Genomic DNA, 115,047 nt, shown 5'->3' with positions numbered 1-115,047 from the left:
TCGGGAATTCCTCGGCGATGAAGCCGGTGGAGAGATTGCCCTCGCGCCAGCGCGGATGGCTCATCAGCGCCGACAGGAACGGAATATTGTGTCTGATACCGTCGATATAGAAGGCGTCGAGCGCATGAGACTGCGCCTCGATGGCGGCGGCGCGCGACGGGGCGTGGGTGACAAGCTTGGCGATCATCGGATCGTAATAGATCGAGATCTCGCCGCCCTCCTGCACACCGGTGTCGTTGCGCACGGTGATGTTGTCGGACTTGCTCTCGGCCGGCGGACGATACTTCACGAGACGACCGATGGACGGCAGAAAGTTGCGGAACGGATCTTCCGCATAGACGCGGGACTCCACGGCCCAGCCGGTCAGCGTGACGTCCTTCTGCGCAAGCTGCAGCTTCTCGCCGGCGGCAACGCGGATCATCTGCTCGACGAGATCGACGCCGGTGACGAGTTCAGTCACGGGATGTTCGACCTGCAGGCGGGTGTTCATTTCGAGGAAGTAGAAGCTCTTGTCCTGGCCGGCGACGAATTCCACCGTGCCGGCGCTGTCGTAATTCACGGCCTTGGCCAGCGCCACGGCCTGCTCGCCCATCTTGCGACGGGTGGTCTCGTCGAGCAGCGGCGACGGCGCCTCCTCGATGACCTTCTGGTTGCGGCGCTGGATCGAACATTCGCGCTCACCGAGATAGATCACGTTGCCGTGCTTGTCGCCGAGCACCTGGATTTCGATATGGCGGGGATCGACGATGAACTTCTCGATGAAGACGCGGTCGTCGCCGAACGACGACTTCGCCTCGGCCTTGGCAAGGTTAAAACCCTCGACCACTTCCGAAGTCGAATGCGCGATGCGCATGCCCTTGCCGCCGCCGCCAGCGGACGCCTTGATCATCACGGGATAGCCGATCTCGTCGGCGATCTTCACGGCGTGCTTGTCGTCGGTGATGACGCCGAGATAGCCCGGCACCGTCGAGACATTGGCCTTGGCCGCAGCCTTCTTGGATTCGATCTTGTCGCCCATGGCGGCGATGGCGCCGGGATTGGGGCCGATGAACACGATACCGGCGGCCTCCAGCGCGCGTGGGAAGGCTTCTCGCTCGGACAGGAAGCCGTAGCCGGGATGCACGGCTTCGGCGCCGGTCTGCTTGCAGGCCTCGACGATCTTCTCGATCAGGAGATAGCTCTCAGCCGCGGCCGGAGGTCCGATGAACACAGCCTCGTCGGCCATCTCGACATGCAGCGCATCGCGATCGGCTTCGGAATAGACGGCGACGGTCTTGATACCCATCTTGCGGGCGGACTTGATGACCCGGCAGGCGATCTCGCCGCGATTGGCGATCAGAATTTTTTTGAACATGAGCTGTCTTACTTGCAACCTTGAGGCGGGATCGGAAAGATGGGGTCGACGGTACAATGTGGCATGGCGCCGCAGTCGTAACAATTCTGTCGCGGACAAAAACTAGAGAAGACGTCTGGACCGGATCGGCCGAGTTCTTTCGAAGCGAGGTTTTTCATGCGCTGCGCCACCATCCTCTCCCTCAGTCTTACTTTTATATCCGCAACAACGGCTTTCGCCCAAAACAGCCCTCCCCGCAACCTCATTTTGTTCGTACCTGATGGGCTCCGGGCGCTGAAAGTGACGCCGGAAACGGCGCCTGCGATGTCCGCAGTGCGGGATAAAGGCGTCAATTTCCGGAACTCGCATTCGCTGTTTCCGACCTTCACCATGGCCAATGCGTCGGGCATGGCGTCCGGCCATTATCTCGGTGATACCGGCGTGTTCTCGAACTCGATCTATACCGGCCATCCGACCCCGGTGCAGAACAACAGCCCGATCCCCTTCATCGAACACGACCAGGTGCTGGGCGACCTCGACGAGCAATTCAACGGCGACTACCTCAATGAGGAAACGCTGCTGAAGGCCGCGCGCAAGGCCGGCTATTCCACCGCCGCGATCGGCAAGGTCGGCCCGACGCTGATGTTCGATCACACCGAACGCACCGGCAAGGAGACGATCACCATCGACGACCAGACCGGCGGCATCGACAAATCAGGCAAGCTGCTCGGCATTCCCCTATCGGACGAGATGAAGGACGCTTTGGCCAAGGCAGGTTTGGCGGTGGAAACACCGGGTCGCGGTGACAATGGCAAGGCGGGCGACGCCAAGACGCCCGGCACCACGGAAGCCAATATCAAGCAGCAGGCCTATATGGCCGACGTCGCGAGCAAAGTGGTGCTGCCGATGTTCAAGGCACGCAACAAGCCGTTCGTGCTCATCTTCTGGTCGCGCGATCCCGACGGCACCCAGCACAATCAGGGTGACAGTCTCAACAAGGTGACGCCCGGCATCAACGGCCCCTCGTCGCTCGCCTCGATCAAGAACGCCGACGACAATCTCGCGCAGCTGCGCAAGACCCTCGACGATCTCGGCCTCGCCGCCACTACCAACATCATGATCTCGGCGGATCACGGCTTCTCAACGATCTCCAAGGAGAGCAAGACCTCGGCGACCATCAAGGGCACTTATGCGGATACGCCGGAAGGCTTCCTGCCGCTGGGCTTCCTGGCCATCGATCTCGCCAAGTCGCTCGACCTGCCGCTGCTCGACCCCAACGACAAATTCGCCGCCATTGCCGACAATGCGTATCCGAAGGCCGGCAACGCCTATATTGGCAAGGACAAGGATAAGCCCGAGCTGATCATCGCCACCAATGGCGGCTCCGACCTGATCTATCTGCCGACCGGCGACAAGGACCTCGCCGACCGCACCGTAAAGGCGCTGCTGAAACAGGATTACGTCAGCGGCATCTTCGTTGAGGACTCGCTGGGCTCCTTCCCCGGCGCGCTGCCGCTGTCGTCGATCAACCTGTCCGGCAAGGCTGTCACGCCGCATCCCGCGATCGTCGTCTCCTTCCGCTCCTATTCGGAGGGCTGCGAAGAGCCGGCGGCGTGCCAGGTCGAGGTCGCCGACACCGTGCTGCGTCAGGGCCAGGGCATGCATGGTTCGTTCGGGCGCGGCGATACCCACAACTTTATGGCGGCGATCGGTCCGGACTTCAAAGCCGGCTTCGTCGATCCCCTGCCCGTCAGCAATGCCGATACCGGCATGACTGCCGCGCATCTGCTCGGCCTCAAGCGCGAGTCCAAAGGCAGCCTGATCGGCCGCGTGATGAGTGAAGCGACGGTGACTGGCGAGACGCCGACGGCAACGACCGACGTGATGCGTTCGGCGCCCGACGATCAGGGTCTGGTCACGGTGCTGCAACTGCAGAAGGTCGGCGAGCACAAATATTTCGATGTCGCCGGTTTCCCCGGCCGGACTGTCGGTCTCGACGCGAAGTAAGGATAGCTCCAACAAAAAACGGCGGAGCCACGCTCCGCCGTTTTCTGTCAAGCGGCAGATCGGATTGGCCGCACCAGAAGATCGGCGGGAATTTTCCATGCTTCGCTGATCTTGTGAATCATCTCGACGGTCAGCGGCCGACGGCGATTGAGCAGCTCGGATGCACGTGATCGCGAGCCGAGCAGTTCGGCCAACTCTGCCTGAGTATGACCGAGTTCATCGATCGCATAATTCAACAGATCGACGGGATCGGATGCGTCGACAGAAGGCCAGCGCGTCTCTTCATATTTCTCGACGAGTGTTGCGAGGACATCGAGCTTATCGCCGTCATCGGTACCTGTGGCAGCGCCCCACAGTCTCTCGATCTCGCGCAAGGCGGCCATATGATCGTCGTCATTCCGAATGGGGCGGATATCCATGGCCTGCTTCCTAGAACTGCGAAACTGTCAAAGCATCGATGCGATCATATTCGGCGTGCGAACCAATGAATTTGATGAACGCGATGCATCTGCGAAAATCGAAAGCGACGATCATCCGAAAATTGCCGCCAGCAACTTCAAACCTGACGCGTTCTCCATTTAGAATCTTCGCGCCCGGAGCTGCCAACCGGACATCCTCCATCGAGCCCCATACGGCAGCACGCACCAGTGATCTCCACCGGTGCAGCGATGCCTTGGTCTCGGGATGCGTTTGCGCATATGAGGCAAGAACGCTCCACGCAATGATCCTCATGATTATAAATTATGTTCCCAAAACGGGAACCTCGCAACAAAAAACGGCGGAGCCATGCTCCGCCGTTTTCGTATTCTGACGATCTTCGACCGGCTTACATGCCGATGTCGAACACGTTCGGCAGTTGCAGCGTCGCGGCGCCGACCACGGTCGTAACCAGCGTCATGACGGCGGCATTGCTGACGCGCTTGGCGCGCATCTGGGACGCGATCCATTCGAGCACTTCGATATTCACGCCAACGGCCTTGGTCGGCGCCCAGGTCTCGATGGCAACATCGGGCGACAGCGCCACCGCGCGCGGCGGCACCGGCAGGCCCGACGCGGACGCAGCGTGATGCACGACAGCCTTGGCGAACAGGTCGTCGAAACGTCCGTCATCGCTGCGCTCGGCCGCCGCTTCGTTGATCGCAAACAGTGCCTCGGCCTCGTCGCGGCTGACCGGCTGGCTGGCCAGTGCCGACGCACCCAGGATGCGCTCGCACCAGGCGGCGTCATCGGCATCAAGCGCACGGGAGAAATGGATACGGCCACGGGTGGTCGGGCCTTCGCCGGTGATGACGCCGTCGCGCACGACGGCGAGGGCCTGCGCCGCAGCGCGATGATCGTTGATGGAGGACGTTTCGATGGCGCCGAATACGTCGGCAGCGGCAGCGGATGACATTTCAAGCTCTTCTGTTTGCAGCATATTTCTCAACATAGCCCAGCAATTCCATGGGCGACTTAACGCTCGGTTAAGAGATGGACAGGAGTTCTTCTTATCCCTAACCGTTGCAGTTCAGTCGCGCCGAGACGCTGCTGGGTTCGATCAGATGTGGCGATGCGGTCAGGCGGGATTGCGCCGCGCGGGAGGCAACATCACGGCATCCGATAACATCATGTTGCGTGGGTATTTTGCCGCAGCCGCCTTGCGTGAAACTGAATGCCAGTGCGCGCCGAATTTGAAGAAAGTTCTTGTCCTTTTTGCCGGACAGTTCCATTTACCAGCGTGCGCCTTTATAATGGCCCACGAAATTCATCTGTAATCAGAATGAGATGAGGTCCATCATGACGCTCCAGATCAACGCCGTCGCCCCCGATTTCGAGGCCGAAACCACGGCTGGCCGCATCAAGTTCCACGACTGGATCGGCGATAGCTGGGCTCTTTTGTTCTCGCATCCGAAGGACTTCACCCCGGTCTGCACCACCGAGCTCGGCGCGCTCGCCAAGCTGCAGCCGGAATTCGACAAGCGCGGCGTCAAGCTGATCGGCCTCAGCGTCGACCCCGTGCACAAGCACGCACTGTGGGTCGACGATATTAACGAAACCCAGGGCGCCCGCCCGACCTTCCCGATGATCGGCGACACCGACCTCAAGGTCTCGAAGCTCTACAACATGCTTCCCGCCGACGTGGCGGGCGATGCCGACAGCCGCACCGCCGCGGACAACGCCACCGTGCGCAATGTCTTCATCATCGGACCGGACAAGAAGATCAAACTGGTGCTGGTCTATCCGATGACCACCGGCCGCAACTTCCAGGAAATCCTGCGCGTAATCGATTCACTGCAGATGACCGCCAAGCATCGCGTCGCTACGCCGGCCGACTGGAAGCATGGCGAGGACGTCATCATCGCCGGCTCCGTCACCAACGACGAAGCCAAGACGATCTATCCGAATGGCTGGAAAGAACCGAAGCCTTATATCCGCATCGTGCCGCAGCCGAAGTAACGCTGCGACTGATTTGCAAGAACCAGAGAGGCGCCGCGAGAGATCGCGGCGCTTTTTTTGCGCGTCGTGCCGATACGCCGACGCATAGGATGGGTAGAGCGCAGCGAAACCCATCCTGTTGAGCACGGCGGGTGATGGGTTTCGCTCCGGCGCGGTGCGCCTCCGCTCTACCCATCCTACATTCAGCGCCAGCCGGGGGGCGTCAGCCAACTGGCAATCACGAGACCCAGCGTCGATGCCGTCGCTGTGACGAAGGTACCCCAGGCGATATCGACGACCACCACCGGCTGGGTCCAGTGCTTGAGCAGCGACAGCGAGGTCAGCTCGAAGGTCGCATAGCGGAAGAAGCCGAACAGCGCGCTATAGAGCAAGGTCGAGCGCCAGCAGATCCAGCGGCAGCATGGCGGCGAACGTCGTCGCGTAGCGAATCGCGTAGCGCTTCAAAACCGCTTCCAGTACCAATTCGGTAATAAATATCCTGATACTAGGCGCCCATGAGCGCAGGCTTGCAAAGCCTCTCGCGGTATTCGCGGCCGGATCAATCACCCGACATCCGCGTTGGATGAGTGATGACCGATCAATCTTCGACCTCAACACCGACGCAGGCACCTATCGTCGTCTGGTTTCGCGACGACCTTCGTCTGTCCGATCACCCTGCCCTTCATGCCGCAGCCAGGCGCAATGCGCCGGTGATCTGTCTCTACATCCTCGATGAACAGAGCAAGGCATTGAAGCCACCGCAGGCGCGGCCGATGGGCGGCGCGACGAGGTGGTGGCTAGCGCAGTCGCTGCGCGCGCTCAGCGCAAGCCTCGACGCCATCGGCGGCACGCTGGTGCTGCGCAAGGGCGCTGCGGCCGACGTCATTGTCGATGTGGCGCGCGCAGTCGATGCCAGCTACGTCTTCTGGAACGAGATCGCACAGGCGCCGCATCTCGCGGTCGCCGATGGCGTCACCGAAGCGCTCGCCGATCTCGATGTCGGCACGCAGAGCTTTCCGGGCGACCTGCTGGCGCATCCTGCGACCATCCGCGCCAAGGAGACCGCCAGCAAGGAGAGCCGCGGCCTGCGCGTGTTCACACCGTTCTGGCGGCGCGTTCAGGCGATGGGCGAACCGGCGAAGCCGCTTCCGGCGCCGAAGAAACTCATACCCGCATCGAAAGTGAAGAGCGACAAGCTCGCCGACTGGGCGCTAGAGCCATCGAAGCCCGACTGGGCCGGCGGTCTGCGCGAGACGTTGACGCCAGGCGAAGCCGCCGCGCAGAAGCACTTGAAGCGTTTCCTCAAGGAGATCGCGGGTTATAGCAGCGACCGCGATCGACCTGACCGCGAGATCACGTCGCGCCTGTCGCCGCATCTACGCTTCGGCGAGATCACTCCGCGACAGATCTGGACTGCCGCGCATTTCGCAGCTGCAGAACATCCGAAGCACAGCAGCGACATCGCAAAGTTCATGAGCGAAGTCGGCTGGCGCGAGTTCTGCCGCCATCTGCTGTTCGATGTTCCTGATTTGGCCACGCGCAATCTGCAATCATCCTTCGATGAGTTCCCATGGAAGACCGATCGCAAGGCGCAGCGCGCGTGGCAACGCGGTCTGACCGGCTATCCGATCGTCGATGCGGGCATGCGCGAGCTCTGGCACACCGGTGTGATGCACAATCGCGTACGCATGGTGGTCGCATCTTTCCTCGTCAAACATCTGCTCATCGACTGGCGCGAGGGCGAGAAGTGGTTCTGGGATACGCTTGTCGACGCGGATGCGGGCAGCAATCCCGCCAACTGGCAGTGGGTCGCAGGCTCCGGCGCGGATGCAGCACCCTACTTCCGCGTCTTCAATCCGATCCTGCAGGGTGAGAAGTTCGATCCCGGTGGTGTCTATGTCAGGCGCTGGATACCCGAACTGACAGAACTATCCACAAAACATATTCATCAGCCTTGGACAGCTTCACCGCTCGAACTCAAAAACGCGGGAATCACTTTAGGCAAAGACTATCCGTCGCCGATCGTCGATCACAAAGTCGGTCGCGAGCGCGCATTAAAGGCGTACACAACGATACGAAATAGTTGACTGTCGATAACACACTCTTCAACACGCGCCCGAATCGGACTAACGTGAAAAAGTCGACAATGTTGGGGGATACTATGAACGACGACACTCCAGTCCTGGAGCAAGTGACGGACGCGCTTAGCAGCGCAGCCGACGCGACTAAGGAAGTCGCCACCTCGGTGGCGAAGAAGGTCAAGAAGGCCGCAAAGAAAGTCGCAAAGAAAGTGACCCCGGCTAAGAAGACGAAGAAGTCCACCAAGAAAACTTCTGCGAAGAAATCTTCAAAGAAGAAAACCCAGAAAGCGAGACCAATGGCTAAGAAAGCAGTGAAGAAGACCGTCAAGAAGGCCGCCAAGAAGACCGTGAAGAAGGCTGCCAAGAAGACCGTGAAGAAGGCCGCCAAGAAGGCCGCTCCGAAGAAGGCCAAGAAGGCCAAGAAGGCTGCCAAGAAGAAGTAAGCTTCTTCGCAGATGTGAAAGCCTCCGGGTCCAAGCCCGGAGGCTTTTTCATGTCCGGGGTCTGGATTGACGCAGGATGGCGTCAGGCCCTGGCGCGATTGACCAGCAATACCGCAGCGCCGCAGGCAATCATGCCGATGATGGCAACAGCATCGAGCTTTTCACCAAATAGAACGAACGCCATCAGCGCCGTCACGGCCGGCACCAGATAGAACAGGCTCGCCACCTGGCTCGAGGCCTGGCGCCGCAGCAGCCAGTACAGCAGCCCGACGGTGCCGATCGACAGCACCACCGCGAGCCACACCACCGACAGCACGAACTCCGCCGACCAGTGGATCACATTGGTCTCAAGGGCCCACGCGCCGATGCCGAGCATGACCATTGCTGCGAGTTGCTGAATGAAGCTGCCGGTGCGCCAGTCGATGCCGCCGCAATAGCGCTTCTGATAGAGCGTGCCGACGGTGATCGTGATCAGCGAAACGCCGGACGCGAACCATCCCCAGCCCGCCTCGCCCGTCATCGGCCGACCATGCAGGATCAGCAACACGCCGGCGAGACCGAGCGCCACCCCGCCCCATTGCAGCGGCGTGACGCGCTCACCGAGAAACCGACTGGCGAGGATCGAGGTGAGGATCGGCTGCAGGCCCGGGATCAGCGCCGACAGACCGACCGGGACCTCGTGCGCGACCGCAAACACGGTACCGGCAAGATAAAGCCCCTGCACCAGCAGCCCGGCGACGATGCTGTGGCCGATGCCCGCGCGATCCGGCCACGCCGGTCGCACCCATGCGACGATCACCGCCATGATCGCGACCACCAGCATCATGCGCACGGTCAGATAGGTCAGAGGTTCAGCGCCGTTCAGCACATACTTGGTGCCGATGAAACCGGTGCTCCACAGCAGCACGAAGACGATGGGTGCGGCGCGTCCGATCAGGATTTCAAGATCGCTTTTCTGAACCTGTTTCATGGGCTGCTCACTGCCCCATCATGTGCTAAGCGGCAATGGCTGTTTGCGCGGACCTGCCGCCTGACATCACGACACCGAGACCATTATCGAAGGAATTTGCCATGGACGTTCGCGCCGCCGTTGCCATCAGTGCCGGAAAGCCGCTGGAGATCACCACCGTTCAGCTCGAAGGCCCGCGCGACGGCGAAGTGCTGATCGAGATCAAGGCCACCGGCATCTGCCACACCGACGAGTTCACGCTGTCCGGCGCCGATCCCGAAGGTCTGTTTCCGGCGATCCTCGGCCATGAAGGTGCCGGCGTCGTCGTCGATGTCGGCCGCGGCGTCACCTCCGTGAAGAAGGGCGACCATGTCATCCCGCTCTACACGCCGGAATGTCGCCAGTGCCCGTCATGCCTGTCGCGCAAGACCAATCTCTGCACGTCCATTCGCGCGACGCAGGGTCAGGGCCTGATGCCCGATGGCACCTCGCGCTTCTCGCTCGAGGGCAAGCCTGTTCACCACTATATGGGGACCTCGACCTTCGCCAATTACACCGTGCTGCCGGAGATCGCGGTGGCGAAAATCCGCGAGGATGCGCCGTTCGACAAAGTCTGCTATATCGGCTGCGGCGTCACCACCGGCATCGGCGCGGTGTTCAACACCGCCAAGGTCGAGCAAGGCGCCAAGGCCATCGTGTTCGGTCTCGGCGGCATCGGCCTCAACGTGCTGCAGGGCCTGCGGCTTGCGGGCGCCGACATGATCATCGGCGTCGACATCAATAATGACCGCAAGGCCTGGGGCGAGCGCTTCGGCATGACCCACTTCGTCAATCCGAAAGAGCTGGGCAAGGATCTGGTCCCGCATCTCATCGACATGACCAAACGCGGTGCAGACCAGATCGGCGGCGCCGATTACACCTTCGACTGCACCGGCAATGTCACTGTCATGCGTCAGGCGCTGGAAGCCTGCCACCGCGGCTGGGGCGAATCCATCGTGATCGGCGTGGCGCCTGCCGGCGCTGAAATCTCGACACGCCCGTTCCAGCTGGTGACCGGCCGCGTCTGGCGCGGCTCGGCCTTCGGCGGCGCCCGCGGCCGCACCGATGTGCCGAAGATCGTCGACTGGTACATGCAGGGCAAGATCCAGATCGACCCGATGATCACCCACGTGATGCCGCTGGCGGACATCAACAAGGGGTTCGATCTGATGAAGCGCGGGGAGAGTATCCGCGGTGTAGTGACGTTCTGATAGAGCGTCGACTTGCTTAACCCTCCCCCTTGCGGGGAGGGTCGGCCGAAGGCCGGGGTTGGGGGTGCCCCACACTCCGTCCTACCGTGGGCACCCCCACCCGTCCGCGCTTCGCGCGGCCACCCTCCCCGCAAGGGGGAGGGTTTAACGGAGCATCCCTACTCGCCCTTGAACACCACGGCGTCCACCACGACGCAGCCGTTCGTATTCAGCATCACCGGATTGAGGTCGATGCTCATCACCCTGGCGGTCGTATCTGCCATCAGCTCCCCGATCCGCACCATTGCATCCACGAGCGCATCGACATCCATCGGCGGCTCACCGCGGACGCCTTCGAACAGTGGCGCGATACGCAGCTTCGCCAGCGCGCGCTTGGCATCGTCCCTGGTGAATGGCGGCAGCAACAGCGTGGTATCCTTGAACACCTCGACATATTTGCCGCCGTCGCCAACCATGACCACCGGGCCGAACACGGGATCACGGTGCGCGCCGATCACGATCTCGCGGCGACCGCCGGTCATGGCGGCGACGATGACGCCGTCGAAACGCGAGCCGTGCTTGCGGATGATCCCTTCCATCTCGGCATAGACCTCACCGACCGCCTCGCGCGAAGCGACGCCGAGCTTGACCAGTCCAAGTTCCGACTTGTGGACGATGTCGGCCGAGCAGCCCTTCACCACCACTTTGCCGCCTATGGCATCGAATGCCGCCTCGGCTTCAGCGCGGGAATGCACGAGCCGATACGGCACCACCGGGATGCCGCGCGATGCCAGCAGAGCGAGGCTGTCGGCCTCGTTCAGCATTACGGTCTTGTCGGCCGAGATCAGCGACGATGATGGACCAAGCTTGCGCGCCTTCACGCGCGCCATCAGCTCATGATGCGACACATATTGATTCAGCGCGGTGACCGCCTCGACCTCGGTCGGGAATACCGAGACGCCCTGCGCCTGGAACTCCCTGGCGACGCTGGGCTGCGTTGCGGCGACCACCAGCGGCTTGCCGGTCTGCTCAGCGAAAGCGGCGCTGTCGCGCGCGAAGGCCGGCACGTCGTAGCCCGGGCCGGCGACCGGCACGCCAATGACAAAAGCATCGGCCGCAGGATCTTCGGCGATCACCGGCAGGATGTCGCCGAACAGCCGGCTGTTCGACAGCAGCGCCGCGGTGAGATCGATCGGGTTGGTCGTGGTGGCGAAGCTTGGCAGGATGCCCTTCAGCTTCTTGTCGGTCTCGGGTGCCAGCATCGCCATCGGCATGCCGACGGTCGAAGCAGCATCCGCGGTCATCACGCAGACCGCGCCGGAATTGCTGATCGCGACGAGGCGACGGCCCTGCGGCTTCCAGCCTTTCAGGTAGAGCTCAGTGGCCTCGACGAGACCGCGCATATCCGGCGCACGCCAGATGCCGTGATGTTCGAGGAAGGCGTCGACGACGCGGTCTTCATTGGCGAGCGCGCCGGTATGCGACTGCGCCGCCGCCTTGCCGGCATCGGTGCGGCCGGATTTCAACGCGATGATCGGCAGGTTGCGATGGAGCGCGACTTCGGAGAGTTCCTCCAGATACTTCTTCTCCGGAATGCTCTCGAGATAGAGCAGCATCAGCTTCACTTCCGGATCTTCGGCCACCGCGATGGCAAGTTCGCCGACAGTGATGTCCGAGTCATTGCCGGTGGCGTGGCTGTGACGGACGCCGATGCCCCGCGGATTGAGGAAGCCGACCGGCACCGTGGACAGCGCGCCGCTCTGGCTGAGCATGGCGACATGGCCTTCAACGCGCTCGAATTCCATGAACATGGTGGAGAAGGACGCGATGGCGCCGGTGCCGAAATTGGCGAGGCCCTGTGTATTTGGGCCGACGATGCGCATGCCGTGCTTATGCGCGATCTCGACCATGCGGCGCTCTTTCGCCTTGCCGGCAATCGCATCGACCTCGCCGAAGCCCGAGGCCATCACCAGTGCGATCTTGACGCCGGCCTTGGCGCAATCCTCCACGGCGCCAATGGCATTGTCGCCGGCGACCGCGACAATCACCATTTCCGGCGCTTCCGGCAGATCGGCGAGGCTCTTGTAGCACTTCTCGCCCTGGATCTCGGTGCGCGACGGATTGATCGGGTAGATCGTGCCCTTGAAGCCGAACTTCTGGAGATAGTGGACCGGACGACCGCCGACCTTGTTGGGATTTTCCGAGGCGCCGATGATGGCCACGGATTTCGGATCGAGGGCGAAGCGCAGACGGCTCATTGAGGAGTCTTTTCGAAGAACGGTACGAGGCGGCCGGTGAATCGCCGATAGCCGGCTTTTACCTTGTCGCCGATGACGAGATCGTTGGCGCCGTGGGCCATCATGCGAAAGCCTTCGGCGGTGTCGATGAGCAGAATATTATAGGGCACATGCTCGCGCGCTTCGGGCGTGCCGGCGCGAAGCACGAGGGAGGCCGCATAGACGGCGCCCTCGCCGCTCGCGATTTTGTCGTCGAGATCGGACGACCCGCAGGCCGCGCAAAAACTGCGGCGGAAATACTGGATCGATTGGCAGGCACGGCAGGACTGATAGCCGATAGCTTCAGTCCCGGTGGTCCAGTCGGCGGCAGGCTCGAGCTCGCTCATGATACGCGCTCCAGGAACATGCTGACATGGGACGACAGCACACCGCCGTCACCGTGCAGCAGCGCGACGGAAGCATCCCTGACCTGACGGTTCTCGGCCCTGCCTGTCATCTGCAGATGTGTTTCGACGAGATGCGCCATGGCGCCGCCGACGCCGCAATGACCGTAGCTGAGAAGGCCGCCATGGGTGTTGAGCGGCATCGCGCCATGCTGGCCGAAATGACCGGCACGCACGCGTGCCGCTGCCTCGCCGCGGCCGGCAAGGCCGAGATCTTCGAGCAACATCGCGAGTGTGATGGTGAAGCTGTCATACACCGCGGCATAGCGCACGTCGGAGATTTCGATGCCCGTCGCCCTCTTCGCGCGCGCGATGGCAATCTCGGCGCCGAGTTCGGACAGCGCCGGCGCGGCGGTGATGTGCTGGTGGGTATGCGCCTGCGCAGCGCCGCGGACGCGGATTTTGGTTGAACTGGTCGGCTCATAGCTGACGACGAAGGCCGCGCCGCCATCGGACACCGGGCAGCAGTCGAGCAGTTTGAGCGGCGTGGCAATGGTCTTCGAGGCCATCACGTCGGCGACGGTGATCGGGTCGTGAAACTGCGCGCCGGGATGGGTCGTTGCGTGTTGGCGCATCAGCACGGCGAATTCGGCAAGGTCTTCCTGCGTCACGCCGTATTCATGCATGTATCTGTTAGCAACGAGGCCGTAATAGGCCGGGATGGTCGGGCCGAGCGGAACTTCGTAGGTGGGATGGCCGACCTGTGCCAGCGCCTGGATCGATGCGTCGCGGCTCTGGCCGGTCAGCCGGTTCTCGCCCCCGACCACCAGCACATGTTTGGCAACGCCGCCCTCGACCAGCTGATGCGCCAGCATCGCCATCGCCATCCCGGTGGCGCCGCCGACCTGGATGGCATGCGCGTAAGACGGCGTGATGCCGAAGTGCTCGGCGAACACGGTCGCCAGCATGATATGCGGCATGGTGGTGGAATAGCCGCACAGGAAGCCGTCGATATCGCCGCGTTTGAGGCCAGCATCGGCGAGCGCGAGCTCGGCGGCGCGGCTCATCAGGTCGATGGTCGATGAGCCCTCGTGCTTGCCGTAGGGAAGAAGACCAACGCCGGTGATGTAGCTCATGACAAACACTCCGGCAGCAGTGCTCCCCTCCCCCCAGCGAAGCTTCGCAAGGCGGCGACGGGTCGGGGGCGGGGGTAGCCGCGGATGACGTCGCCTGTGGTAACCCCCCTCCCTGACCCTCCCCCGCAAGGGGGGAGGGAATCGAGAGGCCGGTGTTGCGACGCGACCACTATCGTCATCGTCAATACGACTTCGGCAAACCGAGCGCCTTCTCGGCGATGAAGCTCAGGATCAGTTCGCGGCTGATCGGTGCGATGCGCGGGATCAGTGACTCCCGCAAATAGCGCTCGACGTGATATTCCTTGGCATAACCAAAGCCGCCATGGGTCATCACCGCCTGCTCGCAGGCGTGATAGCCAGCTTCGCCCGCGAGATACTTCGCCGAATTCGCGGCGGGGCCACAGGGCAGTCCCTGGTCATATTGCCAGCCGGCCGACAGCACCATCAGCCAGGCGGCTTCCAGCTCCATCCAGTTCTTGGCGAGCGGATGCTGGATCGCCTGGTTCTGGCCGATCGGGCGGTTGAACACGTTGCGCACCTTGGCGTAGTCGGCCGCCTTCCTCAGTGCAGCCTTGCCGAGACCGACGGCTTCCGCCGCGATCAGGATGCGCTCCGGATTCATCCCGTGCAGGATATATTCGAAACCGTGGCCCTCCTCGCCGATGCGATCCTCGACCGGAATTTCAAAATCGGCAATGAACAGCTCGTTGGAGTCGACGGCCTTGCGGCCGAGCTTTTCGATCTCGTGCACGGCGATCTTGGAGCGGTCGAGATCCGTATAGAACAGGCTGAGCCCATGCGTCGGGCTCTTCACCTCTTCAAGCGGCGTGGTGCGCGCCAGCAACAGGATTTTTTCGGCGACCTGCGCGGTGGAGATCCAGACCTTCTGGCCGTTGACGATGTAGCGATCGCCCTTGCGCACGGCGCGGGTCTTGAGCTGCGTGGTGTTGAGACCGGTATTGGGCTCGGTCACCGCGAAGCAGGATTTCTCGGTGCCGTCCACGATGGGCGGCAGCATACGCGCGCATTGTTCGGGCGTGCCGAAGACGACGACGGGGTTGAGGCCGAACACATTCATATGCACGGCTGACGCACCCGACATGCCGGCGCCGGATTCCGAAATCGCCCGCATCATGATCGCGGCCTCAGTGATCCCCAAGCCCGAGCCGCCATATTCCTCGGGTATACAGATGCCGAGCCAGCCAGCATCGGCCATCGCCTTGTGGAAGTCGATGGGGAAACCGCCCTCCTTGTCCTTCTTCAGCCAGTAGGCATCGTCGAAGCGCGCGCAGATCTTCTCGATGGCGTCGCGGATGGATTCCTGGTTGGCGTCGAGGGCGAAATCCATGCGTTACAGCTCCGACGTATCTGGGATAGCGGCCTGTCGGAGCACGCCATCCTTGTGCATTTTCTCGATCTGCTCGGACGTATAGCCGACCTCGGCCAGCACTTCGGCATTCTGCTCGCCGAGATGCGACGCGAGACGAGTCGGATTGACCGGGGTCTTCGACCAGGTCGCCGACACCTTCATGCTGCGGATCGCACCTTCGGTCGGATGCTCGACCTGCTGGAAGAAATCGGTCGCCAGCATATGCGGATCCTGCATCATGCTTTCGAGCGTGTGCATCGGGGTTGACGGCACGTCGGCGTCATCGAGCAGCTTGGCCCATTCCGCCGTCGTCCTGGTCTTGAAGATGCGCGACAGTTCGGCATTCACCGTGTCGATATGCTGGATGCGCTGCGGGAAGGTCGCGAAGCGCGGATCGTCGAACAGCTCCTCGCGGCCGACATGCTTGAGGAAGCTCTTCCACTGCTTGTCGTTATAGACCATCGCGCAGATATAGCCGTCCGAGGTCTGGTACGGCCGGCGGTCCGGCGACAGGTGACGGCCGTAGCCGCCCTTGTCGAGCGGCGGGTCGTAAGTGAGACCGCCCATGTGGTCGCCCATCATGAAACTCGCCATGGTCTCGAACATCGGGATATCGACGCGCTGGCCCTCGCCGGTCTTGTCGCGATGCACAACGCTGGCAAGGATGGCGCCAAGCGCCGTGAGCCCGACGATGCGATCGACCAGCGCATTCGGCACATAGCGCGGCACGCCATCACTTGATATCCGCGCATTGAGCGCCGGGAGCGCGGTGGCGCCCTGGATCAGGTCGTCATAAGCGGGCTTGGCGGCATAGGGGCCGGCCTGGCTGAAGCCGAACACGCCGGCATAGATCAGCCGCGGATTGATCTTGGCCATGACCTCATAGCCGAGATTGAGCCGGGCCATCGCCGCCGGGCGAACATTGTAGACCAGCACGTCGGCGGTCTCGACCAATTTCAGGAGCGCCCCGCGCCCCTCTTCCTTCTTGAGGTCGATGCAGACGCAGCGCTTGCTGCGATTGGTATTCAGGAAAATCGGGCCCATGCCGGGATTGCGCATCGGCCCGATTGACCGAACCACGTCGCCATCGGGGGACTCCACCTTGATCACATCGGCGCCGTAGTCACCCAGCGTCTGGGTGCAATAAGGCCCCATCATCACCGAAGTCATGTCGATGATCCTGATCCCGTGAAGTGGTCCCGTCAAAGTCGTTTGCTCCCGAAAAACGTGGTCAGACGCTGATCCGCGCCGCTATTGCCTTCGTCTTAGCGGGAGGCGTTCGGCGGGCGCAAGGGCGCCAGACGCGGGGCCGTATGCGTGGGATGCCGGTACGCGTCAAAGTGGTAACGACTAGCCGGCCCCCGCCGGCGCCGAAGCGCTCATCATCTCCCGCAGCTCGGTCTTGAGCACTTTGCCATAATTGTTCTTCGGCAGCGCATCGAGATAAACATAGCGCTTGGGGCGCTTGAAGCGGGCGATATTGGCGAGGCAATGCGCGTCGAGCGCAGCATCGTCGGCGGATGCGCCGGGCTCCAGCACCACACAGGCCACCACGACCTCGCCCCAGTCCGGCTCGGGCACCCCGATCGCCGACACTTCCCGCACGGCGGGATGCGTCAGCAGCGCCTCCTCGACCTCGCGCGGATAGATATTGGTACCGCCGGAAATGATGACGTCCTTGGAGCGGTCGGACAGCGTGAGAAAGCCATCTTCGTCGAGCCGCCCGACATCGCCGGTGCGGAGCCAGCCGTCCTTCAGTGTCTCGGTGTTGGCCTTGTCATTGTTCCAGTAGCCGAGCATCACCGCCGGCCCCTTGGCCTCGACCTCGCCGGTCTCGCCCACCGGCAAAGGCTTGCCATCGGCATCGGTAATCCGCACCGACATCACGCTCTGCGCCGGGCCGACCGAAGCGAGGCGTTCGAGATAGCGCGGGTGTTCGCTATCGGCGTGGAAGGCGCGCGGCAGCGAAGTGATCGTCATCGGCGATTCACCCTGGCCGTAGATCTGCACGAAGCGTTGCCCCATGGTGGCAATGGCGTCGCGGATGTCGGCCAGATACATCGGCCCGCCGCCGTAGACGATGGTACGGATGCCCTCGCCCCTCTCGCCACGCTTCTTCGCCGCATCGACCAGACGGCGCACCATGGTGGGTGCTGCAAACATCGCGACATCGCCGAGTTGCTTGCCGAGATCGAGCACTTCGTCCGGCTCGAAGCCCTGACTCTCCGGCACGACGTGGCGCGCGGCCATGCGGACATGGATAAAATTGTACAGGCCGGCGCCATGCGAGATCGGCGCGGCATAGAGGATGGCATCGCGCTGATGCACCTGATCCACATCGGCAAGATAGCACATGGACATGGCCACCAGATTGCCATGGCTGAGCATCACACCTTTGGGCCGGCCGGTGGTGCCGGAGGTGTAGAACAGCCAGGCAAGATCGTTGTCTTCGCGGGACAGCGGCACCGCGGAGACCGGCTCGCCATGCTGCAATTCGTGAAACGTTGCGCTGTCGATGGACAGCATCTGCATCCCGGTCAGCAGGTCTTCCTCGACCTGAACGAGCGCGCCACGGCTGTCGTCGTCGACAAAGGCCAGCCTCGCGCCAGCATTGTCGCAGATCCATGCCGCCTCGCGGCCATGCAGCTTGGCATTGATCGGGATCACCACCGCGCCGATCCACCACACCGCGTACATGCATTCGAGATATTCGGTGCAGTTCGACATGAACAGCGCGACGCGGTCGCCAGGCTGAATGCCGTAATCGCGTACGAGGCCAGCACCGATAGCCGCGGCGCGGCGCGCAAAGGTTTTGTAGTCAGCCTGAACCGTGATGCCGGTCAGCAGCGCCGGCGCCTGCGGATGCAAACGCGCCGACGATGCCAGCCATTGTGCGACATTCATTGTACGATCTTCTTGGCGTCGCCCGCGCGTTACTTCGCGGGCTCGAGGATCGAGACGTAGTTCGCCACTGCGGCGCCGCCCATATTGAAGATGCCGGCCAGCTTGGCATTCTTGATCTGCATGCCCTCGGGCGCCTGACCTAGCAATTGCATTGCGCTAAGCACATGCATTGACACACCGGTGGCGCCGATCGGGTGACCCTTGGCCTTGAGGCCTCCGGACGGATTAATCGGCAGCTTGCCGTCCTTCTGGGTCCAGCCTTCCTTGATGGCGCGTGCACCCTGCCCGCGCGGCGTCAGACCCATCGCTTCATATTCGATCAGCTCGGCGACCGTGAAGCAGTCATGGGTTTCGACGAAAGAGAGATCGCCGATCTCGACGCCTGCAGATGTCAGCGCCTTCTGCCACGCCACGGTGCAGCCCTCGAATTGAAGGATGTCGCGCTTCGACATTGGCAGGAAATCCTGCGCATGGCCGGTGGCCTTGATGTTGACCGCCTTGCCCATGGTCTTGGCGGTCTCGGAATCCGTCAGCACCAATGCCGCGGCGCCGTCGGACACCAGCGAGCAGTCGGTGCGCTTCAAGGGGCCGGCGACGAACGGGTTCTTGTCGCTTTCGGAGCGACAGAATTCGAAGCCGACATCCTTGCGCATCTGCGCATAGGGATTGTGGACACCGTTGGCGTGGTTCTTGGCGGCGATCATGGCCAGCGCATCGGACTGGTCGCCATATTTCTGGAAGTATTTTTGCGCGATCCCGCCGAACACGCCGGCGAAGCCTGCGGGCGTCTCGCCGTCTTCCGGCAAGTAAGAAGCACGCAGCAGGTTCTTGCCGATTTCAGGTCCGGGCGTGCGGGTCATCTGTTCGACACCGACCACGAGAACAATTTTAGCAGCGCCGGCGGCGATCGACTTGATGCCCTGATGCACAGCGGCCGAACCAGTGGCGCAAGCATTCTCGACGCGCGTGGCGGGCTTGAAGCGCAGTGCCGGATCGGCCTGCAGCACCAGCGACGCGGTAAAGTCCTGCGGCGAGAAGCCGGCGTTGAAATGACCGAGCACGATTTCATCGACGTCAGATGCGGAGATGCCCGCATCGGCCATGGCTTCGGTCGCGACGCGGACCACCATGCTCTCGACAGTCTCGGCGTCGAATTTTCCGAACGGCATATGCGCCCAACCAACAATGCTGGCAGTCATGGTCGTCTCCCTGATCGATTTCAAATATTGAGCTCGTTATAGCCCGGCTTCATGGCGCTTGCAGGGATTTCATGGTCCGCGCGCACATGGCCGTTATGCCTGCCCAATCGCCGGAACGTACCATTGACGACGGACAGATCCAGGACCCGCCCACCGCCAGAACCATCGGCTCGCTGAGCCAGCTCGCCGCATTGGCCTCGCCGATCCCGCCCGTCGGACAAAATCTGACATCCGGAAACGGTCCCGCCCAGGCGCGCAGCATCGCGATGCCACCGGCTTGTTCCGCGGGGAAGAACTTGAGCACATCAAAACCGCGTTCTCGCGCCTGCATCAGTTCCGAGGCCGAGGCGACGCCCGGCAGGAATTGCAGATCGCTGGACGCTGCGATGTCCAGCAATTCGCGCGTCGCGCCGGGACTGACCGTGAAGCGCGCTCCGATGGCATATGCCTTCTGGAAATCCGCCGGCGTGAGCACCGTGCCGATGCCGACAATGGCCTCCGGCACTTCGGCGATCACGGCCTTCGCCGCCTCCACCGCGGCATCGGTGCGCAAGGTGATCTCCAGCGTGCGGATACCGCCGGCAACCAGCGCCCGCGCAAGCGGTACGGCGTCGGCAACACGTTCGATCGTGAGCACAGGAACAACGAATGCTGCCTTCAGCAGCTTTCGCAGATGATCCTGACGCTGACCGATATCGAGAGGCTTGTTCATGCGGATGGTCCTCTCATGAGGGGGTGTCGAACACGATCATATCGGGCATCGCCGCGCGCGGGATGATCGCACCGGGATGGCAGACGACAGTGCCGGCGAGATAGTGACCTGCCTGTGCCGCGGCGACGGGCTGAGCGCCGCTCAGACGTGCATGCAGATAGGCAGCGGCAAAACTGTCGCCGGCGGCGGTGGTATCGATCACCGCACCACTGACAGGGCTGGCCTCGACACGCCGCGACTGGCCGTGATGCCGTATGATGCTCGCGGGGCTATCGAGCTTGAGCACCACTTCATCTGCTTCAATACGCGACAGCAGCTTGTCCTGGGCCTCGCCGGGATAGAGCGGCAACAAGTCCTCGACCGAGGCGAGCACGATATCGGAGACCGCAAAAGCATCCTGAAACGCGGCGCGCGCCAGATCGAGATCGGGCCAGCCGCGGGCGCGGAAATTCGTGTCGAAGGCGATACGGACGCCGGCCGTGCGGCTGCGCTGGAGTGCGGCAAGCAAGCGGTCGCGCCCCGCCACGTCGAACAGCGACAGCGTGATGGCCGAGAGATAGATCAGATCATAGTCCGCAAGTGCTGCCAGCAGCGCGTCGGTCTCAGGCAGACTTAACAAGCTGCGGACAGCCGACGCATCGCGCCAGTGATAGAAGCGGCGCTCGCCGGCCTCATTGGTCTCGATCATATACAAACCGGGCAGCTTGCCCTTGAGGCGCATCACCCGCTCAGTGCCGATGCCCTCGGCCTGCCAGCCGACAATCATCTCGTCGCTGAGCGGATCGTCACCGAGCGCGGTGACGTAATCCACCTCCGCGCCAAGCCGGGCGAGGTAGACCGCAGTGTTCAGCGTGTCGCCGCCGAAGGACCGCGTCAGGTGCCCGTCCGGCATCTGACGCAGCTCGATCATGCATTCGCCGATGCTGGCGATCCGCATGGTGGCCTCAATCGACGAACTTGCCGCCGAGTTCATCCGCGATATGGATGCGGATGATGTCGTCGAAGGTTTTCTCGGCCGTGGTGAAGCCGAGCTTTAGCGCGCGTGCGGTGTCGAAATCGCGCGGCCAGCCGGAGACAATGCCGGTGATGACCGGATCGGTCTCGCGCTTGATGCGGGCGACGACGTTCTTGCCGGCCACGCGCTCCAGTGCGGCGATCTGCTCGCCGACGGTCACCGACATGCCGGGCATGCTGAGATTACGCCGCGGGCCCATCGCCTGAAGATCCATCGTGCCGGCGTGGACGAGGAAGCCGACGGCAGAGCGCGGCGATGCGTGCCAGTGGCGGACGTCCTCGGACACCGGCAGGATGGCTTCCTTGCCGGCCAGCGGCTCGCGGATGATGTTGGAGAAGAAACCGGAAGCGGCCTTGTTCGGTGCGCCCGGACGGACGCAGATGGTCGGCAGGCGGATGCCGATGCCGTCCAGGAAACCCTTGCGGGTATAGTCGGCGATCAACATTTCGCAGATCGACTTTTGCGTGCCGTAAGAGGTCAGCGGCGTGTGAATGAACTCGTCACCGATCTTGTCGGGGAACGGCGCGCCGAATACCGCGATGGACGAGGTGAAGACCAGCCGCGGCTTGTAACCGCCGCCGATAGCGCGGATAGCGTCGATCAGGTAGCGGGTGCCGTCGAGATTGATGCGATAGCCCTTGTCGAAATCGGCCTCCGCCTCCCCCGACACGATGGCGGCGAGGTGGAAGATCACCTCCGGTTTGTGGGCGACCAGCGGCGCAGCCGTCTTGGGGTCGGCGAAGTCCGACGTCACCAGTTCGATCGGGATCGACGCGCCCGCGGGCTTTGCCGGCGCCACCACATCCTGCAGGGTCATGCGGGTGATGTCACGATTGCCGAGACGGCCGTCGCGAACCAGTTTCTCTGTGAGCTTGCGGCCAACCATGCCGGCGGCGCCGAGAATGAGGATGTGCAAGGGACGTTCCTTTTCTTGATTAGTTTTCACTCGTCATTCCGGGGCGTGCGTCGCACTTGCGATGCGCGAACCCGGAATCCCGGAGTGGTGATGAACATGTCGGGATTCCGGGTTCGCCCGCGGCTGGCGCCGCGTTCGCCCCGGAATGACCAAGAGGTCACTCCTTCACCGCGCCCGTCATCGCCGACACATAGTGCTCGACGAAGAACGCATACAGGATCACCAGCGGCAGCGAGCCAACCAGCGCGCCGGCCATCAGCGAGCCCCATTTATAGATGTCGCCGTCAACGAATTCATTGACGATGGCCACGGGCACAGTCTTGTTCTGGGTCGATTGCAGGAAGGTCAGCGCATAGATGAACTCGTTCCAGCATAGCGTGAACGAGAAGATGAAGGCCGAGATCAGGCCGGGCACCGCGAGCGGGATGATGATCTTGACCAGGATCTGCCAGCGCGAGGCGCCATCGATGAGGGCGCATTCCTCGAGCTCAAACGGTATGGTCTTGAAATAGCCCATCAAGAGCCAGGTCGAGAACGGGATCAGCAGCGTCGGATAGACCAGGATCAGCGATAGCGGCGAGTCGAACAGGCCATAGGCCTGGATGACCGACGCCAGCGGGATGAACAGGATCGACGGCGGCACGAGATAGGCCATGAAGATCAGCGCGCCGACCGTCTCGGCGCCACGGAAGCGCAGCCTCACGATGGCATAGGCGGCGAGCACACTGGCAACGATCGACAGAAATGTCGAAGCCGCCGCCACATACATCGTGTTCCACAGCCACTGCGGATAGTTGGTTTCGAACAGCAGCTTTTGAATGTGCTTGAAGGTCGGCTTGATCACCCAGAACGGATTGAACCGCTCCATGTCGATCAGTTGCTCGTCGGGTTTGATCGAGGTGAGCGCCATCCAGTAGAACGGGAACAGCAGGATCACCACGATGATGAACAGCGGGATGTAGAGCGTGACAATGCGCCTCGGCAACGACTCCAGATAGGCCATGCCCTCGCTGTGATCGTCTTTCTCGACGGTCGGCGCGACGGCAGTACGGTGATCGACGGCGTGATCAGTCATTGTCAGTGCCTTGCTGCCACTTGCGGCGTTGCATGCCGAACCAGGAAATGGCGATGGCTGCCAGGAGGAACGGGATCATGGCGGTAGCGATGGCGGCGCCCTCGCCGAGCCGGCCCGAAAGAATGCCCCGCTGATAGCTCAGCGTCGCCATCAGATGCGTCGCATTCACCGGACCACCGCGGGTCAGCGCCCAGATCAGCTGGAAGTCGGTAAACGTAAACAGCACCGAGAAGGTCATGACGACCGCAATGATCGGCGTCAGCAGCGGATAGGTGATAAAGCGGAAGCGCTGCCACGAGGTTGCACCATCCAGTGTCGCCGCTTCATAGAGCGACGGTGACACCGTCTGCAGGCCCGCCAGCAATGTAATCGCCACGAACGGCACGCCGCGCCAGATATTGGCGAAGATCACGCTGGCGCGCGCCCAATTGCTGTCGCCCAGAAAGTTGATGTTGTGGTCGATCAGCCCCATTTTGATCAGCGACCACGAGATGATCGAAAACTGCGAGTCGTAGATCCACCAGAACGCGATGGCCGACAGCACCGTCGGCACGATAAACGGAATCAGCACGGCGGCGCGGATCAGCGCCTTGAACGGCATGTGGCGGTTGAGCAGCAGCGCCAGATAGAGGCCAACGGCGAATTTGATGGCGCTGGCGACGATCGTATAGAGCAGCGTGTTGAACACCGAGAGCCAGAAGATGCTGTCGTCCTTCAGCCATTCGTAATTTTCGAGGCCGACGAAGACACCGCCGCGGCCGATACGGTCGTCGGTAAAGCTCATCCAGACGCCGAGGAACAGCGGGTAAGCGAGAAACAGCAGCAGGAATGCCGCGGCCGGCAGCATGAACCACAGTGCGAGCCAGTTGCGGTTGATCCGCAGCCGGTCCCAGGCCGAGGATCTGGGAATCACTTTCCCCGCCCCCGGCATCGATGTCTGGATTGTGGTCATTGCAAAATAGCTCCAGTCGGATGTCGGCTTTGGTCTGATGTCGTGCAGTCAGTCATGCGTCATGATCCGGTTACGGCAGGATCGCTTCGCCCTCGATCTCGACACGTGCGTGCGGATCGATCAGGGCGGAGACCTGAACCAGCGTCATTGCTGGAAAATGCTTGCCGAGCGTCGCGCCCCAGGCCTCGCCGATCGCGGCGCCGGACGTCTTGAATGCGTTGATATCGGTGACATAGGCGCGCAGCATCACGATTTGCTTGGGTTCGCCGCCCGCTGCCTTCAGCACGGTGACGAGATTCTCCATCGCGTAGCGCCACTGCGTCCCGAAGTCGGATTCCGCAGCGACCTCGCCCTGCCCGTTCTGCTTGCCGAGTTGACCGGAGATGCGGATGCTCCGCGTACCGCCGGCCACCACCGCATGCGCGAAACCGCGCGGCCGCGCCCAGCCTTCCGGGAGAACAGTCTTGTAGTCGATCTCAGGCATTCCCATTCCCATCGTTCAGGCAGCCTTTTGTGAAACGAAATTCACGGCTGCTCGGAGAGTTGCCGGCGCGGGTCGCTCCGCGCCGGCAAGGTCGTCCTCAGGCGCGGAAGATGCGCTTCGCCGCGCGCTCGGCAGACGACATCGCGGTCTTCACGTCCTCACGGCCCGTGCAGTAATTGGCGTACATGTCGACGACCACGAAGTCGGCGATCGCCGCCGCTGCATTCTCGCTCATCTGCGCTTCGCCCGCCGGGGTCGTTGCCGTCGAAGCCACGTCGCGATATGGCGTGTTCTTCGGATCGGCGGTCCAGATCGGGTTCTTCTCGAAAGCAAGCTGGAACGGCGACAGATAGCCCTGGGCTGACTCGACCCACGGATTGAACTGCTCGGGCTCCATCATGAAGGCGGTGAACGCCTTGCAGGCCTGCGGGAACTTGGTGAAGGAGAAGATCAGGATCGGGAAACCGAGATGAAGCTCACGCCGCTTGCCGTCCAGACCGACGGGCAAATGCGCGTGGTTCATGTCTTCGGCAATCGCCGGGGCTTCCTTCTTCGCGGTCACATAGACCGAGATGCCGTTGGTCGTCAGATGCAGCTGGCCGGCCAGGAATGCCTTGTTGTTCGACGAGTCGTTCCAGGATGCGGTGCCGGGAATGAAGTTATCGTAGAGCGACTTGACGTATTCTAGGGACTTCGCGGTCTCCGGAGAATTGATCGTGACCTTGTTGTCCTTGTCGATCAGCTTGCCGCCATGGGCCCACAGCGCCCAGTGCACCCAGCCATTGGCATCGCCCGAAGCGTGGCCCAGCGCCATGCCGCCGGGGGTGCCGTTCTTGTTCATGCCCTTGAACAGATCCTGGAAGCCACCGAGATCGTTCGGGAACGTCTTGTGGCCGGCCTTTTCAGCGGCGGCGACGCGATAATTCACCAGACCGCCGGTCGCAGCGACCGGAACCCCGATCCACTTGCCGTTATGCATGCCGTACTGCTTGCCGGACTCGGCCCAGCCGCCGTTCTTCTTGCCGAGATAGTCAGCGACGTCGGAGACGTCCATGCACTTGGTCGGGAACAGGAACGGCAGGGAGTACAGGCCCCAGACCATGTCGAGGCCCTGCCCGGTATTCGCCGCGACCGAAGCCTTCGGCTGAATGTCGTCATAGGATTCGTTGGAGACGGAGATGGTGACGCCGGTCGCCTTCTGGAAGGCGTCGACGATCTTCATGAAGGCCACATCTTCGGCTTCGACGAAGCGCTTCCAGCGCAGCAGGTTGATCTTGGCGCCGGCTTCCGGCTTCCACTGTGAGGCCTGCGCCCAGGCTTTTGCGTAGCCCAGCAATTGATCCGCGGACATGGTCGCCGCAGCAGCAAGCGTGATCGCGCCGCCCTTGAGCAGAGATCGGCGATCCGGTGTAAATCCAGTCATCTTTCGTCTTCTCCCTGTAATATTGGTTCGTTGATCGACCAATGTTTTGAAATTGATTTGGCGGAAAAGCGCGTCAGTTGACGCGCTTGCCGGTCTCCTTGTCGAACAGATGCGCCGAATTCGCGCGCGGCCTGAGATGAATCTTGTCGCCCGGCGCGACCGGACGCCGATCGCGGAAGATCGCGATGATGTCCTGCGTGCCAATGCGCGCAACGACCTGGGTTTCCGACCCCATCGGCTCGACCACCACGACCTCGGCCTCGATGCCGTCATCGGCGAATTCGAGATGCTCGGGACGAATGCCGTAAGTGACAGCCTTGTCGTTCCCTGCCGCAGGCGCTGCCGTGATCGGCAGCTTCGCACCGTTTGCGGTCTCCACCCAGGGCTGTCCGCCATTCACCTTCAGCGTGCCTTCGAGAAAATTCATCGCAGGCGATCCGATGAAGCCGGCAACGAACTTGTTCTCGGGGCGATCGTAGAGTTCCAATGGTGCGCCCATCTGCTCGACGATGCCGTCTTGCATCACCACGATCTTGTCGGCCATGGTCATGGCTTCGATCTGGTCATGGGTCACATAAACCGTTGTCGTCTTGAGGCGCTGATGCAGTTCCTTGATCTCGGCGCGCATGGCGACGCGCAGCTTGGCATCGAGATTCGACAGCGGCTCGTCGAACAAAAACACCTGCGGGTCACGCACAATGGCGCGGCCCATGGCGACGCGCTGGCGCTGACCACCCGACAACTGCCGGGGGAAACGCTCAAGCAATCGCCTCAAATCGAGAATATCGGCGGCGCGATTGACCTTCTGATCGATCTCGCTTTTGTCGGCGCCGCGCAGCTTCAGCGAAAAGCCCATATTCTGGGCAACCGTCATATGCGGATACAGCGCGTAATTCTGGAACACCATGGCGATGTCGCGCTCTTTCGGCTGGACATCATTGACCACGCGATCGCCGATCGAAATCGTGCCGGAGGTGATCTTCTCCAGGCCCGCCAACATGCGCAGCAATGTGGATTTTCCGCAGCCGGATGGCCCAACCAGAACCACGAATTGGCCATCCTCGATGGGGACCGACACGCCGTGGAGAACCTCAAAACCGCCAAAAGACTTACGAACGTCGTGAATCTGCACGGACGCCATACATTTCCCTCCCAAATGTCCCATTTTAGAGACTGCGTCCTCCGATTGCCGGAGCCGCCTGTTCTTACTTGTCTGACATCCTACCAGATTTTCTGGCGGCGTGTCGTTGGATCATAGTCGTAGAAAAACTTCGCAGATGCAAACGTTGCGAAGCAGCCAGTGGCGTGCAAACATTCGTGACCAATCAAAAGAGACGACGCACCAGAATATAAAGTGTGCGCTGCGGGAGAAATGATGACCAAGTCGACTTCGTCCACGCCGACTGCGGGGACCTCGCCTGCAAAGGCAACCAAGCGCAAACTTCGTTCGAGCGAATGGTTCAACGATCCCCACAATCCCGGAATGACTGCACTCTATCTTGAGCGCTATCTGAACTACGGCCTGACGCGTCACGAATTGCAGTCCGGCAAGCCAATCATCGGCATTGCGCAGACTGGCAACGACCTGTCGCCCTGTAATCGCCATCATCTCGAACTCGCCAAGCGCGTGCGCGAAGGCATTACCGCCGCCGGCGGTCTGGTGATGGAGTTTCCGGTGCATCCGATTCAGGAGACCGGTAAGCGGCCGACTGCGGCGCTTGATCGCAACCTTGCTTATCTCGGCCTTGTGGAAATCCTGTTCGGCTATCCGCTCGATGGCGTGGTGCTGACAACCGGCTGCGACAAAACCACGCCTGCCTGCTTGATGGCAGCGGCTACCGTAAATCTGCCCGCGATCGTGTTGTCCGGCGGTCCGATGTTGAATGGTTGGCATGAAGGCCAGCGCACCGGCTCCGGCACCGTGGTATGGAAATCGCGTGAGCGGCTGGCCGCCGGCGAGATCGGCTACGAAGAATTCATGACGCTGGTCGCGTCCTCGGCGCCGTCGGTCGGCCATTGCAACACCATGGGCACCGCGTCGACGATGAATTCGCTGGCCGAAGCATTGGGCATGTCACTGCCCGGCTGCGCTGCCATCCCCGCTCCCTATCGCGAGCGCGGTCAGATTGCCTATGAGACGGGCAGTCGTATCGTCGACATGGTGTGGGAGGACCTCAAGCCGTCGGACATCCTGACGCGCAAGGCGTTCGAGAACTGCATCGTGGTCAACTCTGCCATTGGCGGCTCGACCAACGCCCCTATCCATATCAACGCGCTGGCGCGTCATATCGGCGTCGAACTCGATATCGACGACTGGCAGAAATTCGGCCATGACGTACCGCTGCTGGTCAACATGCAGCCGGCCGGCTTCTATCTCGGCGAGGAATATCATCGCGCCGGTGGTGTGCCTTCGGTGGTCCGCGAGCTGATGAAGCACAAGCGCATCCATGAGGATGTGATCACGGTGAACGGCAAGACCATGGGGGAAAATTGCGCCGCCTCGCCCAAACCGGACAACGACGTCATCTGGTCCTATGACAAGCCGCTGGTGGCTGATGCCGGCTTCCTCGTCCTGCGCGGCAATCTGTTTGATTCCGCGATCATGAAGACCTCGGTGATCTCCAAGGAATTCCGCGATCGCTATCTGATCAATCCGAAGGATCCGAACGCATTTGAAGGCCGCGCCATCGTGTTCGAGGGGCCGGAGGATTACCACGACCGCATTGACGACGCCTCGCTCGATATTGACGAGCATTGCATCCTGTTCGTGCGCGGCACCGGCCCGATCGGCTATCCCGGCGGCGCGGAAGTCGTGAACATGCAGCCGCCTGCTGCCCTGATCAAACGCGGCATTCTATCGCTGCCCTGTATCGGCGATGGCCGGCAGTCGGGCACATCCGGCTCGCCGTCGATCCTCAACGCGACGCCTGAAGCGGCAGCCAATGGCGGCCTCGCAATCCTGAAAACAGGCGACAAGGTGCGCATCGATCTCAACAAGGGCTCGGCGAATATCCTGATCTCCGACGAAGAGCTGAAGCGACGTCGCGCCGAACTGATGGCCAATGGCGGATTCAAATATCCGGCCAACCAGACGCCGTGGCAGGAGCTCTATCGCAACACCGTCGGCCAACAGGCCACTGGTGCCTGTCTCGAACTTGCAACGCGCTATCGCGATATCGCCGGTACGGTCGGGACGGCGCGGCATAATCACTAATCCCTCGGTCGTCATTGCGAGCACAGCGAAGCAATCCAGTCTTTTTTCTTGGCTTCTGGATTGCTTCGTCGCTTCGCTCCTCGCAATGACGGCGGAGAGTGAATGAAAAATTTCAGGGAGATCTCACATGTCTGACCGCTTGAAAGGCAAACGCGCCTTCGTCACCGCGGGCGCCGTCGGTATCGGCCGCGCCTGTGCACTGGCCTTTGCGCGCGAAGGCGCAACGGTGTTCGCCACCGATATCGACGACAAGGGCGTGGCGCTGCTGACCAAGGATGGTATCGCCGAGACTGCACGGCTCGACGTGCGCGACACGGCTGCCGTCGAAGCGATGGCGAAGAAGGTCGGCGATATCGACATCCTGCTCAACGCCGCCGGCTTCGTGCATCACGGCGCAGCACTGGAATGCTCCGATTCCGACTGGGACTTCTCGTTCGACCTCAACGTCAAATCGATGCACCGGACCATCCGTGCGTTCCTGCCCGGCATGCTTGCGCGTGGCAATGGTGCGATCGTCAACATTTCCTCCGCCGCCGGTGTCTTCAAGGCAGCGCCGAACCGCTATGTCTATGGCGCAACCAAAGCCGCCGTCGCGGCCCTCACCCGCGCTGTGGCTGTCGACTACATCACCAAAGGCATTCGCTGCAATGCGATCTGCCCCGGCACGATCGAAACGCCGTCGATGCTCGATCGCGCTGCGGCCGCAGGCCCGAATGGCCGCGAGCTGTTTGTCAGCCGGCAGCCGATGGGACGTCTCGGCACCGCCGAGGAGATCGCATCCCTCGCCGTCTATCTCGCCAGCGACGAGAGCGCCTTCACCACCGGCGTCGCGCACATCATCGACGGCGGCTGGACGCTGTAACCGAGGACATCGCATCATGAACAAGATCGATTTGAACGGCCGCTGCGCCGTGGTCACGGGCGGCGCCCAGGGCTTTGGCCGCGCGATCACCGAACGCTTCGTGGCGTCAGGCGCCAAGGTGGCGATCTGGGATCAGGATATTGACCTGGCCGTAAAAACGGCGAGCGAAATCGGCGACGACGTGATTGCCCTCAAAGTCGACGTCACCGACGTGGCTTCAATTGATGAAGCTCGCGCTGCGACGCTTCAAGAGTTCGGCAAGATCGATATCCTGGTCAACAATGCCGGCATCACCGGATTCAACAAGCCGGTGTGGGAGATCGATTACGACGATTGGCGCAAGGTGATGCGCATCAATCTCGACGGCCCGTTCCTGTGCTGTAAGGCCGTCGTCCCTGTGATGCTGAAACAGAATTACGGCCGCATCGTCAACATCGCCTCGATCGCCGGCAAGGAAGGCAATCCGAATGCCTCGCACTATTCGGCGTCGAAGGCCGGCCTGATCGCGCTGACCAAGTCGCTCGGCAAGGAACTCGCCGGCCACGAGATCAACGTCAACGCCATCACGCCTGCTGCCGCGAAGACGGCGATCTTCGACCAGATGACCGAACAGCACATCAACTTCATGCTGTCGAAGATTCCGAAAGGACGTTTCGTACTGGTGCAGGAACTGGCCGCAATGGCTGCGTGGCTGGCCTCGGAAGACTGCGCTTTCTCGACCGGCGCGGTGTTCGATATTTCGGGCGGACGGGCGACCTACTAAGTCGCCCTTCTCCTCAGCCCTTGCCCTTGACGCGGAAGATCACCGGCACGGTGAAGCTCAGGCCGTCGTCGGCGATCAACGGCGGCGGCGCCGGCAGCGGGTCTGAGCGGCGCACCATGGCAACCGCGGCCTCGTCGAAGGCGGCGTCGCCAGAGCCCTTCACCACCCGCACAGCCAGGACCTTGCCGACGCGGTCGATCTCGAAATTCACCGTCACTTCGGCGGTCTTCTGCTGGCGCTCCTGCGGATAGCGCTTGTTCTTTTCGAGATAGGCGCTGAGCTGTTTGGACCAGATTGTGGACAGGCGCTTCTTGTCGGTGCCGATGCCGCCCTGCTGCGCCTGTGCTTTCTCGCCAGCCTTGGAGTCATCGAGCTTCTGCTGTGCGGCGGCTTCCGACGCGACGGATTCCTGCGACGCCTGCTGCTGTTTTTGCGCCTTTTCGGGTGTCTCTTCTTCCGGCTTGGTCGCCTTGCTCTCGGTCACGACCTGATCGGGTTCTTCGCTCTCGTGCGGCGTCTCCTTGGGGAGATCGCTCTGCTTCTCGACAGCCTTCTGCTCCTGAACCGCCGGAGATGCGGTCGAGGCCTCCGAATCCGGACCCTGCGGAAGATCGGTTGGCTCGACGTCGGGCGACACCATTTCCATCCCGACTTCGATGGCATTGGCGCCGAGGCCGTCGTCGTCCTCTTCCTGCTGCATCTCGAACACAGCCGCAGCGATGCCGCCGACATGCAGCAGCACGGCGACAAGCGCCGCGATCAGCCACAGTCGCCAGGACGACTTTCTATCGAGCTCGGACATAGCGCTTCCGTAACGTCAGGGCTTCGGCGCGTCAGGTGCAGCGATCGGTGCCGGCGATGCCGCAGCGGCGCCCGGAACACCTTCCAGTGCAACAAGCTTGGTCTTCTGATAGCCACCGGCACGCAGCCGTTCCATCACATCGAAGAATTCGCCATAGGGCACCGCGCGATCGACGCGCAGGAAGATCGGACGATCCTTGTTGCCGTCGCCCATCGCATCGAGCTGACGCACCAGATCGACGCGCTTGACCATGTTCTCGCCGATCGCGACAGCGAGATCCGGCTTGATGCTCACATAAGTCGGCTTGTCCGGCTTCTTCTGCGGCGTCACCGTGGAGGACGGCAGATTGATCGGCAGGTCCACCGTCGAGAGCGGTGCGGCCACCATGAAGATGATCAGCAGAACCAGAATGACGTCGATGAAGGGCGTGACGTTGATTTCGTGATTTTCACCGAAATCATCATCGTCGTCTGCACCTTCGGAAAGCGACATACCCATGATTATTCAGCCGCTGCGCGTGCGTGTGAACTCGAATGCGTGCGATCAAGATCGCGTGACAGCAGACGACCGGCGGCGCCCTGCGCACGACCGACGATTTCCATATAGGCCTTCGTCACGCGCGAGAAGTGATTGTAGATGATGACCGCCGGGATCGCCGCGACGAGGCCGATGGCGGTCGCCAGCAGCGCTTCGGCGATACCGGGCGCGACGACGGCGAGATTCGTGGTCTGCGACTTCGAGATGCCGATGAAGCTGTTCATGATGCCCCAGACGGTGCCGAACAGTCCGACGAACGGCGACGTTGCGCCAATGGTCGCGAGGATGCCCATACCGGTGCGTACCTTGCGGCCCTCAGCGCGAACGATTTCGCCAAAGCTCGACGCGGCGCGCTCCTTGATGCCTTCATCGCTCGAAATGCCGGCGGACATCCGCCCTTCCCGCATCGCCGCTGCCAAAAAGCGCGACAGGATCGTGCCGCGCTCACCGAGCGCCATCTGCGCCTCGGACAGCGAACGCGATTCACCGATCTTGCGGAGCGCGGCCTTCAGGCGACGCATGGCCCAGGTCAGTTCCATCATCTTGAAGATGCCGACCGTCCAGGTGACGACCGATGCGAAAGCCAGACCCACCATCACCGCCTTGACGATGATGTCCGCGCCCATGAACATTTTCCAGGGCGACAGATCGTGCTCACCGGTAGCGACCATCGGCCTGGGCGCGGCCTCCATCACCGGGCTAGCAAGAGCTGTCGAAGCGGCCGGGCTCGCCACTGGGCTGCTCGGCTGAGCAGTTACCGGAGCCGGCGCCGCAGCGGGAGCTGCCTGAGTAACCACCGGCGCCACGGACTTTGCAGCCTGCTGCGCAATGATTGGCGAAGCAAACGCGACCACTGCCAGCACAGCCAGCGACTTAAGAACAGTTCTAAACAAGCTTATACCTCGGCCCAGTAGCGGATGAGATTATGATAGATGCCCGTCAATTTGACCGTTTCTGGGTCGTCCCTTCCGAGACGTTCAACTAGGCTCTGAATCGCGCTGTCGAGATCGAAGATCATGCTGCGCGCATGAGCATCACGTATCATGCTCTGTAGCCAGAAAAAAGACGCTACGCGCATACCTGCCCTTAGAGGCGTTACAAGGTGCAAACTGGAAGCAGGATAAAGTACGAGATGACCGGCCGGCAGCTTCACCTCGTGTGAGCCGTAATTGTCTTCGATAACAAGCTCACCGCCTTCATATTCCTCGGGCTCGGAGAGGAACAATGTGACTGAGAGGTCGGTGCGGATACGCACGCCGGTGAGATGATCGCCGCGCACCGCATTGTCGACATGCACGCCGAAGTGATGTCCATCCGACGCGACGTAACGATTGAACAGCGGCGGGAAGATATGCAGCGGAATTGCTGCAGACAGGAACCGCGGATTCGACGTCAGCGCCGAGATGATGCGATTGCCGAGCGCGCGGGCCACATCGCTGTCCGGCGGCAGTTGCTCATTTCGTTTGACCAGAGCCGATTGCGCACCGGCAGTCGAGCGACCGTCCTCCCAACCGGCCGCATCCATGATGCGGCGGAATTCCGCCACATCATTTTTGCTCAGAACATCAGGGATGCAGATCAGCATCCCCTAGAACTTCCCACTGAGAACAAGTGTTCCCGACCGGCCGGGCGCCACCAGCACGAACGGTGCAGCGCTGTTGTAGAAGCCGTCATAGTAAAGCTTGTTGGTCAGGTTGTTGACGAACAGCTTGAGCGTGATGTTCTGGTCGATCTTCTTCTCGACGAACATGTCGAAGCGCCAGAATTCCGGCAGGACCGTCGTGGTGGTCGTGTACAGAATGCCACCGGTGCGCTGCGACTGATAGGTCGCCTGCCCGCCCAGCTCCCAGCCGTAGTCGAACTTGTACTTGGTCATCAGGTTGAACGATTGATGCGCGATGTTGGCGAGATCGCGCCCGATGAAAGCAGGCGTTGCCGAGTTCAACACCTTGGATTCCATCAGAACCAGACCGCCGAAGACGCTCCAGCGATCGGTAATCTTGCCGGCGACGCCGAGATCGATGCCGCGGATTCTGTATGACGCGCCAGCCACGACCTGCGTGGTACCGGCAACGGTCAACTGCTCGCGCGCATTGCTCTTGGTGGTCTCGAACAGGGCGCCTGTCAGCAACAAATGGCGATCGAACAGTTCCCACTTGGTACCGACTTCCGCCGACTTGTTCTTCTCCGGCGCGAACACCTGATTATAGGCGCCGGTAAGATTGAAGCCGCCATAGCGTGCGTCGGTGCCGTCCAGTTCCGCACCGACCGGGTTGGTCGACGTGGCATAGGCCGCATAGACGCTACCATAGGGTAGCGGCTTCAACGTCAGGCCGACATTCCAGTTTACATTTCCGCTATCCGCCTTTTGCGGGAACGTCGTGGTCGTCGCGAACGGCTTGCCTGCGCTGACGTTGTAGTCGTCATAGCGGATGCCGGTGTTCAGATAGACGAGGTCATTGTAGTTCGCCGTGTTGATGGCGTAGCCCGCATTGGTGTCGACCTTGATCACCGTTGGATTGTTGGCACGCGTGGGCTGCGCAAAAGCCGAATAGGTCAGATACGGATTGTTGATCGGAACGATCACGGAGCCGATGCTCGTGCTGCCACCCGGCAGTGACTCCGTCGTTAGGCCCGTAAAAGTGTCGATATCGACCTTCTCACGCGAGATCTCCGCACCGACGATGGTCGTGTGCCTGATCGGACCGGTGTCGAACTTGAACTTCAAGTCTGACTGGTTGGCGATCGTGTCCGTGGTCTGATAGCGGCTGACGGCATTGAGCTGAACCAGTCCGTAACCGGCGGGATCAGCGAGATAGCCGGGAATGCCGGCGCGGGGCGCTTCCGGCAAAGTGCCGACATAGGCCAGGGTCGAACGTTCCAGCCGCATCTTGTTGCTGAAGGTGACATCCGGCGTCAGCGCGACTTCGGTGTTCAGCGAGCCGATATCCTGACGGGCATGCTGGAAGTCGCGATTGGCGAAGCCATAGTAGTTGTTGCGGTTCGCGATGCCGGTTTCCGTTGATGGCTTGTTGGCCGCACGGTCCCATGGAATACCGAAATCCGGGATCGAATTGAGATCGGTGTGGATGTAGTTGGCCGTGACCTTCACGGCATCGACCGGCGTCCACTTGATGGCCGCGAAGCCTCCCCAGCGATCGTCAGTCGTGGTGTTGCGGCCAGCAACATTGGCGTCCTGGAACAGGCCGCCGGCGCGCACCGACACCGTCGGGCTCAGCACCTGATTGGCGTCGATGGTTACGCGCTTGGTGGCATCGGTGCCGAAGGCGGTATCGATATTGGTGAAATTCTTGTCGCCCGCCTGTTTGGTGACAATGTTGATCGCACCGCCGGCAGTGCCGCGTCCGGCGAAGGACGATGCCGGACCGCGCAGGATCTCGACCTGTTCGGTGAAGAAGTTTTCGCGAATGCTAACGGCCGGGTCGCGGATACCGTCGACGAACACGTCATTGCGGGCATCGAAGCCGCGAATGAAGAAGCGATCGCCGAAAGCGTTGCCGCCCTCACCGGTTCCAAGCGTCACGCCGGCTGTCGAACGGACGGCATCGCGCAGCGACGTCGCGTTCTTGTCCTCGAGAACTTCCCTGGTGAGCACCGTGACGGTGCGCGGCGTATCCAGCAGCTTCTCGGTGAATTTGCCGCCCGCAAGCCGATCACCTTTATAGGGCGCGGAGGGGTCAGCATAAGGGTCAGCGGCTAGTCCGCCGGCATTCGGAAACGGCACTGGCGCGACCGGCACCGGTTGAGCCCGGCGGGCGGCGCGGCGGAGCGCGGTGCGCGCGCGAATCTGGTCCGGACTTGGCTTCGATGCCGCCGGCCGGGGCCGGGCAACCGGTGCATCCACTGTGACCGGCGGAAGGGTGGATTGCTGCGCTTCGGCACCGCTGAACGACGCAACCGCGATAAGACCCGCAACCGCCGTTACTTTTCGGCCAGAATGGGGATCGGCGCCCTCGTCGACACGAACCTCAGAAACAGCACGCAAAGACCGCGGCATTTTCGCCGTACCCATCGAATTCCCCCAAAACTGCGACACCAGGACGCATCAAGTGCGATAATTTGTCCCATGGACGTAGTCGGCAGGAGAACGGGTGGTCAACGCAATTGGGCGAGAATGCAGGGTTCTTATGTTTGAATATGTCTAGATTGGCCGCGGCAGCTACCGGGAGGTAATATGAGACGGTCGCCCTATTCGCTGCTCGGCGGCTTCATCAGCGAGAACATCTCGTCGACAGTCTGCAGCGCCGATTGCCTTACCCGATCCGTATTCTCCATGCCGGCGATGTTGATGCCACGCACGACGGCTTTGATCTCGTCCCGATAGTCGGTCAGGAAGCGCAGCGGATCCGGCGAGTCATTGGCGACCCGCGCGATCAATCCGGTAATCAAAATCTGACAGGCGATCATCCGCCCATTCAACTCGTCCATGTGCCGCTCCGGAGATTACACGTGCAAGCCGCTATGTCGGCTTCGACGAGCCTATGACGGATACGACGCGCAGTTACAACACCAGGCGCTTCTCACTGCGCCGGTGGATTGTCCAAGACGCCGCATAAAACGAGGCGCAGTGTCCTGTTGGAACGATGCGAGAAATCACGCGTAAATCATAGTAAACATGAAGATTTGGCAATGAAGCACGCGTTCAAGCGGTCGTGTGTTTACAGCATTTGAGTCGCCACCTAGCTGATCAGGAGCCGCCCAAGCGGGCGCGCATTGGACGCGCTTGTCCGCGTCAGTGGCTGCCAAGAGATTGATGAGATCACCATGACAACGCTTACCCGTTCTCGATGGACTGGACTGATCGCTCTGACGCTGCTTGCGGCCGGCGGAACTATCGCATGGCAGCATTACGGAGCTACCGGAGCACAGCAGGCGAATGCCGACAAACCGCGCGGCCCTGCCCCCGTCCCGGTGAAAATCGCATCTGTCGAAAAAGCTGATTTCCCCGTTTATCTCGGTGGTTTGGGCACCGTGCAGGGTTTTAATACTGTCGTCGTGCGGACCCGTGTCGATGGTCAGATCGACACGATCGCCTTCACCGAAGGACAGATCGTTAAGGAGGGTGACCTGCTCGCACAGATCGATCCGCGCCCGTTCCAGGCAGCGCTCGATCAGGCTAAGGCCAAGAAAGCGCAGGACGAAGCCAATCTCGCCAATGCCAATCTGGATTTACAGCGCTTCACCAAACTCGGCGAATTCGCGACACGGCAACAGACAGACACACAACGCTCCACCGTGCAGCAGTTGAGCGCGCAGATCGCTGCCGACGATGCCGCGATCTCGAATGCGCAGACCCAGCTCGCTTACACCACGATCAAGGCGCCGATCTCCGGCCGCGTCGGCTTTCGTCAGGTCGACCAAGGCAACATCGTCAATGCCGCGACACAGACCGGTATCGTCACCATCGCGCAGATCGAGCCGATCGCCGTGATCTTCACCGCGCCTGAACAGAACCTCATCGACATCAGCCAGTCGCTCGCAGAACATCCGCTCAAGGTGATCGCGCTGACCACCGATGGAAAGCGGACGCTCTCGGAAGGCACGCTTGCGGTCATCAACAATCAGGTGGATACGACCAGCGGCACGATCAGGCTGAAGGCGGTGTTCGATAACAAGGACCACGTGCTGTGGCCCGGCCTCTCAGTCTCGACGCGGCTGCTGGTGACCACGTTGAAGGATGCGACCGTCATTCCCGACGATGCCGTTCAACATGGGGCCGACGGGCTCTATGCCTTTGCGGTCGGGGCCGACAACAAAGCCGAGCTGAAGAAAATCAAGGTCGGCCGTTCCATCGATGGCCGCACGATGGTCGAGGACGGGCTGAGCGCCGGCGAGCGCGTTATCGTCGCCGGGCAATATAAAGTGCAGCCGGGCTCGCTGGTAGCGACGTCAGTCGCAACATCCGCAGCCACTCCGGCGAAAGGCGAATAGCCATGAACGGAGGAATTTCAGCACCGTTCATTCGCTATCCGATCGCAACATCATTGCTGATGGCCGGCATCCTGTTCGTCGGCCTGGTCTCCTATCCCCAGCTTCCCGTCGCGCCTTTGCCGCAGGTCGACTTCCCGACCATCCAGGTCGCCGCCACCCTGCCCGGCGCCAGCCCCGAGACCATGGCGTCCTCGGTGGCGCAGCCGCTGGAGCGACAGCTCGCGCAGATCCCCGGCGTGGCGCAGATGACCTCGACGAGTTCGCTCGGCACATCTGCAGTCACGATCCAGTTCGATCTCAACCGCTCGATCGACGGCGCCGCCAATGACGTGCAAGCCGCTATCAATGCCGCCGGCGGACAATTGCCGAAGACGCTTCCGAGCCCGCCCACCTATCGCAAGGTCAACCCGGCGGACTCGCCCATCATGCTGCTGTCGGCGACATCGGACACGCTGCCCATTACGACGGTCAGCGACAGCGTCGATGCGCAACTGGCGCAGCAGATCAGCCAGATCTCCGGCGTCGCCCAGGTTACGATCGGCGGCCAGCAAAAGCCGGCGATCCGCATCCAGATCGATCCCGCCAAGCTGGTCGCCAAGGGGCTGCAACTCGAGGACATCCGCAGCCAGATCGCGATCACCACTGTCGACAGTCCGAAAGGCAATATTGACGGCGCGACCCGCAGCTACACGATCTACGCCAACGACCAGTTGCCGGAATCGAAAGACTGGAACGACGTCATCATCGCCTATCGCAATGGCGGCCCGCTGCGGGTCAGAGACATCGGCACGGCCGTGACCGGCCCGGAAGACGCCAAGCAGGCGGCCTGGGCCAATGGCAAGCGCGGCGTGTTTCTGGTGATCTTCAAGCAGCCCGGCGCCAACGTCATCGACACCGTCGACAAGATCAAGGCCGAGCTGCCGCGTCTGGTGGCCGCGATCCCGCCGACCGTGAAGATCGAAGTGCTCAGCGATCGCACGCAGACCATCCGCGCCGCCGTGCAGGATGTCCAGTTCACACTGCTGCTGACCATCGCCCTCGTCGTGATGGTGATCTTCGTCTTCCTGCGCAGCGTCTGGGCCACCGTCATTCCCAGCGTGACCGTACCGCTCGCATTGCTCGGCGCTTGCGCGCTGATGTGGGTGTTCGGCTATACGCTCGACAATCTGTCGCTGATGGCGCTGACCATCTCGGTCGGCTTCGTGGTCGACGACGCCATCGTGATGCTTGAAAATATCACTAGATATATCGAGGAAGGCGAAACACCGATGGCTGCCGCGCTGAAAGGCGCCGGTGAAATCGGCTTCACCATCGTCTCGATATCAGTCTCGCTGGTCGCGGTGCTGATCCCGCTGCTGCTGATGGGCGGCATTATCGGCCGCCTGTTCCGCGAATTCGCCGTGACACTGACCATGACGATTTTCGTCTCGCTGGTGGTGTCGCTGACGCTGACCCCGATGATGGCCTCGCGCTTCCTGCGCGAAGAGAAACACGCCAAGCATGGCCGGCTCTATCAGCTCAGCGAGAATGCCTTCGATGCTCTGCTGCGCGCCTATGAGCGCGGCCTCGACCTCGTGCTGCGCTGGCGCCTGACGACGCTGATGGTGTTCTTCGCCACGCTCGTCCTGTCGGTCTATCTGTTCATGATTATCCCGAAGGGCTTCTTCCCGCAGCAGGACACCGGCCTGATCACCGCTTCCTCCGAAGCGTCGCAGGATATTTCCTTTGCAGACATGAAGGTCCACCAGGAAGAACTCGGCAAGATCGTGCAGGCCGATCCCGACGTCGCCAGTGTCGCCATGTCGATCGGCGGCAGCGGCGGCGCGCTCAATACCGGGCGCATGTTCATTACCTTGAAACCGCGGGACGAACGTTCCGCCAATGCGCAACAGATCATCACACGGCTGCGACCGAAGCTGGAGAAGGTTCAGGGCGCACGCCTGTTCATGCAGGCGGCGCAGGATATCCGGCTCGGCGGCCGCGCCACCCGCACCCAGTTCGAATACACACTGCAGGACGCCAATCTGGCCGAACTGAACGAGTGGGCGCCGAAGATTCTGGCCAAGATGCAGACGCTGCCGGGTCTACGCGACGTCGCTACCGACCAGCAGACCAAGGGCACGACGCTGACGCTGACCATCGATCGCGACAACGCCTCGCGCTACGGCATCCAGCCGCAACTGATCGACGACACGCTGTATGATGCGTTCGGCCAGCGTCAGGTCGCGCAGTATTTCACGCAGTTGAACAGCTATCACGTCATTCTCGAGATATTGCCCGAGATGCAGGGCAAGCTCGATTCACTCGACAAGATCTATATCAAGTCGCCGACGACAAGCGACATGGTGCCACTGTCGGCCTTTGCCAAATGGACGACGGTGCCGGTGCGGCCGCTTTCGATCAGCCATCAGGGCCAATTCCCGGCGATCACCATCAGCTTCAATCTGGCGCAGGGCGTTGCCCTCGGACAGGCGACCGATGCCGTACAGGCTGCCATGCAGGATATCGGCGCGCCCTCGACCTTGCGCGGTACCTTCCAGGGCACGGCGCAAGCGTTCCAGCAATCGCTATCGACGGTGCCACTGCTGATCCTCGCAGCACTGGTTGTGGTCTATCTGATCCTCGGCATTCTCTATGAGAGCTACATCCACCCCCTGACAATCCTGTCCACCCTGCCCTCGGCGGGCGTCGGTGCGCTGGCGATTCTGATGGCGTTCGGTTTCGATTTCAGTCTGATCGCGCTGATCGGCATCGTGCTGTTGATCGGCATCGTCAAGAAGAACGGCATCATGCTGGTGGACTTCGCAATTGCTGCCGAGCGCGACGAACATCTTGAACCGGAAGAAGCCATCCGCAAGGCCGCTATCCTGCGTTTCCGCCCGATCATGATGACGACCATGGCGGCGCTGCTTGGCGGCGTGCCGTTGATGCTCGGCACCGGCACCGGTTCGGAAATCCGCCAGCCACTCGGCTACGCGATGGTCGGCGGCCTCATCGTCAGCCAGGCGCTGACGCTGTTCACGACACCAGTGGTCTATGTCTATCTCGACAAGCTTTCCAATATCATGTCGAGCTGGGGGCGATCGAAGCGCGACGACGATAACCGGTCGGACAAGCAGATGCTGGCGAAACAGGCCGCCGAATAGCGCAACGGCGCGCTATACAGCTTCTTCGATCCTGGTGCCGACATAGACGGTGTTGGACACTTCCTCGTCTGCGTTCAGATTGTCGAAGGCCACGACATGCGCGGTGACGGCGCCAAAGACACTCTCCATCACGGCCGTGAATGCAGCTTCTGGTGGGTCGTTCGACCACAGCGCAAACACGCCGCCGGGCTTGAGATGCTCCGACAGACGCTGCAGCCCGGCCGCCGTATAGAGCACGGCATGGCTCGGATGCAGCAGGTTGTCCGGCGCATGGTCGATATCGACCAGTATCGCATCGAAGCGACGACCGGGTTCGTCGGGATCGAGATGACCACCCGTCGAGGTCGCCATCTTGAAGAAATCGCCATGGACGAGACGGCAGCGCCCGTCCGCCGACAATTCGCGGCCGATCGGGATCAGGCCGGCCTGATGCCATTCGATCACTTCGGGCAGTGCATCAATGACGACCAGCGAACCGACCTTCTCATGCGCGAGAACCGCCTGCGCCGTGTAGCCCAGACCGAGACCGCCAACGACAACATCCAGCCCACGACCGGTTAGCGACGCCAGGCCGATATCCGCCAGCGCGATCTCGGCAGCCGTGAATGCGCTCGACATCAGAAATTCGTCGCCGAGCTTGATTTCAAAGATATCGATATCGGTCCCCGGCTTCCGCCGACGTCGCAGGGTCAGGACACCCATCGGCGTCGGGCGATAATCCAGTTCTTCGAACATCATGCTCATATCCAACCATGTACATGGCGCGTGCAACCCGGCAACAACGAAATGCCCCAAGTGTGCAAATCTGGACAGACACCTCCGGCGAAATGACTAAACACTTGGCGTCGTCGGCGATTCGTCGCGTCACGGTTGCGTGTTGCATGGAGAGTGACTGCAGGCTCACTCCAGCGCGCGGGGGCGCCGCCATGAAACGCATTCTGGTCGTCGACGACGACCCACTCGTGTCCATGTCCATTAGGCTGACGCTGGAACGCGAGGGCTTCGAACCGTCTCGGCCGATGGTGGCGAGATCGGTCTATTCGTGTTGGAAGATACAAGCTTCGATGTGATGATCGTCGATATCTTGATGCCGCATGATCAGGCGTCAGCCATATCGCCGTGATCGCTCTTCGCCGGCGATTTCTTCTTGCTACCTTTGGTGTTCAGGAAGCGAATATCGATCTGCGCACCGTTCACCTTGACCAGTTCGCAGCGACGATAGGCAAGTCCGGTCGACGACAGCAGCAGGAAGAACTCTTTCAGATTGAGGCCCTCAATGGAGGTCTCGAGTATCAACTCGGCGTCGTGACTCGACACAGCCTTCAACACACAACTGCGCCGCCATGTGCCGTCGATGGCCATGATCCAGACATTGTAGCCGCGCCCGAAAATGACGCGCCCGTTGGTTGCAACTTCTTCTGCCATGACCGCTCCTACGCCCGCATACTGGCGGGAGACGTCTTCAGTCCGGCACCCATGTCGGGCACGATCGATGGCGACGCTTGCGCACTCACCGGCAGATAGACACCGCGACGATTGGAGCAAACCCGATAGCGGTCGGTGAGACCGACCACGGTCTCGGCTGCGCCCAGAAACAGACAGCCGTCAGGTTCGCTGGCTTTCGCAAGCCTGCCGAAGATGTCGGTCTTGGCGGCCTGATCGAAATAGATCAGCACGTTGCGGCAGAAGATGACGTCGAACTTGCCGAGATGTGCGTAGTCCTGCAGCAGGTTGAACTGCTTGAACTGAACCATCGCGCGGATGTCGGCATTGAGCTGCCACGTCGTCCCGGTCTGCTTGAAGTGTTTCACCAGCAACTGGATCGGCAGGCCGCGCTGCACCTCGAACTGGGTGTAGACGCCAGTGCGTGATTTTTCGAGCACTTCGGGCGAGAGATCCGTGGCCACGATCTCGACGCGCCACCCCGTCAGCGCGGCGCCGAATTCCTTCATGATCATGGCGAGCGAATATGGCTCCTGCCCGGTCGAGCCGGCGGCGCACCAGATCCGCAGACTGCGCTTGCCAGCGCGCGCCTTGATCAGGTCGGGAATGACCGTGTTCTGAAAATGCTCGAACGGTGTCTTGTCGCGAAAGAAGAAGGTCTCGTTGGTGGTCATGGCTTCGACCACATCCGAGATCATCGGCTCGGAACCGGCTTTCATCTTCTGAACGAGTTCGCTGATCCCGGCGACACCGGCCTTGCGCGCCAGCGGCATCAATCTGCTTTCGAGCAGGTACTTCTTGTCGGCCGATAGCACCAATCCGGAACGATCTTTCAGAATCTTCTGCAAATACTCATAATCGATAGGGGTCATGGTCTCTTTCTAAGACGCAACGCCGGTCCAAATAACTTGCAGCGACGACGGTATGCCGCTGCGTGCAAAAAGCGCGTACTACACGATTGCAGCAAATGACTAAGAGATCGCCAAGAGGCCGCAGGACGTTGCGCAGCGCCGGGCACAAAGTTGAGAAGCGCGACCACATAACCGTTGCACGCGGTAGCCAGTAACCTGCGCAAACAAACAGCTCGCCAGGCGAATGGGTGGAAGCGGCGTCAATTGACAATGAAAAAAGCCGGCGCTTTCGCGCCGGCTTCGAGGACTTGATATTTGTAAGCGTCAGGCTGCGCGTACGGCGTTGAGGAACTTGCTGACCTCGACCTTCAGACGCGTGCTGTCCGAGGACAGCGACTGCGCTGCAGAGAGCACCTGCGAGGATGCCGAGCCGGTCTCGCTGGCGCCACGCTGAACGTCAGTGATGTTCGACGAGACTTGCATGGTACCCTGCGCTGCCTGCTGGACGTTGCGGGAGATTTCCTGGGTCGCAGCGCCCTGCTCTTCCACCGCCGAGGCGATCGTCGAAGCGATCTCGGACATCCGGCCGATTGTGTCCCCGATCTCCTTGATCGCACCAACCGATTCCTGCGTCGCCGCCTGGATGCCGGAGATCTGCGTCGAGATCTCGCCGGTGGCTTTCGCCGTCTGCTCGGCCAGCGCCTTCACTTCCGATGCCACCACCGCGAAGCCACGACCAGCCTCGCCGGCACGCGCTGCTTCGATGGTTGCGTTGAGCGCCAGAAGATTGGTCTGGCCGGCGATGTTGTTGATCAGCTCGACGACGTCACCGATGCGAGCGGCCGCACTGGCAAGCGCGCTGACGCGATCGTTGGTCAGGCGGGCCTGATCGACGGCCTGATTGGCGATGCTGGCCGATTCCTGCACCTGACGGCTGATTTCGTTCACTGACGAGGCCATCTCCTCGGTCGCCGAAGCAACCGACTGCACATTGGTCGAGGCTTCCTCTGAAGCGGCTGCCACGGTCGTTGTCAGCTCCTGAGAACGTTCGGCAGTCGCGGTCAACGTGCTGGCAGAGGCTTCCAGTTCGGTCGAAGCGGACGACACCGTCTCGACGATCTCGCCGATCATCGTTTCGAATTCGCGGGTGATGCTATCGACGCGGCGACCACGCTCGATCTTGGCTTCTGCATCGGCTGCTGCTGCTTCGTCCGCGGCACGCTTGTCGATCAGCGCCTGCTTGAAGATCTGCAGCGCGTCTCCCATCGTGCCGATCTCGGTCTTCATGCCCTGATGCGGCACGACGGCGGACAGATCGCCCTGGCCCAATGCCTGCATCGGCTTGACGATCGATGCGATGCCGCTGGAGACGTCCCGCACGAGGTAGATGCCGATGCCGATGCCGAGCAACGCCGAGACGACGAGGATTGCGACAACCATCATGAAGGCAGCATCGTAATTGGCCAGGGCGTCTGCACCGGCAGTGTCGGAGCCCTTGAGATTGAGCTCGATGTCCTTGTTCAGGATTTCGTCAGCTTTCAGGCCGATCGGATTCACAGTTTTCGTGTTCAGCGCATTGGCTTCCTGCGGCATCTTGCCGGCGCTCTTGCGCGACAGATCCATCACATCGAGCGTGCCCTTCTTGTAGCTGTCCCAGAGCTTGCTCCATTCCTCGTAGAGCGCGCGCTCTTCCGGCGAGGTGATCAGCTTCTCATACTTCGCGCGGATAGCGGTGTTGCTCGCTACCACCGTCTCGAGCGTTTTCTCATTGGCCAGCTTCTCCTCCAACGTCTCGGACAGCATGTGCTGACGGATCACGTTGCGATAGGTGATGACGCCGGAGCGCAGATCGCCGAGGAAACGCACGCTTGGCAGCCAGCTGGTCTGGATATCCACCGCATTGGCGTTGATCGCCTGCATCTTGCGAACCGCGACCAGGCCCAGACCCGTCATCGCAAGCAGCAAAAATGAAAGAACAATGGTGATCTTGGCGCGAATAGACAGGCTGGCGAGCATGACGAAGGGTCCCTCGGTTTTCGACCGTTGGTCCGCAATGTGCGGGGTGTCGTGGAAATGAAGCAGTCAGCAGAGGTGCAATTGGCAGAGCGACGAACACGGGGGTTGATGACTTTCTTGTTATCAAGTCCCGTTCCTGCAATTTGTAGGTATTATGTAAACCGTTGGTAAAGGTGCGACATTCTGACTGAACAAAAGTGAACTGAAGCTCTCTTTTTCGATGGCCTGCAATATCAGCCAGTTAGCAACGAGTATCTGAGGTTGACAGCCACAACTCCACTACTTGTGGACGCGTGCCGGCGTAAGCTAGCGACGACGTAGTGCCCCTGGGCAAAGTAGCGAATCAAAATCGCAACTTTTGGTTCCAGCCGCCGACATACCGACCTGAAGTTTATCCGTCGCTCGACGTGGGGACGACGCGGCGTGCGAACACGACTGAGCGTGCCGGCTGGAGAATCAGGAGCAATCTGGTCCGGATATTTTCCAGTAAGATTATAGCCGCCCAATTGCATCTCAATCCGAAGATAGTAGCTGCGCCCCGTGCCGGTTGATTTGGTAGGTCTGGGACGACATGCAGCTGGGACACCGGAACGTCCTCCGATCGCCGGGCAGACTGGCTCTAGGCTGTGCCACAATCTTGATAAGAGTGCGTGCCCCCCCGCAACGGCGGCACAGCAACAGATCGACTGCTGGTAGTTTCGTTGCTCTCACATCGATACCTCCGCGGAGTGAAGTCATCGACTCAAGTCCGGTTGTCTTACTCCGTTCCACAACTTTTACTATGCGGTACTCCGTTGCAGCGCTCCTGATGATCGCCCGGCAGCTTTCAAAGAGTTCCTTCGCCTCAGCTTGGAGCGGGCCCGGTCATTGGTGAAGGTGCGGCCCTCAAGCACCTTTCTGGACATGTTCCGGACGACTACTGCACCCAGTCGTCGTCACAGCGCTGGGCATTCATATCGAGCTGGTGTTCAGCGCAGCGCCTGGCTTGCTACTTTCCAGCAACGCGGAACCAAGCCGCCTCGATCATCGCGTGCTCGTGAGAATGAGCAGCAATCCCGCCGTGCCAGCCCGAGATGATCGCGGAAATCAATGAAGCTCAGCGGCAGCGCCACCGCGACATAATGGCACACCGTTGTCCCATCTGTCGGCGACGTCCTTCAAACGCAGGATGTCGAAATTTCCATGCCCGGCGATAACAAGCTTTAGGCTCGGCAGGTGACCTATGGCTCGGACTTATCTCCAACCAGAAGTGGTGGAACGACCGGCCGACCCGTTCGTCAACCAGAGGCTGCGGCCCTCATGGGCGCAGGGACGCGAGCCGACGATCTATCAAATCGTGCGGGATGCCCAGTCCACGAGTTTCAACACCCCCAACATGCCTGGAACCTCGGAGGAAGCCGACGATTTATCAAGGCTGCAGCGGTGCATTCAGGAAATAGAGAGCGCCACCGGGCTGGAGCTCTCGATCGCACACTTCGCGCTCGATATGACAGCCGCGGAGATGGTCAAGGCGATTGTGTCCGGGAAGGCAACCGCCAAAGCCGTGGGCGTGCAAGCCGATCTGCGTCCCATCCTGTTCCTGTTGCCGGGGTCCCTCGGTTACGGTCCGAGCATGGCCGCTTTTGCAGCGGGGCTCGGCAAGATCGCCCGGGTCGTCCCGATCAAATACCCCGACCTGGGGAGCATCCTCGCCGGAAATAACACGGTCGCCTCCATGGCAGATGCCGCGGTGGAGCAAATCCGCCGGAGCCAACCCGTCGGACATGTTCGCCTTCTCGGCCATTCCCTTGGTGGTGTGGTGGCATTCGAAGTTGCGGCGCGGCTGCTGGAAGCACGGCGGTCCATCAAGTTCCTGGGGATTCTCGATACAGCGATTATCAACGAGGGCCGCGATTACCGGGAGACGCTCGCCCGAACGTTGCGGCGGCTCCGCGCCAATCGTGTGAACATTTCGCGGATAGCCTGCCGAGCACTCGCAAAGGTTACGGCAGCAATCGGTGGCGAGGCCCCCCTTACCTGGATGCTTCATCGCTATGCGCGAGGGAAGTTCAACGCCACCTGCTTCCGAATTAGGCTTGAGCTGCAAGAGGTGTTGCGGTCGCGAGCTTTCTACCAATGGCTGGCGTCGCCCAGGCCGTCTTTGCCGATCGGAGCTACACTGTTTCGCTGCAACCGAGATGGAGCGCCGCAATCGCTCGGCTGGGATTGCTCACTCGCAAGCCTGGACGTGATCCCCGTCGCAGGCACGCATATCGAGCTCGTCGTCGAGCCCTACCTCGCCACCAACCTCCCCTTGGTCGAGAGTGCGGTCGTGCAAACCTACACGCCGGCCGAATTTTGCAAGCGGAAAGCGCTGTCATGACCCTTGCTGCGCACATTCCGGCTGCGCGGGAGTTTGGCACCAACGTATTGGCGCTCGATCCCGCTGCCGAAGTCGAGAGGATTGTCCAGACGTTACGCCAACAAGTCTTGGGCGTGTTGGGGCGCCGCGGCGCCGTCGTTGGTCTTTCCGGCGGCATCGACAGCTCCGTCGTCGCGGCGTTGTGCGTGCGTGCATTCGGCAACGACAAGGTCTTGGGCATCTTCATGCCCGAGCACCATTCTTCGGACGACTCGCTGAGGCTCGGCCGCAGTTGGGCGGCGCAGCTTGGCATCGACACCGTGTTGGAAGACATATCGCCTGCTCTTGAGGGGCTCGGCGCCTATCGCCGGCAGATCGAAGCAATCCGGACCGTCGTTCCCGAATATGACGACGGCTGGAAATGCAAGCTGGTGCTACCGTCGGTTTTCGCGAGCAACGGATTGAATATCACCCGTCTCACGGTTCAGAGCCGCGACGGCAGCACCCGCACCGTTCGTCTTTCGTCAAACGCCTATCTCCAGATCGTCGCCGCGACCAATTTCAAGCAGCGTGTCCGCAAGATGACGGAGTACTACCACGCCGACCGCCTCCGATACGCGGTCGCCGGCACACCGAACCGTCTCGAGCACGACCTGGGCTTTTTCGTCAAGCAGGGCGACGGAATTGCGGACGTGATGCCGATCGCTCATCTCTACAAGACACAGGTCTATCAGCTCGCGGAATATCTCGAGGTCGAGGAGGAGATCCAGCGCAGGCCACCGACCACGGATACGTTCTCGATGCCGCAGAGCCAGGAGGAGTTCTATTTTGCGCTGCCTTATCACCAGATGGATCTGTGCCTTTACGCGGTGAATCACGGGATTCCGTCAGACGAAGTCGCAGAGGCTATCGGACTGACAGCAGCCCAGGTCGATTTGGTATTCAGGGATATTGACGCCAAGCGTCGTGTCACGCGCTACCTCCACGCACGACCCCTGCTCGTCACTCAAGTGTTCGAGGACTAACCTGCATGTGCGGTGTCGCGGGCATAGTGTCAGTAACCGCCGCCGCAGGGGCCCCCTCCCGCGAAGCCTTGATGCGCATGCTCGGCGCGCTCGCCCATCGCGGCCCGGACGAGCGCGGCCTATACCGGGACGAACGCGCGGGATTGGCACATGCCCGCTTGTCCATCATCGACATTTCGAGCGGCCAGCAGCCTCTCGCGGACGCGAGCGGCACGACGTGGATCGTGTTCAACGGCGAGATCTTCAACTACGTTGAGTTGCGTGAGAAGCTGATCAGGCTTGGTTACAGGTTCCGGACCCGCAGCGACACGGAGGTCATCGTCAACGCCTATCGGGCCTGGGGCGAGGACGCCTTCGAGCGGATGACCGGACAGTGGGCGCTCGCGATCTGGGACTCGGTAGCCCGTCGTCTGGTGTTGGCGCGCGATCGCACCGGCATTTGCCCCTTGCATTTCTGCGAGCGCGAAGGTCGACTGTATTTCGCCAGCGAAGTGAAGGCCATCTTCGCGGCGGATGCAGCGATTCCCCGCACCTTCGATCCAGCCGGCATCGATCAGACATTCACTCTCTGGACCGTTGTGGCGCCGCAGAGCGTGTTTCAAGGGATCAAGGAGCTCGTCCCGGGACATTTCCGCATTTATGAAAACGGCGACGTTCGCGAGAAAGCGTTCTGGAAGCCGCGATATCCCCAATTGTCCAGTTCGCCCGACGGCCAGTTTGCCGGTTCACTCGACGATGCCGTGGAGCAAGTGCGCAGCGCGTTGGAATCCGCGACGTCGCTTCGAATGGTGCGCTCCGACGTAAGCGTCGGCAGCTACTTGTCCGGCGGGCTCGACAGTTCGCTTATTGCGGCGATGGGATGCCACTTTGCCGGCGAACGCTTCCAGACTTTCTCACTGCGTTTTGCTGACGCCGAATATGATGAGACCGAGTTCCAGCGACTGGTCGCCCGTGTCACCGGGAGTGAACACCATGAAGTGGTGGTTTCGCGCAGCGACATCGCCGAGATTTTTCCGCAGGTCATCTACCACACCGAACGCCCGATCTTGAGAACGGCGCCGGCGCCGTTGTTCCTGCTATCGCGCCTGGTGCGCGCCTGCGGCGTCAAGGTTGTGCTGTCCGGCGAAGGCGCCGACGAAATGTTTGCCGGCTACGATCTCTTTCGCGAAGGCAAGGTCCGCCGGTTCTGGGGTCGGCAACCCACGTCGACACGCCGCGCGCGGCTGCTTGAGCGTCTCTACCCTTATCTCACACGCTCACCGGTACGGCAGCAAGCAATGGCCCGGCAGTTTTTTGGGCGCAATCTGTCGGAGCACGCCGCGCCGGGCTTCGCGCATGACACCCGCTGGCGAACGACCAGTGGCATCAAACGACTGTTCTCCAGCGACATGTGCGCGGAGTCGGCAAAGCACGATGCGGTCTCCAATTTGATCGCCAGTCTACCTCCGGAATTCACGCAATGGAGCTCCCTTGCGCAGGATGAATATCTCGAAATCCAGACACTGCTGTCGGGATATCTCCTGTCCTCTCAGGGCGACCGAATGCTCATGGCTCATTCAGTTGAAGGCCGCTTTCCTTTCCTTGACGAAGACGTGGTCGCGCTGGCGAATTCGCTGCCGCCCGCCTATAAGCTCCGCGTCCTTGACGAGAAGCACGTTCTGAAGCGCGTCGCAGAGCCGATCGTGCCGTCGGATATCATCGCCCGCAAGAAGCAGCCGTTCCGCGCGCCCGACGCTCTATGCTTCGTTGGCCGCGATACGCCCGCCTATATTGACGACGCGCTTTCGGAAACGGCTATTCGCGAAGCAAATGTCTTCGATCCCGACGCGGTCGCGCGCCTGCGGACCAAGTGCCGGACACAGGCCGCAACCGGCAACGGCGATCTCTCGAACTCCGACAACATGGCGCTGGTCGGCGTGCTATCGACCCAGCTCCTGCACCAACAATTCATCGCAAGCCGTCCTGGTGGGCGCCACGCTCTGGAGCTGACCGTCGATATCGATCGCGAGCACCGGGTTGAGGGAGCCCTTTCCTGATGCATGGTCCTGTACCGCTCCTGCACGATTACCTCATCCACTCCGCCCGTCATCTCGGTGGAAAGGTGGCGCTGGTGTGCGGCAAGCATCGCGTCAGCTATGGTGAGATCGAGGCACGCTCCAACGCAATCGCGAATTATCTGGTCGCAAGCGGAGTCGAACGTGGCGATCGGGTGATTATCTTCGCCGACAACACTGTCGAGACCGTTGTCAGTTTCTGGGCCGTGCTGAAGGCGAATGCCGTGGTGTGCATCGTCAATCCACTCACCAAGCGCGACAAACTTGGCTACCTGCTCAATGATTGCCAGCCGTCGGCACTTATCACCGACAAGCATCTCCTGCCTATGTTCAAGGAGCCCGCGCAGGAATGCCCGTCATTGCGGCGGGTGATCGTTTCCGGGCCCATCGACGACGCCGAGCTGACGGGGCTGCCCCATGCGGTACGCTGGAGCGAGGCAGGCGCCGCCAGCCACGACGTAGCTCCCGCGCGCCACTGCATCGATATCGATCTCGCAGCCATCGTGTACACCTCCGGATCGACGGGCGATCCCAAGGGCGTGATGCTGACGCACCGGAACATGTTGACCGCGTGCACGTCGATCGCATCATATCTCGCGCTATGCGAAGACGAGGTCATTTTGAACGTCCTGCCGCTCGCCTTCGATTACGGCCTGTATCAGATGATCATGGCGTTTCGCATGGGGGCGCGGCTGGTCCTCGAACGGTCGTTCGCTTTTCCGGCGCAGGTTCTCGGGCTCATCGCCGACGAACGGGTGACCGGCCTGCCCGGCGTGCCGACGATCTTCTCGACGCTGTCGGGGCTCAAGTCGATCAAGGAGCACGATCTCTCGAGTATCCGCTATGTCACGAACACCGGAGCTGCGCTGCCGATGAAGCATATTCGTCTGCTGCAGGATCTATTCCCGGATGCCCGCATTTATTCCATGTACGGCCTCACTGAATGCAAGCGCTGCACCTTTCTGCCCCCGGAGGATATCGATCGAAAGCCGCTGAGCGTGGGGATCGCCATCCCGAATACCGAGATGTGGATTGTCGACGAGCGCGACAGACGCGTGGGCCCCGACATAGTCGGCCAGCTCGTCATTCGCGGCGCGACGGTGATGCGAGGCTATTGGGGCAAACCAGAGGCCACGGCCAGAAAACTCAAGGCTGGTCCGCTGCCAGGCGAGCAGGTTCTGTACACCGGTGACTACTGCCGGATGGACGCGGAAGGCTACCTCTACTTCGTTGGCCGCAGCGACGAGATCATAAAGTCCCGAGGCGAGAAGATCGCTCCCAAGGAAGTGGAGAACGTGCTGATGGATATTCCGGGCGTAAGGGAAGCCGCGGTCATTGGCGTTCCCGACGAACTCCTTGGGCAGGCGGTTAAGGCGTTTGTCGTTATTGAACAGGGAACAACACTAAGCGAGAAGCAGATTCAGAAAGAGTGCCAGCGACGCCTCGAAAGCTTCATGGTGCCGAAGTGTATTGTGATCGTGCCCAGCCTGCCGCAAACGAATACAGCAAAACTCAACAAGAGAGCACTGCAGGCGTCGATTTCCGAATGATCCGATCGTGACTTTTCTTTACGCATTGGAGTTGAAACATGTTGCTAGTCAGGGAACCACTCGAGACCTATCGAAGGCAAGTTCGCGATTTCTTGCTGTCGAACTTCTACATTGCTGAAGCCAACTCGCTTGAGGTCGACACATCGCTGCTCGATCAAGGCATCATCGACTCGACGGGAGTGCTCGAGGTCATCGGGTTCATCGAGGAGACCTTCGGCATCACGGTCGAAGATAGCGAGCTCTTGCCTGAGAACCTCGATTCCATCGAGGGAATTTCACGCTTCGTCATGAGCAAGAAGAGCTGATGCTTGTCTGCAGCGTCCAAACCGCGTCACGAACGCCACCGTAGCGGTTCAGGTTGTTGCGCCTTTGCGGTATCCCATAACGACGCGGCCTTCGCCCGTTTCATTCGTCACCACGCTGATGCTCTCGTAGCTCTTGTTGCGCTCAAGAAGGGTTGTCACCTGCCGCTCCTGACCGGCGCCGACCTCGAACAGGAGGATGCCGCCCGGCCGCAAATATCGGACTGCGTCCTTCGTAACCCGCATATGGATGCTAAGTCCGTAAGGACCGGCTGCGAATGCCTCACGTGGTTCGAGTTCGAGCAAGGGGGCCCGGTCGCCTCTGAGCCGCGTTTCCGAAATATAGGGTGGGTTGCAGACGATCAGGTCGATGGTCCCATCCAGCGACAGACCTGAAAAAGCGTCGAACAGATCGCCCTGAAACACCGACATGCGTTGCGTGAGTCCGTGATAGGCGACATTGCGACGTGCGACAGTGACACATCCATCGGTTAGATCGCTCGCCCAGACGCTTGCGTCGGGGGTCTGGAGCGCGATGGCGCATGCCAGATTGCCTGCGCCACAGCACATGTCGATCACCCGCGGCTCCGCCACGTTTAACTGACGCAGAGCATCGACAGCGCTCGCGCAAAGCAATTCGGTTTCCGGCCGGGGGACGAGCGCACCGGGCGCGACCAGCAGCTCTATTCCCATAAACAGAGTACGTCCCTCATCGTAAGCTTTGGCGACGTTGATCACTTCGCTCATTGCGGTCACCCTGCCTGGACGTTGCGCGACAACTGTTGCATGCGGCGTGATCATGCACCGGACAGAACCATGCCCTGTCCATGTGGCAATGGCGGTAGTCACAATGAGGTAGATGGGCCGATAGCGGCAATGCAGTTGTTTTCGGCAGCGCTCCTTACGCATTTTGGCGATGCGGCAACCCACCGGCTGCATGGTCATCCGACGACGCAGACCTCGCTCTGACTTCGGCCAGTTCGAGGCTGAGTGGTATTTGTCTGTTCTGCTTTCGAGTTCTTATGAACGGGGCCGCGGCGATCCGGCTCCCTGTCCGGCGAGCTAACGATTCGTGGCGATGGCTTCGTTGGCCGTTTGCTGCTATGGCGCTCTTGGTACCAACGGGGCTGAGGCCTTAAGTTGTTTTTTTTATTGTCCAAGACTCTTGGCAACGCGCTCGCGCCGGTCAATTTCCTGGTCGGCCTCGGTGTGCTCGGCGCGATCCTTTCGGCAACACGGCTTTCTTCGCTTGGCCGCGGGCTTATGATCACAGCCGCCGTGCTGCTTGTGGTGGCCGCGTTTTCACCGGCTGGAAGATTGCTGCTCTATCCGCTTGAATCGCGCTTCCCGCCCTGGGATGCGGGACAGCGTGCGCCTGACGGCATCATCGTGCTCGGCGGCTCGATCGACGCCGATGTTTCGCTTGCGCGCGACACGCCAGTTGTCCGTCGCTCGCCCGACCGCATCATCGCAGCCGCAGCGCTGGCGCGACAGTATCCGAACGCACGCGTGGTGTTCACCGGCGGCAGTCCGAGACTGGTATCGGATGCCAGGGAGGCCGATTACGCCGCCGCGCTCTTCGAAAGCCTTGGAGTCGACAAATCGCGATTGATCATGGAGCGGCAATCGCGCAACACGCATGAGAACGCCGAGTTCACCAAGGCGCTCGTGGCGCCGAAGCCGGGCGAGCGCTGGGTTCTGGTGACATCAGCGTTCCATATGCCGCGATCGATTGGCCTGTTTCGCAAAGCCGGATTTCCGGTCGAGGCTTATCCAGTCGACTGGTGGGTCGGCGGTCGGCGCGCCGCACTTTCCTTCACCACCCTCGCCCTTGACGGGCTGTCGCGGACCGACATTGCGGTGCGCGAATGGTTCGGGCTCATTGCCTATCGAGTCACGGGGCGGATCGATGACTTGCTGCCGGGGCCCGATGCACATTGATTCTCCGGGCCCGAGATAAGGCAAGCGCCGCAGGCCGTCGGAAGCCAAAAGCCATGTATGGCCACGCCGCCGCAGGTACCGACCGGACGCCATTCGAGCCTCGTGTGGGCCATTGTTGTGGACCACCGGATTTTCTCGAAAAGGCTGCGGGTTAGAAGTCTTTGATCTACGAAGGGAAATTCGAGTGTGGCTGGGGAACTAGGATTCGAACCTAGACAAACAGAGTCAGAGTCTGTTGTGCTACCGTTACACCATTCCCCAAACGATTCAGAGACTTACAGGAAAATCCAGTCTGGAATCGGTCGGAACAGAGATGCTCATCTCGTTCGGGCGCGTTCTAGCCCGTCCGCCGGACAAAGCGCAAGGCCTCTGGACGGAAATGACAGCTCATTGACACCACTGGCAATGGACAGGCCACACAGAGCGCGGCCTGCCCGGTCGCCTCGCCCTATTCGCCCGGTCCACCGACCGGGATGGCCATCGGCTCCGGCGCCAGACGCCTGCTGAGCGCCAGATAGACACCGCCGCCCACGACGATGCCCGCCAGCCAGCTCAGATCCGCGCCGCCGAGAAGGTTGATCGAGATCGGCCCCTGCAACGCAGGCACCAGGCCATCCTGGAACAGCCAGGTGGCGATCAGTCCGGCGAAGAACGCGATCATGCCGCTCCAGTTGATATCGCCATAGATGCTGGTCTCCGGCGACTTGTAGAGTTCGGCGATATCGATCTGGCTCTTCCGTCTGATGAAGAAGTCGGCCATCACCACGCCGGCATAGGGGCTCATCCACATCAGCAGGCTGATCAGCCAGTTGTCGAAGGCCTTCGCAAAGGACGGCGCGAAGATGAAATACACCGTCACCGCATAGCCGGCGACGCCGACGATCAGCGCCAGCATCGTCCGCGAGAAGCGGACGCCCATGCTCAGCGCCGCGAGCGCCGACGAATAGACGTTGAGGATATTGGTGGCGATCGGCCCGTGCAGCACCAGCAGCAGCACGAGAATGCTGGCGATGCCACCGAACACGGCCGAGACCATCTTGGCCGGATCGGTATCGAGCGTCACCGACGCAATGGTGGCACCGAGAACGGCCAGCCACACCGACGGCACGAACATGCCGACATAGCTGTACCAGAACACGGCCTTTGACGAGGTTGAGCGCGGCACGAAGCGCGAATAGTCCGACGCCCAGGTCACCCACGAAATGCCCCAGCCCACGCCGACGGCGGTCATCAGCAGCGACAGCATCGCCAGATGCGGCCCCGGCGGCAGCGACGTGGTGTGATTCCAGTTGACGACACCGGGCTGGCTCCAGGCTAGCACGCTCATCAGCACCATGATCACCACCGTGACCGGCACGGTGTATTTCTCGAAGGTGCGGATCGCATAGAAACCATAGGTGCCGATCACCACCTGCGTCACCATCACGATGGTGATCACCACGAGATTGGCAAACCAGCTATCGGCGATGCCGAACTGGCCGAGGATGGCCATCGAGATCTTGACCGGGAAATAGGTGTTCACACCGATCCAGCCGAGCGTCATCAGGAACATCAACAGGCTCGGCAGATAGGCGCCGCGGCGCCCGAAGGCCGACCGCGCAAGGACCATCTGGTTGACGCCGGTCTTGTGGCCCATGACCGTGAAGGCGGCGAAGATCGCGGAGCCCGCCGCATTGCCGATGACGATGACCGCGATGGTTTCCCACAGACCGAGCTTGAGAATGATACCAAGCGCGCCGAGCGCCCAGTTCACCGGCGCGATATTGGCGCCCGCCCAGATCCACATCTGCTGCGGTCCGGTGGAATCCCGGTCGGCATCGGGGATCGGTTCGATACTGTGGATGTCTGCCCGCAACTCAGAGTTAGTCATGCTCGCCCCCACGTCAGAAACAACCTGAGGTCAACAAAGCAAGACGCGTACCAATCCGGCAGAGGGGCTTGCTACTTGTGGGGCACCGGCGGCGTTCCATGGGTGTGGAACGACTCGATGGTCTTGAGGCCCCAGGCCTGACCCTTCTTGCGCTCCTCCTCGGTCCAGACGATCGGCTTCCAGTCCGGCGCCAGGATCAGCCGTGCGCCGGCATTGGCGACTTCGACGCGGTTGCCGCCGGGCTCATAGACATAGAGGAAGAAGGTCTGCTGGATCGCGTGTTTGTGCGGACCGGTCTCGATGAACACGCCGTTTTCCAGAAAGATATCAGCCGCGCGCAGAATGTCTTCGCGGCTGTCCAGCGCGTAGGTGACGTGGTGAAAGCGCCCCTTGGTGCCGGAGTGATCGCGCGAATAGGCGAAGTCATAACTCTTGTTCGACATCGTCATCCACATCGCCGCTTCCGTGCCGTCATTGAGCACGATCTGCTCGGTCAGCCGGAGCCCCATATAGTGCTCGAAAAACTCGCGGTTGGCCTTGATGTCGACCGCGAGGCAATTGAGGTGATCGAGCCGCCGCACATTGATGCCCCGCGCCGGATAGCGCTGCGCCTGATTTTTAAGCGCCGGCTTGAGTTCCGGCGGCGCCTCGTACCATTCGGTCTCGTAATAGAGTTCGACGATATGTCCGTCCGGGTCGCGGCAGCGAAATGCCGGCCCGTGGCCGAGGTCACCGTCGGTCCAGCCGATATCGTAGCCGGAGCCCTTCAGCGCTGCGACGCGGCGCTCCAGCGCCTGCGGGCTGCGCGCCCGCAGCGCCATGTGTTCCATACCCGACGTGTTCGACGCCGTCAGCTTCAGCGAATAGCGCTCATAGTCGTCCCAGCCGCGCAGATAGACCGACTCGCCTTGCCGGCCCGACACGGTCATGCCCATGACGTCGACGAAGAATTTCAGGCTCTCGTCCGGCTTCGGCGTCAGCAATTCGAGATGACCGAGATGGGCGAGATCGAAAATGGGTTCGGGAGTCATTGGTCGTTTCCTCCAGTATTCTAGTCGAGCTTACTCGATCCCCTCATGGTGAGGAGCGCGTCTTCGCGCGTCTCGAACCATGACGAATTGGGCGCTCATCCTTCGAGACGCGGTCGAAGACGACCACTCCTCAGGATGAGGGCGACGGCGCGCTATCGCAACGCGCGCGTCACGTCGTCGAACAGCTCATCAACGCTGAACCTGCGCGGGATCAGCCCCTGCTGCGCAGAATAGTCTGTAATGAGAGCCAGCGAACGATTCATGGCATCCGCATCGAAAGACAGGCTCTTGCCGGCTGCCGCCGCCCTGCTCGCCTCCAGCATACGGTGGACTTCGCGCACCACATCGGGGCGCGTATCGGACAATTGCTTGCTGACCACCACCATATGGTTGATCGGCACCACGCCATGCCTGGCCAGCCAAGCTTTCTCTGCAGCAGCCACGTCTGGGAACAACTGCGCCACCCGTGGATCGTCGCTCTTCTCGCCGAGCACGGCGTCCAGTTCGCCGTCGAACAACATCTGCATGATCGCCTTGCCGGCAGGTGCCTTGGTGGTGCTGTCGACATATTCAGCGACATGCGGCTCCTCGAAGGTGATCCATTCGATCGCATCGAGATTGACGCCGTAGTCATTGGCGAGTATGCCGCGCAGCCACGCGCCCGTTGTCGTCGTAAACGATCGAATACCGACGCGCTTGCCTTCAAGATCCTTAGGTCCGGCAATACCAGCCCCGGGGCTCGTGACCGCGAAGCCAAACTGATGCCGCGCCATCATCACATCAGGCAGCAGCACCATCGGCTTGTCGTAGCTCCTGGCCATCAGATAGGTGACGATGGCCATTTCGGCGATGTCGAAGGCCCCGTCGCGCACCATGGGCTTGAAGCCCTTGTTGGTGGGCTTGTAGTCCGCGAAGTCCAGTTCGACGAGATCAGACGTGATCGCGCCGGATTTCAACGCAGCCGTATGCGGATGATCGCCGAGCAGAATATGAAGCCGCATGCCAGCCTCCTCCCCGCTCAGGCCTGATCGGGATCGTCGACGTAAACCAGACCCGCTTTGGCGAGCGGCTCCCGCATATTGTACATGTCGAGGCCGAGAATACCGGAAGCCAGCTTCTGCCGCTTGGCGTCTTCTTCGGCAAAACGCTTCTCGCCCTTCACCGCAACCTCCGCAGCATGTTTGCGCGGGATCACCACGACGCCGTCTTCATCGGCGACGATGACATCACCCGGCGTCACCTGCGCACCGGCGCAGACCACCGGCACGTTCACCGCGCCGAGCGTCGCCTTGACCGTCCCCTTCGCCGAGATCGCGCGCGACCACACCGGAAAGCCCATTTCGCGCAGCGTCTTGATATCGCGGCAGCCGGCATCGATGATCAGGCCAACACCGCCGCGCGCCTTCAGCGACGTCGCGAGCAGATCGCCGAACATGCCGTCGGTGTTGTCCGTCGTGCAGGCCACCACCAGCATGTCGCCGGGTTTGCACTGCTCGATGGCCACATGCAGCATCCAGTTGTCACCGGGCTGCGCCAGCACCGTCACCGCGGTGCCGGCGGCCTCTGCGCCGGACCACACCGGCCGCATATAGGTCTTCATCAGGCCAAAGCGGCCATAGGCCTCGTGCACCGTGGAGACGCCGAGCGCGCCGAGCCGCTGCACGACGTCTGCATCCGCGCGTTGAATATTCCTGACGACGACGGGTTTCATGCCAGTGTCTCCACGGTCATCGGGAACAGGCGCTGATAGGCTTCGCCATAGGTCATGGCCGCGCCGGTGTTGCGGCCACCCTGCATGCCGCGCTGCAAGGCCACCCGCTCGTAATAGGCCCAGAGGTGTTTTTGCGCAGCGAGAATTTCGAACGTCTTGCGCTTGATGTCCCAGACCTCATCGATGTTGAGGATCACCTGCGGCTTGAAATTGCACATCTCCGGCTGATGCGGCTCGAACAGGAACACCGGCGGCGCGGAGTAGCTGTATTCCGCTTCAGGCTTGTGCCCCATCGCCTGCGCGATGATGCGGGCTTCCTGTGCGGCGGCGGTCGCCGCGGGATGATCGACATTGTAGGGATCTTCGAGCGAATGCGTCAGTACGAAGCTTGGATTGAGCTCCCGATAGATATCGATCAGCCGCTCCTTGTGTGCTTCGGTCAGATGCAACGGATAATCACCGGCATCGAAGAATTCGATCTCGGCGCCGAGCGACGCCGCCGCGCGCTCGGCTTCGTCCTTCCGGCCAGCCTTGACCTTGTCGAGCGTCATGCCCGCCTGTTTCCAGGCAAATTGCGACTCGCCGCGCTCGCCATATGCGAGGCAGACGATCTTGACGCGGTAGCCCTTCTTGGCATGCAGCGCGATGGCGCCGCCGGCGCGCCAGACGAAATCGCCGGGATGGGCGGAGACCACGAGGCCGGTCTTGGCTTTGGACATGGTATTTTTCCTGTCGCTTAGGTGTCGAATTCGAAGAGCCGCGCGGGATTGTCGACGAGGATCTTCTGCTGGATCACCGGATCGGGCGCGAAGAGCGGGATCAGATCAACGAGATCACCGTCATTGGGCATCGCCTTGACGTTGGGATGCGGCCAGTCGGTGCCCCAGATCACGCGATCGGGCGCGGTCTCGCAGATTGTCTTCGCGAACGGCACCGCATCGGTGAAAGGCGGCCCCAGCGAGGTGACGCGCTCGCAGCCGGAGACCTTTACCCAGCATTTCTCGTCGCGCTTCATCAGGTCGATCAAGGTGCGGAACGGCTGCTGCTCCAGGCCATCGGCGGCCTTGACGCGGCCCATGTGATCGATGGTGTAGCGCACCGGCAGCTTTGCCAGCAGATCGGCATAATCAGGCAGGTCGACCGCATCGAAATGCAGATCGACGTGCCAGTTCATCGGCGCGATCATGTCGATGATGCGGTGAAACACCTTCATGTCAGGCGTGCCGCCGAGATGTCGCACGAAGTTGAAGCGGCAACCGCGGAAGCCGCCTTCGTGGAGTTCGCGCAAGCCCTTCTCCGTGATCGTGCCATCGATATTGGCCACCGCGCGGTAACGCCCGCCGCTCATCGCAATCGCATCGAGCGCCACGCGGTTGTCCGTTCCGTGCACGCTGGCATTGACGATAACGGCACGGCCGATGCCGAGCTTCTTGTGCAGCGCCTGAAAATCTTCCAGCGGCGCGTCCGGCGGAATGTAGGAACCGACATAGGGATATTTCGCGCCGGGCCCGAAAATATGCGTATGCGCATCACAGGCCAGCGGCGGCAGCTTGAACTTCGGCGTCTTGGTGTGCGGATCGGGACCGGGAACGGTGGGTTTCGTCATTGTTTTGGAATTCCTGCCTTGTCGATCACGGCGGTCCACTTCGCGATATCGTCAACCAGGCGGGCCTTCAGTTCCTCCGGCGAACTGGCTTTTGCCTCGATGCCAAGATCGAGCAGCTTCTGCTTCACATCGGGCATCGCCAATACTTCGCGCAGGCCCGCATTCAACCGCGCAATCGCTTCGGGCGGCGTGCCTGACGGTGCGAACAGCGCATTCCATGACACGACGTCATAACCCTTCACGCCACCCTCGATCATCGTCGGCACGTCCTTCAGGATCACCGAACGGGCTTCGCCCGTGGTCCCGACGGGACGCATCTTGCCATCCTGCAGCGCGGATTTCATCCCGACATAATTGTCGATCATCACATCGATGTCTTCGCGCAACAGCCCGACAATGACTTCCGGCGTTCCGCGATAGGGCACGATCTGGAAGTTGATCCCGGCCGTGGATTTGAGCAATTCGGCCGACAGGTTCTGGGTGCTACCGACACTGATGGTGCCGACATTCAATTTGCCGGGATTGTCGCGCGCGAACTTGATGACGTCGGCCAGCGTCTTGTGTTGCGAATTCGTATTGGTACCGACGATGAAATCGAAGAAGCCGATGCTGGAGATCGGCGCAAAGTTCTTCACGGGATCGAATGGCAGGCTCTTGAACAGCGGTACGCTGACGGCGGTGCCGTTGCTGAGCAACGCCAGCGTATAGCCATCTGGTTGCGACGATAGCACTGCGCGTGCCGCAACGACGCCGCCCGCGCCCGGCATGTTCTCGATCACGAGACGCTGGCCGAGATTATCGCCAAGTTTTTCGGCCACGATGCGGATGGTGATGTCAGCGACACCGCCGGCCGCGAACGGCACGATCACGCGAATGGGCTTCGTCGGATAGCCGGACTGGGCTTGCGCCACAGGTACCGCGTTGGTGAGGAATATCGCACCGAGCGCCAAATGCGCGGCGCTCAGTAGATGCTTGAGCCTGATCGGGAAGCGGAGCGTCATGATGGATTGAAGACGCCTGATGCGTCCACCCTTGCCGTTTTTATGTCGGTACCCGTGGCCGTCACGTCATCGCGACAGGGCTATGGACCGTTCTGCTCCCGCAGTAACCAATTCCTATATATGAAACAAATGAGAAATCTGGGATAATCGTGCAGTTTCCTGCATATATCCTGCCGAGCGGATTATCCCGCAGCCTGGAAGTATTTCCGGGTCAGATCGATCAGCGCCTGCGCCGGCTTGCTCACCGGCTGTCCGCGCTTGACGATAATCCCGACCGTCCGGCTGACACTGGGATTACGCAGCGGCACAGCGACAAGTCCGGCAGTTCCCTGCGTCGCCACCGCGATGCTGGGCACCACGGCGATGCCGAGCTTCTCGAACACCATACCTACCGCCGTCTGCAGATGCTGCACCTCATAGCGCCAGTTCAGCTTATCACGGCGATGGCCAAGCGCGTCGTCGATCAGGGCCCTGTTGCCGGCCTGCGGACTGATACGGATCAGCGGCATATCCTCGAGATGCGACCAGGCCACGAACTTGCGCTGCGCAAAGGCATGATCCTTCGTGCACAACAGGACGAAGCGCTCCTTGATCAGCGGGGTGACAGCCAGATCCCATATATTGGTCGCAGTGATCGTGATGCCGAACTCTGCCTGGCCGGACTGCACCAGCGTGGCGATCTCACTGGCTGAATTGTCGTGGATCTTGATCGAAATTCCCGGATGCACCGCATTGAACTGCTTCAGCACCCGCGGCAGGTGATAGGCGGCGATGGTCGGCAGGCAGCCGAGTGCGATGTGTTCCTGCCGCTTGCGGCCTCGCGCCCTAAGCAAATCGATGGAGTCTGAGAGTTCCCCGATCATCCGCCGTGCGGTCGGCAGCAGTTCCAGCCCGGCCGGGGTCAGTGCCACCTGCCGCGTGGTGCGGGCCAGCAGCTGAAAGCCGAGATCCTCTTCCAGTTTCTTGATCCGGTGGCTCAGCGCCGTCTGCGACAGATTGAGGTGCGCGGCCGCGCGCGAAAAGCTGCCCCGCTCTGCGATACTCAGAAACGCCTGCAGGCCGGGAAAATCGATGCGCATGAGAGGTCCGTGCACGGCCGAAGGCGACCGCGCTGAGATAACGCGGCGACGACGACCCATGCAAGGTCAGGACGCCAGCCTATGCCGACCTCGCGGGCTGGTTAAAACCGCGTAAAGTCAGATCGCCAGCCGCGAGCAACAAGGTATCCAGTGCCGGAGTTTCCGCGTTCCAGTGCGGAGCTAATTCCGCAATGCAAGTTTGACGAGCAGAGCCCACCGATAGCCTGCGGACGCGCCTTAACAATTTGTCCAGTCCCTGACCTGCATAGTCGGCCCAACCGGGGCGTGAGACGCGAATTCATCAATGACCAGTTTAAACGCAGCGGCGTCGTTCGGGCGCATTATCTCAGTTCGCGGCTCGCTGGCCCGGGTCGGCTTGCTTGCCGTGAACCCGATGACGCCTTCGGAGATGCGCGGCACCGTCGGCCGCTTCGTCAGCATCCGTTGCGCCTCCTCGACCATCATTGCCATGATCACGGAAGTGTCCGCCGAGAACATGCATGCATCGGACATGTATATCGCGAGTGCCTCGGTCGATCTGCTCGGCGAGATCATGGGGCACGGAGACAAGGCCAAATTCCAGCGCGGCGTCACCAACTATCCCACCATCGACGACATCGTCGATCTGATCAGCAATCACGATCTGCGCACGGTCTATGCGCCGTCCGGCTCCGAGCAGATCAACGTGGGCACGCTGCAGCAGGACAAGTCGGTCGCCGCTTATGTCGACGTCGAGGAAATGCTGAGCAAGCACTTCGCGGTGCTCGGCTCCACCGGTGTCGGTAAATCCACCGGCGTGTCGCTGCTGCTCAATGAAATCCTGAAGTCGCGCCCGCATCTGCGCATTTTCCTGCTCGACGTGCATAACGAATATGGCCGCTGCTTCGGCGATAAGTCGCTGGTGCTGAACCCGCGCAATCTGAAACTGCCGTTCTGGCTGTTCAATTTCGAGGAAATCGTCGACGTGCTGTTCGCCGGCCGCCCCGGCGTGCCCGAAGAGCTCGAAATCCTCTCGGAAGTCATCCCGATCGCCAAGGGCGTCTACACGCAATACCAGAACGCCGACCGCATTGGCCTCAAGCGCATCGATCCCAAGACCATCGGCTACACCGTCGATACGCCGGTGCCTTATCGCCTGGTCGATTTGATCTCGCTGATCGACGAGCGCATGGGCAAGCTCGAGAACCGCTCGTCGCGCATCCAGTATCACAAGCTGATCTCGCGCATCGAAGCGGTGAAGAACGATCCGCGCTACGCCTTCATGTTCGACAACGCCAATGTCGGCGGCGACACCATGGCGGAAGTGATCAGCCATCTGTTCCGCCTGCCCGCCAACGGCAAGCCGATGACCATCATGCAGCTCGCCGGCTTCCCCGCGGAAGTCGTCGATAGCGTGGTGTCGGTGCTGTGCCGGATGGCATTCGATTTCGGCCTGTGGAGTGACGGCGCCTCGCCACTGCTGTTCGTCTGCGAGGAAGCGCATCGCTACGCCTCCGCCGACCGCAATATCGGCTTTGGCCCGACCCGCAAGGCAGTGTCGCGCATCGCCAAGGAAGGCCGCAAATACGGCGTCTATCTCGGCCTCGTGACGCAGCGTCCGGCAGAACTCGACGCCACGATCATTTCCCAGTGCAACACACTGTTCGCCATGCGCCTCGCCAACGAGCGCGACCAGGCCCTGCTGCGCTCCGCGGTGTCGGATGCCGCTGCCAACCTGCTCTCCTTCGTGCCGTCACTCGGCACGCGCGAAGTCCTTGCCTTCGGTGAAGGCGTCGCATTACCGACCCGCCTGCGTTTCAAGGAAGTGCCGCCGCACCAGCTGCCGCGCTCCGAAGCCACCATCGCGACAGTGCCCTCGGTCGCCGCCGGTCACGACATGCAGTTCGTCAGCGCGGTGCTGGAGCGCTGGCGCGGCGCCACCTCGCATCGGGAGGTACCGAACGATCCCGGCTTCATCGAACGGCCCCTGGCGACGCCGAGCCGCAGCGTCGAAGCCCCAATGCTGCAACCCTCGCTCGGCCTCGATCCGGATCGCTTCTCGCTGCTCAAGAAGCCGCTGCGCTAATCGCATCGGCATGCATTGCCGCAAGCGCTTTGCGGTGACGGTGTGATCGCCTATGGTCTCGTGAAACAGAAACGTTCACGGGAATGCCAGATGACCCAGCCGATTGCGCAACGCTTTCCGACACCCGCCCTCGACAAGTTGCCCGAGGACATCCGCACGCGCATTATGGGCGTGCAGGAAAAGTCCGGCTTCGTGCCGAACGTGTTCCTGTCGCTGGCCTATCGCCCCGACGAATTCCGCGCGTTCTTCGCCTATCACGACGCGCTGATGGAAAAGGACAGCGGGTTGACCAAGGCCGAGCGCGAGATGATCGTGGTCGCGACGTCAGCCGCCAACCAGTGCCATTATTGCGTCATCGCGCATGGTGCGATCCTGCGCATTCGCGCCAAGAACCCGACCATCGCCGACCAGATCGCCGTCAACTACCGCAAGGCCGACATCACGCCGAAGCAGCGTGCGATGCTGGATTTCGCCATGAAAGTGAGCCGGTCCGCCGAGACCATCGGCGAGCAGGATTTCGCCGAGGTCTCCGGCCACGGCTTCAGCGACGACGATATCTGGGACATCACCGCGATCTCGGCCTTCTTCGCGCTGTCGAACCGGATGGCCAATGTCACCAACATGAAGCCGAATGACGAATTCTATATGATGGGCCGGCTGCCAAAGTAACGGCACGGGGTTTAGAAGGATCTCGCATTGCTCGACTGGTCGGACATCATCCTACGTCTCGGCATCGCCGCCCTGGTTGGCGGAGCCATCGGCCTCAACCGCGATCTGCACGGCAAGCCCGTCGGCGTACGCACGCTGGGGCTCGTCAGCCTGGCCACCGCGATGATCGTGGTGCTGGCCGATCCGCTCGGCAAAGGCGGCTTCACGGATGCCGGGAGCCGGGTCATTCAGGGCATACTCACCGGCGTCGGCTTTCTCGGTGCCGGCGTGATCTTTCATGCCGAGCGGCATTTCCGTGTCCGCGGCCTGACCAGCGCCGCCTGCGTCTGGCTGACCGCCTGTGTCGGCATCATGTGCGGCGCCGGTCACTGGCGCATCGTCACCGTCTCGGTGGTGATCGCCTTCCTCGTGCTGCTGCTCGGCGGAAGGATCGAACGCGCCCTGCATCGCGTGCTCGGCGGCAAAGGCGACCCCGCTGCGATCCCGATGGATGCGCCTCAGTCGTCGGACGCCGGTCCGCACCAGCCGGGCAAATAGATCGCATCCTTGCTTTTGGCGATCGCCAGCGCTTTCTCCAATGCCTTGGCGAAATCTGCATCGATCTCCTTGGTGGAGAGCCGGCTGCGAAACAGGTCCGCCCACAGGAATTCGCTGAACGGCGTGGTGTCCTTGGCATAGCCGCCGGCGCGGCGAATTTCGCCGGCCAGACTGCGGAACGGATCGTCCTTCAGGCCCGTCACCGATTTCGGAATATCCTTGAACTGTCGGCGCTCGCCCTTGGCGTCATAGGGATAGGCCCAGCGGCGGTGATCGAGCACGCCCCAGAAGGCTTTCATATCGACCATCGTAAGATCCGCGATCACGGTGACGAGCACATCCTTCACGCCTTCGTCATGCAACGCACGTGCGAGATGATGGTGATCGACCACGTAGTGACGCTGATCCGGCCCCAGCACCACGGGGATCATGTGCTGGCCGAGCAGTTCGGCCTGTTTGCGCTTGGACTTATGGGCGCGCCAGCGTTTGCGCTTCTCCTTCACCTCGCGCATGCCCACCGTCATCTGCGTTGGCCGCAGCGACAGGATCGGGACCGGATGCAGCAACGGTTCGCGTGTGTTCGGCATGTGGCCTCCCATCTATCCGACGTTTCATCGGAGCGAAGTATGGCATGGCCGCCGCGCCGAGGCGGATCAGTTCCACGTCATTTCTGACGATTGCCGCATCCGTGCCATGCGGACTTTATCTGCGCGAAGCAGCCGCCTCGTGGTACACTGCGACATTGCATGCGCAGACCCACGACCATGAAGACCCAGCAGCCGATTATCAGAGAAGATGACGAGCACCGCGTGCTTCGCTTCGTGCCCCGCACCTCGGCTACGCTGCCACACCATCCCACCGCTCCTGCCGACCAACCGCGCCGCCGCCAAACCACCGGCGCCAGCGACCTGTCCCGCTATCAACAGGCACAGGACGACCCCGACGACTTCCGCCACCGGATGCTGGCCAATAGCGCAGCCTTCGGCTTTACGGTGATCCTGGTGGGTGTCGGGATCTGGCTCGCGGTTAGCATCGCGGATCTCCGCAAAACCCAGGATTGCGTGTTGATGGGCCGCCGCGACTGCGCCCATATTGTTGCGCCGCACGGCTGAGGCGCGCCAGCCCCTCTTTCCACAGCCCACAGGGGCTGGTGAGCGGGCGCTCAACTGCATTGAACTGCCGCCCCCGCTCCGATATACGGGCAATCGACTCTATACGGCGGACCGGGACTGCCCCGGGGCGAAGCCCTGTCTTTGCGCGCGCCGATCGAACATTATCTTCAATATATCAAAGGCTTAGTAATGTCCTCCACATTCGATCAGGTCGCCACAATCATCGCCGAGACTTGCGACATTCCCCGCGACACGATCACACCGGAAAGCCACGCCATCGACGATCTGGGGATCGACAGCCTCGACTTCCTGGATATCGCTTTCGCGATCGACAAGGCGTTCGGGATCAAGCTGCCGCTCGAAAAATGGACCCAGGAGGTCAATGACGGCAAGGCGACCACCGAGCAGTATTTCGTCCTGAAGAACCTCAGCGCGCGCATCGACGAATTGGTCGCGGCCAAGGGCGCGTAACGCCCCGCCATGAACCTCGAATATTTTCACCTGATCGACCGCATCACCGACCTCAATGTCGGCGAACGGACGATCACGGTCGAAGCCAACGTCCCCGAGACCAGTACCATCTTCGAGGGCCACTTCCCGGGCTACCCGCTGATGCCCGGCGTGCTGCTGATCGAGTCGATGGCGCAGACTTCGGGCTGGCTGCTGATCGCGCTGATGAAGTTCGAGCGTATGCCCTTCCTCGCCGCAGTGAAGGAAGCCAAGATGCGTACCTTCATCACGCCCGGCACGAAGCTGGACATCACCGCCAGCGTGCTGCACGAGGGCGACGGCTTCTACATGACCACTGTCAAGATCAAGGTCGACGGCAAGCTGACCTGCAACGCGCAGCTCACCTTCAAGACCGTCCCGTTCCCCCATCCGGATCTGCGCGGGCACATGGACATCGTGGCCGAGCGCATCGGATTTCCCCTACAGGCAATCACCAATGGCTGAAACCCGACCGATGACATCCGAGCCGGTGGAAGCGTGGATCACCGGCATTGGCCTCGCAACGTCATTGGGCGAAGGCCCTGACGCGCATTGGGATGCGTTGAACAACAAGCGCATCAATGTCGATGAAACCGGCTTCGCTCCGAACATCGTCCACCCCCTCGCGCCGGTCTCATACGACGCGCAGATCCCCAAGAAGGGCGATCAGCGTCAGATGGAAGCCTGGCAGCGGATCGGCACCTATGCCGCCGGCCTCGCGCTGGATTCAGCTGGCGTCAAAGGCAACAAGGACATCCTGTCGAGGATGGACATGATCGTTGCCGCCGGTGGCGGTGAGCGCGACCTGGCCGTCGATTCCGGCATCCTGAATTCGGACGGCTATGGCGCTGCGACACCGGGCCTGCTCAACGAAAAACTGCTCAACGACCTCAGGCCGACTCTGTTTCTGGCGCAGCTCTCCAACCTGCTCGCCGGCAATATCGCCATCGTGCACGGCGTCACCGGTTCGTCCCGCACCTTCATGGGCGAGGAAGCGGCTGGCGTGGACGCCGCGCGCATCGCACTGGCCCGCATCGCTGACGGCCAGAGCGACATCGCGCTGATCGGCGCCGCACATAATGGTGAGCGCAAGGACCTGCTGCTGCTGTACGAATTCGACGACTTCAACCTGAAGAACAAGTTCGAAACCGTCTGGGCGCGCGAGAAGAATTCCGGCTTTGCGCTCGGCTCTGCCGGCGCATTCCTCGTCATTGAATCCAGGGCGCATGCAGAAGCGCGCGGTGCCAAGCCTCTCGCACGTCTCAAGAGCGTGGTCGCCGATCATGCCCGTCGCAAGACTCCCGGCGAAGTCACCGCTTCGCTGCAGGGGTTGTGGTCGAAGCTCGGCGCGAGGAGCGACGCTGCGATCATCACCGGCGCGACCGGTGCGGAACCCGTGACAGCGGAAGAGCGCGCCTTCCTGAAGGATCATGCGGATGTCGCCATCCGCGGCACCGGCACTCTCTTCGGTCATACGCTCGAAACCCAATTCCCGCTTGGCCTCGGCCTTGCGGCGTTGGCGATCTCGCGCGGCGCAATGTTTCCGCCGAACGATTCAACCGGCCTCGAGATTGAAAAGTCCGGCAAGCCCACCCAGATTGTGGTGATCGGCGCCGGCCACTGGCGCGGCGAAGGCATGGCGCTGGTTGAAGCCATCTAGAACCCATCTGGGCTCTAGATTTTTCTTATGTTTGAGCAAGATCTTATCCGAAAACCGGCATCCACTTTTCGGGATCATGCTCAAGTTAAGCGGTCGACGCGGCCGACGGAGAGAGCATGACTGCAACGCGCGATAAATTCGGCCGACCGATCGTTGTCGTCACGGGCATGGGTGTTGCGACATCGCTCGGCGCCGGCAAAGAGGACAACTGGGCCAAGCTCACCGCTGGCGAGTCCGGCATTCGCACCATCACGCGTTTTCCCACCGACGGCATGAAGACGACGATGGCAGGAACGATCGATTTCGTGCCGGTCGAGCCGTTTTCCTCCACCGACCTCTCCGAGAAGCTCGGCGAGCTCGTCACCGAGGAAGCCATCGCGCAGGCCAATATCGGCAGCAAGGGCGACTTCCCGGGCCCGCTGTTCCTCGCGGTTGCGCCTGTCGAAGTCGAGTGGCCGCAGCGCCAGGTGTTGGCCAAGGCCGCCGGCGCCAATAGCGATATCAATTACGACACACTGCTGCGCGTCGCCGGCGGCGGCAAGTTCGTCCAGTATCACCGCCGCTTCCTGTTCGGCTCGGTTGCCGACCATCTCGCGGACACGTTCGGCACCAAGGGCTCGCCGATCTCGCTGTCCACCGCGTGTGCCTCCGGCGCGACTGCGATCCAGCTCGGCGTCGAAGCGATCCGCCGCGGCGAAGCCGATGCGGCGCTGTGCGTGGCCACCGACGGCTCGGTGAACCCGGAAGCGCTGATCCGTTTCTCGCTGCTATCGGCACTCTCGACCCACAACGACCCGCCACAGAAAGCTGTCCGTCCCTTCGCCAAGAACCGCGATGGTTTCGTGATGGCCGAAGGCGCCGGTGCGCTGGTCCTGGAAAGCCTGGAAGCCGCCACCGCGCGCGGCGCCAAGATCCTCGGCATTGTCGCCGGTTGCGGCGAACTCGCGGACTCGTTCCACCGCACCCGTTCCAGCCCGGACGGCAAGCCGATCATCGGCTGCGTGAACAACGCACTGGTGGATGCCGGTCTGACGTCGGACCAGATCGACTACATCAACGCCCACGGCACCGGCACGCCGGAAAACGACAAGATGGAGTATCTCGGCATTTCCAGCGTATTCGGTGAGCGCGCCAAGGAAATTCCGGTCTCGTCGAACAAGTCCATGGTCGGCCACACGCTCTCCGCCGCCGGCGCTGTTGAGGCGGTGTTCTCGCTGCTCACCCTGGAACACCAGCGGATCCCGCCGACGATCAATTACGATGTTCCCGATCCGGCCATTCCGTTCGACGTGGTTCCCAATACCGCCCGCGATGCACGCGTGACGGCCGTGATGTCGAATTCCTTCGGCTTTGGTGGCCAGAATGCCTCGCTGATCCTCACCGGCGAGCCCGTTTAAGGCTCCCCGGCCCCGTTGGCCGCCCCTCGCCGGTTGACGTCATGACGTGAACCGGCGATACGCAGGCCATCCGAAATCAACCTTTCTTGCCGGAGACGCGGTTCATGCGTGCGCTCAATCTTGTTGCCGATCGTGAGCTCGTCGTCGTCGACGTGCCACCGCCCCCGCCGCCTGGTGCCGGCGAAGTGCAGATCCGCGTCAAGGCTGTCGGCCTGAACCATATCGACGTCTGGGGCTTCCGCGGCATGGCCTTCGCCAAGCGCAAGCTGCCGCTGTCGATCGGCGCCGAAGCCTCGGGCGAAGTCGCTGCGGTCGGTGAAGGCGTCACCCATGTGAAGCCCGGCCAGAAGGTCGTGATGTATGGTGCGCTGACCTGCGGGCACTGCAAGGCCTGTCAGGAAGGCCGCGACAATTTCTGCGAAAATGTCGGCGGTCTCTATGGCTTCCACATCGACGGCTTCTCGCGCGAACTGATGAACATGCCGGCGCGTCTGGTGATCCCTGTCCCTGACGGCATCAGCTTCCGCGACGCCGCCTGCGCCCCGATCGCCTTCTCTACCGTGCAGCACATGCTGTTCGACAATGCCAAGCTGCAGCCCGGCGAAACCATTCTGGTCCATGCCGGCGGTTCCGGCATCGGCACCGTGGCCATCATGATGGCCAAGAAGATCGGCTGCACCGTCATCACCACCGTGGGCGACGATTCCAAGATCGAGGGTGTGAAGGCCCTCGGCGCCGACCACGTCATCAACTATCGCAAGGATCGCTTCGAGGGCGAGACCCGCAAGATCACCAAGAAGAAGGGCGTCGATGTCGTGTTCGAACACGTCGGCGCTGACACCTTCAATGGTTCGCTGCTGGTGATGAAGCGCGGCGGACGTCTGGTCACCTGCGGTTCGACCTCGGGCCCGACCACGACGATCAACCTGATGCAGCTGTTCCAACAGCAATACCGCATCTTCGGATCGTTCGGCGCCACCATGAAGAACATTGCCGAGAGCCTCGACAAGATGGCTGACGGCATGCTGCCGGTGATCGATACCGAAGTGCCGATCAGCGATGTCGAGACCGCGCTGAAGCGGATGGAAACCCGCCAGGTGTTCGGCAAGATCATCGTTCACTTCTGATGCTTCGCCTGCTGCTTCGCACCAAGGCGCGCATTCGCGATGCCCTGAAGCCTGCAGGCGACGCTGCTGTCGGCGCACTGACGATCGGCATCCTGCGGACCACGCGCTATTTCGATCCGGTCAAAACCGCCAACCGGTTCGGCAAGATCACTCAGCGCATCGGCCCGCTGTTTCGCGAAGACAAGATCGGCCGCGCCAATCTCACCGCCGCCTTCCCCGAGAAATCACCGGAAGAAATCGAGAAGATCCTCGCGGGTGTCTGGGACAATATGGGGCGCATCGGTGCGGAATTCGCCCATCTCGACAAGATCTGGGACTATGACCCGGCCAATCCGACCAAGCCGAGCAATGTCGAATTCTCCGCGCGCACCGGCGAGATTTTCGATCAACTGCGCGACGACGGCAAACCGGCACTGATTTTCGCCAGCCATCTCGGCAATTGGGAAATTCCTGCGCTCGCCGCCGTGGCCCACGGCCTCGACGCCGCCGTGCTCTATCGCCGGCCGAACAGCGCCGCCGCAGACCGCGCCATTCATCAGACGCGCGCGATCAACATGGGCAATCTCATCCCGGCCAGCCATGACGCACCGCTCAAGCTCGCGCACGCGCTGAACGAGGGCAAGCACGTCGCCATGCTGGTGGATCAATGGTTCACCAATGGCGTCCCGGTGGATTTCTTCGGCCGCAAGACCAATGCCAATCCGATGCTGGCGCGGCTGTTGCGTCAGGTCGATTGCCCGATCCACGGTGTTCGTATCATCCGCCTGCCCGATCATCGCTTCCGCATCGAAGTCTCCGAAGAGGTGAAACCGGTGCGCGATGCCAATGGCAAGGTCGACGTTCAGGGCACCATGCAGGCGGTGACGTCCGTGCTGGAAGGCTGGATCCGGGAATATCCCGAGCAGTGGCTGTGGCTGCACCGGCGCTGGCGATAGCGCTCAGCGCCCCGTCTTTACCTTCGTCCACAGCCGGTTGATCACGCGTTGCGTCGCCGGATCGCGTGCGGTGATGACGAACAGCTTCTGAAGCATCGCCTCATCCGGATAGATCGTTTTGTCGTTCAGGATCTTCGGATCGATCAGCTTCTGGCTGGCGAGATTGCCGTTGGCATAGCCGAGGAAGTCCGAATTCTTCGCCGCGACATCCGGCCGGTAGAGGTAGTTGATCAGCTCATAGGCTTCATTGACGTTCTTGGCATCGGCCGGGATTGCCAGATTATCGAAGAACATCTGCGCGCCCTCCTTCGGCACGGCATAACCGATCTCGACGCCGTTCTTCGCTTCATCCGCCCGCGCACGCGCCTGGATGATGTCGCCGGACCAGCCGACCACCAGACAGATCTCGCCGGTCGCTAGCGCGCTCAGATATTCCGAGGAGTGAAACTTGCGAACATTGCCTCTGATCTTGCCGACGAGATCGGCGGCCTTTTCGAGATCCGGCTGCTTGGTGGAATTGGGATCGAGACCCAACGCATTCAACGCCGCCGGCAGAATGTCATCGGCGGAGTCCAGCATATGGACGCCGCAATCCTTGAACTTCGCAAGGTTCTCCGGCTTGAAGACGATATCCCAGCTATCGATCTTCGCGTCGGGCCCGAGGATTTTCGCGACCTGCTTGACGTTGTAGCCGATGCCGGTGGTGCCCCACATGTAGTTCGCGGCAAACTGATTGCCGGGATCGTAGATCGCGAGGCGCTTTGTCACCTCTGGCCAGGCATTGGCGAGGTTCGGCAGCTTCGCCCTGTCGAGCTTCTGGAACACCTTTGCGGTGATCTGCCGCTGCAGGAAATAAGCTGTCGGCACCACGACATCGTAGCCGGATTTGCCAGCCAGGAGACGCGTCTCCAGCGTCTCATTGGCATCGAAGGTGTCGTAGACGACCTTGATGCCGGTTTCCTTTGTGAACGCCTCCAGCACGCCGGGCGCCATGTAGTTCGACCAGTTGTAGAAGTTGACGACGCGCTCTTGCTTCTGGTCTTGCGCCTGCACGGGCAAGGACCACAGCAGCGCCGCTCCGACGACCCACGCGATCCCCTGCTTGCCCATGCGCATCAATTTCCCCTAGCGGCGATGAACGGCGTTGTGCAGACGCTCCAGCGCCGTATCGAGCGTTGCGTCGTTCTTGGCGAAACAGAAACGCACCACCGAGGTCACCTTGTCCTGCTCATAGAAGGCCGACACCGGAATCGCCGCGACCTTGTAGTCGTAGACGAGACGCCGGCAGAATTCCTCGTCGGTCTCGTTCAGTCCCAGCGGCGACAGATCGACGGTGAGGAAGTACGTGCCCTGCGACTTGATGACGGGAAAGCCGATGCTCTCCAGACCGGCGGCGAGGCGATCGCGGCTACGCGCGAGGTCGGCCCGCATGGTCTTGAAGTACTCGTCGGACTTGCCGAGACCGTAGGCGACAGCGACCTGCAGGTTCGGCGCGGTCGTGAAGGTCAGGAACTGATGTACCTTGGCGCAGACGCGGAGCAGGTGCGGCGCGGCGCAAACGAAGCCGATCTTCCAGCCGGTCAGCGAGAAGATCTTGCCGGCGGAGCCGACCTTGATGGTGCGATCGCGCATGCCGGGAATGGTGATCAGCGGGATATGCTCGTGACCATCGAAGGTCACATGTTCCCAGACTTCGTCACAGATCGCGATCGTATCGAATTCCTGACAGAACTTCGCCAGCAGTTCGAGATCCTCGCGCGGCGACACCACTGCAGCCGGATTGAGCGGGCTGTTGAACAGCACGGCCTTGGTCTTGTGATTGAAGACCGCGCGCAGGTGTTCCTCCGTGAGGCGCCAGTGCGGCGGCTTGAGGCTGACCAGACGCGGAATGCCGCCGGCCTGCCGGATGATCGGCAAATAAGAATCGTAGACCGGCTGGAAGCACACGACTTCGTCGCCGGGCTCCACCACCGCAAGGATCGACGAGGTCAGCGCCTCGGTACCGCCGGAGGTCACCATTACCTCGGTCATCGGATCGAGCGAGAGCTTGTGCCAGTGCTGGTAATGCGTGGCGATCGCCTGACGCAGCTCCGGGATGCCCATCATCGACGGATACTGGTTATAGCCGTTCAGCACCGCATCGGCGGCCGCCTGACGGATATCGTCGGGACCGGGATGATCGGGAAAGCCCTGCCCGAGATTGATGGCGTTGTGATCGCGCGCAAGCTGCGACATCGCCTCGAACACCGTGACGGGCAGCTCAGAGAAGATCTTGTTCATAGAGGGATCAGCCAGCCTTGGTCGGCAGGCCTGCAGCCTTCCATCCCAGAATCCCGCCGGCGAGGTGCTTATCATAGGCAAAGCCATCGGCCTGCGCGGCCAGCGAGGCCGTCACCGAGCGCTTGCCGGAGCGACATGCGAAGACGATCTGCTTGCCCGCAGGATCGGGCAGATCGGCGCTATCGAAGCCCGACAGCGGCACCACGACGGCATCCGGATAGGCCTCGACCGCGACCTCGTTGGGTTCGCGCACGTCAACCAGCAAATACTTGCCTTCAGTGATCCCCTTGGACACTTCCTCGGGCGTCAAATCGTGAACGGTATGAGCTTCGCCTGCCACCACAACCTCCTGCCGCCCCGGTGTCCGGAGCGAATGCGAAGGGGCGGAAACGCCCCTGTTTTCGGGCGCCAACGTCGCCTCTCGCGCGGCGAAAATCAAGCGCCGGAAGAGCTTATTGTCGGGCCTGATCTTGCCCGAAAACCGCAAGCCCACTTTTCGGGATCAGGCCTAGATAGTCACCTGCGTACCCACCTCGACCACCCTCCCCGTGGGGATCTGGAAATAGTCGGTCGCGTCATTGGCAGTGCGGCTGAGCGCGATGAACAGATGGTCCTGCCAGCGTGGCATGCCGGAATGCGCGGCCGGTTTCAGCGCCCTGCGCGACAGGAAGAACGACGTCGACATGATGTCGAACTGCCAGCCGGTCTTGCGCGCGATCGCCAGGGATTTCGGCACATTCGGCGATTCCATGAAACCGAAGCGCAGCGTCACTTTCGAGAAGGTCGCGCTGATCTCTTCCATACGCACCCGCTCACTGGGATCGATGCGCGGCGTCGGCGCCGTCTCGATGGTGAGAATAACATTCTTCTCGTGAAGCACTTTATAGTGTTTCAGACTATGCATCAGCGCCGTCGGCGCACTCTGCGGATCGCTGGTGAGAAATACCGCCGTGCCGGCCACGCGCTGCGGCGGACGTTTCTCCAACATGGCCACGAGATCGGCCAGCGGAAACTCCAGCTTGCGCGACTTCTCGAACAGCAGGCGGCTGCCGCGCCGCCACGTATACATCATGAGAATGATCACGCCGCCCATCACCAGCGGCACCCAGCCGCCGTCGAACACCTTCAAGAGGTTCGCGGTGAGGAACGTGACGTCGATCACCAGAAACGGCACGATCAGCGCCGCAGCCGCGATCGGCGACCACTTCCAGCCGCGCCAGATCACCACAAAGCCCATCATCGCAGTGACGACCATGGTGCCGGTGACCGAGATACCATAGGCCGAGGCCAGCGAGCTCGATGACTTGAACAGCACGACAAGCACGATCACTGCGATGAACAGCAGCATATTGACGCGCGGAATGTAGATCTGGCCGGAATGCGACTCCGATGTGTGCCGGATTTCGAAACGCGGCAGCAGGCCAAGCTGGATCGCCTGCTGGGTCAGCGAATAGGCGCCGGTGATCACGGCCTGACTTGCAATCACGGTGGCAGTCGCCGCGAGGATCACCATGGGGATCAGCGCCCAGTCGGGAAACATCAGATAGAACGGATTTTCCAGCGCGGTGGGATCATGCATCACCAGCGCGGCCTGGCCGAAATAGTTGATGGCCAGTGACGGCAGCACGAGAAACAGCCAGGCCAGCTGGATCGGCTTTTTGCCGAAATGGCCGAGATCGGCATAGAGCGCTTCGGCGCCGGTCACGGCGAGAAACACTGCGCCCAACGTCACGAAGGCGATGATGCCGTGATGAAACATGAAGTAGATCGCATGCACTGGATTGAGTGCCGCGAGCACTTCAGGATGCTTCACGATCTGCGGAATGGCCGCTACCGCGATCACGATGAACCATAGGCACATGATCGGTCCGAAGAACGTCGCGACCTTCGCAGTGCCACGCGATTGCACGGCGAAAAGCGCCACAAGGATCACGATGGTGAGCGGTACAACATAGGGATCGAAGGCGGTGGTGACGAGCTTGACGCCCTCGATCGCCGAGAGCACGGACAGCGCCGGCGTGATCACCGCGTCCCCATAGAACAACGCCGCGGCGATGATGCCGAGCATCACCACCACCGGCCCGCTCGATCCGATCGCGCGCTGAGCCAGCGCCATCAGGGCCAGCGGGCCACCCTCGCCGTTATTGTCGGCGCGCAGCAGCAGCACGACATATTTGAGCGTCACGACGATGATCAGGGCCCACAGGATCAGCGAGAGGACGCCCAGGATTGCTTCATTGTCGATGCCGGGCGCCTTGTGGCCCCCGGCCGCGACCAGCGCCTCACGGAGCGCGTAAAGCGGGCTGGTGCCGATGTCGCCATAGACGACACCGATACTGCCCATGACGAGCGAGCCGAAGCTGGCCGTCGAGTGCCCATGGGTAGGGTCCGCCGGGGATGCCGCGGCGGGAGATGCGCTATCGATGGTCATGGAAACGGCCTCGAAGACTTCTGAATCGCAGGTCTCTGAACAGCGGGGCAGCGAGGCCGTTCCCGGCCCCGATGATCACACTCGTTATAGCGCAAATCGGGGAACCGGACATGACAAAAGATGCTTAGATCGTCACCTGAGTACCGACCTCCACCACGCGCCCGGTGGGGATCTGGAAATAGTCGGTGGCGTCGTTCGCCGAACGGCTGAGCGCGATGAACAGATGGTCCTGCCACAGCGGCATGCCCGATTGCGCCGATGGCTTCAGTGAGCGCCGCGACACGAAGAACGACGTCGCCATGATGTCGAACTGCCAGCCGAGTTTACGTGCGACGACGAGCGCCTTGGGGACGTTCGGCGATTCCATGAAGCCGAAACGCAGCTTCACCATCGAGAATTTGTCGCTGATATTCTCCATGCGAACGCGTTCGGCCAGATCGACCTTCGGCGTCTGCGCGGTCTCGATGGTCAGGATCACATTGTGTTCGTGCAGAACCTTGTTGTGCTTCAGATTATGCAGCAGCGCCGTCGGCACGAATTCGGGATCGCTGGTGAGAAACACCGCGGTGCCCTTCACGATATGCGGGGGGCGCTTTTCCAGACTCTTGATGAGATCGCGCAGCGGCACTTCGATACGGCGCGTCTTGGTGATCAGGATCGCCGCGCCGCGGCGCCAGGTCCAGATCATGCCGGCCATCAGCACGCCGAACAGCAGCGGCACCCAGGCGCCTTCCAGCAGTTTCAGGAGATTGGCACTGAGGAAGGCCAGATCGACGAACACCAGCGGCGCGATTATCGCAGCGGCAGTCGCGGCCTTCCAGTTCCATAGCTTCCAGATCACCACGAAGCCCATGATGCCATCGGCGACCATGGTGGTGGAGACCGCGATGCCATAGGCCGAGGCCAGACCGCTCGACGATTTGAACAGCAGCACCAGCAGCAGCACGCCGATCAGCAGCAGACGATTGACCCGAGGCAAATAGATCTGGCCAGCATGGGTCTCGGAGGTGAAGCGCACTTCGAAACGCGGCAGCAGGCCAAGCTGCACCGCCTGACGCACCAGTGAATAGGCACCGGTGATCACCGCCTGGCTCGCGATCACGGTGGCAGCCGTCGCCAGCGCGATCAGCGGCAACAGCATCGATTCCGGTGCCATCCGATAGAACGGATTTTCGATCGCGGCCGGGTTCGACAGCACGAGCGCGCCCTGCCCGAAATAATTGATCATCAACGCCGGCAACACGAAGAAGAACCAGCCGTACTGAATTGGCCTGCGACCGAAATGGCCAAGATCAGCATAGAGCGCCTCGCCGCCGGTCACGGCCAGGAAGACTGCGCCCAGGGTCACCAGACCGATGGTCCCGTGGGTCAGCATGAACTGCACGGCATAGTACGGATTGATCGCCTTCAGCACCGTCGGATCATCGAAGATGTGCGAGGCGCCCATCAGCGCGAGCGCCGTGAACCAGATGATCATCACCGGACCGAAGGCGGAGGCCACCTTGGCGGTGCCAATCCGCTGCACCGAGAACAACACGACGAGAATCGCGACCGTGACCGGCACGACATAAGGTTCGAGCGCAGGTGCCTTGAGCTTGAGGCCTTCCACCGCCGAGAGCACCGAGATCGCCGGAGTGATCATGGAATCGCCGATGAACATCGAGGCGCCGATCACGCCCAGTACCATCAGCGGCAAGCTCCGCCGACCCAAGGCACGCTGGCCGAGCGCCATCAGCGACAGTGTTCCACCCTCGCCATTGTTATCGGCGCGCAGCAGGAACAGCACGTATTTCGCTGTCACGACGATGAACAGCGCCCACAGGATCAGCGAGAGCACGCCGAGCACGATGACGGGCGTCACCGGCGCGCCATGCGTTGCGCCATGTACCGCCTCGCGGAACGCGTAAAGCGGCGACGTTCCGATGTCGCCGAACACGACGCCGATACTGCCGACCGTGAGCGACCAGAACCCGGTATGAACCGGAACTTCGATCGGTCCCTCGCCTGTTGTTTCCGTAACGGCCATTCTGCTCGTAACGCCTCTGGACAATCCGGACCCGGCTATGGCGCGCCGGGCAATGCCAGTCAACCGGGACACTAGCCTATACTGCCGCAGATCGCTTATCGGGAGCGCAGCAAAAATCGGCCTTGCCCAGCAAAAAAAGAGGCTGGAGCAGTAAAAAAGGAATTGACTGTTTTACGGCTTGAGGTTTGGCGGCAGCGGAGGGTCTTCCCGCATCAGCGTAATGGTCACCCGCCGGTTGGCGGCCATGGTCGGATCATCGGGGAATAGCGGCTGGCTGTCTGCCTTGCCCGACACCGAGAAGATATGGGACGACGGCAGGCCTTCGCGTTCCAGAATCTGCCGAACGACATTGGCGCGATCGGCCGACAGATCGAATGCATCGTATTCACTGCGCGCCGGCACGAAGCCCGCGGCGGTGTGACCGACGATAGCCACGCGCAGCGGCGTTGCCTTCAGCGGTCCGGCGAGTTTCTGCAGCAACAGGCGGGTGCGCTCATAGGGAACCTTGGATCCGTCAGCAAACATCGAGCGGCCGTTCTGGTCGATAATTTCCAGATTGAGGCCCTGCTTGGTTTCCTCGAACATGATGTTCTTGGAGATCTCGTTGATCTCCGGCATGTCCTGCAGCGCCTGCCGCAGTGATGCCGAGGCGAGCGCGAATTCGCGGTCCATCTTCAGCTTGGCGCCCGCGGGACGGCCGCCCTTCTCGCTCGGACTGGTGATGTTCGACGCATCGTCCGGCGACACATGGTCCTTGTTCTTCGTCTGACCGCGCGTCGGCAGACCATCGGATTCGATCACACCTGAATAACGCGCATCGGATTGCACGCCGAATGCTTCGCGAACCGAGCCGGCAACGATCTTGAGTTTGGCGCCATCAGGGCTGGAGAACGCCACCAGCATGACGAAGTAGCTGAGCAGCAGCGCCATCAGGTCGGCGAAGGTCACGAACCAGCCATGGCCGCCGTGTGCTTCTCCGCGTTTTTTCTTCGCCATCGGACGTGCTCCGAGCCTGCCTCCAGTGTGTTACGCTGGGACCGGCTCACTTTCGTCATGGCGGTGCTTCTCGGGCAGATAGGCCAGCAGCATTTCGCGCACCAGCGCCGGGCTCTTCGAGTCGCGGATCATCAGGATGCCGTCGATGATGAGCGTGCGGTTGGTCTCCTCATCGAGCACCTTGACGTGCAGTTTGTCGGCGATGGGCAAACAGATCAGGTTGCCGACGATCGCGCCATACAGCGTCGCCAGCAGCGCGACAGCCATGAACGGTCCGAGCTTGGACGGATCGGACATGTTCGAGAACATCTGCACCATGCCGAGCAGCGTGCCGATCATGCCGAAGGCCGGCGCACAATCGCCGATGGCGCGGTAGATCTTCGAGCCTTCGTCGAGATGCATGAGGAAATTGTCGCGGTCGCGCTCGAGATTGTCGCGGATGAATTCGAGGTCGTAGCCGTCGGCAACGAAGCGGATTCCCTTGGCGAGGAATGCGTCATCAGTTTCGACTTTTTCGAGTCCGACCGGTCCCTGCTTCCTCGCGATTTCCGCGATGCGGGCGAGTTCGTCAACGAGATCACGCGCGTTCAGGCGGCTCAGCGTGAATGCAAATTTGGCGCCGAGCGGAATGCCATGAAGGATGGACGAGAGCGGAAAGCGGATCAGCGTCGCGGCGAACGAACCGCCGAAAATGATAATGACGGCGTGGATGTCGTAGAACATCCCGAAGCTGCCGCCCATGAGGACCAGGGTACACAGCACAATGATGCCAGCGACAAAACCGACGAGTGTTGTGATATCCATGTCAACTCCGACGCTATACACGTATCGAACGACGCCCGTCCTGGACGGCGGCACGCCTCGAGATCAGGCCGCGCGAAGGTACCTTAGCGATACTGCGATTAAGGACGCGTTACCGCTTCACGGTTCATTAACGACAGATTAATGACGTGCGAGCACGCGTGGAACGATACGGAAAGTTCGTTCAGCAGACCGATTGAGGATGATTGTGCGGCGTCAAACAGCGCGCTGGACGACCACGAAGGTACGTGACCCCGGCGCGTGGGTCGGGTCATCGAGAAACTCGATCGGCTTGAGGCCGGCGGCCACGCAGAAGTCGGCGATCGTATTCTTCGGCAACGGCTTTGCACCGCGCCACGACGTATCCGCCGTCAGCGGATCCTTGCCGAGCAGCGCCTTGATCCTCTGGATGACAGGTGTCGGGACGAACTTGGCGATATGCCAGAGGATCGTCGGATATTCGTGCGCAGTTCGGAAGTGAATGAGTCCAAGCGCGGATGGACGCAGGATGCGGGCAACCTCGACCAGATTGGCCTTCACGACGTCATGCGACGGCATGTGCTGAAAGACCTCATATGACCACACGAAGTCCGCAGTTTCGGACGCCAAGGGAAACACGACGCCATTGCCGGCGACGAAGTCGAGATTGCTGAACGCCGCTGCCGCCGCCTTCGCGTTTTCCACCATGACGTCGGACACATCGATGCCGACAGCCCTGGTGAAACGCCGGCCAAGCGCCTGCGTGAAACGTCCGACACCGCAGCCGATATCGACCGCCGTCTTGCCGACGGGATCAACTGCATATTTTGCGAGAACAGGGTCGATCAGCAGCGTCGCGCGTTCGCGACCGAGTGCGAAGAATTTTTCGGGATCGTGATCCCACAACTCGGTCTCGACGTAAAAGAACGGGTCACGATTTGCGCGCTCATTCCAGGCTTTCTTCATATCCTTGGTCTGAGGCAATACCGTCTCCAATACCCGTCTCCACGGCAGAACGGGCAGTTAGCCCGAAGCCCTCCGGCCGCGCAAGCAACCGGAGCTGGTTCGGGTTAATCGGCATCTAACCTTTATCGTTAGTCTTAATAGACCCGGATTTCAGTGTATTTCCGACGAGCGCGCCATCGCCTCTTTCAGCTTCTCGAGCGTGAATGACGGACTGCGCGCGATATCGAGAATGGGTGTCTCCCGCCGCCCGCACAGCTCTGCCGCTTCCGGCAGTTTCGCGGCGACATCGAGCGGGATCACAACCGCGCCGTGCTGATCGGCATGGATCAGATCGTCCGAACGGACACTCATGCCGGCAACGCGTATTTCATTGCCGAACTCGCTCACATGCACATGCGCATGCGACGGACCGATCGTGCCGGCGAGCGCCTGGAAGTCCGGCGCCCATTGCGGGATATCACGGATCGAGCCGTCGGTGACCACACCGAGGCAACCGAGCGCCCTGTGCACGGCGCTGTTCACCTCGCCCCAGAACGCGCCATAGCCCGCGTCGGGCCCGTCGATATCCTGGATCACGCTGATGCGCGGACCGATGCCCGTGCCGACATAGTCGTAGTAAGCGAGCCGCCGCGCCTTCTGCTCCGCGGCAGGCAGGCCGGAGGCTATGGTCGCGCGAATGGTCGCGGTGCGCGCATAGCCGACGATGGGCGGCAGATTGGGAAACGGACAAACCAGCGGACGCGTGGTGTAACCGATCAACCGGCGCTCGGGGGCGACGATCTCCATCGCATTGCAGATGGTCGGCGTGTCGTAGCGGCCCAGTGCTTCCAGAACGGATGCGGGCAGCGGACCGGTCGCGGAATTCGTCACGGCGTTTCTCCTGTGTGATTATCGCATCCCGTCTTCGCGGGACGTCGTCATCGCTGAGTGACTTCGGATATAGCCGACTTCACTGCATGCCCAAAACGAAATGCAGCCGCTTTCGTTGTGGCTGCTATCGCAGGGGAAAGCGGCTGCATGAATTGTTCGCGAGATGGACAATCAGTTCAGGCGTGCGGGCCGATCATCCGGTGCGATCTCAGGTGCACCCGGCGTATAGGGCGTCGATGCATGGGGCGCTGCCGGATTGACAGGGACCACCGACTGCGCGGCCAGCGCGCGTTCCTGATCACGATACGATTTCCAGCCCAGCGGAAGGCTCAGCAGATACATGATCGAGAGCGCCGACAGGATGTGCCAAGGGTAGCCGATCAGCAGCGCGATGAAGAGCACCACGCCGACGAACACCGGCAGCACCAGCTCACGCGGCACCCGCATGTTCACGGCCTTGCCGGAGAACACCGGCAGCCGCGACACCATCAGGAAGCCAACAAGCAGCGTGTAGAGGGTCGTCAGGATGGCCGGCGGCATCGGCATGCCCAGGAAGCCCAGATAGATCGGCAGCATCACGGTGAGCGCGCCCAGCGGCGCAGGCATGCCCGTGAAAAAGTTCGCGGCAAAGGCCGGCTTGTCCGGATCGTCCATGGTGGCGTTGAAACGCGCCAGCCGCAGACTGCCGGCGATGGCGAACACCATCGCGGCGATCCAGCCGGCATTGCTGAGATCGTGGAGCTGCCAGAAATACAGGATCAGGCCGGGTGCCACGCCGAAATTGACGAAGTCAGCCAGGCTGTCGAGTTCGGCGCCGAATTTGGACTGGCCCTTGATCATGCGGGCGACACGGCCGTCAACGCCATCGAGCGCGGCGGCGAACACGATGGCCGCCACGGCAAGTTCCATCCGCCCCTCGGTGGACAGGCGGATCGCCGTCAGGCCGGCGCAGATCGCCAGCAGCGTGATCATGTTCGGCACCAGCATCCGGATCGGAATGGTCCGGAACCGGCGGCGGCGCGTCTCGGGAGACTGGTCAGGAGGCATTTGCATGGCGTGATCCTAGCAAATCCCACCCTGCTCCGCCATTGTGGCGTCCTGCCGCCGAAAGCGGCAGGAAATCGGGGTTAATCACCCCCGCGGCTATCACCCCTGGGTTATCACCCGGGTTAATCGACGCGGTATGTGCGGCCGCCGTCACCAATCCGGAAATCGGCCAGCACGGTCTCACCAGCAATCGCGGTCTGTCCCACGGCCACCAGCGCCTTGCTGCCTTCCGGCAGGTAGATATCCAGCCGGGAGCCAAAACGGATCAGGCCGAAGCGCTCTCCGGCGCTCAGGGTCTGGCCCTCGCGCACGAAGGACACGATCCGGCGCGCCACAAGCCCGGCGATCTGCACCACACCGATCCGGCCGCCGGGGGTCGAAATAACCAGCGAATTGCGCTCATTGTCCTCGCTGGCCTTGTCCAGCTCAGCATTGATGAACTTGCCCGGCCGATAGGCAATGCGCTCGATCCGGCCAGCCACCGGGCTGCGGTTCACGTGGACGTTGAAGACGCTCATGAACACCGAGATGCGCAGCAGCGGCTGGTCGCCGAGGCCGAGTTCGGCCGGCGGCAGCACCGGTTGCACCATCGACACTTTCCCGTCGGCGGGCGACACCACGACGCCCTCGCGGGTCGGGGTTACGCGCACCGGATCGCGGAAGAACAGCGCACACCAGACCGTCAGGACCGTGCCGATCCATCCGAGCGGCGTCCAGATCCAGAACAGCACCAGGCTCGCCAGCGCAAAAGCGCCAATGAACGGATAGCCTTCCTTGTGGATCGGCGGGATCTGACCACGGATGGAATTTGCGATGGACATTTAAGCTCTATCTTTCTTCCCCTCTCCCCCAAGCAGCGAAGCTGCGCAGGCGGGAGAGGGTGGCGCGACGCGTAGCGGCGTGCCGGGAGAGGGGGCTGGCGCGGAATGGCCAAGATGTTCAACGATCACCTCAAGCACTCCATCCGTGTTGTTGAACACCTCATTATTCCAGAACCGCAGAACGCGAAACCCTTGTTGTTGAAGCCATTGGTCTCGGGTTTGATCCGGTTTGCTGTCAGCATGCTGCCCGCCATCGACCTCAATGACGAGGCGCCGTTCAAGGCAGACGAAATCAACGATGTATCGCCCAATCGGCACCTGACGCTTGAATTTGAAGCTCTGAAATCGGTGGGCGCGCAGCCGATACCAAAGCTGCCGCTCGGCATCCGTCATATTGGCGCGCAAAGCTTTGGCCTGATCCCTCGCCATGCCCCCCTCTCCCGTCTCGCCCGCTAACGCGGGCGATCCACCCTCTCCCGCCAAGCGCAGCTTCGCCGCGCTCGGGGGCGAGGGAAAGAGAAAGAATCACTCCGCCGCGTCAGGCGTCATCAGCCGGTCGTCATCGACCGGCGGCGGGGTGCGATTGGGGGCGATGGCATCGTCGCCGATCTGGGCCAGCCGCTCACGGGCCTCCTGGGCCTCGCGCTGCCGGTTCCACATGCTGGCATAGAGACCGCCCGCCGCCAGCAACTGGCCATGGGTACCGCGCTCGGCGATACGGCCCTGATCGAGCACAATGATCTCGTCGGCGCCGACAATGGTGGACAGCCGATGCGCAATCACCAGCGAGGTCCGGTCCTGCGAGACCTTCTCCAGCGCGTCCTGGATTTCCTGCTCGGTATGGCTATCGAGCGCCGACGTCGCTTCGTCGAGCAACAGGATCGGCGGCGCCTTCAGCACGGTCCGTGCAATGGCCACGCGCTGCTTCTCGCCGCCGGAGAGTTTCAGGCCGCGCTCGCCCACTTCGGTCTCGTAGCCCTTCGGCGACATCCGGATGAAGGGGTCGATCTGCGCCATGCGGGCGGCTTCCTCGACCTCCGCGTCGGTTGCGTCCCAGCGGCCATAGCGGATGTTGTAGCGGATGGTGTCGTTGAACAGCACGGTGTCCTGCGGGACCATGCCGATCGACTGGCGCAGCGAGGCCTGCGTGACATTGCGAATGTTCTGGCCGTCGATGGAGATCGTTCCGCCCGACACATCATACAGTCGGAACAGCAGTCGCGAGATCGTCGACTTGCCGGCGCCCGACGGGCCGACGATTGCGACGGTCTTGCCGGCCGGCACCTCGAAGGAGAGCCCCTTCAGGATCGGCCGCTCCGGGTCATAGGCGAAACGCACGTCGTCGAAGCGCACAGCACCTGACGTCACCAGCAGCGGCTTGGCTCCTGGAATATCCTTCACTTCCGGATTGCGGTTCAGGACACCGAACATCTTCTCGATGTCGATGATCGCCTGCTTGATCTCGCGATACACCATGCCCATGAAATTCAGCGGCTGGTACAGCTGGATCATCATGGCGTTGATCATGACGAAATCGCCCACCGTATGAGTGCCGTTGCGTACGCCGACCGCGCACATCAGCATCGTCGATGTCAGACCGAGCGTGAAAATGATCGCCTGCCCGGTATTGAGCACGGCCAGCGACGTATAGGTCTTGACGCTGGCGCGCTCGAAGCGTTCGACCGTCTTGTCGTAACGTTCAGCCTCACGCGTTTCGGCGCTGAAATATTTGACCGTCTCATAGTTCAGCAGCGAGTCGATCGCCTTGGTATTCGCCTCGGTATCGGACTCGTTCATGTTGCGGCGGATAGCGATGCGCCACTCGGTCGCGAGATAGGTGTAGTACATGTAGACGACCACGGTGATCGCCACGACCAGCACATAGCGCCAGTCGAACTGCCACAGCAGCACGCCCATCACCAGCAACAGCTCGACGATGGTCGGCACCAGTTGCAGGATCACCATGCGCACGATGACTTCGATGCCTGCGCGGCCGCGTTCGAGCACACGTGTCAGGCCACCGGTCTTGCGCTCCAGATGAAAGCGCAGCGACAGTTCGTGCATATGGACGAAAGTGAGATAGGCCAGCTTGCGCACCGCATGCATCGCCACTTTGGCAAAGATGCCGTCGCGCCATTGCGTGAAGATCGCCATCAGTACGCGGATCGCGCCGTAGCTGACGGTCATGGCGACCGGCGATGCGATCAGCCACAGCGTCCAGTTCGAGGACTGGACGGGAGCCGTATCGGCGCCGGTCAGCGCATCGATCGCCCATTTGAACGTGAAGGGCACCGTCAGGGTCGCCGCCTTGGCGACCAGCAGCAGCAGCATCGACCAGACGACGCGCATCTTCAGGTCGTCGCGGTCGCCCGGCCAGATATAGGGCCACAAATGGGCGAGCGTTCCGAACAGCGTGCCGCGTTCGATATGGGCCGAGTTAGGAACTGTCTCGTCGTTCAGCGCGGGATCGGAATCAGACATGCACGGCGCCTGGAACGAACGGAGCTGCGGCCCGGGGCCGGCTCAAAATGGAGGTCGATTTCATTAGAATGCATATAGGCGCTTTGCAGGAACGTCGCACCCTCGCGGAGCATACTTTTCCCTGCGGAGAGGTGTCCCGGGCAGGAATTTCCCGTATCGCGTTCATTCCGTGTCTTGACGCTGTTATCCCGCAGTGCCACATGGATTCCATGAGCACAATTAAAACGATCTGCGTCTATTGCGGCTCCGGCCCCGGTACCAATCCCAGTTTCGTCGAATCAGCGGTCGCGCTCGGCAAGATCATGGCCGAGCAAGGCATCGGCCTGGTCTATGGCGGCGGCTCCATCGGCCTGATGGGCGCGGTCGCCAAGTCCGTGCTGGACAATGGCGGCCGGGTCACCGGCATCATCCCGGAATTCCTGACCAAGCGCGAAAACGCGCTGACCGCCGCCCAGGAACTGATCGTTACCCACGACATGCATGAGCGCAAACGGCTGATGTTCGAGCGATCGGACGCCTTTGTCGCCCTGCCCGGCGGCATCGGCACGTTGGAAGAGCTGGTCGAACAGCTCACCTGGCAGCAGCTCGGCCGCCACAGCAAGCCGATCCTGATGGCCAATATCGATAACTTCTGGGAGCCGCTGCTCGAGCTGCTCAAACACATGCGCTCGACCGCCTTCATCCGGCCGACACTGCCGCTGGACGTGCTGACGGCCGACCGTGCCGAAGACATCCTGCCCCGACTCCGCACCGCTGCGGCGCTGGCCTCCGACGAAGCCAAGAAGCTGGCTCCGGACGTCGCGACGCGGCTCTAAGGCCTTCTACGACGTGGTGGCGTCGTCTTTCGGGAACGTCACCACCTCGATACGATTGCCATCGGCATCGGCGATGAAAGTCGCATAGTAGCGGACGCGATCATGCGGCCGGAGCGAGGGCGCGCTTTCCGAGACGCCGCCTGCGGCGATTGCTGCCGCATAAAACGCATCAACCTCATCCGTCGTCTTCGCGCGAAGGCAAAGATGCACACCGCTATCAAGCGGTAGCGGTGCCATGCCTGCACGCAGATTAATCCAGACTTCCGGATAGGTCTTGCCGAACCCAACCATCGCCGGCCGTGTTACCAGCCGGGTCATGCCAAGCGGCGCGAAACTACGCTCGTAGAAGGGCACGGCACGTTCGAGATTGCTGACCGCGATAGAGATGTGATCGATCATCGGTCTTCCCCCAGCCTTCTTCGATTTAGGCGGCCCCGGATTCGCCCAGCGTCTTCTGCATCGTGGTGTTGGCAAGCCACTCATCATTCAGCGGCACGCTGTTGCGCTGTGTCGGGATATACCCCCGCTTCTTGAAGAAGGGCTCAGCGGTGTCGCTGGCATCCACGGTCAGCAACTTGGCGCCGCGCGCACCAGAGAGCCTCTCGATCGCATCGATCAGCAGTGATGCAACACCGCGCAAGGCGGCATTCGGATGCACGTAAAGCAGGTCGATGTGGTTGGCGCCTTTCAGCGATGCAAAGCCGACCGGCACGCCGTCCAATGTCGCAATCAGCGTGAGTTGCGACGCCAGCCGCTTCCCGAAGGCCACCTCGTCGTCGACTGTGGCGGCCCAGGCTTCCTGCTGCGCTTCGCTGTAGTCGTCGCCCGTCAATTCCTCGATACTGGCCACATAGATCGCAGCCGCAATCGCGGTGTCATCCGGTAGGAACGGCCGCAGTGCCGGTTTCGCCTCGCCCATCGCGCTCACCAGAAATCCACCAGCTTCAGCGCCAGCGCGATCGCGCCGATGATCAGCGCCCATTTCAGCGCGATGTAATATTTCCAGTGCTTTGGAAACGGTGTGTCGGGTCGGCTCATCGCACGATCTCCCAAGTGGTACCTTCCTTCGAGTCCTTGATGACGACGCCCATGGCGGCAAGTTCGTCGCGGATACGATCCGACTCCTTGAAGTCCTTGCGAGCCCGCGCGGCTGTACGATCCGCAATCAAACCATCGACCTTTGCTGCATCGATCCCGCTGGCCTGTTGCTTGCGTCCATTCCATGCAGCAGCCGTTTCCGACAGGAAACCGAGCGCACGTAACGACGCTGCAAACTGGCTGCGATCGCCGTCATTGCCTGCTGCCGCACTGTTGCGAAGACCGTGTAACGCCGCAACAGCCAGCGACGTATTCAGATCGTCGAACATTGGCTCCATCACCTTGTCGGAGACGTCGCCACCTGTTGCATCCGCTGCGACCCAATACCAGTCATCGAGCGTCTTGGCGCTTTCTTCCAAACCTTTCACGGTCCAGTCGATCGGCGAGCGATAGTGTGTCTTCAGCATGTTCAGGCGTAGCACTTCGCCCGGCCAATCGTTCAGCAATTCCCGGATAGTGAAGAAGTTGCCGAGGCTCTTCGACATCTTCTCGCCTTCAACCTGCAGGAAGCCGTTGTGCATCCAGTAATTCGCCATCGCATGCGTGCCATGGGCGCAGCGCGATTGGGCGATTTCGTTTTCATGATGCGGGAAGATCAGGTCGAGGCCGCCGCCATGAATGTCGAAGATCGTGCCGAGATAGGCCTCCGCCATTGCCGAGCACTCGATGTGCCAGCCCGGACGGCCCCTGCCCCAAGGGCTGTCCCAGCCGGGCTCTTCCGCGGATGACTGCTTCCACAACACGAAGTCGGTCGGATGCTTCTTGTGCGCATCGACTGCGACGCGCGCACCGGCCTGCTGGTCTTCCAGTTTGCGGCCGGAGAGTGCGCCATAGTCGGCCATCGACTGGGTGTCGAACAACACTTCGCCCGCAGCCTCGTAGGCGTGGCCGCGCGCGATCAATTCCTTGATCAGCGTCACCATGTCGGTCTTGCCGTCGGGGCGCGGCAGCACGAAGTCCGTCGCCCGCGGCTGCACTGTCGGCGACAGGCAGCCCAGCGCTGCGACGTCGGCCTGAAACTGATTGGCCGTGGTCTCGGTGACCCGGCGGATCGCCTCGTTCAGCGGCAGGCCCGGAAAGTCGCGCAACGCGCGATCGTTTATCTTGTCATCGACGTCGGTGATGTTGCGGACATAGGTGACTTTGTCGACTCCGTAGACGTGTCGCAGCAGCCGGTACAGCACGTCGAACACGATGACCGGGCGCGCATTGCCGATATGGGCGAAGTCGTAGACCGTCGGCCCGCAGACATACATCCGGACATTGTCGGCATCGATCGGCGTGAAGACGCGCTTCTCGCGGGTCAGGGTGTCGTAAAGGCGCAGTTCCATGGATGTCCGTCCCTAGCGGCCGGGCGTCCTCTCATCCCTCTTGAGATTGATCTCGTGTGAGAAAAGACGGCCTCAGCCAGCGAATCGCTAGCTCTTAATCTCGCGGCAAATGCCACAAATGGCGAGAGAACCGTTCATCGGGGCACCATGGGGCAACCCCAGGTGGCCCGTCAAGGGTGTGGAACTATGCCGCAAAGGGCTGATTTCGGCCTCAATCCATCGCTACGCCGCCCATGGTTAATGATTATTAATCTTTGGGGCGTATCGAATGAGGGCGAATTTCCTCATTCATTCGGTGAGTTATGAAATCCATTTCAGTCGTTCTGACGGCGGCATTTGTTCTGGCCGCTTCCTCGGCCTTTGCCGATTCCCGCGTCTTCATCATCGCCAACCAGTCTGACGGTTACGGTATCGACCAGTGCCTCGCCCGCGGCGAGAAGTGCGGCGCGCATGCCGCCCTGTCCTATTGCAAATCGCGCGCCTTCGACCAGGCCGTCGCCTATCGCCGCGTCGATCCCGATGAAGTGACCGGCTCGGTCCCGACGTCAGGCAGCGCCTGCCATCACGGCAAATGCGACGAATTCGTTGCGATTACCTGCCAGCGCTGACATCCCGCGGCTTGCGATTTTCTTGCGTCACGCTTGCGGCCACAGTGAGGCCCCGGAAACGACGTGACCCTGCCGCGAGAAGCAGCTATGGAAAGCCGCGTTCGCCGCCGCATTTTCATCGCGCGCGTCTGGCAACGTCGGCGAGAGGTTGGCGGCGGTATCGACGCGCGATGCCGCACCACTCCGCTTGTTTCTGTCTCGCTCGCTTCTGACTCGCGCATTGGCCGGATATGTCTGACACTGTGACTGCTTCCCTTTCTCGCTGGGTTTTTGTTGGTGCCGCACTGGTTGGTGCGCTGTCGCTGGGCACTCCTGCATCGGCGCAGAACGGACCGCCACCGGCCTATCCTGCGCAGCAGGTCTATCCACCAAGCCAGGCGCAGCAGCAGGGTTCTGCCAATCCGATGTGCGGGCGCCTCGAGGCGCAGCTCGCGACCATCGATCGCGGCAACGGCCTCGATCCCGCACGCGCCGAACAGCTTCGCCGCTATGAGGACGCCGCGTCCAAGCAGCAGAGCGAGCTCGACCGCGTCTCAGCGCAGGCCAAGCGGATGGGCTGCGACAGTTCCGGCTTCTTCTCGCTGTTCAATGGCCAGTCGCAGCAGTGCGGCCCGGTCAACAACCAGATCCAGCAGATGCGCGGCAATCTGGATCAGATCACCAGCAATCTCGAACGCCTGCGCGTCGGCACGCCCGGCAGTTCGGACCGTGATACCCAGCGCCGCTCGGTGCTGCTGGCCCTCGCGCAGAACAATTGCGGCCCGCAATACGCCGCCGCTGCGCAGCGCGCCGCGCCACAGAACTCAGGCCCCGGCGGTTTCCTGAGCAACCTGTTCGGCAACAACGAGCCAAGCCCCGGCGCGGCGCCGCTGGACGGCAATATGTCACCCGTTCCGTCCGGCACCTATCGGACCGTCTGCGTGCGCACCTGCGATGGCTTCTATTTCCCGATCTCGTTCGCGACGATCCCGGCGCGTTTCGGCGATGACGAGCGAACCTGCAAGAATCTCTGCCCGGCCTCCGACGCCAACCTGTTCACCTATCGCAATCCCGGCGAAGACATGAACTCGGCCGTCTCGGTTTCGGGGCAGCCCTATTCGTCGTCGCCGAACGCTTTCAAGTATCGCACCGAATTCAATCCGTCGTGCTCCTGCAAGGCGCAAGGCCAGACCTGGTCCGAGGCGTTGAAGAATGTCGACGACAAATCGGCAGCGGAGAATGGCGACATCATCGTCACCGAGGAACGTGCCAAGCGGATGTCGCAGCCGCAAAAGGGCACGCCTGCCGCCTTGAAGAAGGGCGCGGCGACCGATGCGCCTGCTGCAGCAGTTCCCGCGCAACCGGCGGCGCCGTCCGCTCCTGGCCAGATCCGGACCGTCGGCCCGCAATTCCTGCCGAACAACGCGCCGCGTTAAGCCTCGTGTCCTCGCCCGGCCAGGCAGGGCGACAAGCGCACGGCCCCTGCGTCCAGCTTCGGACAACCTCCGAACGGTAGGCTCACGCCAAACCGCGAGGGTGTTCGGATGGTCTCGACTTATCTCAACTATAATATCGTCTCCCGCAATCTCACCCAATCGCTGACGCGGATCTCGCAACAGGCCACCGTCTCGCGGGATACGGCCTATTACAAGGAGAACATCGGCAAGGTGAAAACCGTCGATGATCTCCTGAACGACTATCGGCTCTATACCTATGCAACGACGGCCTATGGTCTTGAGGACATGGCCTATGCCAAGGCCTTCCTACGCAAGGTGCTGGAAAGCGATCTCTCCGACGCCAACAGTTTTGCCAACAAGCTGAGCGACAAACGCTACCGGGATTTCGCAGCGGCCTTCCCCTTCGGGACCGCCAGCAGCAGCACCAACACCGCCCAGTCCGAGAACCAGGCCGACGACATGATCGGTCTGTACACGGCCGTAGCGCAGCGCGGGGTCGATGCCATCGACGCGAACAAGAACTACTACAATCTCACGATCGGAAAGATCACCAACGTCAATGGCCTGCTCGCCGACGACAAGCTGCGGGATTATGTTTTCTCGGCCTTCGGCATCGACAAGAATCGCTGGTCCCACGACACGATCAGCAAGGTGCTGAGCAGCGACCCGTCCGATCCGAACAGCTATGTCAATTCCGTTTGGGTGTCGCAGAAAGCCGACATCAATGCGAATATCACCAAGGCCCAGGCAGCGATGCTTGATGCCGCCAGCAAGATCGACACATATATGGCGGCATTGAAACAGCCGGGCGCCGATATGGCCGACCTGCGCCAGAAGATCGAGCTGGAGCGCACGCGCGGGTCGATGAATGAGGTCAGCATCCTCAGCTATAAGGATGCACTCGAGACGATCGACAGCTATGTGGCGCTTGCCGGCGCTTTCGAGTTCTCGCCCGACGGCACATTGCCCACCGGAACGTCTGCCCAGACAGCCGCGCAGCTGAGCAGCACCCATGCCAAATATGTCAACAGCCAGGGCGCGACCTATCTCGCAGCGGACGAAAAGTACGCGGCATCGCTCATCAAGCAGTATCGCTCTGGTCTCGCCAAGGTGACCACGGTCGATGCCTTTCTCAAGACGCCAAACGTCTATAATTTTGCTCTGAAATCATTTGGTCTCGATCCCGAAGAGGTTTCGCCGACGATCATCAAAAACGTACTCAAAAGCGATCCGGACGATCCGAAGAGCTACGTGAACAAGCTGCACGACGACCGATACGTTCAGCTCGCTCGGGCATTCAATTTCGACAGCAGCGGAAATATCACGACGCCTGTGGTGGCGCAGGACGCGGCGGAAGTCACCCAGGTGATGAAGGACTACATCATCGCCAAGACACGCTTCACGAAGGACAAGGAACAGGCCGAGCTGCGCAAGGCGGCCGACAAGGACGCGGTCTATTATCAGAAGAACATCGCCAATATCGAGAGCGTGAAGGATCTGCTTGCCGACAGGAAGCTGATCGACATCGCGCTCGTCGCCAAGGACCTCGACCCCGCCAAGGTGACCACCGCCGATCTGCGCAAGATGTTCGATTCCGACCTGAACGACCCCAAGAGCTTCGTCAACACGCAGAAGGATCCGCGTTTCGCGGAGCTGGTGGCCTCGTTCAATTTCGACGACGACGGCGAGATCGCGCGGCTACCGAAATTCGGGCCGCAGACCCGCGACCAGTTCATGGAAATCCAGCACAAATATCTGCAGCAGACGCTGGAGACGCAGCAGGGCGAAAGCAATCCGGGCGTCCGGCTCGCGCTCTACTTCGAGCGCAAGGCGCCGAGCATCACCTCGGCCTATGACCTGCTTGCAGACAAGGCACTGGCGGAAGTGTTCCGCACCATCTTCAGCCTGCCGGACGAGGTCGGCGCGATGGATATCGATCAGCAGGCCAAGGTGGTGGAGAAACACCTCAATCTGAAGGACCTCGCCGATCCCGCCAAGCTGGCCAAACTGCTGAACCGTTTCTCGGCGCTGTATGACATCAAGAACAGCACCAGCGCCGCATCCTCACCCGTCGTCACCCTGTTTCAGGGCGGTGGCGTCCTGAGCGATTCAACCTTTGCGGCGGTGGCCAAAACGGCGCGGTGACGGGATCACGCGCTGATACACGACGGGTTTGTAGGGCGTCATTCGCCCTACAGCTTCATTCAAACGCTTCGCTGGTGCCCTTGCCTGGCCGAGTCACCAGGTCCTCATCGGGCTTCGGCAATGGATTGGCCAGATCGCGAAACTTGTTGGTGATCGGATAGCGGCGATCCCGGCCGAAATTCTTCCGCGTCACTTTCACGCCCGGCGCCGCCTGCCGGCGCTTGTATTCGGCGATGTTGAGCAGCCGATCGATGCGCGTCACGACGTCTTTCTCGTAACCGGCCGCGACGATCTCCGACAGCGGCTCTTCGCGTTCGACGAGGCGTTCGAGAATGCCATCGAGAATATCGTAGGGGGGTAGCGAGTCTTGGTCGGTCTGGTTTTCGCGCAGTTCGGCCGTGGGTGGACGGATAATGATGTTGTTGGGGATCACTTCGCCATCAGGACCGAGCGCGCCTTCGGGCTTCCATGAATTGCGCAAGGTCGAGATACGGAACACCTGGGTCTTGTAGAGATCCTTGATCGGATTGAATCCGCCATTCATGTCGCCATAGAGCGTGGCATAGCCGACCGACATTTCCGACTTGTTACCTGTCGTGACGACCATGGCACCGGTCTTGTTGGAGACGGCCATCAACAGCGTACCACGGGTGCGCGCCTGCAGGTTCTCTTCTGTGATGTCGCGCGCGAGACCCTTGAAGGTATCGGCAAGGATCTTCTCGAAGCCGTTGACCGCATCGGCGATGGGCAGGATCTCGTAACGGAAACCCAGCGCCTTCGCGAGCTTGTCGGCATCGTCGAGCGACACCTGCGCGGTGTAGCGGAATGGCAGCATGATGCCGCGCACGCGGTCGGCGCCGAGCGCATCCACGGCGATCGCGGCGCAAAGCGCGGAGTCGATACCGCCGGAGATGCCCATCAGCACGCCGGGGAAGCCGTTCTTGTTGACGTAATCGCGCAGGCCGAGCACGCAGGCGGCATAGTCGCCCTCGTCGCCTTCCGGTACCGGTGCGATCGGTCCGTCGCAGCGCCAGTGGCCGTCGATCTTCTCGAATGTCAGCGTCGTGATGCTCTCGGTGAAGGACGGCAATTGTGCCCCCAGCGAGCGGTCGGCATTGAGCACAAAGCTCGCGCCGTCGAACACTAGTTCGTCCTGACCGCCGACCTGATTAAGGTAGATCATCGGCAGATGGCTCTCGGTAACGCGGGCGACCTGCACCGACAAGCGCAGATCCGTCTTGCCGCGGGCATATGGCGAACCGTTCGGCACGATCAGGATTTCGGCGCCGGTCTCGGTCAGCGTCTCGACCACGTCTTCGTAGTCGGCGGACTCTTCCATCCAGGTGTCTTCGCAGATCGGCACGCCGACGCGCAGGCCGCGGATGGTGACGGGTCCCGAGACCGAGCCGCGCGCGAAGACGCGCTTCTCGTCGAACACGCCGTAATTCGGCAGATTGACCTTGAAACGGATCGCGCTGATGCGGCCGTCGTCGAGCAGCGCGCAGGCATTGTAGAGCTTGCCGCCATCGACCCAGGGCGAGCCGATCAACACAGCCGGACCCCCGTCCGCGGTCTCGCGCGCCAGCTCCTCGATGGCCGCACGGCAGGCCGCCTGAAAGGCCGGTTTCAGCACCAGATCTTCCGGTGGGTAGCCGGCGATGAACAATTCAGGAAACACGATCAGCGTCGCGCCGTCGGCTTTGGCCTGCGCCCGCGCAGCGCGCGCCTTGGCGGCATTGCCGGTGATGTCACCGACGATGGGATTGAGCTGGGCGAGTGTGACCGTGAAGCGCGTCAATTCTGTCATGGAAACATCCAAGCCTACCGGCTCATCCTTCGCAACTGCAGGATTAGAAGATGCCTATGCGCTCACCGAGCGCATACAGCCAGGTCATGCCGGCGATCACCAGCGCGACGCCGACGGCCGCCGATCCCATGTCCTTCACACGCCCGATCTGCGGATCATGGTCGGTGGTGAGCCGGTCAGCCAATTTCTCGATGGCGGTGTTGAGCAGTTCGACGGTGAGCAGCAGCAGAACCACCGCCACCAGCTCGAGCCGACGCGCTGCGGTGGTCCCGATGAGAAACGACAAAGGCACCGCGAGGAGCAGTGCAAACAGCTCCTCGCGAATGGCCTGCTCCGATCGCGTCGCGAAGGTCAGGCCATTCCAGGTGTTGATGCAGGCCCGCCAGAGGCGCGACAAGTTTAGAGACCCGATGCCACCGGCAGCGGCTCCGCCCTGTCGACGCGGGACGTCTTCAGCAATTCGGCGATCAGGAACGCCATGTCGATGGACTGCTCGGCATTCAGACGCGGATCGCAGACCGTGTGGTAGCGGTCGTTGAGGTCCTCATCCGAAATGGCGCGCGCGCCACCGGTGCATTCCGTCACGTTCTGGCCGGTCATCTCCAGATGCACGCCGCCCGGATGGGTGCCTTCGGCGGCATGGATCTGGAAGAACGACTTCACTTCCGACAGGATACGATCGAATGGACGGGTCTTGTAGCCGGAATTCGACGTGATGGTGTTGCCGTGCATCGGATCGCACGACCATACCACCGAGCGCCCTTCCTTCTGCACCGCGCGGATGAAGCCCGGCAGATGCTCCCCAACCTTCTCGTGGCCAAAGCGGTTGATCAGCGTCAGGCGGCCGGGCTCATTGTCCGGATTGAGGACGTCGATCAGCTTGATCAGTTCATCCGGCTTCAGCGACGGGCCGCACTTCAGGCCGATCGGGTTCTTGATGCCGCGGAAATATTCCACATGGGCATGATCGAGCTGCCGCGTGCGGTCGCCGATCCAGATCATGTGGCCGGAGGTCGCGTACCAGTCGCCCGTCGTGGAATCGACGCGCGTGAAGGCCTGCTCGTAACCGAGGAGCAGCGCTTCGTGGCTGGTGTAGAAATCCGTCGACCGCAGTTCCGGGTGGCTTTCCAGATTGAGGCCGCAGGCGCGCATGAAGTTCAGCGCGTCCGAGATGCGGTCGGCCAGTTCCTTGTAACGGCGCGACTGCTGCGAATCCTTCAGGAAGCCGAGCATCCACTGATGCACGCTGCCGAGATTGGCGAAACCGCCGGTCGCGAAAGCGCGCAGCAGATTCAGCGTCGCCGCCGACTGGCGATAGGCCATCAGCTGGCGCTGTGGATCGGGCACGCGCGATTCTGGCGTGAAGGCGATGTCATTGATGATGTCGCCGCGATAGCTCGGCAGTTCGACGCCGTTGAGCTTCTCCATCGGCGAGGACCGCGGCTTGGCGAACTGGCCGGCGATACGGCCGATCTTCACCACGGGCAGCGCGCCGGCATAGGTCAGCACCACCGACATCTGCAGGAAGGCGCGGAAGAAATCGCGGATATTGTTGGCGCCATGCTCGGCAAAGCTCTCGGCGCAATCGCCGCCCTGCAGCAGGAAGGCCTCGCCGACAGCCACGCGGGCGAGCGACTTCTTCAGATTGCGGGCTTCGCCTGCAAAAACCAGCGGCGGAAACGTGGCAAGCTGCGCCTCGACATCGCCAAGGGCCTTGAGATCCGGGTATTCCGGCATTTGCAGCACGGGCTTGCCGCGCCAGCTATCGGGCGTCCACCGCTCGGACATCACTTCTCTCCTGAAAACCGCGCTTTATGGCTGCGGAGGCCGCGTTATACACAGCGTAGATGGGGATCGCCAGTTCGAAATCCACATTGCGCCCCAAGCCCTTGCAGCCAAAGCCGAATTCGCATTTGCTAGGCCCGGGCAAGGAACATATGGGACACCATGGGAGAAACTGCGGTGTCGGAGGCTGCACTGGACGACGCTTTTGCCGATGACATCACCTTCCAGGCGACCGACGGCTATTCGTTGGGCGCGACGCTGTACCTGCCCCGCGGTGCCCGCACCCACGCGGTTCTGATCAATTCCGCAACCGCTGTTCCCCGCAAAATCTACAGAGGCTTCGCCAGCTACCTCGCAAGCCGTGGCTGCGCCGTGCTGACCTATGACTATCGCGGCACCGGAGATTCGCGGCCCAAGGCCGATCCCCTATCCGGCCGGTCGAACGCGTTGGTCGGCTTCAAGGCGTCCATGACCGACTGGGCTGCGCTCGATGTTACCGCCGCGGTGACTTGGATGCGCGAGCGCTACAAGACGATGCCGCTCGCCTTTGTCGGGCATTCCTTCGGCGGTCAGGCGCTCGGCCTGATCCCCAACAATTCCGAAGTATCGCGCGCCCTGCTCATCGCGGCACAAGCCGGCACCTGGCGACTGATGACGCCGCCTGAGGGCTACCGCATCTATGCGCTCATGAAATTCGTCGGCGCGCCGCTGGCGCGCGTCATCGGCTATGCGCCCGGCAGGATCGGCCTCGGCTACGATCTGCCACGCGACGTGTTTCTGGAATGGGCGGGCTGGGTCACCAGTGATCGCTACTTCTTCGACGACAGCAAACTGCGGGCACTCGTGAATTTTCCACGTTACCGCGGCGAGATGCGGGCGCTGAGCTTCTCGGACGATCCATGGGCGACACGCGCCGCCGTCGAAATGCTCTGCGCCGGCTTCACGTCGATCAAGCCGGAGATCGACAGTATCCGCCCCATCGAGGCCGGCTCGAAAAAGGTCGGCCATTTCGGCTTCTTCCGGCCGGAGCACCGCGACACACTGTGGCGCGGCGCCGCCGAATGGATCCAGATGGAAGATTAGGGGCACATCATTGAAGCCGCAGATCATCGATCCGCCCTCATCCTGAGGAGCGGTCGTCTTCGACCGCGTCTCGAAGGATGGCCACAAACACCGATACGTTGCATCTCATGGTTCGAGACGCGCGCAAGGGCGCGCTCCTCACCATGAGGGCTGGTGTTACTCCGCGGCTTCGCGCACGTAGCGTGCGGTGGGCGTGCGCATCGTCACCAGCTCCTCGGCCGCACTCGGATGCACCGCCACCGTGGCGTCGAAGTCAGCCTTGGTCGCCTTCAGCTTCACGCAGATGCCCAGCACCTGGATGAGTTCGGCCGCCTCCGGTCCGACGATATGGGCGCCAACCACGATATCCGTCGCGCCGTCGACCACCAGCTTCATCAGCACCCGGCTTTCGCTGCCGGAAATCGTCGATTTGATCGACCGGAAATTGGTCTTGTAGATATCGACGTGGCTGAAGGTGGCGCGCGCCTCTTCTTCGCTCATGCCGACGGTGCCGACCTCCGGCTGGGTGAACACGGCGGTCGGGATATTGCTGTGATCGACCTTCACGGTCTTCTTGCCGAACACCGTATCGGCAAAGGCATGGCCTTCGCGGATCGCCACCGGCGTCAGGTTGACGCGATTGGTGACGTCACCGACCGCGTAGATATGCGGCACATTGGTTTGCGAGAACTCGTTGACGATGATGCCGCCATGGGCGGGCTTGAGTGCAACGCCAGCCTTCTCGAGGCCGAGATTGGCGGTGTTCGGATTGCGGCCGATCGCGAACAACACCTGATCGGACGCGATGCTTGCGCCGCTGGACAGATGCGTCGTGAATTCGTGCCGGTGCTTCTCGACCTTGGTCACCGTGCAGCCAGTCAGGATGGTGATGCCATCCTTTTCCATCTCGCTGCGGACATGAGCGCGCACGTCTTCATCGAAACCGCGCAGGATGTTGTCGCCGCGATAGACCACCGTCACGTCGGAGCCCAATCCTGCAAAGATGCAGGCGAATTCGAGCGCGATGTAACCACCGCCCTGGATCACGATGCGCTTCGGCAGTTCGGGCAGATGAAACACCTCGTTGGAGGAGATCACATGCTCAATGCCGGGAATCACAGGCCCATGATTGGGCGCGCCGCCGGTCGCAATCAGGATATGCTTGGCGTTCACCGTCTCGCCCGTGCCGAGACGCAGCGTGTGCGGATCCTCGAACACTGCGCGGGTCTTGACGGTCGTCGCACCGGTCTTCTCCACATTGGACTGATAGATGCCCTCGAGCCGGGCGATCTCCTTGTCCTTGTTGGCGATGAAGGTCGACCAGTCGAATGTTGCCGTCGGAATGGTCCACCCGAAACCGGCGGCATCGTCGATCTCGCGCTGGACGTGCGAGGCATAGACCATCAACTTCTTCGGCACGCAGCCGCGGATCACGCAGGTGCCGCCGAAGCGATATTCCTCGGCCACCATGACCTTCGCGCCGTAGCCGGCAGCGATACGGGCGGCGCGCACGCCGCCTGAACCGCCACCAATGACAAACAGATCGACGTCGACGTCAGCCATGATCGCTCCGAACTGCGGGCTGAGGCCCGGGATGACGGGCCTCAGCTTACGCCCTTAAATTTCCTTGCCGCGCTTGCGCATTTCAGCGCGGAACAGGCCGTTGACCTGCTCCGAAAACTGCTGCGCCCACTGCTGCATATAGGTCATGCTGGCGGAAATCGACTGGGGCTCCTGCACAAGAAGTTTCTGGCCGAGCGGCGACTTGTAGAAGGTCGCAAGATCCTTCAACTCCGCCTCGGTGAAGTCGCTGGCATAGATCTTCGCCATCTGCTCGGTGATCTCCTTGTCGCGGCCGGCCATCGTCTGCGCGATGGTGATGGCGACCTCATTGAGATCCTTCTGATAGTTCAGATTGCTCTGCAGCAGCGAATCCTTGACGCGCTGAACCATGTTCGGCACGGCATTGGCATACATCGCGCTGGCGTTCTTCATCGCCAGAATTTCCTTGGCGTAACCGATCGCAGCTGGCGATGCCGGCTTGATCGGACGAGCCTGTCCTTCCGGAGATGCCTGCTGCGCGGAGACCGGCAGCGCGATCACTGCAACGCTGAGCGCCAGACCGGCGGACAGCAGCATGTGCGAGAGCTTCTTCATTCCAATTCTCCTTGATTGCGCCGTTACGGACGCTCGAAAACGCGAATTCCCTGCGATCCTGCCAGCATGGCGGTGCTTGCCAGACCGATAAACAGACCGTGCTCGACCACGCCCGGAATGGCGCCGAGCAGCCCGGCCAGGCGGGGCGCATCGGTGATGGTCCCGAGCCGGGCGTCGATGATCCAGTGGCCGCCATCGGTGACGAAAGCATGGCCGTCCTTGCCGCTGCGAATGGTCATTTCGCCGTGCAACCCGCACTTGGCGAACACATCGGCAATCGCGCGGCGCGTGGCCGACAGGCCGAACGGGATCACTTCCACAGGCAGCGGGAAGCGGCCGAGGGTCGGCACCCATTTGGAATCGTCGGCGATGACAATCATGCGGTCGGACGCCGCCGCCACGATCTTCTCGCGCAGCAATGCGCCGCCGCCGCCCTTGATGAGATTCAGCGCCGGATCGACTTCGTCGGCACCGTCGACCGTGAGATCGAGCCGATCGACCTCGTCGAGTGTGGTCAGCGGCACGCCGCAACGTTGCGCATCGGCCCGCGTGGCCTCGGACGTCGGAACGCCAATAACCTTGAGACCGCCCGCCACGCGTTCACCGAGCAGTTCGACGAAGTGCTTCGCTGTCGATCCCGTGCCGAGTCCGAGCTTCATGCCATCACGCACATGTTCGAGCGCCTTGGCGGCAGCCTGTCGTTTCAGCTCGTCCATATTCATCGGCGCGGCGGTCCTTGCAGTTCAAAAACGGTCCCGCGGACGGGATGCGCCGCATATCTAGCGACGTTTGGGGGCAAGGAACAGGGCGAAGGACGTGCTTTCCCTGGGAATGCAGGCCTGCATTCCCAGGGGGATGCTGGGCTACGTCCGCCCCCCTTGCGGGATCGGCCGCGGACCGGTAGCGATCCCCGCATGACAGATGCTTCCCCTCCTCCCCTCGTTGTTTTCGACCTCGACGGCACCCTCGTCGATACCGCCCCCGATCTCATCAGCGCGCTGAATCACGTGCTCCATCAGGAGGGGTTGGCCCCCGTCCCGCTGGAATCTGCGCGGAAAATGATCGGCCAGGGCGCCCGGCGCCTGATCGAACGCGGGCTCGAGCTTGAAGGGCGGGAAATGACCCCGGACGAGGTCACACGCCTGACCGAGGATTTCATCGCTTATTACGCGGAGCATATCGCCGACGAATCGCGCCCCTTCGAGGGCCTGATTGCCGCGCTCGACGAAATGGCGGGGCGTGGCTACCGCTTCGCGGTTTGCACCAACAAGCTGGAATGGCTGTCGAAGCTGCTGCTCGACAAGCTGGAGCTGACCAACCGATTCGCGGCGATCTGCGGTGCTGACACCTTCGGCGTCGCGAAGCCCGATCCTGTCATCCTGCAGCAGACGGTAGCGCGTGCCGGTGGCGTGATGTCGTCCGTTGTCATGGTCGGCGATGCCGGCCCCGATGTCGGTGTGGCGCGGCGGGCCAATGTCCCGGTGATCGGCGTTACATTCGGCTATACCGATGTCCCGATTATCGAGCTCAAGCCCGACATCGTGATCGACCATTTCCGTGATCTACCGGCGACTGTCGACCGCCTGTTGCCCCGCCGCCTCGCCTAGCCTGTTCAGATAATTGAGTTTCTCAGGTTGTTCGGCGACCTCATTAACCATCAATTAACTATAAGCGGCCTGCGTGTTGCGTCATATGTGCGACGCTCCTATGGTTGCCCGGGGATGGCGGCTAGCCGCAAAACGTGACGGATATACCCATGCGTAGAGTAATAGTTTTGGCAGCGGCAGGCCTGAGCCTGGCCGGTTGCACGTCGTTCTCCATGGACGCATTCAAGTCGGCACCGGAACCGGTTACCGTACAATTCGACTCGGTTCCGCCCGGCGCAGAGGTGGTCACGTCCATTGGCCCGAGCTGCAAGACCCCGTGCTCGCTGCCTCTGGCGACGGAAACCGGGTTCAGCGCAACCTTTACCCTCGCAAAATTCCAGCCGATGACAGTTCCGGTGACCGTCACCCGCGTTCCCGGGGATTTCACCTCGCCGGCACGGACCACGGTCGATCCGAGCCCGGTCGTCGCCGAGTTGCAGCCTGCGACACCGCCACGCCGCGCCCGCAAGGCTGCCAAGCGTGCAGCAGCGCCTGCCGCGGCCCCGGCGGCCGCCGCATCTGCGGCGGGCTCGCCGTTCCCCGCCCCCCGCTGATCCACCAAACATATACGTTGGCGTGATTGTGCCAGCTGCAACCCGTGACTAGATTGAACGTGCGGCGTTTTTCGCCGCGCGAGCAATTCATGTTTTGCAGTCAGGCATCTGAATGACCGTCTCCGAGTTGAGCCCCGCCCTGGCCTCCTCTGCCATGACCGATCCGTTCGGTCGGCGGATCAACTATTTGCGTGTCTCGGTGACCGACCGCTGCGATCTGCGCTGCTTCTATTGCATGTCGGAAGACATGACGTTCCTGCCCAAGACCGACCTGCTGACACTGGAAGAGCTCGACCGGCTCTGCTCGGCGTTCATCGCCAAGGGCGTTACCAAGCTGCGGCTCACTGGCGGCGAACCGCTGGTCCGGCGCAACGTGATGGGTCTGGTGCGTTCGCTGTCGCGCCACCTCAAGACCGGCGCGCTGAAAGAGCTGACGCTGACCACCAACGGCTCGCTGTTGTCCAAATATGCCGCTGAGCTCGCCGATTGCGGCGTGAAGCGCATCAACGTCTCCCTGGACACGCTCGACCCCGCGAAATTCCGCGCCATTACGCGCTGGGGCGACCTCAACAAGGTGCTGGCCGGTATCGACGCGGCGCAGGCTGCGGGCCTGGCCGTGAAGATCAATGCCGTCGCCTTGAAGAACATGAATGAGGACGAGATCCCCTCATTGATCGAATGGGCCCACGGCCGCGATATGGCGCTGACGCTGATCGAAGTGATGCCGATGGGCGATATCGGCGAAGGTCGCATCGACCAGTATGTACCGCTGTCTATGCTGCGCGCACGCCTGGCCGGTCAGTTCACGATGACCGATCTGCCCGACGATACCGGCGGTCCTGCCCGCTATGTTCGCGTCGCCGAGACCGGCGGCAAGATCGGCTTCATCACGCCGATGACCCACAATTTCTGCGAGTCGTGCAATCGCGTCCGCATTACCTGTACCGGCACGATCCATACCTGCCTGGGCCACGAGGATGCATCCGACCTGCGCAAGCCGCTGCGGGCTTCCGCCGACAACGACCTCCTGAACGCCACGATCGACCGCGCCATCGGCCTGAAGCCGAAGGGGCACGATTTCATCATCGATCGCCGCCACAACCGGCCGAGCGTCAGCCGGCATATGAGCGTGACCGGGGGGTAACCCACCGGCGGTGCTCCGTCCTTCCCCTCGACCAATGGCCTGCGACAAACCGTCAATTTCCGATTGACGATTGCATGACGCGCTGAAATGGTGCCGCCGAATTCTTTCGCCCAGCGGAAAAAGCTACGCTTTCTCAGTGAGAAAGACGTGATGAGCGGACAGCGGGGCGACTTTCGGGGGAAACTGTGGACGTACTCAAATTCACACGTGCGATCGATGCACTGAGCGATGTGTTCGGCTTCATCGCCAAGTGGCTCGTGCTGCTTGCCTGCCTCGTCAGCGCCGGCAATGCCACGATCCGTTATCTCTTCAACTACTCGTCGAACGGCTGGCTCGAAATCCAGTGGTACATGTTCGCGGGCATCGTGTTTTTCGGCGCGGCGCAGACACTGCGCCTCAATGAGCATGTGCGCGTCGATCTGCTCTATTCGGCGGTCTCCGATCGCGCGCGGCTGTGGATCGATATCATCGGCCTCTGCATCTTCCTGCTGCCGGCGATGACATACCTCACTTACATGACGTTCCCGTTTTTCCTGAATTCCTGGAATTCGCAGGAGGTCTCCAGCAATGCGGGCGGCCTGATCCTGTGGCCGGTGAAGCTGGTGCTGCCGCTCGGCTTTGGTCTGCTGCTACTGCAGGGTGTGGCCGAACTCGCCAAGCGCATCGCCGCGCTCGCCGGCGTCGTCAAGATCGACACCCATTACGAAGCGCCGCTGCAATAGCGGCGTTCGCTTTTTCAGCCTCTCGCATTTCGACCAATCCGTTCGATAGAACGAGTTCGATAGTCAGGACCACCGATGTTTTCCTACGGCGTGTTCCCCCCGCTGATGTTCGGCACCATGATCTGCTTCATGGTGTTCGGCTTCCCGGTCGCCTTTTCGCTGGCCGCGGTCGGCCTGTTCTTCGGCATTCTCGGTATCTTCACCGGTCACTTCGATCCGTCCTTCCTGCAGGCGCTGCCGTTCCGCTTCTACGGCACGATCTCGAACGACCTGCTGCTGTCTATCCCGTTCTTCACTTTCATGGGCGCGATCCTCGAGCGCTGCGGCCTTGCTGAAGATCTGCTCGAAGGTACCGGCCAGCTGTTCGGCAAGATCCCAGGCGGTCTCGCTTATGCGGTGATCCTCGTCGGCGCCGTGCTCGGCGCCATCACCGGCACCGTTGCTGCTTCGGTCATCGCCATGGGCGTGATCTCGCTGCCGATCATGATGCGCTACGGCTACGACATGAAGCTCGCCACCGGCGTCATCGCCGCATCGGGCACCATCACGCAGCTCATCCCCCCGTCGCTGGTGCTGATCGTACTCGCCGACCAGCTCGGCCGTTCGGTCGGCGACATGTATCTCGGCGCCATCGGCCCCTCGATCATCCAGGTCGTGATCTTCATTCTCTACATCGTCGTATTGTCGATCCTGAAGCCGAGCGCGATGCCGCCGATCCCGGAACACGCGCGCGAGCCGATGAACTGGAAGCTCATCAGCCGTGTGCTGTGGGGCATGATCCCCTCGATCGTGCTGATCTTCCTGGTGCTCGGCACCATCGGCCTCGGCCTCGCGACGCCGACCGAAGCCGGCGCCATGGGTGCTGTCGGCGCGATGGTGCTCGCCGCGCTGCATCGCCGCCTGACCTGGCCGCTGATCGACCAGGCGATGACATCGACCATGCGCCTGACCTCGATGGTGGTGTTCATCCTGATCGGCTCGACCTGCTTCAGCCTCGTCTTCCAGGGCATGGATGGCGCACGCTGGATCGAGCATCTGCTCACCGGCCTGCCCGGCGGCGCGATCGGCTTCCTGATCTTCGTGAACATCTTCGTGTTCTTCCTGGCGTTCTTTCTCGACTTCTTCGAGATCGCCTTCATCATCATCCCGTTGCTGGCGCCGGTCGCCGCCAAGCTTGGCATCGATCTCGTCTGGTTCGGCGTGCTGCTCTGCGTGAACATGCAGACGTCGTTCATGCATCCGCCGTTCGGCTTCGCACTGTTCTATCTGCGCGGCATTGCACCGCCCGAAGTGAGGAGCCGCGATATCTATCTCGGCGCACTGCCATGGGTCGGGATGCAGATCATCCTGGTGATCATCGTGATCTACTGGCCCGGTCTCGTGACTTACTGGATCGACAACACGGCTGTGGATACGTCCAACGTGAAGATCGAGATTCCGCAGATCGAGATGCCGGCGATGCCGGACTTCGGGCCCCCGAAGTAACGGGAAAGTCGGGCTTAGCCGTCGAACACCACTTCGGCTTCGCCCAGCCCCTCGAACCGGACGGTGCACCGATCGCCCGGTTTGAAGAACGGCAGTCCGGTCCAGCTGCCTGTGGTCACGACCTGGCCGGCCTTCACGCCGTCGCGCATCATGTTCACCAGCGCGACAGCGCCTGCGATCGGATCATCAGTGGGATGGCCACCCTTGCGCGCAATCTGCGTCTCGCCATTCACGATAAAGGTCATCTGCAGGTTCGGCAGATCGAGATGCGACCAGTCGGCGCGTTCGGGACCGGTGACCAGCCCGGCATTGATGCCGCAATCGGCGAGCTGCTCCATCTTCGGTCGACTGAGCGGATCGCGGAAGCGGCTTGAAACCACTTCGATCACTGGAAGCACCGCGACGGCTTTCGCGACCTCGTCGCGCGTGTAGGGCACACTGCGCGCCGGCAGATCGCGGGTAAAGCGGAAGGCGACCTCGCCCTCGACGCCGAGATGCGGGACTTCGGCCACCGACATATGCGCCGGACTGGTGCGAACCATGCGCGCCTCGATTAGTCCGCGGGTCGGCTCCCCATCGGGCGGCGCACCGGCCTTGAAGGCACCGATGGGCTCTCCGACCAGCGCAGCAACCCGATCCTGAATTTCATGCGCCTCCGCAACCGAAGATGGCGTGACGGGCAGCGCTTCGATCTGCGTTCCGCTGCGGCGCGCCCCGGCAAGAATGTCGGCGGCCGTTTCGATTTCAGATTCGGTCATGGCAAATTCGGCTCCCTCCAGGAACAGAACACTTAGCGGATTCGCTGTCCGCGCACCGGCTAAGGGAGACCGCTTCAACAAGAAGCCTGGCCTTCTCACGAAGGCCGGGCTCCTTTTTCCGAAGCAGTCTTCGATCAGCTGCGGGTGCGCGAGCGGATCATGAAACTGTCGAAGCTGTACTCGGCGACCTGCCACCAAGTGTACTGGTCGCCGCGGAAGGCCACCATGCTGTCATAGACTTTCTTGAACGCCGCGTTGCTGGCCGAGGTCTCGGCATAAACCTCGTTGGCAGCCTTCAGCGACGCATCCATGATGGATGCGGGGAACGGCCGCAGCTGCGTGCCACCGGCCACCAGGCGCTTCAGCGCCGGCGGATTGTAGGCGTCGTAGCGTGCCTGCATGGTTTCGTTGGCGAGCGACGAGGCGGTCCTGATGATCGACTTGTAGCTGGCAGGAAGCTGCTCCCACTTAGCGAGGTTGACCATGTTGTGCAGTGTCGGACCGCCCTCCCAGAAGCCGGGATAGTAGTAATATTTGGCGACCTTCTGGAAACCGAGCTTTTCATCATCGTAAGGTCCGACCCATTCGGCGGCGTCGATGGTGCCCTTTTCCAGCGACGGGTAAATATCGCCGGCGGCCACCTGTTGCGGAACGAGCCCGAGCCTGGTGAGCACACGGCCGGCGAAGCCGCCGATGCGCATTTTGAGACCACTGAGGTCGGATGGCTCCTTCAGCTCCTTGCGAAACCAGCCGCCCATCTGGCAGCCGGTGTTGCCGGCCGCGAATCCGATGACGTTGTAGCCTTTGAGAAATTCATTGAAGAGTTCGGCGCCACCGCCCACCTGCAACCACGAGGTCTGCATCCGGCTGTTGAGTCCGAACGGAACCGCAGTACCGAACGCGAAGGTTGGATCCTTGCCTACATAATAATAGGCCGCCGTGTGGCACATCTCCACGGTGCCGTTGGAGGCCGCATCCAGCGCCTGCAGACCGGGGACGATCTCACCGGCGGCAAACACCTGGATCTGGAATTTATTGTCGGTGGCCTCGGCAACGGCCTTGGCAAACACCTCGCTGGCGCCATAGATCGTATCGAGCGATTTCGGAAAGCTCGACGTCAACCGCCATTTGATCTCCGGCGAAGATTGCGCGATGGCCGGCGCGGCAATGGCCGCACCGGCAGCCCCCAGACCGGCAGCCTTGATGAACTCACGACGCTTCATGATGTTGCTCCCTGGATGTGAATGTGTCGGCGCCCTTCTTGGCGAGGGCGTTGGGGAGCAGCATGGGCCAGGTTCCAGCGAGAAGCCACGGCGATTTGAGTGACGCAATGAAAAAGCCCGACCTTCTCGCGAAGGCCGGGCTTCATGTTTGATCGAGGCTTAAGATCAGCCGCGGGTACGCGAGCGGATCATGAAGCTGTCGAAGGTGTATTCGGCGACCTGCCACCACAGATATTCGTCCGAACGATAGGCCTGCATCGCGTCGATCGACTTCTTGAAGTCGGCGTTCTTCGCGGAGATTTCAGCCCAGAGTTCGTTGGTCGCCTTGAGGCATGCATCCAGAACTTCATTGGTGAACGGACGCAGCTGCGTGCCACCCGCGACGAGCTGCTTCAACGCCGCCGGGTTCTGCATGTCGTAACGAGCGGCCATCCAGCTGTTGGCATTGGCGCAGGCATTGGTGAGGATCGCCTGATAGCTCTTCGGCAGCGCATTGTACTTCTCGAGGTTGGTGAAGGCGTGGACCGTCGGGCCACCTTCCCAGAAACCTGGATAGTAGTAGTACTTCGCGACCTTCTGGAAGCCGAGCTTCTGATCGTCATAGGGGCCGACCCACTCGGCAGCGTCGATGGTGCCTTTTTCCAGTGACGGATAGATGTCGCCGCCCGCGAGCTGCTGCGGCACAACGCCGACCTTCTGCAGCACCTGACCGGCAATGCCGCCGATGCGCATCTTGAGGCCGGAGAGATCGGCAACGGTCTTGATCTCCTTGCGGAACCAACCGCCCATCTGTGTGCCCGTATTGCCGCAAGGGTGACCGATGACGCCAAATTTCTTGAAGAACTCGTTGCCGAGCTGTTCGCCACCGCCCTGGTACCACCAGGAGTTCTGCTGACGCGCGTTCAGGCCAAACGGCACCGACGCGTAGATCGCGAAGGTCGGATCCTTGCCGACATAGTAGTAAGACACAGTGTGGCACATTTCGACGGTGCCGTTCGAGGTCGCATCGAGCGCCTGCAGACCGGGGACCAGTTCTCCGGCCGCGAAGACCTGGATCTGGAATTTGTTGTCAGTCATTTCGGCGACCTGCTTCGCCATCATCTCGGCGCCGCCATAGATGGTGTCGAGCGACTTCGGGAAGCTCGATGCGAGGCGCCATTTGACCTCGGGCGCGGACTGCGCGATCGCCGGCGAGGCAACGGCGGCCACCGCGGCGCCGGCCGTCGAAACCTTCAAAAACTCACGACGCTTCATTCAAGCTCTCCTTTTGCGGGCGTTTTCCCTAGAATTCCTTTGAGCATATTCAGCGGCAAATCGTTGCGCGATTCAACCGAAGACGCTCTGGTGCAGAGGCTGTCTAACACGGTTATTCGGCCGCGGAAAACACGACGAACGTCGTTGCCAGCCCAATTGAACGAAAGTTCTATGCGACATCTCGGCCCCGGCCACCGGCCGGGTTACGCTGCCGCAATAACGCCCTGCAACCGGTCGCGGATCTGCGTGCCGATGGCCCGATAGATCGCGGCGTGCGGGCCGTTGGGCTCGCTCACGACCACCGGCGTGCCGGCATCCGACATGGCGCGGATGGACATATGCAGCGGCACTTCGCCGAGGAACGGCACCTTGAGCCGCTCGGCCTCATGACGGGCGCCGCCATGGCCGAAAATGTCGGAGCGCGTGCCGCATTCCGGGCACTGGAAATAACTCATATTCTCGATGATGCCGAGCACGGGCACATTGACCTTGGTAAACATCGCAAGGCCGCGCCTCGCATCGATCAGCGCCAGATCCTGCGGCGTCGAGACAATCACAGCGCCCTTCAGGGGCACGTTCTGCGCCAGCGTGAGCTGTGCATCTCCGGTGCCGGGGGGCATGTCGACGATAAGGACGTCGAGCGTACCCCAGGCGACATCGCGCAACATCTGGGTGATCGCCGACATCACCATCGGCCCGCGCCAGATCATCGCGGTCTCTTCCTCGACCAGGAAGCCGATCGACATGATCGACAGGCCAAAGCGCTCGATCGGAATCATCTTCCTGTTGTCGTCGAGAACAGGCTTTTCATTGATGCCGGTCAGCCGCGGCACCGAAGGACCATAGATATCTGCGTCGAGCAGACCGACCTTCAGGCCGAGATCGCGCAGGCCCAGCGCCAGATTGAGCGCCGTCGTGGACTTGCCGACACCGCCCTTCCCCGAGGCCACCGCGATGATCGCGGCAACGCCAGGAATTTCAGCCTGTTTTGACATTGGCGAGTTGGCCGGGTTCGCATGCGGGCGATGCGCCGAGACCGGCTGTACGCCGCCGGACTGCGGACCATGCGAATGCCCACCGGGACCATGGGAATGTCCTGCGTGGTCGTGGCGCTGCGGCGCAGGCGGTGCGCTGCCCGGCTTGCGCTCGGCGGTCAGCGCGACCATTGCACCGGTGACACCAGGGATCGCCCGCACTGCGGCTTCCGCCTGCGCGCGCACGCTTTCCCAGGCCCGCGCTTCAGCGGCGTCCACATTGATCGAAAACAGCACCTTGCCGTCGGTCACGACGATCTCGGACAAAACATCCGCATGGATCAGCGGCACGCCGCGCGGCGATGTCACCTTGGCCAGACCATCCAGAACCTGCTGCTGCGAAACGCTCAATGCGTGTCTCCCGATCGACGGACAAACTAGACCGCACAGATAGAGAACTTCCGCCCTAAGTCCATGCCGTTTCTAGGCTATGTTGAGAATTCCGAGATTGCTCTGGCACAAGACCGGCACCAGATTTTCTTTTGCAGCGCACCATAAGCGTCTGCAGCCGTGAGTGGTAACGGGGGCTTTGCCGCGTCCTGTGCAGCGACTATGCTGGCGCTCCTCATCACCAGCGATCTCGCCGCCACGAACCAGGGCGGCGCCTCACTTCCCAATAGTCGACGTTCGGCAGCACAGCCGACAGCATCCAAAGGGTACGGACATGGCCAAAGTTGCATTCATCGGTCTCGGCGTCATGGGTTTCCCCATGGCCGGCCACCTTGCCACCAAGGGCGGCCACGAGGTCACCGTCTACAACCGCAACGCAGCCAAGGCCAAAGCGTGGGTCGAGAAGTTCGGCGGCAAGTCCGCACCGACCCCAAAAGCGGCTGCCGAAGGCCAGGACTTCGTGATGTGCTGCGTCGGCAATGACGACGACCTGCGTTCGGTCACCATCGGCGCTGACGGCGCATTCAGCGGCATGACCAAGGGCGCGATCTTCGTCGATCACACCACCGCCTCCGCCGAAGTGGCCCGCGAGCTCGATGCCGCGGCGACCAAAGCCGGCTTCCAGTTCATCGACGCGCCAGTGTCGGGCGGCCAAGCTGGCGCAGAGAACGGCGCCCTGACCGTAATGTGTGGCGGCACCCAAGCGGCCTATGCCAAGGTCGAGCCGATCATCACGTCCTACGCCAAGATGCAGAAGCTGCTCGGCCCGGCGGGCTCCGGCCAGCTCACCAAGATGGTCAACCAGATCTGCATCGCCGGCCTTGTCGAGGCGCTGTCCGAAGGCATTCACTTCGCCAAGAAGGCCGGTCTCGATGTGAATGCGGTGGTCGAGGTGATCTCCAAGGGCGCCGCGCAGTCGTGGCAGATGGAGAACCGTCACAAGACCATGAATGACGGAAAATTCGACTTCGGCTTCGCCGTCGAATGGATGCGCAAGGACCTCTCGATCTGTCTCGCCGAGGCCCGCCGCAACGGTGCCAGCCTGCCGGTCACGGCCACTGTCGATCAGTTCTACGGCGAGGTCGAAGCGCTCGGCGGCAAGCGGTGGGACACTTCAAGTCTCTTGGCAAGATTGCCCCGGTAACCATCTAGGTTTCCTGAACAAATCACGGCGGAGCGGCATCCTGCAGGCGCCCTCCGTCGATACCATTTTTATTGAATATTAACCGGATTACTTCGTTCTTTAAGGCACCTCTTAATGATTGTGCGGCACAGATAGGGTCTGTGAAAAACCGCACGCGTTTGCGTGCAGGATTTGTGTACGAGTGATGAGTGAGCCCGCCGCCAGGCCCGAGGTCGTCCAGCTTCCGGCTGAAACGCCCGTCGCTGTTCCGCCGCGCAATCGCCGGGCGGCACAACAGCGGGTGCGCGAAGCGCGCGACCGGCTGACCTCGACTTCAGGAACGCGCCCCGCTTTCGATCGCGAACTGCTCCGCCAATACGCCCAGACCCGCCTCTCCGCCTCGCTCGTCATCACGCTGCTGGTGGTCGGCACAGGCATCCTGTTCGGGTTCTGGATGCAGCCGCTGCCGGCCGCCGCATGGTCATGCGGAATGCTGTGCATTCACGCGGTGATCCTGCGCGCCTGCAATCGCTATCTGGCGGAAACACCGACACCCAGCAGCACGCATAAATGGCGGCTGCGCTTTATCTTTCTGGACCTGCTCTACGGCCTGTCGTGGACGGTGATCCTCGTGCATCCGACCGGCGTCGACGTCGTCTCCAATTCGCTGATGATGTTCCTGATGCTGCTGGTGGTCGCGGTCTCCAGCATGCTCGCCGCGAGCCTGCCGATTGCCGCCTTTGCCGCCACCGCGCCCGTAACCCTCGGCGTGGCGCTGAGCTTCATCCTGCGCGGCACCTTCGACAACTACGTGCTGGCCGTTCTGGCTGTCGCAGCCGAAGGCTATTTCGCGCTTCTGGCGCAGCGGCTGCATTCGACCACGCTCGCGACGCTGGAAGCCCGCGCCGAGAAGGACGCCCTGATCGGCGAACTCGAACAGGCCAAGGCCATCTCCGACGAAGCGCGCCACCGCGCCGAAGCCGCCAATGTCGCCAAGTCGCGCTTCCTCGCGCAGATGAGCCATGAATTGCGCACGCCGCTGAACGCCATTCTCGGCTTCTCCGAAGTGATGAAGAGCGAGATCTTCGGTGGCCATGCCGTGCCGGTCTACAAGGACTACTCGGCCGACATCCATAATTCCGGCGTGCACCTTCTGAATCTCATCAACGAGATCCTCGATCTGTCCCGCATCGAAGCCGGCCGCTACGAACTCAACGAAGAAGCCGTCTCGCTCGTGCATGTCGTCGCGGACTGCCATCACCTCCTGAAGCTGCGCGCATCGAGCCGCGGCATCACCATCCACGAAGTATTCGAACACGGCATGCCGCGGGTTTGGGGCGACGAGCGCGCCTGCCGCCAGATCGTGCTGAACCTGCTGTCGAATTCGATCAAGTTCACGCCACAGGGTGGCGAGATCTGGCT

At 61.6% G+C, this 115,047-nt stretch carries 106 protein-coding genes, 1 tRNA gene and 1 pseudogene (2 of these 108 running past the window's edge); 38 read left to right on the top strand and 70 right to left on the bottom strand.

Annotated elements, in window-relative coordinates; genetic code table 11:
* Positions 1–1,354 carry the 5' portion of an acetyl-CoA carboxylase biotin carboxylase subunit gene (locus CHC01_RS25925; RefSeq protein WP_089267225.1) on the bottom strand. 662 nt of this gene lie to the left of the window's left edge, so the window shows 1,354 of its 2,016 coding nt (coding positions 1–1,354); the start codon lies at positions 1,352–1,354; its stop codon lies beyond the left edge, outside the window.
* A 156-nt stretch (positions 1,355–1,510) separates the two neighbouring features.
* Between CHC01_RS25925 and CHC01_RS25920 the strand changes: the two genes are divergently transcribed.
* On the top strand, positions 1,511–3,340 hold the full coding sequence (locus CHC01_RS25920) for an alkaline phosphatase family protein (RefSeq protein ID WP_089267224.1): 1,830 nt from the start codon (positions 1,511–1,513) through the stop codon (positions 3,338–3,340).
* Between the two features lie 47 nt (positions 3,341–3,387).
* On the opposite strand, the gene CHC01_RS25915 is transcribed toward CHC01_RS25920, so the two are convergent.
* From CHC01_RS25915 to CHC01_RS25900, 4 genes are all read right to left on the bottom strand, one after another.
* Entirely contained in the window at positions 3,388–3,759 is a 372-nt protein-coding gene (locus CHC01_RS25915; RefSeq protein WP_089267223.1) for a helix-turn-helix domain-containing protein, read from the bottom strand.
* A gap of 10 nt (positions 3,760–3,769) precedes the next feature.
* The gene (locus CHC01_RS25910; protein WP_089267222.1) at positions 3,770–4,072 is read right to left on the bottom strand and encodes a type II toxin-antitoxin system HigB family toxin; all 303 of its coding nucleotides are present in this window, start codon (positions 4,070–4,072) and stop codon (positions 3,770–3,772) included.
* Between the two features lie 94 nt (positions 4,073–4,166).
* Positions 4,167–4,733 carry a hypothetical protein gene (locus CHC01_RS25905; RefSeq protein WP_089267327.1) on the bottom strand — a complete coding sequence of 189 codons (567 nt, stop codon included), beginning with the start codon at positions 4,731–4,733 and terminating at the stop codon, positions 4,167–4,169.
* Between the two features lie 100 nt (positions 4,734–4,833).
* Positions 4,834–5,049 carry a hypothetical protein gene (locus CHC01_RS25900; protein ID WP_089267221.1) on the bottom strand — a complete coding sequence of 72 codons (216 nt, stop codon included), beginning with the start codon at positions 5,047–5,049 and terminating at the stop codon, positions 4,834–4,836.
* Positions 5,050–5,116: 67 nt separating this feature from the next.
* On the opposite strand from CHC01_RS25900, the gene CHC01_RS25895 reads away from it, so the two are divergent.
* Entirely contained in the window at positions 5,117–5,776 is a 660-nt protein-coding gene (locus CHC01_RS25895) for a peroxiredoxin (RefSeq protein WP_089267220.1), read from the top strand.
* A gap of 182 nt (positions 5,777–5,958) precedes the next feature.
* Here CHC01_RS25895 and CHC01_RS25890 read toward each other — a convergent pair.
* Positions 5,959–6,159 (bottom strand): annotated as a pseudogene (locus CHC01_RS25890) (DUF2177 family protein); the annotation flags it as partial.
* Entirely contained in the window at positions 6,137–6,322 is a 186-nt protein-coding gene (locus CHC01_RS25885) for a hypothetical protein (protein ID WP_089267218.1), read from the bottom strand. The gene CHC01_RS25885 and the pseudogene CHC01_RS25890, both read right to left, overlap by 23 nt.
* A 23-nt stretch (positions 6,323–6,345) precedes the next feature.
* Between CHC01_RS25885 and CHC01_RS25880 the strand changes: the two genes are divergently transcribed.
* Both CHC01_RS25880 and CHC01_RS32760 read left to right on the top strand, forming a co-directional pair.
* The gene (locus tag CHC01_RS25880) at positions 6,346–7,842 is read left to right on the top strand and encodes a cryptochrome/photolyase family protein (protein ID WP_089267217.1); all 1,497 of its coding nucleotides are present in this window, start codon (positions 6,346–6,348) and stop codon (positions 7,840–7,842) included.
* Positions 7,843–7,916: 74 nt separating this feature from the next.
* Positions 7,917–8,279: a hypothetical protein gene (locus CHC01_RS32760; RefSeq protein ID WP_068730647.1), complete on the top strand. Its 363-nt coding sequence runs from the start codon at positions 7,917–7,919 to the stop codon at positions 8,277–8,279.
* An 82-nt stretch (positions 8,280–8,361) separates the two neighbouring features.
* On the opposite strand, the gene CHC01_RS25870 is transcribed toward CHC01_RS32760, so the two are convergent.
* Complete coding sequence (locus CHC01_RS25870; RefSeq protein ID WP_089267215.1) at positions 8,362–9,249, bottom strand: DMT family transporter; 888 nt, start codon at positions 9,247–9,249, stop codon at positions 8,362–8,364.
* Positions 9,250–9,350: 101 nt separating this feature from the next.
* Here CHC01_RS25870 and CHC01_RS25865 point away from each other — a divergent pair, with 101 nt between their 5' ends.
* Positions 9,351–10,478, top strand: a complete 1,128-nt coding sequence (locus tag CHC01_RS25865; protein WP_089267214.1) for an S-(hydroxymethyl)glutathione dehydrogenase/class III alcohol dehydrogenase — start codon at positions 9,351–9,353, stop codon at positions 10,476–10,478.
* A gap of 158 nt (positions 10,479–10,636) precedes the next feature.
* Here CHC01_RS25865 and CHC01_RS25860 read toward each other — a convergent pair whose 3' ends face one another.
* The 15 genes from CHC01_RS25860 to CHC01_RS25790 all read right to left on the bottom strand — a co-directional run bounded on the left by CHC01_RS25860 (position 10,637) and on the right by CHC01_RS25790 (position 27,403).
* Complete coding sequence (locus CHC01_RS25860; RefSeq protein ID WP_089267213.1) at positions 10,637–12,715, bottom strand: acetate--CoA ligase family protein; 2,079 nt, start codon at positions 12,713–12,715, stop codon at positions 10,637–10,639.
* A complete protein-coding gene (locus tag CHC01_RS25855; RefSeq protein ID WP_089267212.1) occupies positions 12,712–13,080 on the bottom strand; it encodes a Zn-ribbon domain-containing OB-fold protein in 369 nt (122 codons plus the stop codon). Before CHC01_RS25855 ends, CHC01_RS25860 begins: the two co-directional genes overlap by 4 nt.
* A complete protein-coding gene (locus tag CHC01_RS25850; protein WP_089267211.1) occupies positions 13,077–14,213 on the bottom strand; it encodes a thiolase family protein in 1,137 nt (378 codons plus the stop codon). Before CHC01_RS25850 ends, CHC01_RS25855 begins: the two co-directional genes overlap by 4 nt.
* A gap of 181 nt (positions 14,214–14,394) precedes the next feature.
* Positions 14,395–15,561: an acyl-CoA dehydrogenase family protein gene (locus tag CHC01_RS25845; RefSeq protein WP_089267210.1), complete on the bottom strand. Its 1,167-nt coding sequence runs from the start codon at positions 15,559–15,561 to the stop codon at positions 14,395–14,397.
* 3 nt (positions 15,562–15,564) lie between these two features.
* Entirely contained in the window at positions 15,565–16,788 is a 1,224-nt protein-coding gene (locus CHC01_RS25840) for a CaiB/BaiF CoA transferase family protein (protein ID WP_089267209.1), read from the bottom strand.
* Between the two features lie 144 nt (positions 16,789–16,932).
* Entirely contained in the window at positions 16,933–18,486 is a 1,554-nt protein-coding gene (locus tag CHC01_RS25835) for a class I adenylate-forming enzyme family protein (protein ID WP_089267208.1), read from the bottom strand.
* A 29-nt stretch (positions 18,487–18,515) separates the two neighbouring features.
* Complete coding sequence (locus CHC01_RS25830; protein WP_089267207.1) at positions 18,516–19,685, bottom strand: acetyl-CoA acetyltransferase; 1,170 nt, start codon at positions 19,683–19,685, stop codon at positions 18,516–18,518.
* A gap of 49 nt (positions 19,686–19,734) precedes the next feature.
* Entirely contained in the window at positions 19,735–20,397 is a 663-nt protein-coding gene (gene eda, locus CHC01_RS25825; RefSeq protein WP_089267206.1) for a bifunctional 4-hydroxy-2-oxoglutarate aldolase/2-dehydro-3-deoxy-phosphogluconate aldolase, read from the bottom strand.
* A gap of 13 nt (positions 20,398–20,410) precedes the next feature.
* The gene (locus CHC01_RS25820) at positions 20,411–21,334 is read right to left on the bottom strand and encodes a sugar kinase (protein WP_244558521.1); all 924 of its coding nucleotides are present in this window, start codon (positions 21,332–21,334) and stop codon (positions 20,411–20,413) included.
* A 7-nt stretch (positions 21,335–21,341) separates the two neighbouring features.
* Positions 21,342–22,328, bottom strand: a complete 987-nt coding sequence (gene denD / locus CHC01_RS25815; protein WP_089267204.1) for a D-erythronate dehydrogenase — start codon at positions 22,326–22,328, stop codon at positions 21,342–21,344.
* Between the two features lie 157 nt (positions 22,329–22,485).
* Positions 22,486–23,403, bottom strand: coding sequence for a carbohydrate ABC transporter permease (locus tag CHC01_RS25810; protein WP_089267203.1), 918 nt, complete (start codon positions 23,401–23,403; stop codon positions 22,486–22,488).
* Positions 23,396–24,355: a carbohydrate ABC transporter permease gene (locus tag CHC01_RS25805; RefSeq protein ID WP_089267202.1), complete on the bottom strand. Its 960-nt coding sequence runs from the start codon at positions 24,353–24,355 to the stop codon at positions 23,396–23,398. The genes CHC01_RS25810 and CHC01_RS25805 overlap by 8 nt, the downstream gene beginning before the upstream one ends.
* Positions 24,356–24,425: 70 nt before the next feature.
* Complete coding sequence (locus CHC01_RS25800; protein WP_158005659.1) at positions 24,426–24,839, bottom strand: RidA family protein; 414 nt, start codon at positions 24,837–24,839, stop codon at positions 24,426–24,428.
* A 97-nt stretch (positions 24,840–24,936) separates the two neighbouring features.
* Positions 24,937–26,262 (bottom strand): ABC transporter substrate-binding protein, encoded by a 1,326-nt coding sequence (locus CHC01_RS25795; protein WP_089267201.1) that lies wholly within the window; start codon positions 26,260–26,262, stop codon positions 24,937–24,939.
* A gap of 73 nt (positions 26,263–26,335) precedes the next feature.
* Positions 26,336–27,403 (bottom strand): ABC transporter ATP-binding protein, encoded by a 1,068-nt coding sequence (locus CHC01_RS25790; protein ID WP_089267200.1) that lies wholly within the window; start codon positions 27,401–27,403, stop codon positions 26,336–26,338.
* Positions 27,404–27,637: 234 nt separating this feature from the next.
* On the opposite strand from CHC01_RS25790, the gene CHC01_RS25785 reads away from it, so the two are divergent.
* The 3 genes from CHC01_RS25785 to CHC01_RS25775 all read left to right on the top strand — a co-directional run bounded on the left by CHC01_RS25785 (position 27,638) and on the right by CHC01_RS25775 (position 31,101).
* Positions 27,638–29,476, top strand: a complete 1,839-nt coding sequence (locus CHC01_RS25785; protein WP_089267199.1) for an IlvD/Edd family dehydratase — start codon at positions 27,638–27,640, stop codon at positions 29,474–29,476.
* Positions 29,477–29,603: 127 nt separating this feature from the next.
* Positions 29,604–30,338, top strand: a complete 735-nt coding sequence (locus CHC01_RS25780) for an SDR family oxidoreductase (RefSeq protein ID WP_068730627.1) — start codon at positions 29,604–29,606, stop codon at positions 30,336–30,338.
* 16 nt (positions 30,339–30,354) lie between these two features.
* Positions 30,355–31,101, top strand: coding sequence for an SDR family NAD(P)-dependent oxidoreductase (locus tag CHC01_RS25775; protein ID WP_089267198.1), 747 nt, complete (start codon positions 30,355–30,357; stop codon positions 31,099–31,101).
* A 13-nt stretch (positions 31,102–31,114) separates the two neighbouring features.
* Here CHC01_RS25775 and CHC01_RS25770 read toward each other — a convergent pair whose 3' ends face one another.
* The 6 genes from CHC01_RS25770 to CHC01_RS25745 all read right to left on the bottom strand — a co-directional run bounded on the left by CHC01_RS25770 (position 31,115) and on the right by CHC01_RS25745 (position 36,889).
* On the bottom strand, positions 31,115–31,903 hold the full coding sequence (locus tag CHC01_RS25770; RefSeq protein ID WP_089267197.1) for an energy transducer TonB family protein: 789 nt from the start codon (positions 31,901–31,903) through the stop codon (positions 31,115–31,117).
* A gap of 15 nt (positions 31,904–31,918) precedes the next feature.
* On the bottom strand, positions 31,919–32,401 hold the full coding sequence (exbD, locus tag CHC01_RS25765; RefSeq protein WP_089267196.1) for a TonB system transport protein ExbD: 483 nt from the start codon (positions 32,399–32,401) through the stop codon (positions 31,919–31,921).
* A gap of 2 nt (positions 32,402–32,403) precedes the next feature.
* Positions 32,404–33,333, bottom strand: coding sequence for a tonB-system energizer ExbB (gene exbB, locus CHC01_RS25760; RefSeq protein ID WP_089267195.1), 930 nt, complete (start codon positions 33,331–33,333; stop codon positions 32,404–32,406).
* 2 nt (positions 33,334–33,335) lie between these two features.
* Positions 33,336–34,025 carry a Fe2+-dependent dioxygenase gene (locus CHC01_RS25755; protein WP_089267194.1) on the bottom strand — a complete coding sequence of 230 codons (690 nt, stop codon included), beginning with the start codon at positions 34,023–34,025 and terminating at the stop codon, positions 33,336–33,338.
* Between the two features lie 3 nt (positions 34,026–34,028).
* A complete protein-coding gene (locus CHC01_RS25750) occupies positions 34,029–36,473 on the bottom strand; it encodes a TonB-dependent receptor (RefSeq protein WP_089267193.1) in 2,445 nt (814 codons plus the stop codon).
* Positions 36,474–36,649: 176 nt separating this feature from the next.
* Positions 36,650–36,889 carry a hypothetical protein gene (locus tag CHC01_RS25745; RefSeq protein WP_089267192.1) on the bottom strand — a complete coding sequence of 80 codons (240 nt, stop codon included), beginning with the start codon at positions 36,887–36,889 and terminating at the stop codon, positions 36,650–36,652.
* Positions 36,890–37,225: 336 nt separating this feature from the next.
* Here CHC01_RS25745 and CHC01_RS25740 point away from each other — a divergent pair, with 336 nt between their 5' ends.
* Together CHC01_RS25740 and CHC01_RS25735 are read left to right on the top strand one after the other, a co-directional pair.
* Positions 37,226–38,392, top strand: a complete 1,167-nt coding sequence (locus CHC01_RS25740) for an efflux RND transporter periplasmic adaptor subunit (RefSeq protein ID WP_089267326.1) — start codon at positions 37,226–37,228, stop codon at positions 38,390–38,392.
* A gap of 2 nt (positions 38,393–38,394) precedes the next feature.
* Positions 38,395–41,538 (top strand): multidrug efflux RND transporter permease subunit, encoded by a 3,144-nt coding sequence (locus CHC01_RS25735; protein WP_089267191.1) that lies wholly within the window; start codon positions 38,395–38,397, stop codon positions 41,536–41,538.
* Positions 41,539–41,550: 12 nt separating this feature from the next.
* Here CHC01_RS25735 and CHC01_RS25730 read toward each other — a convergent pair whose 3' ends face one another.
* The 4 genes from CHC01_RS25730 to CHC01_RS25710 all read right to left on the bottom strand — a co-directional run bounded on the left by CHC01_RS25730 (position 41,551) and on the right by CHC01_RS25710 (position 45,848).
* Positions 41,551–42,276, bottom strand: coding sequence for a spermine/spermidine synthase domain-containing protein (locus tag CHC01_RS25730; RefSeq protein ID WP_210421710.1), 726 nt, complete (start codon positions 42,274–42,276; stop codon positions 41,551–41,553).
* Between the two features lie 360 nt (positions 42,277–42,636).
* On the bottom strand, positions 42,637–42,963 hold the full coding sequence (locus CHC01_RS25720) for a pilus assembly protein PilZ (RefSeq protein WP_068730616.1): 327 nt from the start codon (positions 42,961–42,963) through the stop codon (positions 42,637–42,639).
* 8 nt (positions 42,964–42,971) lie between these two features.
* Positions 42,972–43,853 (bottom strand): CheR family methyltransferase, encoded by an 882-nt coding sequence (locus CHC01_RS25715; protein WP_089267188.1) that lies wholly within the window; start codon positions 43,851–43,853, stop codon positions 42,972–42,974.
* Between the two features lie 303 nt (positions 43,854–44,156).
* Positions 44,157–45,848: a methyl-accepting chemotaxis protein gene (locus CHC01_RS25710; protein ID WP_089267187.1), complete on the bottom strand. Its 1,692-nt coding sequence runs from the start codon at positions 45,846–45,848 to the stop codon at positions 44,157–44,159.
* A gap of 1,222 nt (positions 45,849–47,070) precedes the next feature.
* On the opposite strand from CHC01_RS25710, the gene CHC01_RS25705 reads away from it, so the two are divergent.
* Genes CHC01_RS25705 through CHC01_RS25685 form a run of 5 tightly spaced genes read left to right on the top strand, consistent with a single transcriptional unit; the run spans position 47,071 to position 53,123 of the window.
* A complete protein-coding gene (locus CHC01_RS25705; RefSeq protein WP_089267186.1) occupies positions 47,071–48,210 on the top strand; it encodes a thioesterase domain-containing protein in 1,140 nt (379 codons plus the stop codon).
* Positions 48,207–49,214, top strand: coding sequence for an NAD(+) synthase (nadE, locus tag CHC01_RS25700; RefSeq protein WP_089267185.1), 1,008 nt, complete (start codon positions 48,207–48,209; stop codon positions 49,212–49,214). Before CHC01_RS25705 ends, nadE begins: the two co-directional genes overlap by 4 nt.
* A gap of 5 nt (positions 49,215–49,219) precedes the next feature.
* Complete coding sequence (gene asnB / locus CHC01_RS25695; RefSeq protein WP_089267184.1) at positions 49,220–51,250, top strand: asparagine synthase (glutamine-hydrolyzing); 2,031 nt, start codon at positions 49,220–49,222, stop codon at positions 51,248–51,250.
* Entirely contained in the window at positions 51,250–52,818 is a 1,569-nt protein-coding gene (locus CHC01_RS25690) for a class I adenylate-forming enzyme family protein (RefSeq protein WP_089267183.1), read from the top strand. Before asnB ends, CHC01_RS25690 begins: the two co-directional genes overlap by 1 nt.
* A 38-nt stretch (positions 52,819–52,856) precedes the next feature.
* On the top strand, positions 52,857–53,123 hold the full coding sequence (locus CHC01_RS25685; protein ID WP_089267182.1) for an acyl carrier protein: 267 nt from the start codon (positions 52,857–52,859) through the stop codon (positions 53,121–53,123).
* A gap of 48 nt (positions 53,124–53,171) precedes the next feature.
* On the opposite strand, the gene CHC01_RS25680 is transcribed toward CHC01_RS25685, so the two are convergent.
* On the bottom strand, positions 53,172–53,867 hold the full coding sequence (locus CHC01_RS25680) for a N5-glutamine methyltransferase family protein (protein ID WP_089267325.1): 696 nt from the start codon (positions 53,865–53,867) through the stop codon (positions 53,172–53,174).
* A gap of 393 nt (positions 53,868–54,260) precedes the next feature.
* Between CHC01_RS25680 and CHC01_RS25675 the strand changes: the two genes are divergently transcribed.
* Positions 54,261–55,061, top strand: coding sequence for a YdcF family protein (locus CHC01_RS25675; protein ID WP_089267181.1), 801 nt, complete (start codon positions 54,261–54,263; stop codon positions 55,059–55,061).
* 187 nt (positions 55,062–55,248) lie between these two features.
* On the opposite strand, the gene CHC01_RS25670 is transcribed toward CHC01_RS25675, so the two are convergent.
* From CHC01_RS25670 to CHC01_RS25630, 9 genes are all read right to left on the bottom strand, one after another.
* Positions 55,249–55,322 (bottom strand) — tRNA-Gln (locus CHC01_RS25670).
* A 187-nt stretch (positions 55,323–55,509) separates the two neighbouring features.
* Positions 55,510–56,931 (bottom strand): purine-cytosine permease family protein, encoded by a 1,422-nt coding sequence (locus CHC01_RS25665; RefSeq protein WP_089267180.1) that lies wholly within the window; start codon positions 56,929–56,931, stop codon positions 55,510–55,512.
* Between the two features lie 71 nt (positions 56,932–57,002).
* A complete protein-coding gene (locus CHC01_RS25660) occupies positions 57,003–57,962 on the bottom strand; it encodes a catechol 2,3-dioxygenase (protein WP_068730601.1) in 960 nt (319 codons plus the stop codon).
* A gap of 152 nt (positions 57,963–58,114) precedes the next feature.
* Positions 58,115–58,963, bottom strand: coding sequence for an ABC transporter substrate-binding protein (locus tag CHC01_RS25655; RefSeq protein WP_089267179.1), 849 nt, complete (start codon positions 58,961–58,963; stop codon positions 58,115–58,117).
* A gap of 17 nt (positions 58,964–58,980) precedes the next feature.
* On the bottom strand, positions 58,981–59,673 hold the full coding sequence (locus CHC01_RS25650) for a 4-carboxy-4-hydroxy-2-oxoadipate aldolase/oxaloacetate decarboxylase (protein WP_089267178.1): 693 nt from the start codon (positions 59,671–59,673) through the stop codon (positions 58,981–58,983).
* Complete coding sequence (locus CHC01_RS25645; RefSeq protein ID WP_089267177.1) at positions 59,670–60,392, bottom strand: PIG-L deacetylase family protein; 723 nt, start codon at positions 60,390–60,392, stop codon at positions 59,670–59,672. The genes CHC01_RS25650 and CHC01_RS25645 overlap by 4 nt, the downstream gene beginning before the upstream one ends.
* Positions 60,393–60,409: 17 nt before the next feature.
* Complete coding sequence (locus CHC01_RS25640; protein ID WP_089267176.1) at positions 60,410–61,279, bottom strand: amidohydrolase family protein; 870 nt, start codon at positions 61,277–61,279, stop codon at positions 60,410–60,412.
* Positions 61,276–62,280, bottom strand: a complete 1,005-nt coding sequence (locus tag CHC01_RS25635; RefSeq protein ID WP_089267175.1) for a Bug family tripartite tricarboxylate transporter substrate binding protein — start codon at positions 62,278–62,280, stop codon at positions 61,276–61,278. The genes CHC01_RS25640 and CHC01_RS25635 overlap by 4 nt, the downstream gene beginning before the upstream one ends.
* A 182-nt stretch (positions 62,281–62,462) precedes the next feature.
* Complete coding sequence (locus CHC01_RS25630; protein WP_068730595.1) at positions 62,463–63,359, bottom strand: LysR family transcriptional regulator; 897 nt, start codon at positions 63,357–63,359, stop codon at positions 62,463–62,465.
* Between the two features lie 304 nt (positions 63,360–63,663).
* Here CHC01_RS25630 and CHC01_RS25625 point away from each other — a divergent pair, with 304 nt between their 5' ends.
* From CHC01_RS25625 to CHC01_RS25615, 3 genes are all read left to right on the top strand, one after another.
* A complete protein-coding gene (locus tag CHC01_RS25625) occupies positions 63,664–65,424 on the top strand; it encodes an ATP-binding protein (protein ID WP_089267173.1) in 1,761 nt (586 codons plus the stop codon).
* Between the two features lie 90 nt (positions 65,425–65,514).
* Entirely contained in the window at positions 65,515–66,093 is a 579-nt protein-coding gene (locus CHC01_RS25620; protein ID WP_089267324.1) for a peroxidase-related enzyme, read from the top strand.
* Between the two features lie 27 nt (positions 66,094–66,120).
* Positions 66,121–66,630, top strand: coding sequence for an MgtC/SapB family protein (locus CHC01_RS25615; protein WP_089267172.1), 510 nt, complete (start codon positions 66,121–66,123; stop codon positions 66,628–66,630).
* On the opposite strand, the gene CHC01_RS25610 is transcribed toward CHC01_RS25615, so the two are convergent.
* Positions 66,591–67,217 (bottom strand): ParB-like protein, encoded by a 627-nt coding sequence (locus CHC01_RS25610; RefSeq protein WP_089267171.1) that lies wholly within the window; start codon positions 67,215–67,217, stop codon positions 66,591–66,593. The two genes, CHC01_RS25615 and CHC01_RS25610, sit on opposite strands and share 40 nt — an antisense overlap.
* Before the next feature lie 177 nt (positions 67,218–67,394).
* Between CHC01_RS25610 and CHC01_RS25605 the strand changes: the two genes are divergently transcribed.
* The 7 genes from CHC01_RS25605 (at position 67,395) to CHC01_RS25575 (ending at position 73,350) form a co-directional block, all read left to right on the top strand.
* Positions 67,395–67,742, top strand: a complete 348-nt coding sequence (locus CHC01_RS25605) for a hypothetical protein (RefSeq protein WP_089267170.1) — start codon at positions 67,395–67,397, stop codon at positions 67,740–67,742.
* Positions 67,743–67,931: 189 nt separating this feature from the next.
* Positions 67,932–68,213 (top strand): acyl carrier protein, encoded by a 282-nt coding sequence (locus tag CHC01_RS25600; protein ID WP_002711294.1) that lies wholly within the window; start codon positions 67,932–67,934, stop codon positions 68,211–68,213.
* 9 nt (positions 68,214–68,222) lie between these two features.
* A complete protein-coding gene (locus CHC01_RS25595; protein WP_089267169.1) occupies positions 68,223–68,696 on the top strand; it encodes a 3-hydroxyacyl-ACP dehydratase FabZ family protein in 474 nt (157 codons plus the stop codon).
* Entirely contained in the window at positions 68,689–69,891 is a 1,203-nt protein-coding gene (locus CHC01_RS25590) for a beta-ketoacyl-ACP synthase (protein WP_089267168.1), read from the top strand. The genes CHC01_RS25595 and CHC01_RS25590 overlap by 8 nt, the downstream gene beginning before the upstream one ends.
* 116 nt (positions 69,892–70,007) lie before the next feature.
* Positions 70,008–71,288 carry a beta-ketoacyl-ACP synthase gene (locus CHC01_RS25585; RefSeq protein WP_089267167.1) on the top strand — a complete coding sequence of 427 codons (1,281 nt, stop codon included), beginning with the start codon at positions 70,008–70,010 and terminating at the stop codon, positions 71,286–71,288.
* 104 nt (positions 71,289–71,392) lie between these two features.
* A complete protein-coding gene (locus CHC01_RS25580; protein ID WP_089267166.1) occupies positions 71,393–72,415 on the top strand; it encodes a zinc-binding dehydrogenase in 1,023 nt (340 codons plus the stop codon).
* Complete coding sequence (locus tag CHC01_RS25575) at positions 72,415–73,350, top strand: lipid A biosynthesis lauroyl acyltransferase (RefSeq protein WP_089267165.1); 936 nt, start codon at positions 72,415–72,417, stop codon at positions 73,348–73,350. Before CHC01_RS25580 ends, CHC01_RS25575 begins: the two co-directional genes overlap by 1 nt.
* Positions 73,351–73,353: 3 nt before the next feature.
* Here CHC01_RS25575 and CHC01_RS25570 read toward each other — a convergent pair whose 3' ends face one another.
* From CHC01_RS25570 to CHC01_RS25510, 13 genes are all read right to left on the bottom strand, one after another.
* Entirely contained in the window at positions 73,354–74,466 is a 1,113-nt protein-coding gene (locus CHC01_RS25570; protein WP_176454709.1) for a polyamine ABC transporter substrate-binding protein, read from the bottom strand.
* A 9-nt stretch (positions 74,467–74,475) separates the two neighbouring features.
* Positions 74,476–75,630 (bottom strand): aminotransferase, encoded by a 1,155-nt coding sequence (locus tag CHC01_RS25565; RefSeq protein WP_089267164.1) that lies wholly within the window; start codon positions 75,628–75,630, stop codon positions 74,476–74,478.
* 7 nt (positions 75,631–75,637) lie between these two features.
* Positions 75,638–75,970, bottom strand: a complete 333-nt coding sequence (locus CHC01_RS25560) for a rhodanese-like domain-containing protein (RefSeq protein WP_089267322.1) — start codon at positions 75,968–75,970, stop codon at positions 75,638–75,640.
* 168 nt (positions 75,971–76,138) lie between these two features.
* Complete coding sequence (locus CHC01_RS25555; RefSeq protein WP_089267163.1) at positions 76,139–78,061, bottom strand: potassium transporter Kup; 1,923 nt, start codon at positions 78,059–78,061, stop codon at positions 76,139–76,141.
* Between the two features lie 124 nt (positions 78,062–78,185).
* Complete coding sequence (locus CHC01_RS25550; protein WP_089267162.1) at positions 78,186–80,087, bottom strand: potassium transporter Kup; 1,902 nt, start codon at positions 80,085–80,087, stop codon at positions 78,186–78,188.
* A gap of 171 nt (positions 80,088–80,258) precedes the next feature.
* A complete protein-coding gene (locus CHC01_RS25545; RefSeq protein ID WP_068730582.1) occupies positions 80,259–81,083 on the bottom strand; it encodes an OmpA/MotB family protein in 825 nt (274 codons plus the stop codon).
* Positions 81,084–81,113: 30 nt separating this feature from the next.
* Positions 81,114–81,887, bottom strand: coding sequence for a motility protein A (locus tag CHC01_RS25540; protein WP_068730581.1), 774 nt, complete (start codon positions 81,885–81,887; stop codon positions 81,114–81,116).
* A 213-nt stretch (positions 81,888–82,100) separates the two neighbouring features.
* Complete coding sequence (locus tag CHC01_RS25535) at positions 82,101–82,847, bottom strand: class I SAM-dependent methyltransferase (RefSeq protein WP_141137165.1); 747 nt, start codon at positions 82,845–82,847, stop codon at positions 82,101–82,103.
* Between the two features lie 132 nt (positions 82,848–82,979).
* A complete protein-coding gene (locus CHC01_RS25530; protein WP_089267160.1) occupies positions 82,980–83,699 on the bottom strand; it encodes an RraA family protein in 720 nt (239 codons plus the stop codon).
* Between the two features lie 171 nt (positions 83,700–83,870).
* Positions 83,871–84,746 carry a CDP-diacylglycerol--serine O-phosphatidyltransferase gene (gene pssA / locus CHC01_RS25525; protein ID WP_089267159.1) on the bottom strand — a complete coding sequence of 292 codons (876 nt, stop codon included), beginning with the start codon at positions 84,744–84,746 and terminating at the stop codon, positions 83,871–83,873.
* Positions 84,747–84,868: 122 nt separating this feature from the next.
* Positions 84,869–85,567, bottom strand: a complete 699-nt coding sequence (locus CHC01_RS25520) for a phosphatidylserine decarboxylase (protein WP_068730577.1) — start codon at positions 85,565–85,567, stop codon at positions 84,869–84,871.
* Positions 85,568–85,960 carry an endonuclease domain-containing protein gene (locus CHC01_RS25515; RefSeq protein WP_349636631.1) on the bottom strand — a complete coding sequence of 131 codons (393 nt, stop codon included), beginning with the start codon at positions 85,958–85,960 and terminating at the stop codon, positions 85,568–85,570.
* A 132-nt stretch (positions 85,961–86,092) separates the two neighbouring features.
* On the bottom strand, positions 86,093–88,048 hold the full coding sequence (locus CHC01_RS25510) for an ABCB family ABC transporter ATP-binding protein/permease (protein ID WP_089267157.1): 1,956 nt from the start codon (positions 88,046–88,048) through the stop codon (positions 86,093–86,095).
* Positions 88,049–88,257: 209 nt separating this feature from the next.
* Here CHC01_RS25510 and CHC01_RS25505 point away from each other — a divergent pair, with 209 nt between their 5' ends.
* Complete coding sequence (locus tag CHC01_RS25505; RefSeq protein WP_089267321.1) at positions 88,258–88,863, top strand: LOG family protein; 606 nt, start codon at positions 88,258–88,260, stop codon at positions 88,861–88,863.
* Positions 88,864–88,869: 6 nt separating this feature from the next.
* Here CHC01_RS25505 and CHC01_RS25500 read toward each other — a convergent pair whose 3' ends face one another.
* The 3 genes from CHC01_RS25500 to cysS form a co-directional block, all read right to left on the bottom strand.
* Complete coding sequence (locus CHC01_RS25500; RefSeq protein WP_089267156.1) at positions 88,870–89,262, bottom strand: VOC family protein; 393 nt, start codon at positions 89,260–89,262, stop codon at positions 88,870–88,872.
* Between the two features lie 25 nt (positions 89,263–89,287).
* Positions 89,288–89,782: a GNAT family N-acetyltransferase gene (locus tag CHC01_RS25495; protein ID WP_089267320.1), complete on the bottom strand. Its 495-nt coding sequence runs from the start codon at positions 89,780–89,782 to the stop codon at positions 89,288–89,290.
* Positions 89,783–89,897: 115 nt separating this feature from the next.
* The gene (cysS, locus tag CHC01_RS25490) at positions 89,898–91,292 is read right to left on the bottom strand and encodes a cysteine--tRNA ligase (RefSeq protein WP_089267155.1); all 1,395 of its coding nucleotides are present in this window, start codon (positions 91,290–91,292) and stop codon (positions 89,898–89,900) included.
* Between the two features lie 302 nt (positions 91,293–91,594).
* On the opposite strand from cysS, the gene CHC01_RS25485 reads away from it, so the two are divergent.
* The 3 genes from CHC01_RS25485 to CHC01_RS25475 all read left to right on the top strand — a co-directional run bounded on the left by CHC01_RS25485 (position 91,595) and on the right by CHC01_RS25475 (position 95,481).
* Entirely contained in the window at positions 91,595–91,900 is a 306-nt protein-coding gene (locus CHC01_RS25485) for a Rossmann-fold NAD(P)-binding domain-containing protein (protein WP_089267154.1), read from the top strand.
* A gap of 230 nt (positions 91,901–92,130) precedes the next feature.
* Entirely contained in the window at positions 92,131–93,315 is a 1,185-nt protein-coding gene (locus tag CHC01_RS25480) for a DUF2865 domain-containing protein (RefSeq protein WP_089267153.1), read from the top strand.
* A gap of 108 nt (positions 93,316–93,423) precedes the next feature.
* Positions 93,424–95,481 carry a DUF1217 domain-containing protein gene (locus CHC01_RS25475; RefSeq protein WP_089267152.1) on the top strand — a complete coding sequence of 686 codons (2,058 nt, stop codon included), beginning with the start codon at positions 93,424–93,426 and terminating at the stop codon, positions 95,479–95,481.
* Positions 95,482–95,536: 55 nt separating this feature from the next.
* On the opposite strand, the gene CHC01_RS25470 is transcribed toward CHC01_RS25475, so the two are convergent.
* Genes CHC01_RS25470 through CHC01_RS25460 form a run of 3 tightly spaced genes read right to left on the bottom strand, consistent with a single transcriptional unit; the run spans position 95,537 to position 99,076 of the window.
* Complete coding sequence (locus tag CHC01_RS25470) at positions 95,537–97,288, bottom strand: NAD+ synthase (RefSeq protein ID WP_089267151.1); 1,752 nt, start codon at positions 97,286–97,288, stop codon at positions 95,537–95,539.
* Positions 97,289–97,331: 43 nt separating this feature from the next.
* Positions 97,332–97,685, bottom strand: a complete 354-nt coding sequence (locus tag CHC01_RS25465) for a diacylglycerol kinase (protein ID WP_089267150.1) — start codon at positions 97,683–97,685, stop codon at positions 97,332–97,334.
* A gap of 2 nt (positions 97,686–97,687) precedes the next feature.
* Entirely contained in the window at positions 97,688–99,076 is a 1,389-nt protein-coding gene (locus CHC01_RS25460; protein ID WP_089267149.1) for a class II 3-deoxy-7-phosphoheptulonate synthase, read from the bottom strand.
* Positions 99,077–99,235: 159 nt separating this feature from the next.
* Between CHC01_RS25460 and CHC01_RS25455 the strand changes: the two genes are divergently transcribed.
* Positions 99,236–100,156, top strand: coding sequence for an alpha/beta hydrolase family protein (locus tag CHC01_RS25455; protein ID WP_089267148.1), 921 nt, complete (start codon positions 99,236–99,238; stop codon positions 100,154–100,156).
* 156 nt (positions 100,157–100,312) lie between these two features.
* On the opposite strand, the gene gor is transcribed toward CHC01_RS25455, so the two are convergent.
* Genes gor through rpiA form a run of 3 tightly spaced genes read right to left on the bottom strand, consistent with a single transcriptional unit; the run spans position 100,313 to position 103,014 of the window.
* Entirely contained in the window at positions 100,313–101,698 is a 1,386-nt protein-coding gene (gene gor, locus CHC01_RS25450; RefSeq protein ID WP_089267147.1) for a glutathione-disulfide reductase, read from the bottom strand.
* Positions 101,699–101,752: 54 nt separating this feature from the next.
* Positions 101,753–102,292: a DUF2059 domain-containing protein gene (locus CHC01_RS25445; protein WP_089267146.1), complete on the bottom strand. Its 540-nt coding sequence runs from the start codon at positions 102,290–102,292 to the stop codon at positions 101,753–101,755.
* Between the two features lie 23 nt (positions 102,293–102,315).
* The gene (rpiA, locus tag CHC01_RS25440) at positions 102,316–103,014 is read right to left on the bottom strand and encodes a ribose-5-phosphate isomerase RpiA (RefSeq protein WP_089267145.1); all 699 of its coding nucleotides are present in this window, start codon (positions 103,012–103,014) and stop codon (positions 102,316–102,318) included.
* A 192-nt stretch (positions 103,015–103,206) separates the two neighbouring features.
* On the opposite strand from rpiA, the gene CHC01_RS25435 reads away from it, so the two are divergent.
* The 5 genes from CHC01_RS25435 (at position 103,207) to CHC01_RS25415 (ending at position 107,843) form a co-directional block, all read left to right on the top strand.
* On the top strand, positions 103,207–103,899 hold the full coding sequence (locus CHC01_RS25435) for an HAD family hydrolase (RefSeq protein WP_089267144.1): 693 nt from the start codon (positions 103,207–103,209) through the stop codon (positions 103,897–103,899).
* A gap of 149 nt (positions 103,900–104,048) precedes the next feature.
* Positions 104,049–104,492 (top strand): hypothetical protein, encoded by a 444-nt coding sequence (locus CHC01_RS25430; RefSeq protein WP_089267143.1) that lies wholly within the window; start codon positions 104,049–104,051, stop codon positions 104,490–104,492.
* A gap of 112 nt (positions 104,493–104,604) precedes the next feature.
* Complete coding sequence (gene moaA, locus CHC01_RS25425; protein ID WP_089267142.1) at positions 104,605–105,636, top strand: GTP 3',8-cyclase MoaA; 1,032 nt, start codon at positions 104,605–104,607, stop codon at positions 105,634–105,636.
* A gap of 185 nt (positions 105,637–105,821) precedes the next feature.
* Positions 105,822–106,358 carry a TRAP transporter small permease subunit gene (locus CHC01_RS25420; RefSeq protein WP_089267141.1) on the top strand — a complete coding sequence of 179 codons (537 nt, stop codon included), beginning with the start codon at positions 105,822–105,824 and terminating at the stop codon, positions 106,356–106,358.
* Positions 106,359–106,433: 75 nt separating this feature from the next.
* Positions 106,434–107,843, top strand: a complete 1,410-nt coding sequence (locus tag CHC01_RS25415; protein WP_089267140.1) for a TRAP transporter large permease — start codon at positions 106,434–106,436, stop codon at positions 107,841–107,843.
* A gap of 14 nt (positions 107,844–107,857) precedes the next feature.
* On the opposite strand, the gene CHC01_RS25410 is transcribed toward CHC01_RS25415, so the two are convergent.
* From CHC01_RS25410 to CHC01_RS25395, 4 genes are all read right to left on the bottom strand, one after another.
* On the bottom strand, positions 107,858–108,601 hold the full coding sequence (locus CHC01_RS25410) for a 2-keto-4-pentenoate hydratase (RefSeq protein WP_089267139.1): 744 nt from the start codon (positions 108,599–108,601) through the stop codon (positions 107,858–107,860).
* A gap of 134 nt (positions 108,602–108,735) precedes the next feature.
* Positions 108,736–109,824: a TRAP transporter substrate-binding protein gene (locus CHC01_RS25405; RefSeq protein ID WP_068730728.1), complete on the bottom strand. Its 1,089-nt coding sequence runs from the start codon at positions 109,822–109,824 to the stop codon at positions 108,736–108,738.
* 165 nt (positions 109,825–109,989) lie between these two features.
* Positions 109,990–111,078, bottom strand: a complete 1,089-nt coding sequence (locus CHC01_RS25400; protein WP_089267138.1) for a TRAP transporter substrate-binding protein — start codon at positions 111,076–111,078, stop codon at positions 109,990–109,992.
* 203 nt (positions 111,079–111,281) lie between these two features.
* Positions 111,282–112,463 carry an Mrp/NBP35 family ATP-binding protein gene (locus CHC01_RS25395; RefSeq protein ID WP_089267137.1) on the bottom strand — a complete coding sequence of 394 codons (1,182 nt, stop codon included), beginning with the start codon at positions 112,461–112,463 and terminating at the stop codon, positions 111,282–111,284.
* Between the two features lie 313 nt (positions 112,464–112,776).
* On the opposite strand from CHC01_RS25395, the gene CHC01_RS25390 reads away from it, so the two are divergent.
* Both CHC01_RS25390 and CHC01_RS25385 read left to right on the top strand, forming a co-directional pair.
* Positions 112,777–113,646, top strand: a complete 870-nt coding sequence (locus CHC01_RS25390; protein ID WP_089267136.1) for an NAD(P)-dependent oxidoreductase — start codon at positions 112,777–112,779, stop codon at positions 113,644–113,646.
* Positions 113,647–113,830: 184 nt separating this feature from the next.
* Positions 113,831–115,047, top strand: partial view of a sensor histidine kinase gene (locus tag CHC01_RS25385; RefSeq protein ID WP_089267135.1) — the 5' portion only. The gene runs 385 nt beyond the window's last position; the window shows 1,217 of its 1,602 coding nt (coding positions 1–1,217); its start codon is at positions 113,831–113,833; its stop codon lies off the right edge, out of view.

It is taken from the genome of Tardiphaga sp. OK246, assembly GCF_900188215.1.
Lineage (GTDB): Bacteria > Pseudomonadota > Alphaproteobacteria > Rhizobiales > Xanthobacteraceae > Tardiphaga > Tardiphaga robiniae.
Note: the sequence above shows the minus strand (reverse complement) of the source record. Positions and strands in the feature narration are given on the sequence as shown.

Excerpts from the sequence above, each read along its gene's own strand:
- CHC01_RS25920 (WP_089267224.1), top strand. The coding sequence starts at position 1,511 with ATGCGCTGCGCCACCATCCTCTCCCTCAGTCTTACTTTTATATCCGCA.
- CHC01_RS25915 (WP_089267223.1), bottom strand. The coding sequence starts at position 3,759 with ATGGATATCCGCCCCATTCGGAATGACGACGATCATATGGCCGCCTTG.
- CHC01_RS25910 (WP_089267222.1), bottom strand. The coding sequence starts at position 4,072 with ATGAGGATCATTGCGTGGAGCGTTCTTGCCTCATATGCGCAAACGCAT.
- CHC01_RS25905 (WP_089267327.1), bottom strand. The coding sequence starts at position 4,733 with ATGTCATCCGCTGCCGCTGCCGACGTATTCGGCGCCATCGAAACGTCC.
- CHC01_RS25900 (WP_089267221.1), bottom strand. The coding sequence starts at position 5,049 with ATGGAACTGTCCGGCAAAAAGGACAAGAACTTTCTTCAAATTCGGCGC.
- CHC01_RS25895 (WP_089267220.1), top strand. The coding sequence starts at position 5,117 with ATGACGCTCCAGATCAACGCCGTCGCCCCCGATTTCGAGGCCGAAACC.
- CHC01_RS25880 (WP_089267217.1), top strand. The coding sequence starts at position 6,346 with ATGACCGATCAATCTTCGACCTCAACACCGACGCAGGCACCTATCGTC.
- CHC01_RS32760 (WP_068730647.1), top strand. The coding sequence starts at position 7,917 with ATGAACGACGACACTCCAGTCCTGGAGCAAGTGACGGACGCGCTTAGC.
- CHC01_RS25870 (WP_089267215.1), bottom strand. The coding sequence starts at position 9,249 with ATGAAACAGGTTCAGAAAAGCGATCTTGAAATCCTGATCGGACGCGCC.
- CHC01_RS25865 (WP_089267214.1), top strand. The coding sequence starts at position 9,351 with ATGGACGTTCGCGCCGCCGTTGCCATCAGTGCCGGAAAGCCGCTGGAG.
- CHC01_RS25860 (WP_089267213.1), bottom strand. The coding sequence starts at position 12,715 with ATGAGCCGTCTGCGCTTCGCCCTCGATCCGAAATCCGTGGCCATCATC.
- CHC01_RS25855 (WP_089267212.1), bottom strand. The coding sequence starts at position 13,080 with ATGAGCGAGCTCGAGCCTGCCGCCGACTGGACCACCGGGACTGAAGCT.
- CHC01_RS25850 (WP_089267211.1), bottom strand. The coding sequence starts at position 14,213 with ATGAGCTACATCACCGGCGTTGGTCTTCTTCCCTACGGCAAGCACGAG.
- CHC01_RS25845 (WP_089267210.1), bottom strand. The coding sequence starts at position 15,561 with ATGGATTTCGCCCTCGACGCCAACCAGGAATCCATCCGCGACGCCATC.
- CHC01_RS25835 (WP_089267208.1), bottom strand. The coding sequence starts at position 18,486 with ATGAATGTCGCACAATGGCTGGCATCGTCGGCGCGTTTGCATCCGCAG.
- CHC01_RS25830 (WP_089267207.1), bottom strand. The coding sequence starts at position 19,685 with ATGACTGCCAGCATTGTTGGTTGGGCGCATATGCCGTTCGGAAAATTC.
- eda (WP_089267206.1), bottom strand. The coding sequence starts at position 20,397 with ATGAACAAGCCTCTCGATATCGGTCAGCGTCAGGATCATCTGCGAAAG.
- CHC01_RS25820 (WP_244558521.1), bottom strand. The coding sequence starts at position 21,334 with ATGCGGATCGCCAGCATCGGCGAATGCATGATCGAGCTGCGTCAGATG.
- CHC01_RS25810 (WP_089267203.1), bottom strand. The coding sequence starts at position 23,403 with ATGACTGATCACGCCGTCGATCACCGTACTGCCGTCGCGCCGACCGTC.
- CHC01_RS25805 (WP_089267202.1), bottom strand. The coding sequence starts at position 24,355 with ATGACCACAATCCAGACATCGATGCCGGGGGCGGGGAAAGTGATTCCC.
- CHC01_RS25800 (WP_158005659.1), bottom strand. The coding sequence starts at position 24,839 with ATGCCTGAGATCGACTACAAGACTGTTCTCCCGGAAGGCTGGGCGCGG.
- CHC01_RS25795 (WP_089267201.1), bottom strand. The coding sequence starts at position 26,262 with ATGACTGGATTTACACCGGATCGCCGATCTCTGCTCAAGGGCGGCGCG.
- CHC01_RS25790 (WP_089267200.1), bottom strand. The coding sequence starts at position 27,403 with ATGGCGTCCGTGCAGATTCACGACGTTCGTAAGTCTTTTGGCGGTTTT.
- CHC01_RS25785 (WP_089267199.1), top strand. The coding sequence starts at position 27,638 with ATGACCAAGTCGACTTCGTCCACGCCGACTGCGGGGACCTCGCCTGCA.
- CHC01_RS25780 (WP_068730627.1), top strand. The coding sequence starts at position 29,604 with ATGTCTGACCGCTTGAAAGGCAAACGCGCCTTCGTCACCGCGGGCGCC.
- CHC01_RS25775 (WP_089267198.1), top strand. The coding sequence starts at position 30,355 with ATGAACAAGATCGATTTGAACGGCCGCTGCGCCGTGGTCACGGGCGGC.
- CHC01_RS25770 (WP_089267197.1), bottom strand. The coding sequence starts at position 31,903 with ATGTCCGAGCTCGATAGAAAGTCGTCCTGGCGACTGTGGCTGATCGCG.
- exbD (WP_089267196.1), bottom strand. The coding sequence starts at position 32,401 with ATGGGTATGTCGCTTTCCGAAGGTGCAGACGACGATGATGATTTCGGT.
- CHC01_RS25755 (WP_089267194.1), bottom strand. The coding sequence starts at position 34,025 with ATGCTGATCTGCATCCCTGATGTTCTGAGCAAAAATGATGTGGCGGAA.
- CHC01_RS25750 (WP_089267193.1), bottom strand. The coding sequence starts at position 36,473 with ATGGGTACGGCGAAAATGCCGCGGTCTTTGCGTGCTGTTTCTGAGGTT.
- CHC01_RS25745 (WP_089267192.1), bottom strand. The coding sequence starts at position 36,889 with ATGGACGAGTTGAATGGGCGGATGATCGCCTGTCAGATTTTGATTACC.
- CHC01_RS25740 (WP_089267326.1), top strand. The coding sequence starts at position 37,226 with ATGACAACGCTTACCCGTTCTCGATGGACTGGACTGATCGCTCTGACG.
- CHC01_RS25735 (WP_089267191.1), top strand. The coding sequence starts at position 38,395 with ATGAACGGAGGAATTTCAGCACCGTTCATTCGCTATCCGATCGCAACA.
- CHC01_RS25730 (WP_210421710.1), bottom strand. The coding sequence starts at position 42,276 with ATGATGTTCGAAGAACTGGATTATCGCCCGACGCCGATGGGTGTCCTG.
- CHC01_RS25720 (WP_068730616.1), bottom strand. The coding sequence starts at position 42,963 with ATGGCAGAAGAAGTTGCAACCAACGGGCGCGTCATTTTCGGGCGCGGC.
- CHC01_RS25715 (WP_089267188.1), bottom strand. The coding sequence starts at position 43,853 with ATGACCCCTATCGATTATGAGTATTTGCAGAAGATTCTGAAAGATCGT.
- CHC01_RS25710 (WP_089267187.1), bottom strand. The coding sequence starts at position 45,848 with ATGCTCGCCAGCCTGTCTATTCGCGCCAAGATCACCATTGTTCTTTCA.
- CHC01_RS25705 (WP_089267186.1), top strand. The coding sequence starts at position 47,071 with ATGGCTCGGACTTATCTCCAACCAGAAGTGGTGGAACGACCGGCCGAC.
- nadE (WP_089267185.1), top strand. The coding sequence starts at position 48,207 with ATGACCCTTGCTGCGCACATTCCGGCTGCGCGGGAGTTTGGCACCAAC.
- asnB (WP_089267184.1), top strand. The coding sequence starts at position 49,220 with ATGTGCGGTGTCGCGGGCATAGTGTCAGTAACCGCCGCCGCAGGGGCC.
- CHC01_RS25690 (WP_089267183.1), top strand. The coding sequence starts at position 51,250 with ATGCATGGTCCTGTACCGCTCCTGCACGATTACCTCATCCACTCCGCC.
- CHC01_RS25685 (WP_089267182.1), top strand. The coding sequence starts at position 52,857 with ATGTTGCTAGTCAGGGAACCACTCGAGACCTATCGAAGGCAAGTTCGC.
- CHC01_RS25680 (WP_089267325.1), bottom strand. The coding sequence starts at position 53,867 with ATGAGCGAAGTGATCAACGTCGCCAAAGCTTACGATGAGGGACGTACT.
- CHC01_RS25665 (WP_089267180.1), bottom strand. The coding sequence starts at position 56,931 with ATGACTAACTCTGAGTTGCGGGCAGACATCCACAGTATCGAACCGATC.
- CHC01_RS25660 (WP_068730601.1), bottom strand. The coding sequence starts at position 57,962 with ATGACTCCCGAACCCATTTTCGATCTCGCCCATCTCGGTCATCTCGAA.
- CHC01_RS25655 (WP_089267179.1), bottom strand. The coding sequence starts at position 58,963 with ATGCGGCTTCATATTCTGCTCGGCGATCATCCGCATACGGCTGCGTTG.
- CHC01_RS25650 (WP_089267178.1), bottom strand. The coding sequence starts at position 59,673 with ATGAAACCCGTCGTCGTCAGGAATATTCAACGCGCGGATGCAGACGTC.
- CHC01_RS25645 (WP_089267177.1), bottom strand. The coding sequence starts at position 60,392 with ATGTCCAAAGCCAAGACCGGCCTCGTGGTCTCCGCCCATCCCGGCGAT.
- CHC01_RS25640 (WP_089267176.1), bottom strand. The coding sequence starts at position 61,279 with ATGACGAAACCCACCGTTCCCGGTCCCGATCCGCACACCAAGACGCCG.
- CHC01_RS25635 (WP_089267175.1), bottom strand. The coding sequence starts at position 62,280 with ATGACGCTCCGCTTCCCGATCAGGCTCAAGCATCTACTGAGCGCCGCG.
- CHC01_RS25630 (WP_068730595.1), bottom strand. The coding sequence starts at position 63,359 with ATGCGCATCGATTTTCCCGGCCTGCAGGCGTTTCTGAGTATCGCAGAG.
- CHC01_RS25625 (WP_089267173.1), top strand. The coding sequence starts at position 63,664 with ATGACCAGTTTAAACGCAGCGGCGTCGTTCGGGCGCATTATCTCAGTT.
- CHC01_RS25620 (WP_089267324.1), top strand. The coding sequence starts at position 65,515 with ATGACCCAGCCGATTGCGCAACGCTTTCCGACACCCGCCCTCGACAAG.
- CHC01_RS25610 (WP_089267171.1), bottom strand. The coding sequence starts at position 67,217 with ATGCCGAACACACGCGAACCGTTGCTGCATCCGGTCCCGATCCTGTCG.
- CHC01_RS25605 (WP_089267170.1), top strand. The coding sequence starts at position 67,395 with ATGAAGACCCAGCAGCCGATTATCAGAGAAGATGACGAGCACCGCGTG.
- CHC01_RS25600 (WP_002711294.1), top strand. The coding sequence starts at position 67,932 with ATGTCCTCCACATTCGATCAGGTCGCCACAATCATCGCCGAGACTTGC.
- CHC01_RS25595 (WP_089267169.1), top strand. The coding sequence starts at position 68,223 with ATGAACCTCGAATATTTTCACCTGATCGACCGCATCACCGACCTCAAT.
- CHC01_RS25590 (WP_089267168.1), top strand. The coding sequence starts at position 68,689 with ATGGCTGAAACCCGACCGATGACATCCGAGCCGGTGGAAGCGTGGATC.
- CHC01_RS25585 (WP_089267167.1), top strand. The coding sequence starts at position 70,008 with ATGACTGCAACGCGCGATAAATTCGGCCGACCGATCGTTGTCGTCACG.
- CHC01_RS25580 (WP_089267166.1), top strand. The coding sequence starts at position 71,393 with ATGCGTGCGCTCAATCTTGTTGCCGATCGTGAGCTCGTCGTCGTCGAC.
- CHC01_RS25575 (WP_089267165.1), top strand. The coding sequence starts at position 72,415 with ATGCTTCGCCTGCTGCTTCGCACCAAGGCGCGCATTCGCGATGCCCTG.
- CHC01_RS25570 (WP_176454709.1), bottom strand. The coding sequence starts at position 74,466 with ATGCGCATGGGCAAGCAGGGGATCGCGTGGGTCGTCGGAGCGGCGCTG.
- CHC01_RS25565 (WP_089267164.1), bottom strand. The coding sequence starts at position 75,630 with ATGAACAAGATCTTCTCTGAGCTGCCCGTCACGGTGTTCGAGGCGATG.
- CHC01_RS25555 (WP_089267163.1), bottom strand. The coding sequence starts at position 78,061 with ATGACCATCGATAGCGCATCTCCCGCCGCGGCATCCCCGGCGGACCCT.
- CHC01_RS25550 (WP_089267162.1), bottom strand. The coding sequence starts at position 80,087 with ATGGCCGTTACGGAAACAACAGGCGAGGGACCGATCGAAGTTCCGGTT.
- CHC01_RS25545 (WP_068730582.1), bottom strand. The coding sequence starts at position 81,083 with ATGGCGAAGAAAAAACGCGGAGAAGCACACGGCGGCCATGGCTGGTTC.
- CHC01_RS25540 (WP_068730581.1), bottom strand. The coding sequence starts at position 81,887 with ATGGATATCACAACACTCGTCGGTTTTGTCGCTGGCATCATTGTGCTG.
- pssA (WP_089267159.1), bottom strand. The coding sequence starts at position 84,746 with ATGCCTCCTGACCAGTCTCCCGAGACGCGCCGCCGCCGGTTCCGGACC.
- CHC01_RS25520 (WP_068730577.1), bottom strand. The coding sequence starts at position 85,567 with ATGTCCATCGCAAATTCCATCCGTGGTCAGATCCCGCCGATCCACAAG.
- CHC01_RS25515 (WP_349636631.1), bottom strand. The coding sequence starts at position 85,960 with ATGACGGATGCCGAGCGGCAGCTTTGGTATCGGCTGCGCGCCCACCGA.
- CHC01_RS25510 (WP_089267157.1), bottom strand. The coding sequence starts at position 88,048 with ATGTCTGATTCCGATCCCGCGCTGAACGACGAGACAGTTCCTAACTCG.
- CHC01_RS25505 (WP_089267321.1), top strand. The coding sequence starts at position 88,258 with ATGAGCACAATTAAAACGATCTGCGTCTATTGCGGCTCCGGCCCCGGT.
- CHC01_RS25500 (WP_089267156.1), bottom strand. The coding sequence starts at position 89,262 with ATGATCGATCACATCTCTATCGCGGTCAGCAATCTCGAACGTGCCGTG.
- CHC01_RS25495 (WP_089267320.1), bottom strand. The coding sequence starts at position 89,782 with ATGGGCGAGGCGAAACCGGCACTGCGGCCGTTCCTACCGGATGACACC.
- cysS (WP_089267155.1), bottom strand. The coding sequence starts at position 91,292 with ATGGAACTGCGCCTTTACGACACCCTGACCCGCGAGAAGCGCGTCTTC.
- CHC01_RS25485 (WP_089267154.1), top strand. The coding sequence starts at position 91,595 with ATGAAATCCATTTCAGTCGTTCTGACGGCGGCATTTGTTCTGGCCGCT.
- CHC01_RS25480 (WP_089267153.1), top strand. The coding sequence starts at position 92,131 with ATGTCTGACACTGTGACTGCTTCCCTTTCTCGCTGGGTTTTTGTTGGT.
- CHC01_RS25475 (WP_089267152.1), top strand. The coding sequence starts at position 93,424 with ATGGTCTCGACTTATCTCAACTATAATATCGTCTCCCGCAATCTCACC.
- CHC01_RS25470 (WP_089267151.1), bottom strand. The coding sequence starts at position 97,288 with ATGACAGAATTGACGCGCTTCACGGTCACACTCGCCCAGCTCAATCCC.
- CHC01_RS25460 (WP_089267149.1), bottom strand. The coding sequence starts at position 99,076 with ATGTCCGAGCGGTGGACGCCCGATAGCTGGCGCGGCAAGCCCGTGCTG.
- CHC01_RS25455 (WP_089267148.1), top strand. The coding sequence starts at position 99,236 with ATGGGAGAAACTGCGGTGTCGGAGGCTGCACTGGACGACGCTTTTGCC.
- gor (WP_089267147.1), bottom strand. The coding sequence starts at position 101,698 with ATGGCTGACGTCGACGTCGATCTGTTTGTCATTGGTGGCGGTTCAGGC.
- CHC01_RS25445 (WP_089267146.1), bottom strand. The coding sequence starts at position 102,292 with ATGAAGAAGCTCTCGCACATGCTGCTGTCCGCCGGTCTGGCGCTCAGC.
- rpiA (WP_089267145.1), bottom strand. The coding sequence starts at position 103,014 with ATGAATATGGACGAGCTGAAACGACAGGCTGCCGCCAAGGCGCTCGAA.
- CHC01_RS25435 (WP_089267144.1), top strand. The coding sequence starts at position 103,207 with ATGACAGATGCTTCCCCTCCTCCCCTCGTTGTTTTCGACCTCGACGGC.
- CHC01_RS25430 (WP_089267143.1), top strand. The coding sequence starts at position 104,049 with ATGCGTAGAGTAATAGTTTTGGCAGCGGCAGGCCTGAGCCTGGCCGGT.
- moaA (WP_089267142.1), top strand. The coding sequence starts at position 104,605 with ATGACCGTCTCCGAGTTGAGCCCCGCCCTGGCCTCCTCTGCCATGACC.
- CHC01_RS25415 (WP_089267140.1), top strand. The coding sequence starts at position 106,434 with ATGTTTTCCTACGGCGTGTTCCCCCCGCTGATGTTCGGCACCATGATC.
- CHC01_RS25410 (WP_089267139.1), bottom strand. The coding sequence starts at position 108,601 with ATGACCGAATCTGAAATCGAAACGGCCGCCGACATTCTTGCCGGGGCG.
- CHC01_RS25405 (WP_068730728.1), bottom strand. The coding sequence starts at position 109,824 with ATGAAGCGTCGTGAGTTCATCAAGGCTGCCGGTCTGGGGGCTGCCGGT.
- CHC01_RS25400 (WP_089267138.1), bottom strand. The coding sequence starts at position 111,078 with ATGAAGCGTCGTGAGTTTTTGAAGGTTTCGACGGCCGGCGCCGCGGTG.
- CHC01_RS25390 (WP_089267136.1), top strand. The coding sequence starts at position 112,777 with ATGGCCAAAGTTGCATTCATCGGTCTCGGCGTCATGGGTTTCCCCATG.